The organism is Desulfomonile tiedjei DSM 6799 (genome assembly GCF_000266945.1).
Lineage (GTDB): Bacteria > Desulfobacterota > Desulfomonilia > Desulfomonilales > Desulfomonilaceae > Desulfomonile > Desulfomonile tiedjei.
Window position 1 is genome coordinate 922,744 of the sequence record NC_018025.1, and the last position, 115,343, is coordinate 1,038,086.

General features: G+C 51.1%; 79 protein-coding genes (1 of these 79 running past the window's edge). 41 read left to right on the top strand and 38 right to left on the bottom strand.

All coding sequences use genetic code 11. The features are described 5' to 3' along the window. The first annotated feature begins 280 nt into the window (after positions 1-280). The 7 genes from DESTI_RS03995 to DESTI_RS04025 all read left to right on the top strand — a co-directional run bounded on the left by DESTI_RS03995 (position 281) and on the right by DESTI_RS04025 (position 8,600). On the top strand, positions 281-1,603 hold the full coding sequence (locus DESTI_RS03995; RefSeq protein ID WP_014808684.1) for a DUF362 domain-containing protein: 1,323 nt from the start codon (positions 281-283) through the stop codon (positions 1,601-1,603). A gap of 303 nt (positions 1,604-1,906) precedes the next feature. Continuing rightward, a complete protein-coding gene (locus DESTI_RS04000; protein WP_014808685.1) occupies positions 1,907-2,836 on the top strand; it encodes a CoA transferase subunit A in 930 nt (309 codons plus the stop codon). A gap of 50 nt (positions 2,837-2,886) precedes the next feature. Further along, the gene (locus DESTI_RS04005) at positions 2,887-3,762 is read left to right on the top strand and encodes a CoA-transferase subunit beta (RefSeq protein ID WP_014808686.1); all 876 of its coding nucleotides are present in this window, start codon (positions 2,887-2,889) and stop codon (positions 3,760-3,762) included. Positions 3,763-3,849: 87 nt separating this feature from the next. Further along, a complete protein-coding gene (locus DESTI_RS04010) occupies positions 3,850-5,055 on the top strand; it encodes a thiolase family protein (RefSeq protein WP_041286742.1) in 1,206 nt (401 codons plus the stop codon). Between the two features lie 8 nt (positions 5,056-5,063). Continuing rightward, positions 5,064-5,336, top strand: a complete 273-nt coding sequence (locus DESTI_RS04015) for a hypothetical protein (RefSeq protein ID WP_157212092.1) — start codon at positions 5,064-5,066, stop codon at positions 5,334-5,336. Positions 5,337-5,346: 10 nt separating this feature from the next. Next, complete coding sequence (locus tag DESTI_RS04020; protein WP_014808689.1) at positions 5,347-6,789, top strand: 4-hydroxyphenylacetate 3-hydroxylase family protein; 1,443 nt, start codon at positions 5,347-5,349, stop codon at positions 6,787-6,789. A gap of 488 nt (positions 6,790-7,277) precedes the next feature. Next, positions 7,278-8,600: an MFS transporter gene (locus DESTI_RS04025; protein ID WP_014808691.1), complete on the top strand. Its 1,323-nt coding sequence runs from the start codon at positions 7,278-7,280 to the stop codon at positions 8,598-8,600. A gap of 157 nt (positions 8,601-8,757) precedes the next feature. On the opposite strand, the gene DESTI_RS04030 is transcribed toward DESTI_RS04025, so the two are convergent. The 7 genes from DESTI_RS04030 to DESTI_RS04065 form a co-directional block, all read right to left on the bottom strand. Next, on the bottom strand, positions 8,758-10,509 hold the full coding sequence (locus DESTI_RS04030; protein WP_014808692.1) for an O-linked N-acetylglucosamine transferase, SPINDLY family protein: 1,752 nt from the start codon (positions 10,507-10,509) through the stop codon (positions 8,758-8,760). A 13-nt stretch (positions 10,510-10,522) separates the two neighbouring features. After that, on the bottom strand, positions 10,523-10,789 hold the full coding sequence (locus DESTI_RS04035; protein ID WP_014808693.1) for an NHLP leader peptide family RiPP precursor: 267 nt from the start codon (positions 10,787-10,789) through the stop codon (positions 10,523-10,525). 757 nt (positions 10,790-11,546) lie between these two features. After that, the gene (locus DESTI_RS04045; RefSeq protein WP_014808694.1) at positions 11,547-12,002 is read right to left on the bottom strand and encodes an REP-associated tyrosine transposase; all 456 of its coding nucleotides are present in this window, start codon (positions 12,000-12,002) and stop codon (positions 11,547-11,549) included. Positions 12,003-12,210: 208 nt separating this feature from the next. Continuing rightward, entirely contained in the window at positions 12,211-25,161 is a 12,951-nt protein-coding gene (locus DESTI_RS04050) for a calcium-binding protein (protein ID WP_014808695.1), read from the bottom strand. A 938-nt stretch (positions 25,162-26,099) separates the two neighbouring features. Continuing rightward, the gene (locus DESTI_RS28395) at positions 26,100-28,658 is read right to left on the bottom strand and encodes a sigma-54-dependent Fis family transcriptional regulator (RefSeq protein WP_014808696.1); all 2,559 of its coding nucleotides are present in this window, start codon (positions 28,656-28,658) and stop codon (positions 26,100-26,102) included. Beyond that, on the bottom strand, positions 28,655-29,845 hold the full coding sequence (locus tag DESTI_RS04060; protein ID WP_014808697.1) for an amino acid ABC transporter substrate-binding protein: 1,191 nt from the start codon (positions 29,843-29,845) through the stop codon (positions 28,655-28,657). The genes DESTI_RS28395 and DESTI_RS04060 overlap by 4 nt, the downstream gene beginning before the upstream one ends. After that, positions 29,842-31,011, bottom strand: a complete 1,170-nt coding sequence (locus DESTI_RS04065; protein ID WP_014808698.1) for an amino acid ABC transporter substrate-binding protein — start codon at positions 31,009-31,011, stop codon at positions 29,842-29,844. Before DESTI_RS04065 ends, DESTI_RS04060 begins: the two co-directional genes overlap by 4 nt. A gap of 624 nt (positions 31,012-31,635) precedes the next feature. Here DESTI_RS04065 and DESTI_RS04070 point away from each other — a divergent pair. From DESTI_RS04070 to DESTI_RS04110, 8 genes are all read left to right on the top strand, one after another. Further along, positions 31,636-33,849 (top strand): PAS domain-containing sensor histidine kinase, encoded by a 2,214-nt coding sequence (locus DESTI_RS04070; RefSeq protein ID WP_014808699.1) that lies wholly within the window; start codon positions 31,636-31,638, stop codon positions 33,847-33,849. Positions 33,850-33,877: 28 nt separating this feature from the next. Further along, a complete protein-coding gene (locus tag DESTI_RS04075) occupies positions 33,878-35,269 on the top strand; it encodes a sigma-54-dependent transcriptional regulator (protein WP_014808700.1) in 1,392 nt (463 codons plus the stop codon). Between the two features lie 33 nt (positions 35,270-35,302). Further along, positions 35,303-36,289, top strand: a complete 987-nt coding sequence (locus DESTI_RS04080) for an ABC transporter substrate-binding protein (protein ID WP_014808701.1) — start codon at positions 35,303-35,305, stop codon at positions 36,287-36,289. Between the two features lie 602 nt (positions 36,290-36,891). Then, entirely contained in the window at positions 36,892-37,905 is a 1,014-nt protein-coding gene (locus tag DESTI_RS04085; RefSeq protein WP_014808702.1) for a TAXI family TRAP transporter solute-binding subunit, read from the top strand. Continuing rightward, a complete protein-coding gene (locus DESTI_RS04090; RefSeq protein WP_014808703.1) occupies positions 37,902-38,381 on the top strand; it encodes a hypothetical protein in 480 nt (159 codons plus the stop codon). The genes DESTI_RS04085 and DESTI_RS04090 overlap by 4 nt, the downstream gene beginning before the upstream one ends. A gap of 3 nt (positions 38,382-38,384) precedes the next feature. Beyond that, a complete protein-coding gene (locus tag DESTI_RS04095; protein ID WP_014808704.1) occupies positions 38,385-40,352 on the top strand; it encodes a TRAP transporter permease in 1,968 nt (655 codons plus the stop codon). A 388-nt stretch (positions 40,353-40,740) separates the two neighbouring features. Further along, a complete protein-coding gene (locus DESTI_RS04105) occupies positions 40,741-41,712 on the top strand; it encodes a CoA transferase subunit A (protein WP_014808705.1) in 972 nt (323 codons plus the stop codon). Positions 41,713-41,724: 12 nt separating this feature from the next. Next, positions 41,725-42,495 (top strand): CoA-transferase subunit beta, encoded by a 771-nt coding sequence (locus tag DESTI_RS04110; RefSeq protein ID WP_014808706.1) that lies wholly within the window; start codon positions 41,725-41,727, stop codon positions 42,493-42,495. Positions 42,496-42,925: 430 nt separating this feature from the next. Here the strand turns inward: DESTI_RS04110 and DESTI_RS04115 are convergent, their stop codons facing one another. Continuing rightward, complete coding sequence (locus tag DESTI_RS04115; protein WP_014808707.1) at positions 42,926-43,822, bottom strand: LysR family transcriptional regulator; 897 nt, start codon at positions 43,820-43,822, stop codon at positions 42,926-42,928. A gap of 431 nt (positions 43,823-44,253) precedes the next feature. Here DESTI_RS04115 and DESTI_RS04120 point away from each other — a divergent pair, with 431 nt between their 5' ends. From DESTI_RS04120 to DESTI_RS04160, 9 genes are all read left to right on the top strand, one after another. Further along, a complete protein-coding gene (locus DESTI_RS04120) occupies positions 44,254-44,817 on the top strand; it encodes a UbiX family flavin prenyltransferase (RefSeq protein ID WP_014808708.1) in 564 nt (187 codons plus the stop codon). A 177-nt stretch (positions 44,818-44,994) separates the two neighbouring features. After that, a complete protein-coding gene (locus DESTI_RS04125) occupies positions 44,995-46,821 on the top strand; it encodes a PEP-utilizing enzyme (protein WP_041286747.1) in 1,827 nt (608 codons plus the stop codon). Between the two features lie 22 nt (positions 46,822-46,843). Further along, positions 46,844-47,923 carry a PEP/pyruvate-binding domain-containing protein gene (locus DESTI_RS04130; protein ID WP_014808710.1) on the top strand — a complete coding sequence of 360 codons (1,080 nt, stop codon included), beginning with the start codon at positions 46,844-46,846 and terminating at the stop codon, positions 47,921-47,923. A gap of 125 nt (positions 47,924-48,048) precedes the next feature. Further along, a complete protein-coding gene (gene ppcB / locus DESTI_RS04135; RefSeq protein ID WP_014808711.1) occupies positions 48,049-49,455 on the top strand; it encodes a phenylphosphate carboxylase subunit beta in 1,407 nt (468 codons plus the stop codon). Positions 49,456-49,558: 103 nt separating this feature from the next. Further along, a complete protein-coding gene (locus DESTI_RS04140) occupies positions 49,559-51,220 on the top strand; it encodes an AMP-binding protein (RefSeq protein WP_014808712.1) in 1,662 nt (553 codons plus the stop codon). Further along, positions 51,220-52,548: a Tm-1-like ATP-binding domain-containing protein gene (locus DESTI_RS04145; RefSeq protein WP_014808713.1), complete on the top strand. Its 1,329-nt coding sequence runs from the start codon at positions 51,220-51,222 to the stop codon at positions 52,546-52,548. The genes DESTI_RS04140 and DESTI_RS04145 overlap by 1 nt, the downstream gene beginning before the upstream one ends. Beyond that, positions 52,499-53,137 carry a CBS domain-containing protein gene (locus DESTI_RS28400; protein ID WP_014808714.1) on the top strand — a complete coding sequence of 213 codons (639 nt, stop codon included), beginning with the start codon at positions 52,499-52,501 and terminating at the stop codon, positions 53,135-53,137. Before DESTI_RS04145 ends, DESTI_RS28400 begins: the two co-directional genes overlap by 50 nt. A gap of 125 nt (positions 53,138-53,262) precedes the next feature. After that, a complete protein-coding gene (locus DESTI_RS04155) occupies positions 53,263-54,519 on the top strand; it encodes a Tm-1-like ATP-binding domain-containing protein (protein ID WP_014808715.1) in 1,257 nt (418 codons plus the stop codon). A gap of 16 nt (positions 54,520-54,535) precedes the next feature. Next, positions 54,536-55,429, top strand: a complete 894-nt coding sequence (locus DESTI_RS04160; protein WP_014808716.1) for a damage-control phosphatase ARMT1 family protein — start codon at positions 54,536-54,538, stop codon at positions 55,427-55,429. Between the two features lie 78 nt (positions 55,430-55,507). Here the strand turns inward: DESTI_RS04160 and DESTI_RS04165 are convergent, their stop codons facing one another. Then, entirely contained in the window at positions 55,508-57,649 is a 2,142-nt protein-coding gene (locus DESTI_RS04165; protein WP_014808717.1) for a PAS domain S-box protein, read from the bottom strand. Positions 57,650-58,266: 617 nt separating this feature from the next. Here DESTI_RS04165 and DESTI_RS04170 point away from each other — a divergent pair. Then, positions 58,267-58,497 (top strand): hypothetical protein, encoded by a 231-nt coding sequence (locus tag DESTI_RS04170; protein ID WP_014808718.1) that lies wholly within the window; start codon positions 58,267-58,269, stop codon positions 58,495-58,497. Here DESTI_RS04170 and DESTI_RS04175 read toward each other — a convergent pair. Beyond that, on the bottom strand, positions 58,469-59,908 hold the full coding sequence (locus tag DESTI_RS04175; protein ID WP_014808719.1) for a sigma-54-dependent transcriptional regulator: 1,440 nt from the start codon (positions 59,906-59,908) through the stop codon (positions 58,469-58,471). The genes DESTI_RS04170 and DESTI_RS04175 overlap by 29 nt on opposite strands. Before the next feature lie 9 nt (positions 59,909-59,917). Continuing rightward, positions 59,918-61,429, bottom strand: a complete 1,512-nt coding sequence (locus DESTI_RS04180) for a two-component system sensor histidine kinase NtrB (RefSeq protein ID WP_014808720.1) — start codon at positions 61,427-61,429, stop codon at positions 59,918-59,920. A 592-nt stretch (positions 61,430-62,021) separates the two neighbouring features. On the opposite strand from DESTI_RS04180, the gene DESTI_RS04185 reads away from it, so the two are divergent. From DESTI_RS04185 to DESTI_RS28405, 9 genes are all read left to right on the top strand, one after another. Further along, complete coding sequence (locus DESTI_RS04185) at positions 62,022-63,980, top strand: oxidoreductase (RefSeq protein ID WP_014808721.1); 1,959 nt, start codon at positions 62,022-62,024, stop codon at positions 63,978-63,980. A 24-nt stretch (positions 63,981-64,004) separates the two neighbouring features. Beyond that, positions 64,005-65,693, top strand: a complete 1,689-nt coding sequence (locus DESTI_RS04190) for a (2,3-dihydroxybenzoyl)adenylate synthase (RefSeq protein ID WP_014808722.1) — start codon at positions 64,005-64,007, stop codon at positions 65,691-65,693. Between the two features lie 347 nt (positions 65,694-66,040). Beyond that, positions 66,041-66,898 carry a branched-chain amino acid ABC transporter permease gene (locus DESTI_RS04195; protein WP_014808723.1) on the top strand — a complete coding sequence of 286 codons (858 nt, stop codon included), beginning with the start codon at positions 66,041-66,043 and terminating at the stop codon, positions 66,896-66,898. Further along, on the top strand, positions 66,895-67,929 hold the full coding sequence (locus tag DESTI_RS04200) for a branched-chain amino acid ABC transporter permease (RefSeq protein WP_014808724.1): 1,035 nt from the start codon (positions 66,895-66,897) through the stop codon (positions 67,927-67,929). The genes DESTI_RS04195 and DESTI_RS04200 overlap by 4 nt, the downstream gene beginning before the upstream one ends. Before the next feature lie 36 nt (positions 67,930-67,965). Beyond that, complete coding sequence (locus tag DESTI_RS04205; protein WP_014808725.1) at positions 67,966-69,204, top strand: ABC transporter substrate-binding protein; 1,239 nt, start codon at positions 67,966-67,968, stop codon at positions 69,202-69,204. Between the two features lie 233 nt (positions 69,205-69,437). Further along, on the top strand, positions 69,438-70,226 hold the full coding sequence (locus DESTI_RS04210; protein ID WP_014808726.1) for an ABC transporter ATP-binding protein: 789 nt from the start codon (positions 69,438-69,440) through the stop codon (positions 70,224-70,226). Continuing rightward, complete coding sequence (locus tag DESTI_RS04215) at positions 70,219-70,923, top strand: ABC transporter ATP-binding protein (protein ID WP_014808727.1); 705 nt, start codon at positions 70,219-70,221, stop codon at positions 70,921-70,923. Before DESTI_RS04210 ends, DESTI_RS04215 begins: the two co-directional genes overlap by 8 nt. A gap of 30 nt (positions 70,924-70,953) precedes the next feature. Further along, positions 70,954-71,517 carry a response regulator gene (locus DESTI_RS04220; protein ID WP_014808728.1) on the top strand — a complete coding sequence of 188 codons (564 nt, stop codon included), beginning with the start codon at positions 70,954-70,956 and terminating at the stop codon, positions 71,515-71,517. 605 nt (positions 71,518-72,122) lie between these two features. Further along, positions 72,123-74,741, top strand: a complete 2,619-nt coding sequence (locus DESTI_RS28405; RefSeq protein ID WP_014808729.1) for a sensor histidine kinase — start codon at positions 72,123-72,125, stop codon at positions 74,739-74,741. A 539-nt stretch (positions 74,742-75,280) separates the two neighbouring features. On the opposite strand, the gene DESTI_RS28410 is transcribed toward DESTI_RS28405, so the two are convergent. The 13 genes from DESTI_RS28410 to DESTI_RS04310 all read right to left on the bottom strand — a co-directional run bounded on the left by DESTI_RS28410 (position 75,281) and on the right by DESTI_RS04310 (position 94,604). Next, on the bottom strand, positions 75,281-78,817 hold the full coding sequence (locus DESTI_RS28410; RefSeq protein ID WP_014808730.1) for a PAS domain S-box protein: 3,537 nt from the start codon (positions 78,815-78,817) through the stop codon (positions 75,281-75,283). Between the two features lie 32 nt (positions 78,818-78,849). Continuing rightward, positions 78,850-79,173 (bottom strand): response regulator, encoded by a 324-nt coding sequence (locus tag DESTI_RS04240; RefSeq protein WP_211213738.1) that lies wholly within the window; start codon positions 79,171-79,173, stop codon positions 78,850-78,852. 117 nt (positions 79,174-79,290) lie between these two features. After that, positions 79,291-81,738, bottom strand: coding sequence for an ATP-binding protein (locus tag DESTI_RS28415; protein WP_014808731.1), 2,448 nt, complete (start codon positions 81,736-81,738; stop codon positions 79,291-79,293). Between the two features lie 988 nt (positions 81,739-82,726). Further along, the gene (locus DESTI_RS04260) at positions 82,727-83,986 is read right to left on the bottom strand and encodes an MFS transporter (RefSeq protein WP_014808734.1); all 1,260 of its coding nucleotides are present in this window, start codon (positions 83,984-83,986) and stop codon (positions 82,727-82,729) included. A gap of 267 nt (positions 83,987-84,253) precedes the next feature. Next, positions 84,254-85,762 carry a tripartite tricarboxylate transporter permease gene (locus tag DESTI_RS04270; protein WP_014808735.1) on the bottom strand — a complete coding sequence of 503 codons (1,509 nt, stop codon included), beginning with the start codon at positions 85,760-85,762 and terminating at the stop codon, positions 84,254-84,256. 31 nt (positions 85,763-85,793) lie between these two features. Then, positions 85,794-86,336: a tripartite tricarboxylate transporter TctB family protein gene (locus DESTI_RS04275; protein ID WP_014808736.1), complete on the bottom strand. Its 543-nt coding sequence runs from the start codon at positions 86,334-86,336 to the stop codon at positions 85,794-85,796. 35 nt (positions 86,337-86,371) lie between these two features. Further along, positions 86,372-87,337 (bottom strand): tripartite tricarboxylate transporter substrate binding protein, encoded by a 966-nt coding sequence (locus tag DESTI_RS04280; protein WP_014808737.1) that lies wholly within the window; start codon positions 87,335-87,337, stop codon positions 86,372-86,374. A gap of 276 nt (positions 87,338-87,613) precedes the next feature. Next, entirely contained in the window at positions 87,614-89,392 is a 1,779-nt protein-coding gene (locus tag DESTI_RS28420) for a CoA-transferase (protein ID WP_014808738.1), read from the bottom strand. Positions 89,393-89,653: 261 nt separating this feature from the next. After that, positions 89,654-90,187 (bottom strand): 2-oxoacid:ferredoxin oxidoreductase subunit gamma family protein, encoded by a 534-nt coding sequence (locus DESTI_RS04290; protein ID WP_014808739.1) that lies wholly within the window; start codon positions 90,185-90,187, stop codon positions 89,654-89,656. Continuing rightward, positions 90,184-91,032 carry a thiamine pyrophosphate-dependent enzyme gene (locus tag DESTI_RS04295; RefSeq protein WP_014808740.1) on the bottom strand — a complete coding sequence of 283 codons (849 nt, stop codon included), beginning with the start codon at positions 91,030-91,032 and terminating at the stop codon, positions 90,184-90,186. The genes DESTI_RS04290 and DESTI_RS04295 overlap by 4 nt, the downstream gene beginning before the upstream one ends. After that, entirely contained in the window at positions 91,032-92,207 is a 1,176-nt protein-coding gene (locus tag DESTI_RS04300; protein ID WP_014808741.1) for a 2-oxoglutarate ferredoxin oxidoreductase subunit alpha, read from the bottom strand. The genes DESTI_RS04295 and DESTI_RS04300 overlap by 1 nt, the downstream gene beginning before the upstream one ends. A 10-nt stretch (positions 92,208-92,217) precedes the next feature. After that, positions 92,218-93,861 carry an FAD-dependent oxidoreductase gene (locus DESTI_RS04305; protein ID WP_014808742.1) on the bottom strand — a complete coding sequence of 548 codons (1,644 nt, stop codon included), beginning with the start codon at positions 93,859-93,861 and terminating at the stop codon, positions 92,218-92,220. Positions 93,862-93,920: 59 nt separating this feature from the next. After that, on the bottom strand, positions 93,921-94,604 hold the full coding sequence (locus DESTI_RS04310; RefSeq protein WP_014808743.1) for a GntR family transcriptional regulator: 684 nt from the start codon (positions 94,602-94,604) through the stop codon (positions 93,921-93,923). 1,230 nt (positions 94,605-95,834) lie between these two features. Here DESTI_RS04310 and DESTI_RS04315 point away from each other — a divergent pair. After that, a complete protein-coding gene (locus DESTI_RS04315) occupies positions 95,835-96,779 on the top strand; it encodes an AAA family ATPase (protein WP_014808744.1) in 945 nt (314 codons plus the stop codon). Between the two features lie 16 nt (positions 96,780-96,795). Continuing rightward, positions 96,796-97,083 (top strand): hypothetical protein, encoded by a 288-nt coding sequence (locus tag DESTI_RS04320; protein ID WP_014808745.1) that lies wholly within the window; start codon positions 96,796-96,798, stop codon positions 97,081-97,083. Between the two features lie 89 nt (positions 97,084-97,172). On the opposite strand, the gene DESTI_RS28425 is transcribed toward DESTI_RS04320, so the two are convergent. From DESTI_RS28425 to DESTI_RS04395, 14 genes are all read right to left on the bottom strand, one after another. Beyond that, a complete protein-coding gene (locus DESTI_RS28425) occupies positions 97,173-97,490 on the bottom strand; it encodes a putative quinol monooxygenase (protein ID WP_014808746.1) in 318 nt (105 codons plus the stop codon). A 141-nt stretch (positions 97,491-97,631) separates the two neighbouring features. Beyond that, a complete protein-coding gene (locus tag DESTI_RS04330; protein WP_014808747.1) occupies positions 97,632-98,633 on the bottom strand; it encodes a CobW family GTP-binding protein in 1,002 nt (333 codons plus the stop codon). A 1-nt stretch (position 98,634) separates the two neighbouring features. Continuing rightward, complete coding sequence (locus DESTI_RS04335; protein ID WP_014808748.1) at positions 98,635-98,883, bottom strand: thioredoxin family protein; 249 nt, start codon at positions 98,881-98,883, stop codon at positions 98,635-98,637. Positions 98,884-98,913: 30 nt separating this feature from the next. After that, entirely contained in the window at positions 98,914-99,543 is a 630-nt protein-coding gene (locus DESTI_RS04340) for a DUF2284 domain-containing protein (RefSeq protein ID WP_014808749.1), read from the bottom strand. Between the two features lie 70 nt (positions 99,544-99,613). Beyond that, positions 99,614-99,955, bottom strand: a complete 342-nt coding sequence (locus DESTI_RS04345; RefSeq protein ID WP_014808750.1) for a DUF6951 family protein — start codon at positions 99,953-99,955, stop codon at positions 99,614-99,616. A gap of 600 nt (positions 99,956-100,555) precedes the next feature. After that, on the bottom strand, positions 100,556-102,631 hold the full coding sequence (locus DESTI_RS04355) for an ASKHA domain-containing protein (RefSeq protein ID WP_014808751.1): 2,076 nt from the start codon (positions 102,629-102,631) through the stop codon (positions 100,556-100,558). 120 nt (positions 102,632-102,751) lie between these two features. Then, on the bottom strand, positions 102,752-103,717 hold the full coding sequence (locus tag DESTI_RS04360) for an NAD(P)/FAD-dependent oxidoreductase (RefSeq protein WP_169316370.1): 966 nt from the start codon (positions 103,715-103,717) through the stop codon (positions 102,752-102,754). Next, on the bottom strand, positions 103,699-104,040 hold the full coding sequence (locus DESTI_RS04365) for a hypothetical protein (RefSeq protein WP_041285953.1): 342 nt from the start codon (positions 104,038-104,040) through the stop codon (positions 103,699-103,701). Before DESTI_RS04365 ends, DESTI_RS04360 begins: the two co-directional genes overlap by 19 nt. A gap of 127 nt (positions 104,041-104,167) precedes the next feature. Further along, positions 104,168-104,848 (bottom strand): corrinoid protein, encoded by a 681-nt coding sequence (locus DESTI_RS04370; RefSeq protein ID WP_014808754.1) that lies wholly within the window; start codon positions 104,846-104,848, stop codon positions 104,168-104,170. A gap of 32 nt (positions 104,849-104,880) precedes the next feature. Further along, a complete protein-coding gene (locus DESTI_RS04375; RefSeq protein ID WP_014808755.1) occupies positions 104,881-105,921 on the bottom strand; it encodes a uroporphyrinogen decarboxylase family protein in 1,041 nt (346 codons plus the stop codon). A gap of 88 nt (positions 105,922-106,009) precedes the next feature. Continuing rightward, positions 106,010-106,957 (bottom strand): tetrahydromethanopterin S-methyltransferase subunit H family protein, encoded by a 948-nt coding sequence (locus DESTI_RS04380; RefSeq protein WP_014808756.1) that lies wholly within the window; start codon positions 106,955-106,957, stop codon positions 106,010-106,012. Positions 106,958-107,055: 98 nt separating this feature from the next. After that, on the bottom strand, positions 107,056-107,448 hold the full coding sequence (locus DESTI_RS04385; protein ID WP_041285954.1) for a hypothetical protein: 393 nt from the start codon (positions 107,446-107,448) through the stop codon (positions 107,056-107,058). Positions 107,449-107,566: 118 nt separating this feature from the next. Then, on the bottom strand, positions 107,567-108,499 hold the full coding sequence (locus tag DESTI_RS04390; RefSeq protein WP_041285955.1) for a uroporphyrinogen decarboxylase family protein: 933 nt from the start codon (positions 108,497-108,499) through the stop codon (positions 107,567-107,569). 573 nt (positions 108,500-109,072) lie between these two features. Next, on the bottom strand, positions 109,073-111,481 hold the full coding sequence (locus DESTI_RS04395) for a PAS domain S-box protein (protein WP_014808757.1): 2,409 nt from the start codon (positions 111,479-111,481) through the stop codon (positions 109,073-109,075). A gap of 117 nt (positions 111,482-111,598) precedes the next feature. Here DESTI_RS04395 and DESTI_RS04400 point away from each other — a divergent pair, with 117 nt between their 5' ends. The 5 genes from DESTI_RS04400 to DESTI_RS04420 all read left to right on the top strand — a co-directional run. Beyond that, positions 111,599-112,126, top strand: a complete 528-nt coding sequence (locus DESTI_RS04400) for a cob(I)yrinic acid a,c-diamide adenosyltransferase (RefSeq protein WP_014808758.1) — start codon at positions 111,599-111,601, stop codon at positions 112,124-112,126. Between the two features lie 199 nt (positions 112,127-112,325). Next, the gene (locus DESTI_RS04405; protein ID WP_014808759.1) at positions 112,326-112,721 is read left to right on the top strand and encodes a PadR family transcriptional regulator; all 396 of its coding nucleotides are present in this window, start codon (positions 112,326-112,328) and stop codon (positions 112,719-112,721) included. Positions 112,722-112,770: 49 nt separating this feature from the next. Next, positions 112,771-113,667, top strand: coding sequence for an MIP/aquaporin family protein (locus DESTI_RS04410; protein WP_014808760.1), 897 nt, complete (start codon positions 112,771-112,773; stop codon positions 113,665-113,667). Positions 113,668-113,758: 91 nt separating this feature from the next. Further along, a complete protein-coding gene (locus DESTI_RS04415; protein WP_014808761.1) occupies positions 113,759-114,850 on the top strand; it encodes a GTP-binding protein in 1,092 nt (363 codons plus the stop codon). 356 nt (positions 114,851-115,206) lie between these two features. Continuing rightward, a protein-coding gene (locus DESTI_RS04420) for a hypothetical protein (protein WP_014808762.1) crosses the window boundary here: on the top strand, positions 115,207-115,343 show its 5' end (the start). It continues 364 nt past the right edge of the window; the window shows 137 of its 501 coding nt (coding positions 1-137); it begins with the start codon at positions 115,207-115,209; its stop codon lies beyond the right edge, outside the window.

Below are 115,343 nucleotides of genomic sequence, written 5' to 3' on the forward strand. Positions count from 1 at the left end.
CCAGTTTGTTGTAATCACTGACAAAAGCAGGATCTTCTAATTGGCATACTAAGTGCTAATTGAATCTGCATAGCCCACTGACGATTCGGTTCAGATGTGAAGCATGCGTTTGAATATGTAGGTCCGTTTCAACTGAAGCAAAGCCATGAACCGTATCCGTCGTGGTTCAGGTTGCATCCCGGTCCGCAGTGACTACGGGTCGGGATGCCAGACAGAATAACAGCGTAACAGATACCCAGAGATTCCCGACGATAATTCCCTCCACAGGAGTAAGCGTGACATGAACAAATCAAAGGTAGCGATAGTTCGTTACGAGACCCCGCTTGCGTCCGTTCGCAGAGCCATTGACCTGTGCCACGGACTCGATCATCTTCCCGCTTCAGCAAAGGTCTTCATCAAACCAAACATTGTCTATTGGAGTAAGACTGCTCCTTTTCCCAAGTGGGGAGTCGTTACCACTTCTCGTGTGGTGCACGACATGGTCGTCTTGCTTAAGGAGCGAGGAATCGACGACATCTCAATCGGCGAAGGAACCGTAGTTTATTTCCCCAAGGACCGCGAGACAGCGCAGCATGCGTTTGAAACCCTTGGCTACAATGTCCTCAAGAAACGTTACGGCGTTAAAACGGTAGATATTTTCGCGGGCGCATTCGAAAAAGTAGACCTTGGAGACGGTGTCGAGTTCAACTTCAATGCCGACATTCTCCATAGCGACTTTGTTGTGGACATTCCCGTTCTTAAGACGCATGCCCAGACGGTAGTCAGTCTTGGGATCAAAAACATAAAAGGCGTGATCGACATGAAATCCCGCAGGAAGTGCCATTCTGCGGATCCTGAGAGAAATCTGCACTTCCTGGTGTCGAAGCTGGCCAATAAGATACCGCCGTCCGTCACTGTTTTGGACGGAATCTTCACCAACGAACGGGGCCCCGGATTCGATGGGAGGATGAGAAGAAGCAATATCCTGGTCGCCTCGGCGGATATGTTTGCAGCGGACAAGGTCGGCGCCAAGATACTCGGTTATGAGCCTTCCGACGTGCCGCATTTGGTCTACGCAGCCGCGGAAAGAGGAAGATGCCTGGACTTGTCGGATGTCGAGGTGATGGGAGAAACGATAGAGGACGTGGGCCTCAAACTCGAATATTCTTTCGCGTATAACGCGTCCGACACTTTACCGGCTCCTATGGAAAAAATGGGGCTTAAGGGGGTGGCTTATCCAAAATACGATCTCAGTATGTGCACGTACTGCTCCTATATCACCGGTGTGAATCTCACCGCTATTGCCCGCGCTTGGAAAGGAGAACCTTGGGACGATGTAGAAATCCTTACCGGAAAGGTTATGAAGCCGACTCCGGGAAAGAAGACAATTCTCCTTGGAAGATGCTTGTACGAGGCCAACAAAAATCATCCCGATATAGACAAAATGATCGTAATAAAGTCATGCCCTCCTTCACCGGATGCTGTTGTCAAAGCACTGCATCAAGTCGGAATACAGGTGGATCCGGCTCTGTTCGAGAACGTTGATGCGGCACCGGGGATGTACATGAAGAGGTACGAGGGAAAGCCCGAGTTTGATGAATCTCTCTTCAAGGTTGATGCCTGACCGGGCACGGAGGTGAACCTGAAGGCGATTACGAGAGTTCTATCGTCATAGATGACTCTTACAGGGGCCGATTTCGCTTGAGGTTACAGCATGTCGTACGCCAATGTTTAGGGAAGCAAATTTTCCCGCGTAGTGGCATCTGAGACATGTCTGGAGGAAATGAATTCGAAGAGTCCGCTTCCTTGGCACATGCGGATGTTAATGCCAACTGAGTGCCTCAAAAGCGCAGTCCCGTACGATTGTCACTATAAAGGCAAGCAGTTGCGAATCTACAGACCTTAATAAACAGGGAGACTGGAAACAATGAGTACCGAAGATACCAAGAAGTCTTTGGACAAGAGGATGAGCCTCAAAGAGGCAATTTCCCGTTTCGTTTTCGACGGTTGTTCCATCGTCTTTAGCGGCATGGGTGGCCAGCAGGTCGTAGCGCCAACCTATGAGATATTGAGGCAAGGACAGAAGAACCTGACATTGATAGGCGATAGCCCCTGTGAGTGTGGGGATTATCTCATCGGCACGGGACAAGTAAAGCGAATCGAAGTGGCCTGGCTAGCGTTTGCCGTGGCAGGGGTCAGTCCCAACTACCGGCGAGCTGTCGAACGGGGCATACCGGGAAAAATAGAAGTTTACGAGTTTTCGAACTACACCATGGGACTCCGGTTAATGGCGGGGGCTCTTAACATTCCCTTCATGCCTACCAGGTCTCTCATAGGTTCATCTATCGCAGAGTACAACGAGATGATCAAGATTATCGACGATCCTTACGGGAATGGGAAAGTGGCTTTGGTTCCGGCAGCAACTCCCGATGTTGCGATCGTACACGTCAACAGGGCTGACAAACTGGGAAATTCGCAGTTCCTGGGCTTCTCTTCCAACGCGGAGAATATGGCCAGGGCGGCGAAATCAACCATAGTCACTTGCGAAGAAGTTGTCTCAACCGATGAAATACGAAAAGCGCCAGGACTCACAGGCATCCCTCAGTACGTGGTCGATGCGGTAGTAGAGGTCCCTTACTGCTGCCACCCCTGGAACATGCCTTATGCATATGCCTACGATATTCCGTTTCATATGGAGATGATGGCGGAAATAGAAACGGAGGAAGGGTTCAAGGCCCGTATGGATGAATGGGTAATGGGCTGCAAAGATCATGAAGATTACTGCGAGAAGGTTGGTTGGAACCGCTTGAGAAAGCTTACACAGATTGAGAGGAAATTCTGTAAGTGCGCTTCCTAACATCAATCAAAGAGTAGCTGCAACGAAGAAGAATCTTGAAGGAGTGAGTCGTGAGCACAAATAACAAAGAATATGCCGAGGATTATACGCTTCAAGAGTTACTGGTCGTATCTGCGGCCAGAGAAATCAAGGACAACGAAGTCGTGTTTGTGGGCGTCGGCATTCCGTGTCTGGGTGCGCTGGTTGCCAAACTAACCCATGCGCCGAATGTTACCATGGTGATGGAGGCTGGATGCATTGGACCCACGCCGTACAGACTGATCCTTGGTATAGGGGACAACTCGTGCATAGAAAACGCCATATGCGTCACCTCCCTTTGGAGGGCGTTCGCGGACCAACAGCGGGGCTACTTCGATCTGGGGATGCTAGGTGGCGCTCAAGTAGACAAATACGGCAATCTCAACAGCACCGCGATCTTTGGTGACGGAGACTACAACCGCCCCAGAACGAGATTGCCGGGAAGCGGCGGAGCTAACGATATTGCCGTTTCCGCGCAAAGAACTCTGATTATGATGAATCAACAAAAACGGCGATTCTTGGAGAAGGTCGATTATGTGACCTCTCCAGGATATCTCGATGGCCCAGGCTCACGGGAGAAATGCAGCTATCCCGGAAAGGGGCCATCGGTCATCATCTCGAACATGGCCATTTTTCGGTTCGATCCTGAGACAAAAGAGGCGTACCTCGATTCAGTCCATCCCAAGGTCACGGCTGACGATGTCAAGAAGGAAGTCTCCTGGGATCTTAAAATTTCCCCCGACTTGAAAACCACTGAGCCTCCTACCAAGAACGAAGTGGATCTCATCCGACTTCTTGACTCGGAAAAGATCTATACCGGTGGTGGACTGAAGAGTCTTACTTTCGACAACTATCTCAAGATGCTGGACTCCTCGTATGAAAAGCTGAAATCGATGTTTGTTTGCTAAGGCGCGGCCTTTATGAGGGAATCCGACGAGGTTACACGATTATATCAGTGCTGCGACTTGAGCTTGCAAAAACAGGGGTATCAAACGGTGAATATAAAAGAAGTTGTTGTTGTCAGCGCATGCCGGACGGCAATCGGCGACTTTCTCGGTGGATTGAAGGATGTACCGGCAAGAGACCTTGCTATCGTCGTAGGGAAGGGCGCAGTGGAGAGAGCCGGAATCTTGCCTGAGATGATTGATGAAATATGCATGGGACAGATCTACAGCGCTATGCAAGGCTCACTGCCGGCCAGACAGGTTGCTATGCAAATCGGTCTGCCGTTCAGGAGCGCGGCTGTCACGGTGAATCAGAATTGCTCTTCCGGTATGAGGGCTGTTGAGATCGCCAGCCACAATATCATGCTGGGAGAAACCGAAATTGCTTTGGCAGTGGGAGTGGAGAGCATGAGCAGCGCTCCGTATCTGATTCCAAAAGCCAGAAGCGGCTATCGAATGGGTCCTGGGAGCATAGAGGATCACATGCTTCATGACGGGTTGGTAGATGAGCTGGTCCCCGGGCACATGGGTGTGACTGCCGAAAATGTCGCTGAAAAGTATGGCATCAGTAGGAAGGAATGCGATGATCTCGCTTTTATCAGCCACACCCGGGCAGTCGGCGCCATCGATAAAGGGCTCTTCGACCGTGAGATCGTACCAGTCGAAATCCGGACAAGAAAAGGCGTCACGGTTTTTTCCGTCGACGAGCATCCGATTCGGGACGTTAGCCTTGAGAAGATGAGTCAACTGCCCACAGTCTTTAAAAAGGACGGGGTTGTCACGGCAGCCAATGCATCAGGCATCAACGATGGAGCATCCGCAGTAGTGCTCATGTCCAAGGATAAGGCAAGAGATCTCGGCATCAAGCCTCTTATGAAGTTGCTCAGTATCTGCAGTGAGGGTTGCGACCCCAAGCTGATGGGGATCGGTCCAGCCTTTGCCATTCCTAAATGTCTCGGACAAGCGGGTCTGCGATTTGACGACATTGAGTACTGGGAAATTAATGAAGCATTTGCAGCCCAGTGGCTCGGCGTCGGAAGGGTTCTCAAGTCCGATCATGGCATAGAGCTGGATATGGAGAAAGTAAATCATCACGGCTCAGGCATAGCATTGGGGCATCCTGTGGGTAACACGGGGGTGCGAATTATCGTGACCCTTTATTACGAAATGGCGAGATTGGGGCTCACAACGGGTGGAGCTTCTCTGTGCGTGGGCGGAGGACCGGCTATGGCGTCTCTCTGGACAACAGACGTGTGAACCACCGTATGGCGCCGAAGAGGGTGGCATTGAAGTACTGTGGCGGCTGCGATCCAGGTTTTGACCGCGTCGAGTATTTCAATCGTGTTCGATCTGCTGCCGGAGAGGCTATTGAGTGGGTCACGCTGGAGGATTCCGACTTCGGAGCCATTCTGGTGATCTCCGGATGTGAGACCGCCTGTCCCGGAGTAAGCATCGATCCTTCAGCCTATCACTGCATTGTGTCCGTCAAGGACGACAGATTCGATCCTCAAGAAGTCGTTGACACTCTCTTGAAGTGAAGGAAAAGCTATGAAGGTCAAAACGAAGAAAGATTACATCGCGAGTCTGAAAGACCAGGAAGTGGTCATTTATTATAAAGGCGAGAGAGTTGGAGATCGGACAACACATCCGGCCTTTGTTCCACATATAAATTCCGCGGCCAAGACCTACGAGCTGGCCCTGCAGCCTGAACACGAAGACCTGCTGACTGCTACCAGCCACATCACGGGTAACAAAATCAACCGCTTCACTCACATTCATCAATCAGTGGACGACCTCATAAAAAAAGTCCAAATGCTCAGGGTAATCGCCCATGAAACGGCAAGCTGCTTCCAACGCTGCGTGGGATTTGACGCGCTCAATTCTCTTTATATCACCACCTTCGAGATAGACGAGAAGCACGGAACCGACTATTTCACTCGTTTCCGGAACTATCTCGAGAAAATCCAGGAAGAGAATTTCATGCTGGTCGGCGGCATGACCGACCCTAAAGGGGATCGCTCCAAGCGCCCGAGTCAACAGGTCGATCCCGATCTTTTCACCCACGTAGTCGAGAAGAGAGATGAGGGGATTGTCATTCGAGGTGCAAAAGCCCATCAAACAGGGGCCGTAAATAGCCACGAAATCATGATTGTGCCAACACAGAACATGATGGAGGGTGACGAAGAATACGCCGTTGCAGCCGCAATCCCCTTGAGTGCAAAAGGCGTTACGATGATTTTCGGCCGCCAGACCAACGAAGAGAGAAAGCTCGAGTGCGGAATTGATGCCGGTAACAGCGAGTTCGGCATGGTCGGAGGCGAAGCCCTTGTTGTATTTGATGACGTCTTCGTTCCGTGGGAAAGAGTTTTCATGTGTGGCGAGATTGATTTTACGGGCGTCCTCGTCGAAAGATTCGCTACCCTCCACCGTCAAAACTATGGAGGATGCAAGGGAGGAGTTTCGGACATCGTCATCGGTGCCAGCGCTCTTGCAGCACAGTACCAGGGCACCTTGAACGCATCTCATATCAAGGACAAACTGGTGGAGATGCTCCATCTTGCGGAAACCGTCTATGCAGGGTCCGTGGCATGTTCGGCCATGGGTTCCAAGACAAAGAGCGGGGCCTACTACCCGGACCCACTTCTTGCAAACTGTACCAAGCAGAATATCACCCGGTTCATATACGAAATATCAAGGCTTGCGCACGACATCGGCGGGGGCATCCTGGCTACGCTCCCGTTCGACACAGATCTGAAGCATCCTGAAATCGGGAAGTACGTAGAAAAGTATCTGAAAGGGGTTGAAGGCGTCTCGACGGAGACTCGGATAAAGGTTCTGCGGCTGCTGGAGAATATGACAGGCGGGACAGCGCTCATAGAAAGCATGCACGGTGCGGGATCCCCGCAGAGCCAGCGGGTCATGTACCAGAGGCTCGGGAAACTGGGTGAAAAGATGAAGATGGCTAAGAAGGTCGCCAAAGCTGATGAATAAGATCAGGGTATTCATTCAGTTATGCGTGGGAAAAATCCCCCCTTCCCTCCTTTATAAAAGGGGGGAAAAGAAGGCACGTGGCAATTCCCCCCTTAATAAAGGGGGGTTAGAGGGGATTTTGAAAGTCAGTGGTATCATGATCATACGAGAAGATCCCTACTCTGCGTAACTGAACGATTACAGATCAGGCAATGGCCTTTGATTCTCATAACCGAGGAGGTTTGATAGACGCTGCAAACCGGTCTCCCCACGGCCGGAAATCCTTACGGCCTTACTTGGAGACGACTTTCGGCTGGGGACAGAGCAGCAACCGGCGGCTTCCGCCCCTTTAACACCGTGACCGGGAGTCGACTTGGTCCAGGAAGAATCCTTCACTGCGCGGAAGCGACTTCCGTTTCACACGGTAGAAACATGAGGAGCATCAATGAGTGGACATCATTGCAGGACCATCGGACCAATAGCGAACACTACAGCGGAGGTACGGGACAATGAATGAGAGCATCAAAGGTGCTTGGGGATATCGTCACGTAATCTTGGCGATTGTGTGGCTACTCTATCTTATCAACTACTTTGACCGGATCAGCGTCCTGACCTTCTTGCCGTACATCCAGAAGGACTTATCACTAAACGCTATCCAGCTTGGCTGGCTGGCCTCGATCTTTTTCTTCGGTTATTCTCTTGCCCAGTTCTTGGCTGGATATCTTGCCGACAGAATCGGTCCTAAGAAAACGATGAACATAGCCATATGGGTTTTCACTATCATTACCGGCTTGACCGGACTCGTTCGAAACTATTGGCAGTTCATTTTCCTTCGTCTTGGTCTTGCTGTCGGCGAGGGACAGCATTTCGCTCCCGCCATCCGCATGATCGCAAATTGGTTTCCAAGGGCTGAAAAGGGCCGGGCCAACGGCTTCTTTTCCACGACCTGGGCCGTAGCGCCTGCCGTCGTTCCGATAGCCGTCACTCAAATAGCAGCAGTCTTCTTTGACGGGGCATGGAGACCGGTGTTTTTCGCGCTCGCAGTGCCGGGCTTTATAGGAGCCTTTTTGCTTTGGAGATATGTCAACGATTCTCCCAAGGTCATGTATGAGCGAGGAAAGGTAACCAAAGAAGAATACGACTTGATTGTCTCCTCGGTCGATGTTGAAGCTACTGAACATGGAAAAACGTACAGCGCTAAGGTCTTTCTCACCGATATCCAGTTCTACCTCTACACTGCAGGGTTGGTCATGGTGTTGATGATCTATTGGGGGATGACCACCTGGATCAGTACGTTTCTGGTCAAGCAGCACGGTATGAATCTCAAAACCATGGGCTTCTATGCATCGCTGCCTTACATCGTGGCTTTTTTCTCGATGTTTATCGGCGGCTGGGCCGCGGACAAATGGTTTGAGGGGAAGCCGAAGGTGGTAACCGTTATCTCCTTCCTCGGCTGCATCCCGACCCTCTACTTCATCGGGCAGGTTCCCAAGGGCGACACCAATATGCTGCTTCTATGGCTGGCGGTTGGCGGTTTCTTTGTAAATCTGTCCTGGGGCATGATGTACTCGTTTCCCGGCTGGCGGTATCCCAAGGAACTGGTGGGACGAGCGGTTGGCGTCTCCAATGGAGTCGGTCAATTCGGGGCCTTCCTTTCTCCTTTAGTTGCGGCCTATCTGGTCGTTGAACTTCCCGACAAGTCATTCGATTTCGGTGGCGTCTTTATTTTCTGGTCGTTGTTGGCCATTGTAGGCGCTGTCGCCATTTCCTTCCTCAAGGAAGAGTCAATTCTGGCACAGACCGCCGGAGCAAAAGAGGCAACGGCCGCGTGACACTGGCATTGCGAGCGAAGCGAAGCAATCGCCTGACATTAAGCGCTTGAGTCCCAGGCGATTGCCACGTCGCTCCGCTCCTCGCAATGACATGTCCCCCAACGTCTCACCTCCGTGGGTAACTGAAGGAACCCTTTCGCCGCATTTGCGGGGTAGATTATCTCTCCGTCCACATCTGCTCTAGACACTTGCGGAAATTATCGGCAAAGCGTTTTGCGTCCATAAGAGGTGACTGAGACACTTTTTGTCGCATGGAGTGCCTGATCTTGGATAGTTTATCCAGGTCGGAAGCCAGTTGGATAGCCTTGTGAATATAGCCTTCAATGTCATGCGCAACAAGATCTTCGTGTCCTGAGTTGATTATGTGACTCGCGGAATGCCTGTGACAGAAGCGGTCTCCTGTAAAGGTTACTACCGGAACTCCCATCCACAAACTGTCACACGTGGTTGTGCCTCCTGCAAAGGGAAAGGTGTCCAGGGCAATGTCTACATCGTTATACGTGCGGAGATAATCGTGGAACGTTGTCTTGGGAAGCAAATCCATACGATCGCGTGAAATGCCTAATGAAGACAGTTTTTCTGCGAAGCTGTCTCGGATAGTTGCATCGTTCAAAGCTTTTCCCCTCATGACGAGCCTTGATCTCGGGAGTTGGCCCAAAATTTCGGCCCATGTTTCAAGTGCTTTATCCGAGATTTTCGCAAGTTGATTGAATGAACAGAAAGTAACGAACCCGCGGCTCAGAGCGGGGAGGGGACCCACGTTTGGAGCAGGCGGCACTTCGTAACAAAGGAAACCATCAGGCATGCGGACGATTTTCTCAGTATAGAGGTGCTCATGCTCGGGGGGCACGCAAATTCTGTCAGCAATCAAATAATCCATACAGTCCAGACCGGTGGTGTTGAAGTATCCCATCCAGCTTGCCTGAACCGGTGCAGGTTTGCGTGCGAAAACCAAAAGTCTGTTATGCCCTGTGTGACCTGACAGATCGATCAGTATGTCTATCCGGTCTCGCTGGATTCCCTGGGCCAGTTCAGGATCTGTCAGGCCGGCCGTGTCTCGCCATTGGTCGCTTTGAGACCGCAACCAATCCGTCCTCCTATCCGGAGCAACCACATCCGAATAGCAGACTGCTTCCCAGGATTGCCGATTTCTCGCTCGGAATAGGGGAGAGAGAAATCGACCCACCGGGTGCTCCTGAAAGTCGAATGAGACGAAGCCCACGCGCAGAGGCTTTTTCGTAACGTCTCGCGGCGGGTGTCGAACAATTTCCCCGGATAGTGGTAACGCATGTTGTTTGTTCCAGGCTCGATGTTCTGCAGCCATTTCTTCCGCAGTATACTGAGGGCTGAAATTCATATTAAAGAGCACGTTGGAATGGGCCATGATAAAGTGAGGATTTAGTTCAACGGCTTTGCGGTAACAACGGATCGACTCTTCGACCCTGCACTGGGCAAGGTGGACGCCGCCAATGTTGTTCAATGCATTGGCATTGTCCGGATTAATCTTCAGCGCCATTTCAAGCAGCTCTTTTGCCTGGTCGTATCGTTCCCTCTTGGAATAGATGTGTCCAAGATTGTCGTGAGCCAAGTCGTGATTAGGATCGATCTCGATGGCTTTTTTCAGCACCATAACCGCTTCATCGACGAGACCGATCTGGTTCAAAGCGTTTCCCAGATTCGACAGCACCGATGCGTTCTTCGGCTCGTACGTCAAAGCGTGCTTGTACAGGCCGATGGCGTCGATATGTCTGCCTCGTTGCCTGAGAAGCGCACCAAGATTCATGAGAGCAGCCACAAACCTGGGATTTCTTCTGAGTATGCTGCGGTAGATGTTTTCCGCCCTGTTGAGATCGCCTGCTCTGTGAAATGATGTTGCCTCGTCAAACGCTTTTTCCAACAAATTTTGCATTGAGTTTCCTGTCCTACCGCAGATAGAATTGCCATGCCGCCTGGAGGTGTCCCACGTCTTCCTTGCCGAACTCAGCCGAATTCGGAGGAAGCGGAAGCGTTATATAAATCAATTCTTTCGTGTTTTCAACTATCTTTACCTCTATATCTTCAGGAACTCTGATACCATGTTCCTTCAACACGGCATCTGTTTCCAGAAGGAGACGTTGTTTGAATGCCTCGTCCGACCACGCCTTTGCCACAATTTTTCCGAATGTCATCTGAAACTTGGTTCTGTCCATATTATAGTCAGTGCCAAAAATTCTGTCGTTTATCCCTCGTGTGAATTACAGGATATTGGTAGGGATCGGCGTCCCTGCCGGTCCATTCTATTGATATCATTGATCATATTTAAGATGTGCCGGCACGGAGGCACGGCACCTACCAATCTTCCTAATCTTCAATCGGTCACTAATTTTGGCAACTGATATATATGCTCCTTCTTGGCCAGCCGAAAAAGATCATGGGAGTTGCCAAAAAAAATAGCCGGTTGAGCGGTTTTATGAATCGAATTTTGGCCGGCACGGAGGCCGGCCACCACCGGCTAATGGTAGGGTTTGGCGTCTCTGCCGGCCATACCGCCTCTGGTAGTGGCCGGCCTCCGTGCCGGCCATATTATAGCTGTTATCGAAAGTCTTGACGGAATCCAATGCCTGCAATGGGAAGAATCAGTAGCGCCGGCGTCCCTGCCGGCGATAACTTATTGCTTTGTTTGGTGAATTGTTCGCCGGCACGGAGGCCGGCGCTACCAATTGCTGGGAACTGCTCTTCACAATCCGTGATTACTTTCGAGAATCGGTATATGTTCATAAAGGGAATAGGTATAACGTTGGGGCCGACGTCTCAGCCGGACACAATCTAGTGATATATTGATATATTTCCACCGGCACGGAGGCCGGTGGCACCAAATTCGAGGAATCGCTCTTCGCAATTCGCGATTACTTTTGAGAATCAGTATAATGGTAGGGGCCGGCGTCCCTGTCGCCCAATTTCTTGAGCTCACAAAGGGAAGCCGCAGTCAACCCATTTGTATTCCTCAAGTTCCGGCCACTTCCTCGCAGGGTTATTCAGGATATAGTTGACCTTCTCCATCAGCTCCTCTTCGTCTCGGACAATTCGATCGAAATATTCCTTTTGCCAAATCGGACCCATCCTTCCAAAATTCCTTTGGAGTCGGTTGGCGGTAAATGATTTCCAACTGTGGACGATTTCCTGCAGGCAAACTCCTTCCACAGGGACCGCTAAAACATGTATGTGGTCATCCATAACGACGTAGGCTATCAGATCATATCGGACTCTTGCGAAATGTACGATGGCGTCTGCCACGACGGTTCTTTCGTCGCTCTCGAGTGGAATCTGTGATGCAGCCAAACGCCACGTCACAAAATAAATGGAATTATCCATTCTCCAATGAGGAAGCTTTCCTTTGTACATGATCAGGACCGGGGTTTTCATTGCAATCCTTGGGCCGGCCGCTACCAGCTAATATCCTTCCCCAATAAAAGAAAAGAAGAGAAGTCCGGCAGGGACGCCGGACCCTACCAGAGCCGAATAGGTATAACGGTGGGTGCCGGCCTCCGTGCCGGCACATTCTTCAAAACAAAGTCAAGAGTACGGGGCTGAGACAGGAAATCTCAGCCCCGCACTACCCACTCATCGGTTCTTATGACACCAAATCATTGTCTTCAAGCGGGTTGGTGTTCGCAACGATAGTGTCGGTCCCACCGCCACTGATTATGGCGTCCTGAGAACCATCAGGGTTAGCGTTGTCGTCTGCTCCGTGGTAAATGGTCTCGCTGCCGGCTCCTCCTGTTATGGAATCAGCGCCCAGACCGCCGTAAAGCACGTTAGAGTAGGCGTTCCCATACATCGTATCGTTCCCGTCGCCACCGTTCAGGGTATTGTCACTGGCAGAGGTCAATCCCATGTGAAGATCCAATCTGTCATCCCCGGCATCACCGTTGACAGCGTTATACTGAGCTGACTCAGTCACATACAGAGTGTCGTTGCCTGTTCCCGCGTTGACCGTGTTATGGTGCGTAGAGCCCTTGACGTATATCTGCTCGCTGCCCTCACCGCCGTCGAACACGTTATGATGTGAATTCAGTTGCATGTCCAAGCGGTCGTCACCGCCTTCACCGTTCATGGTGTTTCCGTTTGAAGTCCCAGCCGCAGTGAAGGTGTCTTTTTCAGTGCCACCACCTGTACCGTCGTGGCCGTTTAGGATGTTGTTATACGCAGAGCCGTCCAGTCCAAGGCTATCCTGGCCACCTTCGCCGTTCAGGGTATTGCCGTGCGCATTGCCATAAGCGCTGAGCTGGTCTGTTTCGGTGCCGCCGCCAGTGCCGTCGTGCCCGTTGAGCAGGTTATTATACGCATCTCCGTAGACTCGGATCGCGTCACCGCCCTCATTGCCGTTCAGGGTGTTGCCGGTCGCACTCTCATACGCATACAGGTAGTCGGAACCGTCGTTGCCGACACTGAATGCGTCATCACCATTGAGCACGTTGTTGGAGGCAATGCCATAGACATGCATCTCGTCTGCGCCTCCGCCTCCGTTCAGAGTGTTCCCTTGGGCGCTCCCATAAGCATGCAGGTAGTCCACGTCGGACCCTTCAGTTGAGCCGTCCTGCCCGTTGAGCACGTTTTCCGACGCGGTTCCATAGACTTCCAGCCGGTCCTCGCCGTCGCCTCCATTCAGCGTGTTCCTCGTTGCAGCGTCATATACGTACAGGAGGTCGTTGCCTGCCCCGCCGTTGAGGACGTTATTCAACGCAGACTCGTGAGCAAACAGAGAATCTGCGCCGCCCTCACCATTCAGGGTGTTTCCTGTCGCACTGCCATACACATACAGCTCGTCAGCGTCAGTTCCGCCGCCTGAGCCGTCATGGCCGTTGAGCACATTATTGGACGCAGTATCGTAAGCATTCAGGCGATCGGCCCCGGCATCACCGTTGAGAGTGTTCCCTGTGGCAGTGCCGCCGGCATACAGGAAGTCGTTGCCGTCGCCGCCTGAGAGTGTGTTCCCTGAACCTGTACCTGCCACATAGAGGGTATCATCGTCCTCTTCGCCATAGGCCTGGCCGCCGGAACTCTCAAGCGTGATCACGTCATTGCCTGCGCCGCCGTACAGCGTGTCTATGCCTTCACCGCCGTACATGGTGTCGGCTCCGCCATTGCCGTACACAAGGTCATTGCCTGCACCACCGCTCAGCTCGTCTGCGGACGAGTCGCTGCCGGTGATGGTATCGTTGCCGTCTCCGCCGTTCAGGGTGTTGGACAGCGTGCTGGTGGAGGTCAGGGTGTCGTCGCCAGCATCGCCGTTCAGCGTGTTGCCTGTGGCATTCTCGTAGGCATACAGGCTGTCGTTATCGTCACCGCCGTTCAGCACGTTATTCGCCACATTCCCATAGAGATACACAGTGTCGCTGCCTGCGCCGCCGTTAAAGGTGTTGTCATGGGAATCCCTGTCAAATCTCAGGGTATCGTTCCCGTCACCGCCGTTTATCACGTTGTTGTACGGGCATGTGGTGTATCCTGGAGAGTACTCTCCATTGGTCTCAAAGTAATCGTCACCTGCATCGCCATTGAAGGTGTTGTCGTGAGTCGGCTGGTTGCTAGACTGGCTATACTTGATATTGAAAGTGTCATTTCCGTCACCCCCGTTAAACACGTTGTACCCTCCATCCATGAGAGTTTGTGCCACGAGCGTGTCAGCTCCGTCATCGCCGTTAAAGGTGTTGTCATGGGTGTAACTGTTGGCTTTCAGCGTGTCGTCCCCGTCGCCGCCGTTAAGTACGTTGCCCCACGAGGTCGTTTGCGTCAGGAGGTAGTCGTTGCCGCCTTCGCCGTAAATCGTGTTTCCTGTGGCATCCCGTATGACATTCACGTAGTCGTCTCCATCGCCGCAGTAGACAACGTTGTTCGATGGAGCATCACCGAAGTCGCCTGTGAAGCGCACGTCGTCATCGCCGGCTGTACCGTAAATCGTATTGCCTGACGCCTTGCCCTCAAACACATAGTATTCGGCATCGGTCCCGGTGAGTGAGCCGTCATCCCCGTAGCAGATGTTGCCCGTGGCATTGTCCGTCAGGTAAAAGTCGTCGTACGAGTCGCCTCCGTAGAGGGTGTTCCCAGTGGCGTTGTCATAGACGTAAAAATCGTCGTTTGCGCCGCCTCCGTAGATGATGTTCCCTGTGGCAGTGCCCCGGACATAGATTTCATCTGCGAGGTCGCCTCCATAGACGGTGTTGGCAGAACCGGTTATCTCCCACCAACCACCGCGGGTTTCGCCGTATGCCACAGCGCCTGTGCTCTGGAGATAGACGTAATCGTAACCAAGACCGCCATAAAGGGTATCTGTGCCCTCATCCGACACCAGGGTGTCGTCGCCGTCGCCGCCCTGCAAAAGGTCATTGCCTGCACCGCCGATGAGGTAGTTGCCTCCGGTGCTGGTTGAGGTTATGGTCTCGTCGCCTTCACCGCCGTTCAGGGTGTTATTGTGGGAGCTTCCTTCGGCCAGCAGGGTGTCCACATCGTCGCCGCCGTTCAGCACGTTGCTGTCCGCGGTACCGTAGGCGCGCAGGGTGTCGCTGCCGCCGTCGCCGTTCAGGGTGTTGGCGTAATCGGTTGCATCGGCCTCGGCCAGCAGAGTGTCTTCGCCATCGCCGCCGTTGAGCACGTTCATGTTTGCGAACTCGTAAGCGTGCAGGGTGTCGTTGCCGGCCTCGCCGTTCAGGGTGTTAAACGCAGTGTACCCGTAAGCCAGCAGGGTATCGTTTCCGTCACCGCCGTTGAGCACGTTCAAACCGGAGGCTTCGTAGGCTTCAAGGGTATCGTCGCCGCCTTCACCGTTCAGCGTGTTGTTGGTCGCCATGTCGTAACACGTGAAATGATCGGCGTCAGTCCCGCCACCTGAACCGTCATGACCGTAGAGCACGTTGTTCACGGCATTGCCAAAGCAGTTGAGGGAATCATTGCCATCCCCGCCGTATACGACGTTCTGGTGGGCCTTCCAACGAAGCAGGAAACTATCGTTGCCGCCTTCACCGTACAAGGTGTTCTCATAGTTATTGCTAACCTCATGGTAGAAAACGAACTGGTCGTCGCCCCCGTCGCCTGTGCCGTTATCCCCGTACACCACGTTGTGATGCGCATTATACAAAAATGCGAGGCGATCGTTCCCGTCCCCGCCATAAATCGTGTTGTGATGGGCATTTAAGGTCAAGCCGATTTGGTCGTTTCCACCTTCTCCGTACACGGTGTTTCCTGTTGACTCGTCTCCCAAGCTCGCGTCGTCCTCGCCCTCGCCCCCGTAAAACACGTTTCCTGTTGCAGTGCCAACGGCCCAGAGTATGTCTGCCCCTGCGGAACCGTACAACGTGTTGCCTGTAGCATTGTCATAAGCATAGAGGTCATTCCAACTTGTCTCGCTACCTGTGCTGTTATAGCCATAGAGCACATTGTAGGATGCAGACTCCATGGCGAACAGGAAGTCCTCGAACCCGGCGTCCCCATTGAGCGTGTTGTGGTGAGCACTGCCCTGCGCCCTCAGATCGTCGTTGTCGTCGCCGCCGTTAAGCACATTGTAGTTGGCGAAATTCCTAGCGTATAAGTAATCGTCGCCCGCGCTCCCGTTGAGTGTGTTGCCTGTGGCACTGTCGCGCGCGTACAGGTAGTCTTTAGCCCCATCCCCGTTCAAGACGTTGCCTGTAGCGTTGTCGTACGCATACAGGTAGTCGCTGCCGTCTCCTCCGTAGAGCGTATTTCCGGATGCCGAGCCCCTCACGTTGAGGTTTTCAACGCCCGTATTCGGCCCGCCATAGGCTTCGCCGCCCGTGCCCCAAAGGGTGAGATCGTCGTCGCCTTCGCCACCATAGAGTGTATCCGTGCCCTCACCGCCATCTATAGTGTCGTTACCGCCATTGCCGTAGATAAGGTCATTACCTGCACCACCGAGGAGCGCTGTGTCTCCTATCAGGTCGCTGCCGTTGATGGTATCGTTGCCTTCTCCGCCGTTAAGGGTGTTGACGAAGAGGCTGGTTGACGTGAGGGTGTCATCGCCTGCATCACCGTTCAGGGTGTTGCCTGTAGCGCTCTCAGAGGCCAGCAGGGTGTCGTTGTCATTGCCGCCATTGAGCACGTTGTTCGAAGCTGTTTCGAAGACACGCAGAGTATCGATGCCGTCGTCAGCATTGAGCGTATTCCCTGTCGCACTGCCATAGGCGTAGAAGTCGTCATCTCCTTCATTGCCGTTCAGCACGTTACCAGACGCACTGTTGTGGACTTCCATCCGATCTGCGCCTGCTTCACCGCTCAGGGTGTTGCCTGTCGCACTGGCGTAAACATACATCGAGTCGTTGTCGTCGCCGCCGTACATAGCGTTGTTGGAGGCATTCCCGACAACTAGACACACATCTGCACCGGCGTCACCGTAAGCCGTGTTACCTGTAGCAGTGTCCATCATCTGGATCTGATCGTTCCCGTCATTGCCGTGCAGCACGTTGTTGTAAGCACCGTTGAGAGCATTCAGGTAATCCGTGCCGCCGTCACCGTACAGCTCATTGAGGTTAGCGGAGTCGTCCACTTCCAGAGTATCGGTCCCTTCGTCACCATGAAGGGTGTTTCCTGTTGCGGTGGACCAGGCATACAGCTCGTCGTTCCCGTCATTGCCGTTGAGCACGTTGTCATATGCAGAGTCGCCGACGTCCAGATAATCGTCTCCGCCGTCACCGTTGAGCGTATTGTTGTGAGCACTGCCACCGGCAAACAGGGCGTCCGCATCAGTTCCGCCGCCCGATCCGTCATATCCGTTCAGCACATTGCCTGACGCATCTCCGTAGACCTCCATATGATCTTCGCCGCTGTTACCGTTGAGGGTGTTGCCTGTAGCATTCTCAAAAGCATGCAGTAAGTCATCGCCGTCACCGCCGTTGACCACGTTGTTGGAGGCATTGCCGCGGACACGCGCAAAGTCGTTGCCTGCCTCGCCGTTAAGCGTGTTGCCTGTAGCGCTGTCATAGGCAAACATGTAGTCGCCGGTGTCGCCTCCGTTCAGCACGTTGTTGGACGCAGTGCCATAGACGTACATCTGGTCTTCGCCGGTGTCACCGTCGAGCGTATTGCCTGTAGCACTATCGTAGGCGCACATGAGGTCGTCGCCAGTCCCGCCGTTGAGTGCGTTGTTCGCTGCGCTGCCGTACACGTTAAGCACGTCGTTGCCGCCTTCACCGTTGAGCGTATTGCCTGAGGCGTTGTCATATGCGTTCAGCTCGTCCGCTTCGGGTCCACCGCCAGAGCCGTTATAGCCGTTCAGCACGTTGCCGGATGCAGATCCGTAGGCCTCCAGTAGATCCGTGCCGTCTTCACCGAAGAGGGTGTTCCCTGTCGCCGTGCCATAGACGTACAGGAAATCGTCGCCCACGTCAGCGGCAAGCATGTTGCCTGTCGCACTGTCGTAAGCATACAGGGAGTCGTTGCCCGCGAGGCCAAAGAGCGTGTTGTTGGATGCATTCCCGTACACTCGAAGCTCATCGTTGCCACCGCCTCCAATGAGCGTGTTGCCGGTGGCACTGTCATATACGTACAGGCGATCCGTGTCAGTGCCGCCGACTGTGGTGTCGTAACCGAAGAGCACGTTATTGGATGCAGAGCCATAGGCTTCCAGGGTATCGCTGCCCCCGTTGCCGCTCAGGGTATTGCCTGAGGCTGTGCCCCCTACATAGAGGCGATCGTCTCCGTCATCGCCGTAGGCTTCACCGCCTGTGCCTGTCAGCGTGAGCGTATCGTTGCCCGCTCCACCGTAGATGGTATCTGTGCCGTCACCGCCCTCGATGGTGTCATCTCCGCCGTTGCCGTACACAAGGTCATTGCCTGCTCCGCCGACGAGCGAGTCTCCGGATGAGTCGCTGCCGGTGATGGTGTCGTTGCCTTCTCCGCCGTCAAGGGTGTTGGAGGCTGTGCTGGTGGAGGTCAGCGTATCGTCACCCGCGTCACCGTTGAGGGTGTTGCCTGTGGCATTGTCTTGAACGTCCAGCGTGTCATTGTCGGCACCAGCGTTGAGAATGTTTCCTGTGGCACTGTCATAAGCAAACATGTTGTCGGCGCCGTCTCCGCCGTTCAAGACGTTGTTGGAAGCGGAGTCCATGGCCCCTATGGAATCGTTACCGCCATCACCGTTGAGCGTGTTGCGTGTTGCATTTTCGTAGAGATACATACGGTCGGCTTCAGTTCCGCCGCCCAAACCGTCATGACCGTTCAACACGTTATCCGACGCAGACCCTTCCACATAGAGTAGGTCTTCGCCGGCGTTACCGTTGAGCGTGTTGCCTGCCGCATTGTCGCCGGCAGACATAGAATCGTCGTTATCTCCGCCGTTGAGCAGGTTGTTCGAGGCAGAGCCTTGGGCATACAGCTCGTCCTCACCGGCGTCACCGTTGAGGGTGTTGTCTTGGGCTGAACCTCGTGCATACAGATAATCGATGTCATCGCCTCCGTTGAGCACGTTGTTGGCCGCATAGTCTTCGGAACACAGTAAGTCGTTGCCACTACCGCCGTTGAGAATGTTGCCTTCGGCGGTGTCATAGGCACGCATGTAATCGCCGCCGCCGTCACCGTTTAGCGTGTTGCCTGTGGCACTGTCAAAAGCGTACATGCAGTCTATCTCAGTCCCACCGCCTTGACCGTCGTATCCGTTGAGCACGTTATTCCACGCAGACTCGTACGCATCAAGGTAGTCGGTACCGGCGTTACCGTTTAGCGTGTTGCCTGTGGCGCTGCCATGCGCAAAGAGATCATCTTCGCCATCGCCTCCGTTGAGCACGTTGTTGGATGCAGATCCGTTGGCATGCAGCTCGTCGTGGTCGCCGTCACCGTTGAGTGTGTTGCCTGTTGTGGTATCAGAAGCAAACAAGTGGTCTGCGCCGTCGCCTCCTGAGAGCGTGTTACCTGAAGCTGCTCCCACTACGTAGAGCCGATCGTCACCCGCATCGCCGTAGGCCTGGCCGACCGTACCCGAAAGGGTGAGAGTATCGTTGCCGGCCCCACCGTAGATCGTATCTACGCCATTACCGCCCTCGATGGTGTCGTCTCCTCCATTGCCGTAGATAACGTCATCGTTCTGGCCGCCAACGAGCATAAGAGCGCTTTCGCTTACGAGGTCGCTGCCATTGATGGTGTCGTTGCCTTCTCCGCCGTCAAGGGTGTTGGCAGCTGTGCTGGTTGAGGTCAGGGTATCGTCCCCCGCGTCACCGTACAGCGTGTTCCCTGTTGCACTGCCGGAAGCCAGCAGGGTGTCGTTGCCGGCATCACCGTGCAACATGTTGTTGGCAGCGGAGCCGCCGGCTTCCAGGGTGTCGTTGCCGCCATCGCCGTGAAGCGTGTTGCCTGTCGCTGTCTCAGAAGCATACAGGTAGTCGGTTTCAGTCTCGCCGCCCAGGCCGTCATGGCCGTTTAGCACGTTGTCTTGGGCAGTCCCGTAAGCTCGAAGCGTGTCTGTGCCATCACTGCCGTTAAGTACGTTGTCGTGCGCAGAGCCATAGACTTCCAGGGTATCGTCACCACCCTCGCCGTTGAGCGTGTTGCCTGTTGCACTCTCATAGGCATACAGCGAGTCATTGTCATCTCCGCCGTCAAGCAGGTTGTCTTCGGCATTCCCGTAGACTCGAAGCGTATCCAGGCCAGCACTGCCGTTGACGGTGTTGCCTGTCGCACTGTCACAGACATACATCCAGTCATCGCCGTCGCCGCCGTTAAGCACGTTGTTCGATGCGGAGTCCAACACCCAAATGCCGTCGTCACCGCCGTCACCGTTGATTGTGTTGCCGTTAGCATTGTCTTCGACGTAGAAGCGGTCCCATTCGGTGCCTCCACCTGATCCGTCGTGACCATTGAGCACGTTGTTGGACGCAGCGATGTAGACATACAGTTCGTCTTCGCCGCCGTTACCGCTTAGCGTGTTGCCGGTCGCATTGTTGTAAGCATACAGGTAGTCGTGGTCGTCACCGCCGTTTAATACGTTGCTATACGCAGATCCGTACACATCCAGGCGATCTTGGCCGGCATTACCGTTGGCCGTGTTGCCGTTTGCACTGTCATAAACATACGCCTCGTCGTTGCCTTCACCACCGTTGAGCACGTTGTTCGACGCATTTCCGAGGACTTCAAGGTGGTCTTCGCCGCTGTCGCCGTTCAGTGTGTTATTGTGCGCTGACCCGCTGGCATACATCCGGTCATTGCCGCCGCCGCCATTAAGAACGTTGCCTGTCGAGTCGCCGACGGCATACAGGTTGTCATTCCCGCCCTCACCATTGAGGGTGTTTCCTGTACCGGTCTGATACACATTCAGATGGTCTATGTCGGTTCCGCCACCTGAACCGTCAAAGCCGTTGAGCACGTTATTCGACGCAGTGCCGTACACGTTCAGGATATCGTTTCCCGCTCCACCGTTGAGTGTGTTACCTGTGGCGGTATCCTGGGCATACAGGTGGTCGGCTCCGTCGCCACCGTACAGCGTATTGCCCGTCGCTGTGCCTGCAGCATAGAGCTCGTCGTCGCCAGATTCACCATGCGCCTGGCCCCCTGTGCCCGTGAGCGTGAGACTGTCGTTGCCCGCGCCACCGTACAGCGTGTCTGTGCCATCGCCGCCAACAATGGTGTCATCTCCACCGTTGCCGTATACAAGGTCATTGCCTGTGCCGCCGAAGAGCGTGTCTCCGGACGAATCACTGCCGTTGATGGTGTCGTTTCCGTCACCACCGTGCAGGACGTTGGGAAGCGTGCTGGTCGAGGTCAGGGTATCGTCTCCTGCCCCACCGTTGAGCGTGTTGCCCGCAGCATTTTCGGAAGCACGTAGCTCGTCCGCACCGTCATTGCCGTTGAGCACATTGTTGGCCGCAGATCCCTGGGCTTCGAGGTAATCGTCACCGTTATTGCCATTCAGCACGTTGTTTGATGCAGTATTGGAGACCAGCAGGTTGTCGTCTCCGCCGTCACCGTTCAGAGTGTTGTACGACGCGGTGTTACCGGCATAGAGATTGTCTGCATCAGTGCCGCCGCCTGTGCCGTCATGCCCGTTGAGCACGTTATGGTGCGCGGAGTGGTACACGAATACGTTATCGCTGCCACCACCACCATTGAGCGTGTTGCCGGTAGCACTATCATAGGCAAACAGTTCATCGTTACCATCGTCACCGTTGAGCACGTTATTTGACGCGGAGCCGGACACTTGCAGACGATCTCCTCCGGTACCGGCGTTGAGCGTGTTGCCGGTAGCATTGTCGTAGATATAGAAGGCGTCAGGTCCGTCCTGCCCATTGACCACATTGTTTGACGCAGAGCCGTAAATTTCCAGGCGATCTCCGCCACCACCACCATTAAGCGTATTGCCGGTCGCGTTGTCACACGCAAACATCTGATCCGCGTCAGTGCCTCCGCCGGAGCCGTCATGCCCGTTGAGCACGTTATTTGACGCAGAGCCGTACGCGGCCATCTGGTCGGCCCCGCCGTCACCATTAAGGGTGTTATTCGCTGCATTATCGTAAGCAAGCAAGTAGTCGTTATCAGTCGCGTCACCACCACCCAGGCCGTCGTAACCGTTGAGCACGTTATGGTGCGCAGAGCCGTAGACTTTGAGCATGTCGAGCATGCCCCCCCCGCCGTTGAGGGTGTTGTACTGAGCGTCTTCGTAGGCATCCAGCGCGTCCATCTCGCTTTCACCATTGAGTGTGTTGCCTGTCGCAGTCCCATATGCCTGCAGAATGTCGTTACCATCACCGGCATTGAGCACGTTATTCGCCGCAGAACCGTAAACGTGCATGGTGTCGGCTCCGGCTTCACCATTGAGCGTGTTGCCGGTGGCAGTCTGATATGCACGCAGGCTGTCGTCACCTTCACCGGCATTGAGTACGTTATTCGACGCGCTCTCGTAGGCATACAAATAGTCATTTCCGGCTTCACCGTTGAGGGTGTTGCCTGTGGCATTTCCAAAAGCCTCCAGGTAGTCATCGCCGTCATTGCCGTTGAGTACGTTGTTCGACGCTGTTCCGCGGATGCGCAAGAAATCGCCGCCACCGCCGCCGTTCAGGGTGTTACCGGTCCCGCTGTCGAAGACATACATTTGATCCATGTCAGTACCGCCAAGTGAACTGTCATGGCCGTTGAGCACGTTATTCGACGCGTTGTCGTTGACGTACATATAGTCAGTGCCGTCATCACCGTTGAGTGTATTGCCCGTAGCTGTTCCGGCTACATACAAGTAATCGTTGCCTGCTCCACCGTGGGCTTCGCCGCCTGAACCCAGAAGCGTAAGTTCATCGCTGCCTTCTCCACCGTAGAGCGTGTCTCGGCCATCTCCGCCTTCCATGATGTCGTTTCCGCCGTTGCCGTAGACAAGGTCATCACCTGCGCCGCCGAAGAGGATGTCTTGTGACGAGTCACTGCCGTTGATGGTGTCGTTGCCATCACCGCCGTCGAGGGTGTTTATGCCTGAGCTGGTGGAGGTCAGGGTATCGTTGCCCGCGTCACCGTTGAGTGTATTGTCTGAAGCGGTGTCGGAGGCCAGTATTGTATCGTTATCATTTCCGCCATTGAGCACGTTGTTCGAGGCCGTGCCCGACACCTGCAGCGTGTCGGTCCCGTCACCGCCGTAGAGCGTATTCCCGGAGCCGGTTCCGCTAACAGTCAGGGTATCGTTTCCACCCTCTCCATATACCTTATTATTGGTCCCGACGATTGAGACGGTATCGTTGCCATCACCCGCGTAGACGATGTACTGATGTGTGGTGCTCAATGCATCTATAATGTCGTCACCGGTGGTGCCGTAGATAATTTCATTCCTATCCTGCGCGCTATAACTGGTGCTCTGCATGTGCACAACCCAATAGCCCACGCTGTCCACGATCCGGTAGTTCACGTTCATGTCGATGGTATCGGTATCGGTCAGATTCGTTCCCGATCCGGTGTGCCCGAGATCGTCAGTTATGATCTGAATACTGGATTCACCGGCGAAACCGGCATCAGGCGTGTACGTGAGCCCTTCAAGGGCGGCGTTAATGTCAGCCTGCGACCCGATGATGGTCACTGTTCCCGTGCCATCTCCCGTAATAGTGAGACCGATGGGAGTCGATCCCAGCGTGAGAATCCCATTCCCCGCAGTCAGCGTTACCTGAACTGAATCGGTTCCCGCGTCCGGATCGAAAACGGAGATCTGATTCCCGTAGGCAGTTCCGAAGACGAGTGTTCCTTCGAATGTCTGTGTTGTGGGAACCGTGTTCAGAGGAGCGTTATTCTCCCCGTGGACTGTTAGAGTGAACGTCTGAAATGTTGAATACTGGCCGTCACTGGCAATTACCTGAACTTGTACCGAGCCATAAGAATTGAGTGCGCTGGTGAAGCTCACAACACCCGTGGTTGAGTTGATGCTCAAGTCCGCAAGCGCGAGTCCTCCATAATATGTGATGGTCCCGAGACTGTAATTGAGGACACTGTCAATATCAGTGAAATACGAGTGCACATCGTACTCGTAGATTCCGAAATTCTGGTTAAGCGCAGCAGGATCGGGGATAGGGTCGGATACAGGCGCATCGTTGACCGGCGTAACGGTTATCTGAATCGATTCCGAGAGGGACTGAGCGCCACCGGAACCGGTATTCCCAAGATCGTTCACGGTAATGGATAGTACGTCGGAACTGCAGAAGTTGCTATCGGGGCTGTAGAGAATATTCTGCAGCGCTGTGTTGAGCTGGCTCCAGGTTCCCTGGAAGATCATCTCTTGCGTACCATTTCCGGAGAGATAGGTGAGTCCGGAAACATCGGAAAGCGTCAATACACCGTGATCGACGGAGAGCGTTATTTGAAGAGGATTGCTTCCTGCATCTACGTCATACACGTAAATCCAGGGGATCGTGAGATCGGAGTCTTCGTCGACTGTTTGTGCGCCAGGTAGAACGGCTGTCGGAGCGTCATTTACGTAAGAAGAGGTATGTTGCTGGATATAGTGAAAATCGTTGCCCCAGACGTACTCGCTTGAATTCCAATCGTTGTACACCCAGACGCCGAAGCTATCCAAAAACCATGTCTGATAGGGCTCCCATACGCCATCGTTGACTACATCGAACCATTCCAACGCACCGCTCGCATGCTGCTGAGAGAAATCGTGGAAATCGTCCCAATAATAGCGGCTCATGCCCGTATGATTCCAAACCCAACACCCATCGGTGTAATCGTAGAACCAGGTGAATGCAGGCTCCCACTGATAATCGGCCATGTCATCGTACCAATACCAGGTGCCTGTGTTAGTGTCTTCCATGAAGAGCTCATGGTCGCCGTGGTACCATTCGCAGATTCCGTTATCTCCGGGACAGCACCACCACCCGGTATTCTCATTCCAGTACCATCCACTGGACTCCTGCCACCACCAGCCCGAACCGGAATCATCGTACCACCAGCCGTTATCGACGTAGACCCAACCAAGGGAATCCGCCTGATCCGCCTGTGGATCCTGCACATCATCAGTATCGGTGACAGCTCCATCAAGCACGATTCTGTCTTCGAGCTGCTCAAGCATCAACTCTCGCGACCCGGACAACCATGTCCCGAATATCGCATTTGATTTCATCTTCCTCTCCTTACTTCATAAACGTACAAACAATGAGAGATCGACCACAGCGGATCCCTGAATATCTGTCATTGGCATCGGCTGAACCAATACGCTTTCATCATTACCGGCTCTGGCAAATCTCCTCCGCTACGAACGCCATGTCTTGGCGTGGCTGACTTCGCTTCGGAGACCTGCCAGAGCCGACTTCATCCAAAGTCACTTCTTTGGAGACGCATTAAAGCCGTTTCCGGAACAGCGATAATTTCTCCCCGAGGCGCAGAGCGCGTTAATACCGATTCGCAATCAAAGAAGGAAAATTCGGGGAAACACTTCTTACAACAAAGGTTCTCCAAATCTTACTGTTTTGAAAGCGCATTGGAATTAAGTTGTTCCAAGCAGAATGCTGATTATCGAGGTAGTCCCGAGCAGAGTGTGCTATATGCGCATTCGCTTTCATTGACCTCATTCGGCTACACGGAGACCGTCCGCCACTGGCTGACCAGTGAGCCCGGCGTCTCTGCCAGGCCAAATGAGAACTGTCCATTTATTGGTGAAATGGAATTAGGACACCACCGACGCGCAGCGTTGATCGATTTCTTTCGATAGGAGTAGACGCCTCCCGCAATATCTTCCGAACCATTTTCCGACGATAAATATGCCTCATCCCCTCTTGAGGCTCATAAGATGATCTCGATATTTAAAGTAGCAATTTCCAGGCCAGAGAAAGCGAATGTGACGACCTAAAATTAACCTACTGATATACCAGGTTGTTCTTCACACTTTCCCATAGAATGAGGCCGTGGGAGGGTCAAGCGTATCTGTGGATATTATGGTAAAACAATGACGGAGACCGAAAGGACAGCTAATGAGTTGAGATATTGACTAATTCGCTGTTATGGTTTTTCAATGACGATGCGCAAAATCTTCACATCACTGAGCCATCTGGTAAAAGCCGGTTATTTTCGGATGCCCAGCCGTCGCATATGATGATCGATTGAGTTTCGTGTCATGCCGAGAAGGATTGCAGCCTTCTTGATGCTACCGCGAGACCGCTCCAGTGCTTTGTTGATAAGTGCCCGTTTAGTTTCCTCCACCGCCTCGTCGAAAGAGCGAGCTCGCCCCAAGAGAATTGCCATTTCTGTGTCTCGGGAGGCTCCGGGCTGTTTTGAATCGGTTTTTTCAAGCCCGAGGTCCATCACGGTGATTTTCTTTCGGTCGCACAGAATGAGCGCCCTTTCCAGAACATTCTGCAATTCTCTTATATTTCCCGGCCAATTGTAGTCAAGGAGAGCGCTCATGGCAGCGTTGTCCAGGGAAGGCAGGTTCGTGAGTCCCATTCGTTCCCCCGCGCGGGAGAGCAATTCCCGTGCAAGTCTCGGCAAATCTTCCATCCGTTCTCTCAGAGGAGGAACGGTGATCGTAAGGACTGCGAGTCGATAGAAGAGGTCCAGCCGAAAACGTTCCTTTTCAATCTCCTTTACAAGGTCGCGATTGGTCGCAGCGAGTATCCTGGCATCTACAGTAATGGAGGTTTCGCCTCCGACGCGTGTGATAGACTGCGTATCCATGAAGGTCAAGAGTTTGGACTGCAGGGCCCATGGCATCTCTCCTATCTCGTTGAGGAGAAGCGTGCCTCCCTCAGCAAGTTCCAAAAGACCGCGCTTACGAGCCCGAGCGCCTGTGAACGCACCCGCTTCGTGACCGAAGAGTTCGGACTCAACCAGTTCCGGAGGCAGCGCTGCACAGTTGATGGAGAAGAATGAGCTTCCGGAGCGGCGAGAGTGGTCGTGCAGGAATCGAGCCCAATGGTCCTTGCCCGTACCGCTTTCGCCAAGAAACAGGACAGTACTGTCGCTTTCTGCAGCAAGGACCACCTGGCGCCTGGTTTCTTGAATCATGGCGGACCGGTAGCTCCGGGACGGGGGGGCTAGCCGTTCATCTTGCGCAGCCTTGCGTTCGCTCACGTCACGAGCGATGCCGCAGATGCCGAAGGTATTTCCCGAAGAATCTCTCAAGGGAAATCTGATGATGTCCAATGAAATGGGCCAGCCTTTCCAGGTGACCGTATGCTCCGTCTCGAACGATTCCCCTTCCAGGACCCGAATCTCCAGGCTGTTGGCACGCTCCGCGTAATGGGAATCCAGTGCCAGTGCATCGTCGGTCTTTCCCAGGACTTCTTCAATGGGTCTTTCCAGAAGTTTGAGGTACGCCGGATTCGCGTGAGTGTACTCCAATTTTGTGTTCTTGATAAAAAAGCAGTCTTCGGCTGCCTCGAATATGACCCTGAAGCGTTCTTCACTGGCTCTCAGGGATTCTTCCGTCCTTTTTCGGGCATCGATCTCTTGCGCAAGCTCGACATTTTTTCTGCGCAAAGCTTCGGCCGAGCGAGCTTCCCGCTCCAGGCGACGCTCCAACTCCTCGCGTTTTCGATCCGTGATATCTATCAACGACACAATGCTTTGAGTTGTTCCGGTTATGATTCCACCTGTCAAGAGCATGTGTTTGCACGTGCCCTGCTTGTCCGTCAGTTTGAACTCATATTGGACGGGAACAGCATCAGGATTTGTCCTTCGCAGTGCATGAATCTCTTTCATCCACTCAAGATCGTCTTCGGAGACCAGCTCTGTCCAGCATTTCTTTCCTTCTATCTCTTTCTTCGAATAACCTGTATCTTGCTCAAATCGTGCATTTACCATGGAGATCGTAGTATCTTCCTCACTGACCGCAATGGCGGTTCCTGTTGTCTCAAATATGGTTCGATACCTGTTTTCGCTCTCTCGCAGGCGTGCCTCTCGTTCCGCCAGTGTTCGCATCATGCCGGCAATGCTGGTACTCAGGAATTCAAACTCCACCAGACCGGTGTAGGATGGTGGAACTCCATCGCGCAAGTCCCGGATGATCTGGTTCACGGGGCGGCTCAGAAGACGATTCTCGACGATAATCAAGCCAAATGTCATCAAGAAGAGGAGTGCGCTGAATATCCAGTATAGCTGTTGTACTCTTTCGACCAGCGAGCTGTATGCAGCCGAATCGCGTGCGATAAGGATGCGCCAGCCCCAGGGTTGAAAGTCGAAGGTGTACGCGAAATAGTGTTTGCCGGCGACAGAGCGGCTTATCAAAATATTCGTGTTGTTAGCGGAGGATGCTGCCGAACGGAGTTCTTGGGCTTCTTCCGTCTCCATCAAGATCTCGCTTTTAGAGTCATTTCGTTGGCATATGATTCCTTTAAGCCTGAACTTCTCCAAGTAATCCTCTACATCGCCCATAGTCAGCGCTTTCTTGATTCGCACGGCTGTGGGGTCCTCCAGCTTGCCCGACTGCATAAGCTCCTCAAAGCAGCGATTACAGTTCCCGAAGATCTCACGTGAAAACGATTTCAAATCCTCTTCTGCGCGTTCTCTGGCAAAGAAGTTGATCATGTCTGCCACAAACAAGTGGAGCACCAACCCAAACAGTGTTACCAGCAATAATATCGGAGCTGCCACTCGAAAGGCGAGCTTGCGCAAGATCTTCATGGCTTCGTCTCCGGAGGGAATAGGAGTGGAGCAGTGCGCAAAGTTTCGGGCCAAACTATTCTTTTGCGACCATTCTGCCACTGGACGATGATCGGACGCTGGCGCACCTGAACTCCAGCTTCGTCAACGCCGTATCTTCCTATCAGGGTGACAGTATCAAGGTTGGACAGGACTTCTCGGACTTTCTCCCGATCCATGCATCCAGCTCGCGATATTGCCTCAGCAAGGATAACTCCGGCGGCATAGCAGTTCGCTGCATGGTACGAAGGATCGCGCTTGTATTCCCGGCGAAAGGAGTTCAGGAATTCACTTCCGCCAGGAAAAGAACTCCCTATTTTTGGATCCCAGATGCAGCATCCCAGAGAATAATCAGCAAGATCGCCCAGAACCTTGCAATATTCGTCCAGGGCAGGACCCATCTGAGCGAAAAAGATCCTTGGGGTCCAACCTATCGAGGCAAGAGCTTTTCTGATCGCCACTGCGTCATGAAAGTATCCCCACACTAAGATCGCATGGACCCCGGAATCCCGAGCGCGACGGAGTTGTTCCCCGATGTCGGGCATGCTAGCGGTTTCCAGGGACACAACTTCCAGTCCAAAGCGGCGGGCCCACTTCTCTGCGTCCCGGGGTGAACCTAGCTGCATCAGCGCATCATTCACCAGGATGACCAGGCGCGTCACATTGGATTCGGCCATCAGGGTGAAAATGGCTTTGGTCCACCGCCGTTCCGGGGTGGTTACACCAAAGGCGTATTTCGGCCCCGAGTCCCAGACACTCTCAACCGAGGTGACCGGCAGCAACGTCGGATAACGGTATTCTTCCAACAATGGGATCACCGCCTTGGAAATAGGACTGGAATATGGACCGAAAACGAAATCGAATTGCCCACTTGACAACATCTCGCGATAGATCGTCGCGGCAGTCTCGGGATCGCCTTGGTCGTCATGAATGACGAGATCTATCGGCCGCCCTAATATTCCTCCTTCGCCGTTCTGGGTCTTGGCCCAAAGCCGTAACCCGTCCGCACACATCCCCCCGAGAGGCGCGTAGTCTCCCGACAGAGCGAAAGATACGCCGATCCGAACAGGGTCAACCGCCCAGACCGGGCACGCCCAAAGACGGAGCAGTGCCGCCAGGACCAATAGCGGTGCAGATAATCGCAAAGTGAGTCTGCGCAAAATGTTCATGGTGCGCTCTGCGGAGGGAATTGCAGTCTTGCGGAACTGAGAGACTCAGGCCATACCACTCGCTTGCGGCCATTTTGCCATTGATAGATGACCGGGCGCTGGCGCACCTGGATTCCCGATTCATCTACGCCGTATCTCCCGATCAGCGTAACCATATCCAGGCTGGACAACATCTCGCGAATCTTCTCGCGATCGATACCTCCTGCCCGAAGTATGGCCTCTGCTAGGATAACTCCTTCGGCATATCCATTCGCGGCAGGGTAAGATGGGTCGCGATTGTATTCCCGGCGAAACGAGTGCAAGAATTCCATCGCGCCGGGGTAAGAGGCCGCAACTTCTGGCTCCCAGACACCGCATCCCAGAGAGTAATCGGCGAGATCTCCTAAAACCTTGCCGTATTCCTCCAGGCTGGGGCCGGCCTGAGAGAGAAATATTCTGGGGGTCCAACTGACCCTGGCCAAAGCCCTTCTCACGGTAACAGCGTCGTCAAAATACCCCCAACACACAAGTGCTTGGGCGCCGGCATTGCGAGCCCGGCGGAGTTGTTCCTCAATGTCGTGTTTGTTCACGGTTTCCAGGAAGAGAATGTTCAAGCCAAAGCGGTCAGCCCATTTCCGAGCATCCCTCGGTGAGCCCAACCTCATAAGCGCATCGTTCACCAGGATGGCCAGACGATTCAGACCGGACTCCGCCGCTAGCGTGAAAACAGCTTTGGTCCAATGCCTCTCCGGGGTGTTCACTCCAAAAACGTACCGGGGGCGAGAGTCCCAGACGCTCTCTATGATGGTCAGGGGCATTAGCGTGGGATAGCGATATTCTTCCAGCACAGGAACCACGGCCCTGGAGATTACGCTGGAATACGGCCCGAACACGAAGTCAAACCGTTCACTTGACAACATCTCGCGATAGATCTTGACCGCTGTCTCGGGATCGCTGCGGTCATCATGGATGAGGAGATCCACGGGCCTACCCAGTATTCCGCCTTTAGCGTTTTGTTTATTTGCCCAAAGTTGGAGCCCGTCTGCATACATCCTGCCCATGGGAGCGTATCGACCGGTGAGACCGGCGGACACTCCGATCCGAACAGGATCGAGGGCCCGTGCTGATCCCGCGGCCAGGCACAACGAGGCCACGAGAAGAAGCATCACTTTATTCCCAAGACGCATCTGAACCCTCCCTGGTACAACCTCGCGAGACAATACCGGATGGTCAAGCTATTTGTGACCTGGCTTGATTCGTCAGTATAATTCATGTCGGTAATTTCACCAAAGTCTTCGGCAAAAATCGGCACTGAGAAAATTGTCCATACACGAGGAAACGGAAGAGACAAGACGAAATACTTATTTGAGTAGCAGTCAACCAGGAAGACCCCATGTGTCTGGAAGATAGGGAAACAAGACCCTACGAATGCTAATTGTGAGTAATTACTACATACATATTGCCTCGAAGATCGTTGCATCGGTCATCGACTGTCCCATAATCACGAAGACTCCTAGAAGTGTGCAGTATTAACATTGCATCGTGCCAAGAGATGTGTTTCTTCAGACATTCTGGCACGACACGTGCATGCGGTCAGATAATCTGTTCGTCCTGGATATCGGCTGCCACGAGGCGAACGGTCTCGGGAGTTTGGCTCAGGTTGACCGAATTCCGCCGGTCAAGTATCGTAATGGAGCGAAAGAACGACGTTGTGATTCCGCGTTCTCTGCCTTCTCTGTCATGACCCTCTTTTTGCGCGGGGTGCCAATGAACGTCCGGGGTTGCCCGGAATTTCGAAACGGATACGTCTCATGTTTTCCAGCATTCGATCGAAGCTTATCGCCATTTTCATCTTTCTCATTGGGCTTCCGTTGTTGCTGTCGGGCTATTCCGCTTACGAAGCTGCCTCTCGAGCAATTTTGGCGCAGACTGAAGAGCAACTTGGCAATCTCGCTTTGAAGACCGCACAACAGATCGATAGCTTTGTTGACGGTGCTCGAAACGAGATCCGGCTCTTGTCCGATTCTCCGTTCATTCAACTGTCTTTTCTGCAATATGAGTTCGGTCAGCGTTTGGATACGGTCCGACGCTTACTGAATGATTACGTCAAAGAGCACGCTCAAGTGAAGAGTATCGTTCTTGTGAATCTTGAAGGAGTGCCCATCCTGTCCGTACCTGCGGAACCGCCTGTGGACGGACAACTCCCCCCACCCGGCGAATGGTTCCGGGCTGTGCTGAAGAAAGGGCAGTATCTCTCGGACTTGCCCGTTAATTATGACCTTTCAAATTCCACGCTGTATCTGGCACAGACCGTACACGACTTCGAGGATCGGACGAGCCCCGTTGGAGTCATCATCTTCAACATTAGGGCCACTGCCTTCACTGACTTTGTATCATCCCTCAAACTGGGTCTCGGAGGCTATGGGTTTCTCATGCATCGTGACGGTCATGTGATATACCACCCGGACGCGCGGTGGCTCAATGGTAAGGAATATCTTGAAAGTGGAGATACCCGCTTAGAAAAACAGATCAGTCGCATGATGATGGGCGAAAAAGGATTTGGCGATTATACGTTCGATCGCGAGGAAAAGTATTTCGTGTATACTCCGTGCCGCACGCGAGACTGGAGCGTTTGCATTAGCGTCTTGAAGCCTGAGCTGATGGCCGATGTTGTCAAACTCCGCAGGCAGATGATCGCTTTTCTGGCTGTGGTCATCGGCATCAGCGTTCCGATCTCGTACCTCTTCATCCGCGGGATCACGCGGCCGGTGAAGCAACTGATGGAAGGGGCAGGTGCCATAGCCAGGGGAGATCTGGATCAGACGATAAACATAAGGTCCAATGACGAACTGAAGGCATTAGCCGAGGAATTCAACCTCATGGCCAAGCAGCTCAAGACGAGCATGGGACAAATACTCGAGCTCAAGGCCTTCAATGAAGATGTGCTCAGGAGCGTGTCCAGTGGGATCATTACCGTCGATCGCTACTGCAATCTGACTTCGCACAATAGCAGCGCGGAGACAATCCTGGGGGCACTTCCTGAGGAAGACGGGAAGGATCGATGGGAGGACGCTCGAGAAGTCATGGAGCTGCTGAAGATAACGCTGGAGAGTGGTGCACCGATTCAGGATCAGGAGTTGACTCTGGTGCGAGGCAATGGTGCAAAGAACATCCTCGGGGTGAATACGGCGCTCCTCAGAGATGGAGCCGATCAGATTGTCGGTGCAATCGCCGAGATACGAGATATCACGCGGCGCAAAGGCGTAGAAGAGCAGATGCTGCGCATTGAGAAACTGGCGTCCTTGGGTGAGCTTTCCGCTGGTGTTGCCCACGAAATACGAAATCCTTTGGCAGGAATCAAAACGAGCATGCAAGTCCTCGCGAAAAGGAGAGGAACCGATGCGGAGCGAATGCTGATCGACGGCGTATTGGATGAAATCAATCGACTGAACACTATCGTCACCGACTTACTGAAGTTTTCTCGTCCTTCACCTCCTGTGTTCGTCCCCTCGGATCTTCGCGTGATCCTGGAGAAGACGGTCGATCTTGTGTGGAAGAGTATGCGAACGTGCGACATCGAGCTTGAGCATCTCCACGAAGAAGGATTGCCGCAGGTCATGATCGATCGGGAACAAGTGCAACAGGTATTTCTCAATCTGTTGCTCAACGCGATCAAAGCTATGAAGCAGGGAGGCAAACTCGCGCTTGTCATGAAACAGGTTTGCGATGAGGCTGCAGAGCCTTTCCCAGGGGGAGACGAGCCGGCCTGTTTCGAGACATCGTCGTATGTTCAGGTCGAGTTTATCGACACCGGATGCGGAATTAGTGCCGAAGATCTCCCCAGAGTGTTCGATCCTTTTTTTACGAGCGACCCGAGTGGCACGGGATTGGGATTGTCCATTGCGCACAAGCTCCTTGAAGAGAATAGGGGGACGATTTCCATCGAGAGTGAGCTGGGGAAGGGGACACGAGTAATTATACGTCTGCCCGCCGGAGGAGGACCCTCATCCACAAGTAGATCGTAGAATAGCGAACTGTGCCAAGGAGAGCATCATGTCGCCGGATCGGATATTGATCGTTGATGATGAAAGAGTGTTGCGTCAATCGCTTAAGATAGACCTGGAGGAAGACGGGTTTGAGGTCGAGATTCTCGGGAGTGGTGAAGAGGCAATCGAGCGTCTCGATGCCATTCAGCCTCATCTGGTGCTCCTGGACTTGAGGTTGCCGGGCATGGACGGCACGCAAGTGCTCGAGGCGATTCGACATGAGCATGAAGATCTCCCTGTCATCATCATGACTGCGTACGGCGACACTCAGACCACGGTCGAAGCGATCAAACGTGGAGCTGACAATTTCATCAACAAGCCGTTCGAGCTTCATGAGTTGAAAGAGCTGATAACGAGAGCACTGGAAAGCCAAAAGCAACGACGCGAGTTCGAATACCTCAAATACCAGCAGCGCCGTTTGCATCGCTTCTGCGATTTGGTGGGTGAAAGTCCTAAAATTGTATCGATTTACGAGAAAATCGAACTGCTCGCGGAGACTGATTGTACTGTGCTCATTCGTGGCGAAAGCGGCACGGGCAAAGAACTCGTGGCAGGTGCAATCCACTATAAGAGCAGGCGAGCAAAAGCACCGTTGATGGAAATCAACTGCGCCTCTCTGCCGGAATCCCTGCTGGAGAGTGAGCTTTTCGGATATGAGAAAGGGGCATTCACCGACGCCAAACACAGAAAAAACGGGCTGTTTGAGCTCGCTGACGGAGGCACCATTTTCCTGGATGAAATAGGCGAAATGCCGCTCTCCATTCAGGCTAAGCTTCTGCGGTTTCTGGAAAAGAAGCAGTTCAAACGGCTCGGTAGCACTGAGGACCTCAAAGTGGATGCCCGCATTATCGCCGCGACGAATAGAGATCTGGCCAAAGCGATCTCCGACTCTGCGTTTCGGGAAGACCTCTATTATCGGCTCAATGTCGTCACCCTAAATCTGCCGCCGCTGAGGGAGCGTACAGAAGACATCATTCTCTTAGCGAACTATTTCCTGAACGAATTTTGTCGAGACATGGGAAAAGCGCAGTTAACGTTTTCCGATGAGGTCACGGAATTACTTCCTACGCTCCCGTGGCGTGGAAACGTTCGGGAATTGCGAAATGTCATTGAACGGGCTGTCATTTTCGCGAAAGGCACTACCATTACCAGGGATCTGCTTCCTCAGGAGATGAGGAACTACGCACCAATGAAACCGATGGACTTTGTTCAAAGTGCGCGCGAAACGCAGAGTCTTTCCATTGAAGATGTACTTGCCCAAGTGGAGCAAGACATCATCGATGACGCCCTCCGACAGACAGGGGGAAACATGTCTCGTGCAGCGAAATTGCTCGGAATCAGCCGGTTTTCTCTCATTCGGCGTATCGACCGGCTGCGGAAAGACCATAGCGTGACATAACTACCCACGGTTAACCACGTGAAAGGATCGACGATGAGCCCGCTCTCCCGCAGATGTCCGTTGACGGCCTGGCTGCTTCTGAGCTCCCTCTTCCTGGCGCTTCCTGCTCAGATCGCACCTAATTGCCTTGCCGAAGTCAACAGCGGGAGGAAGCCTGTGATCGCGACGATAACCTGGCGTGGGCAAACGGAGGCTGAGCGCGGCTTTATTGACGGTTTGAGAGAAAAAGTTCATGAACCGACCATTCTCACATTCGATGCAAATCAATCTCGTGCGGCCGTGGAAGAAATTCTCGAATCGCTTGGGAGTCGGCACATTGATTTGATCTACGTTTTCGGGACTACCGCGACCCAACTCGTTCTGTCCAGGGTCAAGAATATCCCCGTAGTCTTCAACATTGTCTCACGTCCCGTGGCCTCGGGAATTATTGCCGACAGGCAACGATCAGGTAACAATGCTACAGGAGTCAGCCTTGAAATACCCGTGCACCACCAGTTGAAAGCCTTGAAGAAAGTAGTCGATTTCAGAGTATTGGGGGTCATCTACAACCCACGGGAACTGAACTCCGTGATTCACACCCGGATGGTCAGGGATCTGGAAGTACCCATGGGATTTCGTCTCGAAGAATTTTGCATTCGCAACGCGACAGATATCCCTCGTGTATTGGGAGATCTGAAGGGGAGGGCAGATGCTGTCTACATCCCGGCAGATTCATTCTCCATATCCTTTGGGAAGGAAATCATGACGCTGGTCAACGGCTTCAACATCCCGTCACTGAGCGCCGCTGAAAGTATGGTTCCGGAGAATGGAGTACTGCTGGCACTCGTGCCGGATTACTATCAGTTGGGTCGAATGGCTGCCGAAAAAGGTGCTCGTATTCTGGCCGGTGACGCTCCGGGAGAGATTCCCTCCTCCTGTCCTGAATATTTCCGAATGTGGGTCAACATGCGGACCGCACGTCAGATCAACATCCAGATTCCTCTCTCTCTATTGATGATAGCTGACAAAATAGTCCGATGAGCGACGATTTCTTCTGGGTTCTGGGTTCATAATACAGAACCAGCTACCGAATGAACCCCAAAGATTGCCAAGCTTGGCTTCAAGAGCAGCCTGCATGGTGTACCCCATCCGACTTTTATCGTGGTCATCAAGCCATAGTAATTGCCAAAATTGATGTCCGATTGAGGATGGGAGTATTGGTGGGTGCCGGCCTCCGTGCCGGCACATCTTCAATATGATCAATGATATCGATAGAATGGACCGGCAGGGACGCCGGTCCCTACCAATATCCTGTAATTCACACGCGGGATAAACGACAGAATTTTTGGCACTGACTATAACTCTCATCATTTCCGATTATTTTCGCTTTGGCCAACATCCGTGGGGTGAGCGACAAGTTCGGGTCTCAGAACTGTTCGCTTCGCGCACACCTTACGTGTGCGGACATCGCACAGTGTCATCACCGAGATTTCCTCTGTGTTACCCGAAGTAAGATGAGCCACTGCAAAATAACGAGAGAAAGTTCATCTGTCCGGTCTGGCATAAATCTTGATGTCAGTATGGCGAATCCGAGACACCGAGACAGATTGGCATCAATGGCCGAATCCGAAAGGAGAGATGACATGGAGCATGGTTCCCAGGTGAAAGGTGGCTGCAAAACGGGCCGGCGCGACTTCCTCACACTGATGACAGGCTTGGGTTGCGGCATGATCGTGGGCCATCCAGCAGGCCTTTGGGCTCAAACGACGCGAAGGATCTCAATTGCCACTGGTGGTATGGGAGGCGTCTATTTCCCGATGGGAGGAGCTATAGCCGCTGTGATCAGCAAACATCTGCCAAATGTGGAGGCTACCGCCGAGGTCACGGCTGCATCGGTTGACAACTGCAAGCTCGTTGAAGCGAAACAGTCAGATCTCGGTATTGTCATGGGTGACGTGGCCTATGATGCATTTGCGGGAACCGGCAAATTCAAGAAGAAGCTTTCGCTCCGGAACATCGCGGTACTTTACCCGGGTCTCCTGCACGTGGTGACTCTGGAAGGAAAAGGAATCAAGAACATTGCGGACATGAAGGGCAAGACCATCTCCTCCGGTGCGCCGGGGAGCGGGACAGAGATCATGGCTTTGCGAATCCTCGAGGTAAACGGGATTAACCCCGAGAAAGACGTTAGAAGAGACAGACTCGGCGCATCGGAATCCGCGGGAGCCCTGAAAGACGGAAAGATCGATGCGTACTTCTGGACGGGCGGTGTGCCAACCGCTTCTGTGCTCGATCTCGCTTGTTCCCCGGGAGTGAAGATGTGTGTCATCCAACATGGGGACTGCATCGAGAAAGTGACGTCGAAATATGGGCCTGTCTATTACTCGGCAACCATTCCGAAGGGAATATACTCCGGTGTAACCGAGGACGTTCCTGTGGCTGCAGTCGGCAATATTCTTGTCGTACGTCAAGACATGGACGAAAAGCTCGTTTACGACATACTTACCACCATGTTTGACCGCAAAGACGAACTTGCGGCAGTGCACAAAGAAGCCGAAGGCTTTAGCGTCAAGAATGCGGCAACCGGTTCTCCAATTCCTTATCACAAAGGCGCGCAGAAGTATTACAAGGAGAAAGGCATCGAAGTCATGGCATGACCATCCATCTGCATAACAGGCGTAGAGTGGTGTTGTTGTGTATCTGCCTCTCTGCAGTACTTCTTCTGGCTTGGGGACTGCAAACGAATCTTCAGGTGGTTGAGATAGGAGATTCAGGCCCGTCACTACTTGTCCGCAATGGAAACCTCTTCTGTCATGAGTATACCCACTCCATGTATGGGGCGCAGGTAGTTGAGAAGTTCAGAATTGAAGACGGTCACTTCAGAATATTTCACGTGATGACGCAAAGCGATGCAGTGCTTGAATACTTCGCAATAGAGAAGCGTGGCGAGCACAATGTGGATGGGACATTCCAGAAATTCAGCATCCCAGCCGCAAGCATCGGAAAACATATACTGAAATTGGAGGATTATGAGCTGTCATTGGATAAGCCTGAGCAAAAAGGCGGGTCTATCCATGTGAAACTTCTACAGGTCCCTTTCTGGGCGTACGCAGCACGCCTGATTCGGAGATAGCCAATGGAAGACAAGAGAAGCAACTGGGTCACTGACGAACAGTTGAAGAAGGTGGAAGAAGTCATCGAGAAAGAAGAGGGCGTCACGAGAAAGCCAAGCCAGTTCTGGAGTATTGTCATCACCGTCCTGGCAGTGGCCACTTCGCTCTTTGCCATCTACTGCGCGGTCGGCACTGTCACGACACAGATCCTGCGCGGAGTGCACGTCGCGCTGATTCTGACGCTGATTTTTCTCTACTACCCTGCAACAAAGGCATTCCGGTCAAAAATCACCTTGCTGGACCTTGTTCCGGCCTTCCTGGCCCTCACTTCGATCGCATACATGTTCTTTGATTTCGAAGAGTTCATCTACCGCAGCGTCACGCCGGAGCTCTGGGACGAAGTATTCGGAATAATCCTCATTGTCGTTATCCTCGAAGCGACGAGAAGAACATCGGGCTGGATCATGCCCATCACGGTAATACTTTTTCTGGTTTACGCATACGTCGGGCCGTCGCTTCCGGCTCCTTGGACTCACCGCGGGTATGACATAAGCCGAATTGTGGGACACATGTACATGACGCTCGAGGGCATCTTTGGCGTTCCAATCGATGTTTCTTCCACATTCATCATTATGTTCACCATTTTTGGAGCATTCCTGCAGACGTCCGGTGCCGGCAGATTCTATGTGGATTTCGCATTCACAGCCATGGGGAGGAAGCCCACAGGGGCAGGCCGGACGGTTGTTCTCGCTTCATTCTTCCTCGCGGGGGCGTCCGGGAGCGGCGTGGCCAATACGGTCACGGTTGGGTCCGTCGCCTACCCCATGCTCCAGAAAGCGGGTTACGATAGGGAAAATGCCGGGGGATTCCTGGCTGCCGGAGGAATCGGCGCCGTATTGACACCGCCGGTCATGGGAGCAGCCGCGTTCTTGATCGCGGAGTTTCTGAAGATTTCGTACCTTGACGTCATCAAGATGGCCTTCATTCCGGCGTGCCTCTACTACTTTGGATTGCTGCTCATGATCGAATTCGACGCGCGGAAGTTCGGCATGAAGCTCGTGGAAACGGATGAAGTGTACGATCTCAAGACGCTCACATGGAAATACGGATTCCACTTTCTGCCTCTGGTGACCATAATAGCCTTTCTGGTTGCCGGCTACACGCCGTCCATGGCAGTCTTCTTCGCTATCCTGACGTGCTTTTTTGCATCTTTTTGCCGCAAAGAGACCCGGTTCACTCCTGCAAAGCTCGTCCAAGCACTCAAATTCGGCAGCATCGGCGTGCTCAATGTGGCCGTGGTGTGCGCTTGTGCGGGTATCATCGTCGGAGTAGTCAGCCTCACCGGGCTTGGCCTGAAACTATCGACCATCATCATTACCTACGCAGGAGGCAATCTGATACTGACCGCTATATTCACCGGTATCTTACTGTGGATACTCGGCCTTGCGGTCCCCATCACCGCAACGTACATCATTGCGGCCGTGATCGCTGCCCCTGCTCTGACGAAGCTCGGAGTGCCCGATTACGCGGCACATATGTTCATCTTTTACTATGCGGTGCTGTCAGAGGTTTCGCCTCCTACGGCCTTGTCTCCCTTTGCGGCCGCAGCTCTTACCGGCGGAGACCCGTTCAAGACGACCATGATGGCCTGGAAGTACACTATCGTGGCTTTTATCATACCCTTCATCTTTACCGTTCATCCGTCCGGGCTGGCCTTGCTGCTGAAGGGAACCGGAAGCGTCTTCGATATGCTTTGGACGCTGGTCACCTCATTCATGGGAGTCTTTGCCATCGCTTCTGCTGCATCGGGCTGGCTGCTCACAAGAACGAGGCTTATGGAACGCGTACTCCTGGTTGCCGGTGGTCTGAGTCTCATTTATCCCTCTGCGTGGGGAGATGTTGCAGGGCTTGCTCTCATGGGTCTCGCTCTCATTTCGCAGTTTATGGCCAGGAGAAGCCACGTGCTGGAGCCTGATTTGGAAAAAGCATAGAATTGACAGTGTCTTGTGTCGCGGCTGTCGTCCGTTCGGGCGACAGCCTCCGTATAGCAATGAGGATTGCAGATGTGGATGGGCCGGATTGAGTCTTTCCGGTCAAGAGATTGACTCTTCTCGCTACCTTATTATCCTGGTAGTTGCATTCTATGCAAATGTCAGAATTTTTGTCCGATTGCGAAAAGCGCTTCTCGAAAATTGGTGGGTGCCGGCCTCTGTGCCGGCACATTTTTCAAGGCAAATCAACTGGTTCTGCCTGGCAGGGACGCCGGGCACTACCGTTTCTTATAAAGGGTAGGTTGTTCAAAAGGTCAGAAGTTGTGTCACCTACTGTATCTTCAAAGAATACGATAAGAACAAACGGTTGGAGAGCAGGTAATCCAATATGCCGCATGACATCGCCGGAAAACTGATGAGCGCGGAGGATGCCGTCCGGAGATTTGTTTCCGATGGAAGCCAAGTAGCTCTGGGTGGATTCACCGTCAGCCGCAATGCAATGGCCCTGGCCCGGGAAATTATCAGGCAGAAAAAGAGAAACCTCTATATTGTCTGCCACTCCCACGGTCAGTCTCTCGATCTCTTGATTGGAGCGGGGTGCGTTCGGAGACTGGAGATTGCCTACGGAGGCACAGGGCGTTTTGCACCTACGTGCATACGATTCAGAAAAGCGGTCGGCGCGGGACAGATCGAAGTCGAGGATTACTCAAATTATCAAATGAGCCTGCGATTCCTTGCCGGAGCCATGGGACTTCCTTTCATGGCCACCAAGTCAGGGCTCGAGACGGACCTCGTCAAGGTGGAAGGATTTGCCGCGGAGGTCAGGGGCACGGGAAAAGTGCCTTCAAAGAAACTCACGGTCATGAGGAATCCGTTCAACGGCGAGGAGGACAAAGTCGTGCTGTTGCCGGCGCTGAATCCTGATGTTGCATTGATTCATGCCCAGTACGTGGGCGAGGATGGCACCGTACGGATGAAAGGTCTGACCTTCGCCGATCTGGAGCAGGCCCGATCTGCGGATCACGTGATCGTAACATGCGAGGAAATTGTTCCACGCTCTTTCATCCGAGACGATCCCGACCAGAATTCACTTCCTTCTTTTCTGGTAGACGCAGTAGTGAAGGCACCGTTCGGAGCCCACCCAACGGCGTGTTACTCTTTTTATGATTACGATCCCCAGCATCTCAATCTCTACAAGGATGTTGCAGCGCGTGACGACCTGTTTAGCGAATATCTGGACGAGTGGGTCTACAGCGTGCCCAATGAAGAAGCGTATTTAGAAAAAGTCGGCGTTGCGAATCTCATGAAAATCAAAGCCAATCCTGCAATTGGCTATGCTCCGGGACTGGACAGGCGGTAAGGAAGATCGAAAATGAAAGCATATAGCCCTCGGGAAATGATGGCCACGAGCGCGGGAAGAATGATCGGCAACGGCGACGTGGTGTTTGCCGGCACAGGCATTTCCATGCTTGCCGCTACGGTGGCAAAACGAATTCATGCCCCGGACGCAGTGGTTTTTTTTGAGACCGGCGGGATAGATCCTTCGCTCGAGGAGTTACCCCTGGCGGTTGCAGATCCTCGCGTCATGTCCGGCGCTGCCATGAATGCCGGGCTGATCGAGGCCTTCTCTCTTCTGGGCCACCGGCGACTGCATACTATAGCGTTTTTGGGAGCAGCGCAGATCGATCGTTTTGGAAATCTGAACTCCACGGTGCTGGGAGATTACCGCAATCCGCGAACCAGGTTTCCCGGGAGCGGGGGAGCCTGTGATGCCGCATCGCTCGCCTGGGGCGTAATTGTTTTCATGCAGCACGATAAGCGGCGCTTCGTGGAGAAGTTAGACTATCTCACCAGTCCCGGCTGGCTTTCCGGAGACGATTCTCGGAGGCAAGCGGGGTTTTCCCGCGGCGGTCCCATAGCCGTGGTTACCAATCTCGGCATTATGCGTTTTGATGACACCTCCCGGGCCATGTACCTTTCGGAAGTCTATCCCGGAGTGGAGGTTCAAGAGGTTGTCGTAAGTACAGGATTTGAGATGGATGTTTCCCGCGTCCGGGAAGCCGATCCCCCCACGGAGGAGGAACTGAGAATCCTCCGAGAAGAAGTGGACCCGCAGCGGTTGATCCTGGGCCCTCCTGCGTAATACCAATATGGCTTTCAAAGCAAGTAATATCCGGGAGCCTTTTTGTAAAAAGGGTTCCCGAACCCTCCAAAAGACTTTTAGCACTCGCCCAAGCCCATAGTTTTTCTATTAGAAAAATCATAGTCTTGGGCGAATATTATGGCAGATGACATAGTTTCTGACCTTTTGAACACATTGTCCTTTAAAAGAACGGTAGGGGCCGGCGTCCCTGCCGGCCCGAACCAGTTGATTCTTATTTGAAAAATGTGCCGGCACGGAGGCACGGCACCTACCAATTGCGAAGAAGTGCTTTTCGCATTGGATGCTGTTTTATACACTTCCCATGAAAGGTCTTGGGAAGGAGCTGGCCCCGCCAGACTCGGGGTTACAAGAAGGATTTCCCAGAGGTTCGCTCTTCTTGGATTACGCGCGCAGCCACTGTGGGAACGGACTAAACGGAATTCGACTGCTGAAATTTTCGAGCTACCTTGATGAAGTATCTGATAGGAATAGTTAGCGGTTCTCCACGCAAAGTGACAATATCGGACTGAAATGTAATAGGACCTTCGACGAGGTTAATTTGTTTGAGAATGCCTTCAGATAATTCCCTTCGAACCTCTTGAGCCAGGATAAACGAAATTCCCATGTTTCGTTCAATGTACCCCAGTATGAAACTGAGATTTTCGGATTCCGCAACGACTGACAGCTTGACTCCCGATTGATTGAGTCTCTTTAAGATGACTTCCCGCGAACCTGATCCTGGTTCCCTGATAATGAGTGCCTCGTTTGTCAGATCCTTTAGCGACACCTCGGTTCGCTGGGCCAGAGGATGATCGGGCCGAGCCACCAGTATGAATTTGGCTCTTGCAAACGGAATGGGACGCATGGTTGAATCGTAAGTGCTATTCGCCACAATGACGAGATCTTCCTTGCGTCTACGCAGGCGAGTTAAAAGCTCTGCAGAATTGCCTTCGCTCAAAATCACCTGCACGCCGGGAAATTTGCTCTGGAATTGTGAAAGAACATCAGGCATGAGCGTGAAAGCGTAACCCTTTGTTGTTCCTACTCTGAGGCGTTCCGCCTGTCCCTTTTGTGCCTGTTCCAGCAAAGAACTTATCTGGGCAACTCTGCTGAAAATTCGTTTTGTAAGTAAGAAGATGGCTTCGCCGGTGTCAGTAAGCCGGTATGTGGTGCCATCGCGGTAGAAGAGTTTGACTCCGCAATCCTCTTCAAAGCCGTGCAAGTGCTGGGATATCGCAGGCTGGGACACTCTGAGATGAGCGGCAGTACGGGACATACTGCCGGAAAGGCAGAAATAGTGAAATATTTCGAGCTGCTTGAGATTCATGTTTCCTCTCGAACAAGCAATATATAGTATACATCATAAGAAAATCTTATAAAAGTATAACTTTTTTCTGGGTTGACTTCCTTGTCTTAGACGTTGAGAATAATCTCTTAAAGACACGGTTTTTCTCGTGGGCTTTGGATGGTTCTATTTTCCACTATCTTCACAATCTGACTTCAAAAAAACGCGAGCGTGCAGATCCAACTTTCGGACCGTAAGAGGATCATCAGTATCGGGGCAAATAAGATGCCAAAAAGCCGATAGATGCTGCAGTACAAAAGCGGATAAGTATCCAACTAACAGCGGACGCATACAGGTAATTTAAAGACAAGTCTATGTAAGGGGATCCGGATGTGGTCCCTATTTAACTTTCGCCTCGCACCGGCGGACTAAGGTGACGTCGTGTACTTTGAGCCGGGTAAAGAGATGAGCCTGTGAAACGCGTTATTGTGGGAATCAGCGGAGCGAGCGGCACTATCTATGGCGTGCGACTGCTGCAGGTGCTGAAAGAAATTCAGGACATTGAGACGCATCTTATTCTTACTCGTGGTGCAAAAGTTGCCATGGAACATGAGACCTCATTCAGACCTGAAGAATTGGAAGCCTTTGCGGACCATGTGCACTCACCGGAAAACCTTGCCTCCTCCATTTCTAGTGGATCCTTTCTCACCGAAGGTATGATCGTTGCCCCGTGTTCCATGAAAAGCCTTTCCATGATCGCAAACTCATTCAACGACAATCTGCTCGTTCGCGCGGCTGACGTGATTCTCAAGGAGCGTAGAAAATTAGTTCTTATTCCGCGGGAGACTCCCTTACACCTCGGACATCTCCGCCATATGATTGCGATTACTGAAATGGGCGGTATCATCCTCCCACCGGTTCCTTCCTTCTATCATAAGCCGCGAACTATACATGACATTGTCGATCAAACCATAGGAAAAGCTCTCGACCAACTCGGCATTTCGCATGATCTGTTTCAACGATGGGCAGGGAGATGAATAAAGAACAAAAGTTCGGAGATTTTTGACATCGGGAGCTTTGATCGGCATCGGAGCCGGATAAGTTCGGAGCGAACTGAAACATCGACAGTTCAGGTTTAGGAAGGGGACAACGGTCGTCCCGCTTTGGAGGGACGCGAACCAAAACCGAATAGGAGGTGGAGAGACATGGCCGAAATGAAGTTTCCCGATCCGCATAAGGCGGAAATCATTCCAGGAACTGAAGGCTGGGAACGCATGTATCCTTATCATTATCAGTTCTCGGAAGACGACCCTGAACGTGCACAGTACGAAAAGAGCATGTTCTGGTTCTACGACGGGCTTCACTACCCCGAACCGATGTACCCCTTTGATATTATTTGGGATGAAGCGTGGTTTCTTGCGCTATCGCAGTTCAACACAAGAATCTTCATTGTGCCTCCGGCCATGGGCATAGATCACCGTATCCATAATGGCTACATCTATATCACTCCACTTCCAGTTTCAGATCCTGAAGAAATTCCTAAACGTGTAGAGCTCTTTATGAAAAGAGCAGGATACTACTATCAGAATTGGGACAAGCTCCACGATCAATGGGAAGACAAAATGCGCTCCGTGATCAAAAAACTTGCGGAGCTAAAGATTCCGACCCTCCCTGAAATGGAAGATGAATCGGTTGTCACGGAAGGGCTTGGTGTTTCCACTGGTTACAAACTCCTTAAGGCCTACGATGAACTGATCGATCTCGGTATTCTCACCTGGCAGTATCATTTTGAATTCCTCAACCTCGGATACGCGGCATACGTCGTTTTTGTGGATTTTTGTCAGAAAGCATTTCCGGACATCCCGCTTCAGAAGATTACTCAGATGGTAGGCGGTATAGACGTCATCATCTACCAGCCGGACGAAGAATTGAAAAAGCTTGCAAAACTCTCGCTCGATCTGGGCGTTGACGAGATCGTGATGAGCGGCAATGGCGCCCAGTCGGTATTTGACAAGATGGATGCCACGGAAAACGGCAAGAAATGGATGCAAGCTTTCGAAAAGGCCAGAGAGCCCTGGTTCCATGTGTCTACCGGAACCGGTTGGTATCACCATGACTCATCCTGGAATGACGATCTCGATATCCCGATTTCGGCAATGCGGATTTACATCGAGAAACTGCGTAGAGGAGAAAACATAGAACGACCGACAGCCGATGTGCGAGATGAAAGCAATAAACTCGTGAGCGAATACCGAGCTCTTTTGAGGACTGATGAAGATAGACAGACCTACGATCAACTCCTTGGAACCGCGAAGACGGTGTTTCCCTATGTGGAAAACCATCTCTTCTACGTAGAGCATTGGTTCCATAGTCTTTTCTGGAACAAAATCAGAGAAGTATCTCGTATTCTGGTTGAATATAAGTTTTTTGATGATGTTGAAGACATCTGGTACATGAAGCGTTCTGAAATCAAGGACGCCCTTTGGGATGTCGTTACCTCCTGGGCCACGGGCTCTAAGCCGCGGGGGCCTCTCGTATGGCCGAAGGAGATAGCGTGGCGCAAGGATGTCATGGACAAATTCCGTCAATGGATCCCGCCGGATGCTATGGGTACTGTCCCTGAAAGCATTAATGAGCCGTTCACGATTGTCCTCTGGGGAATCACCTCGGACTCCATGACCAATTGGGCGAAACTCAAGGCAGTTGCAAGCGGAGATGTAAGCAAAATAATCGGATTCCCCGGCTCACCGGGAATTGTGGAAGGCACGGTTCGAGTCTGCCGTTCCGTCAAAGAAATAGGCGAGCTCAAGGACGGGGAGATCCTCGTTGCTCCCACGACATCACCCAGTTGGGCACCTGCTTTCCAGAAGATTAAGGCTGCTATAACCGATGTTGGCGGAGTTATGTGTCACGCAGCCATCGTCTGTCGAGAATACGGCCTACCCGCAATAGTAGGCACCGGCTCGGCGACATCCATTCTCAAAACAGGTCAACGAGTCAAAATGGACGGCGCGACAGGGGAAATTAACATAATCTCATGATTCGTGTGGCGGAGGATCTGCAATGGAAATGTCCGAGTATGTGTTGCCCTTTGAGCAATGCGACATAACTATGGTGAACCGGGTCGGAGGCAAGTGTGCCAGTCTCGGAGAGCTTTTGAGGGCTCAGATTCCGGTTCCGCCAGGGTACGCTCTTACCACCCGGGCATATGAGCGTTTTCTCGAGGAAAACGGCATTCAAAATGCGGCGATCGACAGACTAAAGGGACTCGACTACAGCGATGTTGACGAAATAGACAAGGCCTCCCGGGATATCAGAACCTGGATCGAGGGGGGAAAATTCAGTGAAGAATTGGAAGATATCATAGCTGAGAATTATCGCGTCCTTTCCCGGCGCACCAGAATGCCGGCATTGCCCGTAGCAGTCAGATCCTCCGCCACAGCAGAAGACTTACCGGATGCAAGTTTCGCAGGCCAACAGGATACGTATCTTTGGGTTCGCGGCATTGATGATGTCCTTCACAAAGTGCGGAAGTGTTGGAGCAGTCTGTTCACTGCTCGAGCCATTTCTTACCGGCTCAAAATGGGATTCGATCATTCCAAGGTGCTCATAAGCGTAGCAATCCAGAAAATGGTTCGATCTTTTACAGCAGGAGTCATGTTCACTCTGAACCCGTCAACCGGCGATCGGGCAACGGTGGTAATCGATTCCAACTGGGGATTCGGAGAAAGCGTGGTATCAGGTGAGGTGACTCCCGATCAATTTCAAGTCAACAAAATCACAATGGATATTGTGAAGAGAACCGTCTCTGACAAGGCGATCTACTACACAACGGACCCGGAAACGGATGAAGTAAAAAAACTGGAAGTCGATGCGGAGCGCCGCCAGCAGCAAACGTTGCTGGACACTGAGATCATCAACTTGGTGGATCTGGCGAAGCGCATAGAAAAACACTATGGCAAACCCATGGACATTGAATGGGCGACCGAAAAATTTCTGCCTTTCAAGGGTGAAGTCTTCATTCTTCAGAGCCGGCCGGAAACCGTCTGGAGCCAAAAAGAGGTTAAGCCATTGGTACAACCCAGAAAGAGTGCCCTGGAGCATATTGTAGCAGGGCTGTTGTCTGGGAAAAAAGTCACGTAAACCGACCAAAATATAAGCCCGCGAGGGCTCTGCACAACGAATAGAGCCACGGAAAAAAAAAGATCCGGGGTTCAAAGGGATTTGTACGCCCTGTGAGCAAGCGAGAAACGGAGGAAGCAATCCATATGAAAGACATGAGAGATTTCGTGAAAGAAGGCTTGGAAAAGGGATTATGCAAGAAGATCACGGCTGAAGTCGATTGGAATCTCGAGCTCTCGCATATCGCCAAGCTGAATGAAGAGGCAAGCGGTCCGGCTCTGTTGTTTGAAAACGTAAAGGACTACAGCACTCCGGTAATCACCAGTGTGTGCACCACTACTCAGAGGCTTGCCATGATCATGGGACAGCCGCTCGATTCGACTCTGGTGGATCTTTATCAGGCGTGGGCCAAACTGGGCGAGAATCTGGTACCTCCCACATATGTCGACAAAGCTTTGGCTCCGTGCAAGGAAAACATCCTGTACGGCGATGATATCGATCTCTACAAATTTCCTGTCCCTCAGTGGTATCCGTTGGATGGCGGCCGTTACATCGGCACTGCACATTTTTTCATCAGCAAAGACCCTGAATCCGGATGGGTCAACCTGGGAACCTACCGGGCCCAACTCCTGGGCAAAGACAAAATCGGCACCCAATTCATCAAGGGCAAGCACGCAGACATCATGCTGAAGAAGTACCAGGCAATGGGAAAACCAATGCCTGTGGCCTCGATCATTGGATGCGATCCTCTGCTGTTCATCCTCGGAGCGGCACGAGTGTCCGCCTTTGTATCGGAATACGACGTTGCCGGCGCTCTCAGGGGAACACCCGTGGAAGTGGTCAAGGGAGAGACAGTCGATTTGCCCATTCCAGCGCATGCGGAAATCGTCCTGGAAGGGGAGGTGGATGCCAACAAATTCATGGAAGAAGGGCCTTTTGGTGAGTACACCGGCTATTACTCGGGAGTAGGCACCGACCCGCGCAACTTTATGGACGTGAAATGCGTGACTCATCGAAATAACCCGATTCTGTGGGGAACTACTGTCGGTCGAGCGGTCACCGACACGCACATGACCATGGCGCTTTCGTATGGTGCAACACTCTGGCAGCAGCTTCTTGCAATGAAAATTCCGGGGCTCAAAGCGGTGTACTGTCCGCCGGAAGGTTCGGGAAGATTTCTCGCCATCATTTCCATGAAGCAAATGTACCCGGGCCATGCCGACCAGGTCTTGACAGCAGCCATTTCCACGGAAATGGGAGCTTACGGTCTGAAGACAGTGATCGTTGTCGACGAAGATATCGATCCCTGGGACATCCCTCGAGTCATGTATGCGCTGAGCTTCAGGTTCCAGCCAAACCGTTCCCAGGTGATCAAGCGAGGTCGTTCAACACCGCTTGACCCCTCCCTGCCCATTGAATCGAGAGACATTACCGGCAGGCTGCTCCTGGATGCCACCATACCCTATGACTGGAAATACAAACCGATTCCCATCGAACTGGACCCGGCGATGGTGCAGCGAGTGAAAAGCAGGTGGTCCGAACTGGGATTCTGATGCGACGGCCGAGAAATCGATCGATCCATGTTGTTCCTTCGCCCTGTGCGAGAACACGCACCGATCCCTATTTTACCGAAATTCGATCACCAAGGAGGCCCACTTGAAACCGATTCGTTACAAAGAAGACATGGTGAATGAGTTCCTTAAAAACGGTTATTGGACCCATGAGACTTTTTATGATTTTTGGGAAAGAAATGCCCGCGAATACGGCGACAAGGAAGCCTTGGTCGATTCAAAGTACCGCTTGACCTGGGCCGAAGCGAAGCGCCTCGTGGATGCGATGGCCGTTTCATGGGTTGAAATGGGTATCCCGAAGCATTCCCGTATGATCGTCCAATCACCAAACAGCGTATATGGTTTCCTGGCCAGGATTGCATGCGAACGTGCCGGTCTGATCTCGCTGACAGTATATCCTTATCTTCGTCAGAGGGAACTGGAGTACATGGTCGAACGGACTCAGGCATCAGCGGTCATCATTCTGACTATGTACAACAAATTCAACTACCTGGAAATGTATGAGGGACTGCAAAAGCAGTTTCCGCATTTGAAGAATATCTTCCTGTTTGACGACGAAGTCCCTGCTTCCGCACCGGCTGGAACCTATTCACTTACGAGCATTGTTAACGAGCGGGCGCAAAAGCCAGTGAGCGAGTCTGCCCTGGCTGAAAGGAGACTCGATCCTATATGGGATGTCGCTCTGCTCACAACCACATCGGGAACCACCGGAATTCCCAAACTTGTGGAATGGCCGACAGCCCCTCGCGTGTGTACGTCCAAGGCTCGGGTAGATATCTGGAACCTTTCCAAGGACGACATTACCATGGCCATCGCACCACATGCCGGCGGAGCAGCCGGTACGCTAACCTATTTTGCTGCACCCCTGGCAGGAGCAAAGACGGTCATGCTGGAGGAGTTTTCTCCTGACGGGGCCTTGGCCCTTATCGAAAAGGAAAGAGCCACTGCCATAGGAGTCGTGCCCACTCACCTGGTAAGAATGCTCGATGCTGACGCCTCCAAGTATGACCTGAGCTCGCTTCGTTTTATCCGTTCCGCGGGAGGGTATCTTTCCCCTCAAATAGCAGAAGAAGCAGAGAAGGCTTTCGGTGCTTCCATTACCAGCGATCTGGGTACCCAGGACATGGGGTCCGTGTCCGGATGCCGGGTGGAAGACTCCAGAGACCTGCGTCGCAGAACCGTAGGTCGTATGCTTCCGGGAAATCAGGTTCGTCTCGTGGACGAATCGGGTAAGAACGAAGTGCCTGACGGAGAACCCGGGGTGCTTTACTTCAGAGGGCCCCACGCTCCGGCCGGTTACTACCGGGATGAAGAACTCACCGCGACCGTTTTCGATCCAAATGGCTGGACTACCACGGGCGACATCGTGAAATTCGACCAGGAATGTCTCTGGATACTGGGCAGAGCCAAGGACATGATCATTCGTGGAGGCCAGAATATTTATCCGGCTGAAATCGAGGGCTTACTCAACGATCATCCTAAAGTTGTGTCAGTTGCGGTCGTAGGATATCCGGACAGGGAAATGGGCGAGCGGGCCTGTGCTTACGTGATCCCGAGGAACGGCCGGGAATTTACGTTCCAGGAAATGGTGGATTTCCTGAAATCCAAGAATATAGCGATGTTCAAGCTTCCCGAACGGCTCGAGATAGTAGCCGAATTTCCGACTGTCGGCGATTCGGGGAAAGTGAACAAAGAGGTTCTCAAAAAAGAAATCAAAGAAAAGGTAGCCTCAGAGGGGAAATCCTGATGGAACGTATAGTCTTGCTGATATCCACCCTGGATACGAAATGTGAAGAGACGATGTTCCTCCGGGATAAGATTCGCGACCTTGGGGCATACCCTTTGGTCATGGATCTCAGTATGTCCAGGGATGTTCCCGGAGCGGACATATCTCCAGCCCAAATAGCTGAGGCTGCCGGCACGAATATTGAGGAGATAAGAGCCTCATCCGAGCGGAAAAAGATCACTAACCAGATGATTGCGGGTGCGGTGAAAACTGCTATGCATCTGTTCGGTGAAAATCGGTTGGGTGGCGTCATCGGCCTTGGCGGTTCCACCAGCAGTCTCATGGCAACTGAAGTAATGCGTGCCATGCCCTTCGGCGTTCCCAAACTGATGGTGTCCTCAACTGCTGCATTGCCGGGTCTATCCACGCACTACATAGGAACCGGTGATATATCCATTTTTCACACGGTCATCGAGATTTCCGGCTTGTCGAAGCCACTGTGCAATGTTCTGGAACGAGCTGCCGGAGCCATCGTTGGAATGGCATCGGCTGAACCGCTCACCGTGGAATCTGCACGATCCGAGGGACGGCCTCTGATAGCTCTTTCAATGTTCGGCCCTACGGAACATTGCGCGAACCATATTCAGAACCGTCTCCAGCGTGAGGGGTATCAGGTCATTGGATTCTCAGCGGCAGGTGTTTGCGATCGCGCCATGGAGCAGATGATCGGCCTGGAATTTTTCGACGGTGTAGTGGATCTTACTCCGGGTGGTGTTGGAGAAGAAATTCTCGGGGGAATGAGGGCCGCGGGACCGGAACGTCTGACGAGCGCCGGAAAGTTAGGTATTCCTCAAGTAGTGGCTCCTGGAGGCGTTAATCTGATGAGTCCCCGCAAATCCAGGTACAAGCCTGAATACCATCAGAGAAGAAAATATGATCTTGACGCGCTACGTACTTTCATCCGACTATCGGATGACGAGATGAAACAGGTTTCCGAAGTTTTTGTTGAAAAGTTGGCCGACGCTGCAGGGTCCACTGTACTGATGTTCCCGACTCAGGGCTGGTCTGCAGTGGATAGACCTTCAAGTCACATGTTTGATGCAGATCAGGATCGTATTTTCTTGAATGTCTTGAGAGAAAAACTTGGTGCGAGACTGGATATCAGGGAAGTGGATGCCAATCTAGAGGACGACCGCTTTGCGGAAGCCGTTGAAGAGGTTTGCCTGGAAGTATTCCCGACTCCCGGAACCGTCTGGAAATCTTCTTCACAATTTCATATCACCCCAGAAGGGAGATCACATGTTAGTGAAGAACTGGATGTTACCTCAGCAATTCTCGATTCCCAGTGACGCTCTGGCCGTCGAAGCAGTCACCATAATACGGGAAAACAATCTCAAGATGCTTCCCGTAGTTGATGGAGGGCGTCTTCGGGGTGTAGTCCATCGCCGCGATCTGAGTGAGGCCGCATACTGTGTTAGTGGCAGTGGAGATGTCTGTGAGCTAAACTACTTCTGCAATAAGCTCAAAGTAAAAGACGTCATGGTCCGAATGCCCCTGACGATCTCGGTAGATGATACGGTAGAGGAAACGCTTATCAAAGGACGGGATATGATGATGAGTACTTTCCCGGTCCTCGATGGAGAGAAAGTGGTAGGCGTTGTATCCGATAGGGAGATTTTTGTTACTCTTTTCAAACTCCTGGAAGCGGGGCAGCAGCGCCTTCGCGTGACCCTCACCGATGTCACTTTGGAGGGAGGAACGTTATCGAAGATACTTCGTATCGTTGATAATTGCGGCGGAGTCGCTCGCTCGATCTTTACCGTACCGGAAAAGAATGGGCAGGTGCGAGTAGTTTTGAGGGCAGAGTGCGACGACCCTGAAACCGTGAGGAAAGCCTTTGAAAAAGACGGATACAGAATACTGGAGTTTTCGGCATAAGGATTGAGAAGAAATTAAAGGGTGGTATTGTGGGATTTTGAATGCAAATTGATGTAAGAACAAGAACATTCAACCACAGTTAATTCTCGCTCCGTTACCCTTCACGAAGTGCGAAGGAGGTCCGAGTGCAGCCTACAGTCGCCATTGTAGCCACTCTTGATACCAAGGGCGAAGAGGTGGCTTACCTGAGGGAGTTGATCCAAGCAGATGGATGCAATACCATCGTCATAGACGTGGGCACTTTGCATCCACCAACTGCCACACCGGATATTTCCCGTAGCCAGGTTGTAGAGGCAGCAGGGTACGGTGTCGATATTCTCAACCGACAAAAGAATCGGCGGGCATCGGTCCAAGCGGTCATTGAGGGAGCTTCGGCGGTCGTTGCCAAACTCTACGATCAATCCCGGTTCGAGGCTGTTATGTCAGTCGGTGGTGGAACAGGCACTCACATAGGCATGAGTGTTATGCGTTGTCTGCCTCTGGGAGTTCCAAAGTTGATGGTTTCCACCGTTGCGTCGAGAGATATGAGTCAACTTGTTGGAACAAAGGATATCGCGGTAATGCATTCGGTGATAGATATACTCGGACTGAACCCTATCAGCAAACGCATACTCAAGAGTGCAGCCGCCGCAATCGTCGGAATGGCATCAAAAGCCGGGCCGATTGCATCAGAAAAGCCTATCATCGGATTGACTTCGTTCGGGTTCATCACTGAAGGCGCCACGAGCGTCAAGAAACTGCTGGAAGACACCGGATATGAGGTTGCTCCGTTCCACGCCAATGGAACGGGCGGCATGGCTATGGAAGATCTTATCGATCAGGGACTTATCGACGGTGTCCTGGATTTCGCTCTGCACGAGTTTTCAGACGCTTTGTATAATGGGTATTGCGGCGGAATAGGGCCGGGCCGTTTGGAGTCGGCAGGTAAAAGAGGCATTCCCCAAGTGGTTGTTCCTGGCGGCCTGGACTGCATCGTATTGGAATTCGACTCAATCGAGACAATGCCATCAGATATGAAAGGCCGCAGCGTGTTTTGGTACGACTTTCGGTCCGGAGTGCGTACGGATCGCTGTGATGTGATCCGCCTGGCCCAAATAATTGGCGAAAAACTCAATCGATCCAACGGTCCGGTTCGCTTTATAGTTCCTCGTTTGGGCTGGTCGGAAGCAGATTGCCAAGGGGGCCCTCTTTTCGATCCTGAAACCAACAGCGCATTTTTGGCCGAATTGAAGAGCATCCTTGACAGCCGCATTCCTGTGATAGAGGTGGAAGCTCATATCAACTCAAAAGAATTTGCAGCAGTGGCAGTGTCGCATCTCCATGAATTGATGAAATCAGCCTCAACGTGTTCGGCAGAAGCCCGGAGGGTGCTATCTCAATAATGAGGTCGATCGGAACATGTTACTGACACCAGATTGTATCCATTGCATCTTCAGAGCCTCACTCAATGCAATCCGAAGCTTGACAGACGACGAAGCGATTACGAAACGCTTGTCTCGGAGAATTCTCGAAATTCCCGCCCTGAGAGGTCTCGAATGGTCTGTTACGAGTCCCCAGGTGATCGAGTCCGCGTGGCGCACGATCACAGAGACTTTTGGAGAAAAGGATCCCTACGAGCAGCTTAAAGAGCGGCAGACCTTAAAAGCGATTGAACTGTACCCTAGATTGAGAACACTCATTGACGAATCTCCCCGTCCAGTGGAGACGGCGATCAAGCTCGCAGTGGTGGGAAACTGGATCGATTTAATGTGGATGCAAGGTTCCGATGATATTGAGTTTCTAGTATCCGAACTCGAGAAACCAGTCGCTCACTCCAAGTCACTCGAGAGAGTCGCAGATGAAATATTGTCCGCTGAACGTCTGGTTTACCTTGGGGATAACGCAGGTGAGATAGTATTCGACAAGCTCCTTATTGAAACAATACTGCGTTTTCATGAAGTCAAAACGTATTACGTGGTTCGCAGTCGGCCCACATTGAACGATGCGACTCTCAGAGAAGCCCGGATGGCGGGAATGCAGGACATCACACTTGTTCTCGAAAACGGAATTGATGGACCTTTTCCTGGAACATCTATTCCGAGATGCTCTGAACGAGTCCAAGAGTTGCTCACTGAAGCCGATCTCGTAATCTCCAAGGGCGGAGGTAATTTCGATTCACTACATGAAGAGAGGCGCCTTCTCAAAAAGATTGCTTTTCTTCTTGTGAGTAAATGCAATCCGTACGTGTCTCATTTCGACGTTCCACTCAAGCAGCCTATAATCTCACTCTATTCCGATGGGAAACAGGCATAGTATGGTCCTCTTCCGAGTAAGAAGCTACACATTTAGACGGTTCGGTGGTGGTTGAATCTGAAGATGTGCTGAGAATTCTTACTCTAGTGGAAATTTGATGCGGACTTCCGTACCTTTGTCATTCACGATATCAATACTGCCGTTCAGTTGCCTCACAAAAATCCTTACCAAATGGTAACCAAGCGACTGGGATTCCTGAGGTTTAGTATCCTCTGGAAGACCTATTCCGTCGTCCCTGACCACAAATTCCAGATCGCTGTCCTTCAGAAGTCTGAGAACCACGACAATTTCTCCGTTCTTGACCTCAGGAAAGGCATGTTGATAACAATTTGAAATGAGCTCTGTGAGGATGAAGCCCAGAGGAAAGGCTTTCTCTATGGACAGATGAAGTGCCGCGATTTGTTGCCTTATCTCGATCTTTTTTCCTACGATAGAGAGAGACTCTCTGAGTTGTTTCAGCAGATTTCCCAAGTATTCGTCGGTTCTTATGCTGGAAACATTTTCCGATTTATAAAGCAGCTCATGACAGAATGCCATAGATCGAATTCTATGCTGGGTATCTTCAAGCATCCGAGAGAATTCGGAGTTCCGGACGTGATGAGACTGGATCCGAAGCAGGCTCTGTATCAAAGCTAGATTGTTCCTAACCCTGTGATGAATCTCTCGAAGAAGGACTTCCTTCTCTTTGAGAGACGCCTTTATTCTTTCCTCAGCTTTCTTACGTTCGGTGATATCTCGACTGATGCCGCCAATGGCCATGATATTCCCTTGATGATCAAAAATTGGGAACTTTCTCGTGTCCACAATGTGTGTTCCACCCTTTCGGTCAATCCAGGACTGCTCTCTTATGAGTGGCGCCTTTGTTGCCATGACTTCTTCATCAGTCGTGCGGCTCTGTAGAGTGTCATCTTTGAGAAAGAATTCCTCGACGGTCCTTCCGATTACCTCCTGCCCATTTACACCAAAGAAATCCTCAAATGCCTTGTTTACCAGAAGGTGTCGCCGGTCGAGGTCCTTGAAATAGATGACATCCGGCAAGGCTTCAATAAGTGAATTGAGAAGCGAGGTCTTCTCCTGTAGCTTCAGTTGATCCTTCTTCCAATCTTCAACGTCCCTGGTGACAGACAGGATATGATGCTCTCCATTCAGTTCAACAATACGAGCCGATACGAGTCCGGAGCGTAATACTCCATCCCTGCGGCGGAATTCAATTTCAAGGTTATTCACATGTCCGAACTCTTTGAGTCCGTCAATGATACGCTCTCTATCAGTCGGATTTTTCCATATATTGATCTGCAGGGATGATTTTCCAATCACTTCCTCTTTCTTAAATCCGTATATCTCGGAAAATCCCGCATTTACGTCAACGTAGGCGCCATCACTGAGACGATTGATACATATGGAATCTGGGCTGGTCTGAAAGATAGTTCGAAAACGTTTCTCGCTTTCTTGGAGAATCTTCGCTGCCCCCTTTCGTTCAGCAATATCTCGTACCAGAGAGAGGATAACTTTTGTATTCCCATATTCGATTGGCCCCAGTCGTATCTCGACAGGGAATGTCGTTCCATCTTTTCGTCTATGTGTTGATTCGAAAGTTGCTGGAAGATTCGGCCAGAATCTGGAGCTGTCTCCTCTCTTCTCCATATCCGGATCAAGGTCACCAACCGATAATGATAACAATTCATCTCGTGAATAGCCGGATGATATGCAAGCCTGCTGATTGACTTCCAGAAATCTGCCATGGAAATCGTGAACGAAAATTGCATCTGAAGCTTGCTCAATGAGGCTACGGAACCGTTCTTCGCTTTCTCTCAATTTCCGATCAGCCTCATGCTTATAAAGGGCAAATTCTATAACGCTTCTCATTTCCGGTACGTGGATTGGTTTGCTAAGGTAACCATACGGCTCAGATTTTCTGGCACGTTCGAGGATACTCTCCTCAGTTCCAGCCGCAAGATAAATCACAGGAATATCCAGTCGAGAGTGAATCATCAAAGCAGCGTCTATTCCATCGATTTCCCCGGGAAGACCGATGTCCATGAGAACCAAATCCGGATGCATCTTTTCGGCACTCTTGAGAGCTTCTTGTCCGGTGGAAGTAATCCCCGCCACATTGTAGCCAAGGTCACGCAAGGTCTCTGCAACGTCCCGGGTCAGCCCAGGCTCGTTTGCGCATATCAAAATTCTTGCGGCGGGATCGTGTTTCGTTGCACCAGTCACGGAAGATCCCCAGTTTTACTTGGTATTTCATTACCTTGTGAGATATTGAAGCAGTAATCCTAACAACAGTCAGGAACGAGGTCAAGAAGATTGCACTCGGACAAGTATCCATTCAGTTATACGTGGGAAAATCCTCCCTACCCCCTTTTATAAAAGGGAGGTAAAGAAGCAACCCGAAATTTCCCCCTTAGTAAAGGGGGGTTAAGGGGGATTTGGAAAGTTGGAAGGACTGTGATCCGAGAAATGATTCTCTCTACCCCGAGTAACTGAATCGTTACTCGGACAAACAGCTTTGAGTAGTAAGCATTGCACATTCGGCGTATTGAAGGACCTGGCCTAGAAGCTTCTTCTTGCGTCCCCTGCACACATCGTATTATAGCAGATGACGTAATTTCTGACTTTTTGAACACATTGTGCTTTAAATGAACGGTAGGGGTCGGCGTCTCTGCCGGCCCGAACCGGTTGATTTGTATTTGAAAAATGTGCTGGCACGGGGGCACGGTACCTACCAATTGCCGAGAAGTGCTTTTCGCAATTGGACACTATTTTATACACCTGCTATATATACGAGGATCTGGAGCGAGGCACAAAAAAGCACTTTTGGGGAAGCCTGTTGGATGACAATATCATGCTCATGTAGGATTGTGGCGGAGAAAATACTGCTTGAACACAGAATCCAGTTAGTTGAAGACAGTAAGGGCGGATATCACCTGCGTAAGGTCTCGAAAGACAGCAGGACTGTTCTTTCAAGCAATCCGGTTCACAGCGATCCGAGTGTACTCGCTGAGGCCAGAGAGTTGTTTCCCGATCTCCTGCCCTTCAGCGGACTTCCTGTGGACGCAACGTAGTCTTTCTTCCTGTTCCTTTCCGACACCTCATATTTCCCGAAGCACGAGATTTTCGGGAGTCGCTCGGGAAAAGCCCATATTTCTTCATCCTTGCTCTGAGAGTCGGTCGCGACATCCCCAACTGATCGCACGTCCTGCCTAAATGCCATTCGTTGGAATCGAGGACTTTCAGGATATGTTCTCGTTCCACCTCTTCCAGACTTGTGTTGCTTCCATGGTTTGAAGCAAAGGTGGGAGAGTCTTTCAGACAAGCCTCTGCGTGCTCTCTCGATAACACCGCAGAGGGACTGAGAACAGCACAACGGATCATCACGTTCTCCAGTTGCCGAATATTGCCCGGCCAATCATAGTTCATCAAGAGCTCGAGAGCTTCAGGTGAAAGACGTTTCGTTTCTGAGACGTTCTGATAAGCGGTCTTCTGAAGAAAGAAGCTTGCGAGAAGAGGAATATCGGACCTCCTGCTGCGCAATGGAGGTGCATCGATAGTCACGACTTTCAATCTATAGTACAGGTCCTCTCGAAACTTGCCCTCCTGAACCAGCTTAGTAAGATTTCGATTGGTGGCGGCGACTATCCTTGCATTCGAGAAGATGGGGCGATCCCCGCCAACTCTTACAAACTCCCCCGATTGGAGGAAACGCAAAAGCTTGCTTTGCATCAGTAGCGGCAGCTCTCCTATTTCATCGAATAAGATAGTACCCTCTCCGGTCAATTCCAGTCGTCCTTTTCGCGTGTCGGTGGCTCCTGTAAAGGCCCCTTTCTCGTAACCAAACAGCTCGCTCTCCACGAGAGAGTCTACCAGAGTCGAGCAGTCCATCACGGTAAAGGGCTTATCACTCCAGGGACTGTTGTAGTGAATGCTCCTGGCGATCAACTCTTTACCCGTACCGCTTTCTCCTTGAATGAGAACCGTCACGCGGGATTCCGAGACCAGAGCAATAGTCTTGAACACCTCTTTCATTCTGCGGCTTCGGGAAATCATATGCGGTCGGTGGTCGGTAGGGTTGAAGGCCTGATCCAAAGCCTCAACCTCACGATCCTGGTCTACAGCAGTGACCTCCAGGCGTCGTATCACCGCATCCATCTCAGCGATGTCAATTGGCTTATGAAGGTAGTCGAACGCTCCAAGCTTTATCGCCTGAATCGTGCTCTCCATGGTCTGAAAAGCCGTGATCACTATTACCTGCAGCTTGGGGAATCTTCCACGCAGCTTTTCCAGGACTTCAAGTCCGCTCATCCCCGGGAGTCGAATGTCCAGAATTACCAGTACAGGCCGGACCTGCTCCACCAGCCTGATCCCGTCCGGGCCATTGGCAGCCGTGTATACATCCCAGTTCCTGATCTTGAAAAAGATCTCCATAGACTCCAAAATGGAGTTTTGATCGTCAATGATGCATACTTTCGATTTCATACAAAGAGCTCATTTCTGCGGCAGCACCAGCGTGAAGGCAATACCTTGAGGTATCCGCTCCGTAACTTCTACACGACCCCCGTGAGCCTCCACGATTTTCTTGACGTTTCCTAGCCCTAAACCGATGCCTCCCGCTTTTTGACTGAAAAAAGGATCAAAAACATACGGCCGCTTCTCTTTGGGAATACCGGGGCCGTTGTCGGCAATTCGTATGTGGATGCTCGGTTGACCTTTTTCCCATGAAGCTCTGGAACTGACGAATATACGCCCTTGCTTCGGGAGTGCTTCGAGCGCATTGAGCAGCAGGTTGATCAAGGCCTGCTCCATTCTCTCGGGATCCACCCACACTTCTGTCACCTTTCCACTGAGCCGGCATAAGACTCTTACTCCCTGGTAGGCAATTCTCTGCTCCACTATTCGGAGACACCCTTCAACAAGGTCTCTAAGACTGACAAAGCGGCAATTCAAACGAAACGGGATGGTGAGGTTCATCATTTCCGTGATGCACCTTCTGATCTGCTCTATCTCGTGGAGCGTTGTTGACAGAAGCTTCCCGCGGTCTTTCTCCGGTAACTGACTTTCCGAAAACATCTGAACATTCATCTTGATCGCTGTCAGAGGGTTATTGACCTCATGAGCCAACGAGGCAGTGAATTTGGCCAGTGCGTTAAGCTTCTCCGCCTCTCGGGTCTTTCTTTCAAGCTCAACTCGCTCGCTGATATCCCGGCAGATACCGATATTGGCTGATTCACCCCCGTACGAAGTAAGCTTTGCCATTATTTCGGTCGGAAGCTGCCGACCGTCACGGTGTAGACGCAGGTATTCGAGCCGAGACGCCAAAACCGTACCGTCGCGACTGCCGGAATACGCGGTTCTGACCGCTGCACTCGACTCGGGGGCGACAAAATCGAGATAATGTCGTCCCAAAATGTCATGCGATTCATATCCGTGCATCTGTGCAAATGCATTGTTCGCATAGACTATCGTCCCATCGACCAGGACAAAGTAACCGTCATTGATATCCTCTACGAGTATCTTGTATTTCCGTTCAGACTCCGCAAGCTTTCGCGTCCTGTCCGCTACCTCCTGTTCCAGGAACTTGGCTTGATTACGAAGAAGTTCTTCGTGAAGATCCTGAAAATATGCGCTGAAACGGGTGACTGTAGAGACCATAATCTGGTGGAGACGAAGGAGAGTCTGCATTAAGAAAGGGGGCTGGATGTTCGCAACCAGCAAAGGGATCACGGTAGCGCGATATTGTTCGAAGGCCCGTTGGACTTCCGAAAGCGTAAACCCGCCGTGAAGTCTTTTATGCGCGATGAAGTTGATGAATTGACCGAGATCGGTCCATTGGTCGTCCACCAGTGCTTTCCGAAAGCAACTGGTAGCATAATCGATCAGCGTTGTGAGCTCTTCTGCCGGTTCGTCCGAATATCGTGAAGATTGGTCGTTGAGCATATGGTATGCCCAGGTCTCCACGATCTGCTTGTGATATCGGTCGAGAACGTCGGCGAGATCCACGAAGCGTCTCCTTAAACGGCTACTGTCATGCAGTATGGCTTCGTTCGATGTCCGAGTTTTCGTCAGGCGTGGGAGAAAGGCCCGCGATCGTCACGATATTCAAATATTCATCATACAGATGAGCGGTGTAAGGTGCAAGCAATTTTCAACAATATTGAAAGGCTTTTTCAACTGGTCCGGTTCGCCTCTATATTCCTTAAATCTCCTTCCGGTTGGCTTGTGATGCAGATTTGTCACTTCGCGTGCGAGGCTTACAGTTTTATGCGGCCTGGAATCTTACGAATAGATCCGAACACTGCAAAATTCTTTCAATCGGCCAAGCGTTTCCGATGAAGAAGATGAGGAATTCCTGGACCCAGCTCTTGGCACGTTAAGTGCACAGCCCCGATAACTGAAGCAAGACGGGCATGCCTGAAGCGGTAATAGTCGCAAAGGCAGAAGATTCACTCACCACACAGAGAGAAGCACTCAATAGACTAATTGAGAAAAGACTCCGCCGCTCGCAATTATCGAGCACTCAATCAAAATGATACGTCAGAATCCGAATCCAGGAGTTCTGAAAAATGTGACCTGTGGCTTATGGAGGTTTTAGATGTCGGCGCAGGGATTTCCTCACATTTTCGGTGAGGGTAAAGTAGGAAAATTTACAGTCGGAAACCGCATAAAATATGCGGCCTGTTGCGTAAGTAACTTCAACTCTCGGGACGGTTTTCTCACAGAGAGAGAATTCGCCCGCGATCAAGTGATCGCTCAAACCGGTGCCTCGATCATGACAAACCAGGGAGCATATCCCGACACCTCGGGAGAGGGTAAAGCCTATCATAGTCAGCTCTGTATCAACGACGACAGATACATTCCCGGTCTCCAGAGAATCTCCAACCTGTTTCACGACAACAACGCTGTAGCTATTCAACAGATACTGCATGGAGGACGATATGGCGGCATAGACTTGGGATACTGCGTTCAGCCTTCGGACACGCCGCAAACTCTGAAGCACTTCCGTCCGCCTCGAGCCATGAGTAAGGAAGAGATCCAACGAGCGGTCAACGATCATGCCGTGGCAGCGGAGCGGGCTGTCAAAGCCGGTTACGATGGAGTGGAGGTAACGAGCTTCCTGGGGTACTTGCTGAGTTGCTTTCTCTCTCCCTTTACGAACAAACGCACAGACGAGTACGGCGGCTCTGTGGAAAAGCGTGCACGGTTCATGGTGGAAATCCTTGAAGCACTCCGAAAGGCTGTCGGACCCGAAAGACTCGTGATCATACGTCTCAATGGCACGGAACTCATGGATGAGTACGGCGGGAACACTGTCGATGAATGTATGGAGATCATGAAAATAGCCGCAGGATGCGGTGTAGACATGATCAGCATGGTAATAGGCTGGCATGAATCGAGGCAGGGCGCATTAGGAAGAGACGTGAGCCGCACTGAATGGCTCCATCTGGCTGAAAAAGCCAAGAAACATATAGGAGACGTCCCTCTTGCGTTCGGACCCCGACTTTCCGACCCGTACGAGGCCGACAAGGCCATTGCAAATGGAGTATTCGATTACTGGGAAATCTGCCGTCCTCTCCTGAGCGATCCGGAGATGATCCATAAGATCGAGAACGGTACTCCCGAACGAATTAAGCCGTGCATTGGCTGTATGCTTTGCCTGGCAAAAATGTTCTACAACCAGCCGTACATTTGCGCGGTGAACCCGCGGCTCGGCCATGAAGTCGAACCCGAATACTCCATACGACCTGCAGCTTTCAAGAAGAAGGTCATGGTGGCAGGTGGAGGTCCCGGAGGTCTCGAAGCTGCAATCGCAGCGTCTCAAAGAGGTCACGACGTGACCATCTTCGAATCATCGGACGAGCTCGGTGGCGGGCTGATCCCATCTTCCAAGGACATCAGCGGCGGCCAGGTCTTGTTGGAGCTTCTCCAGTACTACAAGTATCGCGTGGAAGACCTCGGCATATCGGTTCGGCTCAATACGCCGGTCAATCGGCGAGTTGCAGCGGAATTCGATCCCGACGTGGTCATCGTTGCAACAGGGGCCGCAGTTAAGAAGCCGGAGATTCCGGGAGTCGATTCCGAAATAGTCTGGGATGCATGGAAAGCCTTGTCAGCTGAAAATTGGGTTAATGGCGGGCCGCACGTGGTCATTCTGGGTGGCGGCAAAGTAGGATTGACGGTTGCGGAAGTTTTGGCCGAGCAAGGAAAAAAGCCCGTCATCGTAGAATCGGACAAGCGGGTCGATTTCGACGTGTCCATGACATTCAAGTGGCGTCATAACGCACTGGTGAAGAAGCTCAATATTCAGGTCCTTACTGAAGCAAAACCGCTGAGCATCGAAAGCGGCTCCGTCAAAATCAGAGATAAAGACGGTCACGAACATGACCTTCCTGCGGACATGGTGATCTTGGCCGGTCCGATCGGGTCTCGCCAAGAGCTGACGAACGAGCTGGAGTATTTCTGTGACGAGTTGTACGTCGTCGGCGATGCGATGGTTCCCCGCAGTTTATACAACGCCATCCACGACGGTTTCAGGATAGGAGCACGAATCTAACCCATTTCAAGGAGGGGTAAGGACATGGAAGGCTTCACACCGTGGCCCATGGATTTCGCTGAGAAGTATCGATCCGCGGGCTATTGGATCGATCAGACAATAAGCGAGGTCATGGATGAGAGCTTTGCCAAATATGCGTCGCGAACGGCGCTCATCACATCAGGAGGACGAGAGTTCAAGTACAGCGACCTGGGAAATCTCGCCACTCGACTCGCTCTTCATCTAGTAAATCTCGGTCTGAGGCCCTATGACCGTCTCATCCTGCAGATGCCCAACATCCCCGAGGTGGCGATCACGTACCTCGCTGCTCTGAAAGCCGGGGTCATTCCGATAATGGCCCTCTTTGCTCACAGAGAAGCGGAAATCGGCTTTTTTGCCGAGCTGGCCGAGGCTCGAGCAATTGCAGTCGGAACTGCCTGGCGTGGATTCGATTATGAAGAGATGGCTGCAAATGTGCAAACCAAGAACCCTCAGTTGAAAATGGTCCTCGTTGCCGGGGGTGAACCCAAGAAAGGCAACTATTCCATTGATGCCATGCTTCAGGATCCCATCGAGAAGCGTATGGGGCTGAACGAGCTTCCCAGACAGGACCCCAATCTTCCCGCGGTTCTTCTTCTTTCAGGTGGAACGACAGGTATTCCCAAACTTATTCCGAGAACGCATAACGACTACACATACAACTTCCTCTGCAATGCAGATATTTGCGGGCTGAACGAGAATACGGTCAGTCTCGTTGCCATCCCACAGGAACACAATTTTGCAGTAGCGTGTCCCGGATTAAAAGGCGTCCTCTCCAAAGGCGGTTGCGAGATTCTCTCGGATAATCCGAGCCCTGAAGCGATGATGGAGCTGATTGCCAAGCATCATGTCACACATTGCATTGCAGTGCCGACCATGATTGTGGGTATGCTGAATCATCCCAACCGCCGGAAGTACGACATGAGCTCTCTGGAAGTGATCCTGACCGGTGGCTCGAAATTAAACCCGGAAGTCGCCTTGCGTATAAAGCCGGAACTGGGATGCGATGTACAGCAGGTACTCGGCATGGCCGAAGGCCCCCTGTATTGGACACGAAGAGACGACCCACTGGAAGTACAGCTCCACACTCAGGGGCGTCCACAATCTCCGGGGGATGAATTCAGGATCGTCGACCCGGTCACGGAGACGGATGTCCAACAAGGGGAGGTGGGGGAACTTTGGTGTCGAGGGCCGCACATCATCAGAGGCTACTATCGGGCGCCCGATCACAATGCCAAGGCATTTACGGAAGAGGGTTTTTACAAATCAGGCGACCTCGTTCGCCTGCATCACACAGGCAACGTGGTGGTCGAAGGTCGAATCAAGGACTGCATCAACCGAGGTGGCGAAAAGATCAGTGCTGAAGAGGTCGAAGATCATATTCTGGCCCATCCTGCAGTAGCCAACTGTGCCTATGTCGCTATGCCGGATCCTCTTATGGGAGAGCGAGCGTGTGTATACGTAATCCCGCGGCATGATTCGTCCATCAACCTTAAAACCTTGAATGAGTTTCTCCTGCAAGAGAGAAAAATAGCAAAATTCAAGCTACCTGAACGCCTGGAGTTAGTTGATGCCTTTCCCCTCACCCCTGTTGGAAAGGTCAACAAGAAAGCCCTGCGTCAGATGATAGCAGAGAGGGTAGAGCTGGAACGCCAAGCCAGTGGCGGCAAGCTCGACGGAACGAAGATACGATGAACGACGCCAACTTTTCTGTAATTCCTTGTCCCGCAGGGACTGAAGAAAATAGCCCGGTAATTCATTGCCGGGAAGTTGAGTATCAGTCGTCCCGCCGGGACTAGAAAATCATCATGTTTTCCCTTAACCGGCGATGAATCGCCGGCCTATTGTCGGCTGTTCCTCCGGAACAAACGACCAAGGCTGCGCAAAGTTAGCGCCTAAGGGGCTAAGGGAGATTTATAAAGTTGGAGGAACCATGATCGCTGAAACGATTTTCTCTGCCCCGTGTAACTGAATCGTTATCCAAACCCCGAGAATTCGCCTGAATCCTTAATGAGGGCTTTCTCACGGGAGATGGAGGAGAAATGGAATTTTGGATCATTCAGTCCCTCAACGCTCTATCATTTGCAATGCTTCTGTTTCTCTTATGCGCAGGATTGTCTCTCATCTTTGGATTGATGAACATACTTAATCTTGCTCATGGTTCTTGCTACTTGATTGGAGCTTACGTGGCGTTAAGTGTGTACACCTGGAGCAACAACTTTTTCGTCGGGCTAATCGGAGGAGCTGTCGCTGCAGGCGCAGTGGGATTCGTGCTTCAACGTTTCCTGCTTCAGAGGATATACGGCCGCCGTTTGCTGCAAGTTCTTCTCACATTTGGCTGCATGTTCATCCTGGGAGATGTGGCCATTATTATCTGGGGTGCAGACCCTACTACTCTTGAGAAGCCGGCGTTTCTCTCGGGCGCTCTAGATCTTGGCGGAATCTTCTTTCCAAAATACCGATTGTTTGTGATCGCCGTGGGTATAGCGATCGGAATCGGCCTGTGGCTGTTTCAAGAAAAAACCAAATGGGGCGCCATCTTGAGAGCCGGAGTAGACGACGAGCAAATGGCACGTGCCGTAGGAATCAATGTGCCGGTCCTTTTCACGACCGTATTCGTGCTAGGAGCGGCTCTGACCGGCATAAGCGGTGTCCTGGGAGGTCCTTTTGTGGGCGTTTATCCTGGAGTCGATCTTGATGTTCTGCTGTTGGCGGTGGTGGTGATTATCGTAGGCGGTTTGGGGAGCATGAAAGGGGCTTTTTTCGGGAGCATTATTGTGGCATCGCTGGATAACTTCGGGAAAGCTCTATTCCCGGAGTTGGCCATGTTCACCGTCTTTGCTCCGATGGCCATCATCCTTGCTTTGAAACCCACAGGACTGTGGGGCAGAGTACTATGAGCAGCAAAACAAAGACCGTCATCTTTCTCTTTTCGCTTGTAGCAGCATTTGCTCTGTTGCCTTTCATCCTATCCACGTATCGATTAGGCCTGGTCACAAGTGCGTTGATCCTTGCAATCCTGGCCATGTCAGCGAACCTGCTTCTCGGATATCTCGGGTTGGCGTCGGTCGGTCAGGCGGCTTTTTTCGGAGTCGCTGCCTATGCAGTCGCTATTTTCACCAGGAGTGTGGACGGTGCTGCATGGTCGGCAATAGGAATGGGGTTGATAACTGCTCTTGCGGCGGGAGTCTTATTCGGACCCCTTGCTATCCGCACTCGTGACATATTCTTCCTTGTGATCATGTTGGCATTTTGTCAGATTCTGTACGGTGTTGCTTATAGCTGGCGAACGATCACCGGAGGAGACGACGGTCTTCCGGGTTTGGTGCGTCCTGAACTGATAGCGGGTATCAGTCTTGATACTCCTTTGGGATACTACATTTTTGTCGTCATAGTCTTCCTCATGATAACCGGCGCATTTTGGATGCTGGTGAATTCGCCGTTTGGTTTGGTGCTGAAGGGGATTAAAGACAGTGAAGTTCGCATGCGAGCATTAGGCTACAATGTGTGGTTGTACAAGTATCTGGCCTTCATCATTTCCGCTCTTATCGGCGGAATATCCGGTGTTTTGCATGCGTACTTCTACGGATGTCCCAATCCCGCCGACTTCAGCCTCATTCATTCTTCTTCAGCCCTTCTCATGGTTATCCTGGGTGGTCCCGGGACCCTGTTCGGGCCGCTGGTCGGATCTTTGATCATCGTGTTTGTGCGTGACATCGTAAGCAGCATTACAGACCGATGGCTGATAGTCCTGGGGCTCGCTTATGTCTGCACTGTACTCTTCTTTCCGGATGGTCTCCTGGGGACAATCGGCAAATGGGCAGAGCCCAAGATATCAGAAGTCAAAGATCAGGCTGCGGCCTCTACCAATACACCTTTAGAAGCACAGAGCACCGCTGATACTCTTCTGCCCACTAATCCAAGCGAATAGGAAAAGCTTGGATTCAACTCACAAGAGGAGATGGCCATGAAAAAAGTACTCCTGGTTCCGGCTATGCTGGCTTTACTGGCGCTCATATGCGCTCCACTGCTTGGGATTCAACCGGCCCAAGCGTCCGAACCTGTCAAAGTAGGTTACATGATCTCGTTGTCCGGAGTGTACACCGCTTTGGGGGTCGACCTGCGAGATGGTTTCAATCTCTATATGGACGAAATAGGGAATAAGGCCGGAGGTCGCGAAATCAAGGTTTTCGTGGAAGATAAGGGCAGTAACGATGTGAGCCGAGCTCTTGATATTGCTAAGAAGCTGTTTGAGAAGGAGCATGTGGATATCCTGGCAGGAATAGTAGGAACGGGATCCGCTTACGCTCTTGCAGAATTTGTTCAGAAACACAAAATCCCGTTTGTAATTTCCAATGCCGGCGCTGACGATCTGACTCAGCGCAAGAACAATCCATATATTGTCCGACCTGCTTTCGTCAACAGCGGCGGTTCTCATCCTCTGGGAGAATGGCTTTACGACAAAGGATACCGCAACGCCGTGCTCATGGGGGCTGATTACGCTGCGGGGTATGAGCATGTCGGAGGAATCGCAAGAACGTTCAAGCAAAAAGGCGGAAAAGTAGTCCAGGAAATCTGGCCTCCCCTCGGAACCAAAGACTACGCACCCTATCTCGCAAAAATAGACCGCAAAGCAGACGTAGTAATGGTGTTCTTCGCGGGAGCCGACGCTCTGAGATTTGTCAAGCAGTATGCGGATTATGGCTTAAAAGGGAAAGTCGCTCTCGTGGGGAAAGGCTACCTGGTTGACGACAATATCCTGGAAAAACAGGCCGACTCTGCCGAAGGAATCATCACTGAATCTCATTATTGCTTGCTCCTGGACACTCCGGAGAACGACAAATTCAGACAGGCCTACACCAAGAAATACGGCCATCCGCCCACTTTGTATTCCGAACAAGGGTACCTTACCGCTAAGTTGATTGCAGACGCTTTGGAAAAGACGAAGGGCGAAGTGAAAGGCGAAGAGTTTGTTAAGGTAATGCGATCGCTTGAGTTGAAAGCTCCCCGCGGGCTTGTCAAGTTCGATACATACGGTGGGACAAATCAGAATTCCTACATCCGTGAGGTAAAGAAGGTTGACGGCAAATGGCAGAATGTACCTATCAAAACGTATAACGGTGTCAGCCAATTCTGGATATGGAGCCCTGAAGAATTCATGAAACTGCCCTCATACTCGGATATGAAAGGCAAATGGACGGAATAGCTTCTTTTGATGGAAGCAGCCCTTCTCAGATCGAGGGCTGCTTCTCAATGGCTTTTGTCCGGATTTGATCGCACACATGTTACACAGTCATTGCCGAAACTAATGTCCGAAACTCAATGTAGATGTTAGTCGAAAATCCCCCCAGCCCCCCTTTACAAAAGGGGGGGTAAGAGGAGACTTCCTAATTCCCCCTTATTAAAGGGGGGTAGGGGGATTTTGATCGGACAAAACCTTTGGCAAAGACTGTAAAGAAAGCAGATCGGGCAATCATGATTGCGCTGCAAATCGACAATGTAGATGTCCGCTTCGGAGGCCTTCAAGTCCTCACTATGTGCCGACTGTCCATCGAAGCAGGTGAGAAGCGGGCCATCATCGGCCCTAACGGTGCAGGCAAAACTACCCTTTTCAACGTGATCAGCGGCATTATTATGCCCTCTGCCGGCAAAGTTCTCTCGTTCGATCAAGACATAACGCGAAGCCCAGCACACGTGAGAGCCATGCACGGTTTGGCCAGGACATTTCAGATAACCAATCTCTTTAACAACTTGTCGGTGCTGGAGAATATAATTCTTGGTCTGCAAGCGCTAACATCTACGAAATATATCTTCTACAGGACCACCTCTTCATTTACTGAGTTGATTGACAATGCTGTTTCTCTGCTGAGAACCTGGGGACTGGAAGACAAAAAAGATCGACCGGTTCGTAGCTTATCCCATGGTGAGCAGCGACAGCTTGAGATCATACTCGCCCTGGCTTCGCGACCTAAAATCCTCTTGTTGGACGAACCAACCCAGGGATTGTCCACGGCTGAAACGGCTCTCGTCGTTCCCATGGTAAGATCCTTGGACCCGTCGACGACCGTCTTGTTCATCGAGCACGACATGGATGTCGCATTTCAAATGGCTGATAAAATCACAGTTCTTTACTATGGATCGGTCCTGGCGGAAGGCACTGAAGACGAGATTCGTGGCAATCCCAATGTGGCCGAGGTATATCTCGGGTTAGAGGGCGACAATGCTTGAAGTAACCGAACTAAACACGTATTACGGATACAGCCACATATTGCACGGCGTCTCTCTGACAGTGAAACAAGGTGAGGTTTTGGCTGTGCTGGGACGCAATGGTGTGGGTAAGACTACGCTGGTGCACTCTATAGTGTCATTCGCAAAACCTGCCACAGGCCGGATAAAGCTCAATCGTGAGGAGATCACCGGACTGCCGACTCATCAAATCGTCCGCAAAGGAATAGCTCTTGTGCCTCAGGGCAGGCGAGTGTTCCGCTCTTTGAGCGTTATCGAGAATCTCTCGATTCCTTTTCCCTGCCAGACAAAGACACGAGATAATTCATGGGATCTGGAGAAGACGTTCCAGGTTTTCCCCACACTGCGTGCTCGACGAGATCAGCGGGCCGGAAATCTCAGCGGCGGCGAGCAGCAGATGCTCGCGATGGCAAGAGCATTGGTGAGCGGCCCGGATGTTCTCCTTCTCGATGAGCCTTCCGAGGGACTCGCCCCATTAATAGTGAAAGGTATATCTGAAGTCATTCAGAAACTGGCCGCCGGCGGAATGGCGATACTCCTGGTAGAACAAAATTTCAATATGGCCTTGAAGACTGCACATAGCGTACTCGTCATGAGCCGAGGCCAGATAGTCCACCAGTCTACACCGCAGGATCTTGCGGCGAATCACGAAATAAAGGCACGTTACCTGGGCATGTAGTATAGCTGCCTGGAGCTCCGGAGCGGGCCCATGAAGGCGAAAATGGCAAAATCGGAGATATTGCGTGATAAAACAATTCTGGTCGTGGATGACGAGCCGGACGTTCTGGAGAGTCTTGAGGAATTATTGAGAGACCACACAGACCTCATCGTTCACACAGCCACGGACTTCCACGAAGCGCGGCAACTCCTGTTTTCTCATAATTACGATGTGGCTGTTCTCGACATTATGGGGGTGCGAGGATTTGAACTGCTTGAGATTGCCCATCATCGCGGGTTTCCCGTAGTCATGCTGACGGCTCATGCACTCAATCCTGATGCTCTCAAACGATCGATCGAACTGGGGGCCAGAGCATATCTGCCCAAAGACCATTTAGCTTTCCTGCCCGAGTTCCTGGAAGACATTCTGAAGCTCAGTTATCGATCGGTGTGGCGAAAAGCGCTTGATGACCTCCTGAGCATATTCGACACAAGATTCGGATCGAATTGGAGAAAGCCGGAACAACAATTCTGGACCGAGTTTGAGAAGACTCTCCAGGTGGACGAACCGACAATTTTATCCGATCAACGGTCTGACACAAAGGACAGCGGTTGATGAAAGCAGATTCGCTGTCGAAATTCCTCGCAATCCATGGGATGTCCGCTTTAGAGAAACATCAAGTCCTGTCTTCATGACTCATACCATTTCGCAGTTATGCAATAACATAGCGAAGGATACCTCCAGCCTCCCGGATTGTGAAAAGAAAAGCGAATCGGTACCAATAGGTTTGGGCAGAATCTCTCCCGCCTTTCTTCCGTCTTGTGTCCATTCGATCCGTGATTTATTCGAATGTGCGTTCAAAGAAGTAATCCTGCCACCGGCGGGAGCGAATCCGGTCCCGGCATGCCTCCGAAGCGAAGTCAGGCGGTGCCGTTCGTAGCGAAGGAGATTTGCCGGGACTGGCAAATAACAAGTTTCTCAATATTCCCTCTATGAAAGCACATTGGTATTACATACGTCTCGAAGATCTTTGCATTTTCTTCCAGCTCCAAGAAATGTTGAAAAACCACATTCTCGTGTTAAAATGCCATCTGTATAAATCTGAATAATTTCATTGCCAGGAACAGTGGGCAGTGACCAGAAGACCAAGTTGATATTGAACCGCGATTGTAAATTGGTGAAATCGCTTCCCTCTGGCAGATAGTTGGTGGAGTTGTATCATGTCTAAGCCTGTGCATGATAATAACGTTGCGTGGCCGTGGCTTTCTTTGTTTATAGGAATCTGTCTCGGTCTCGTGATAGGGGGGTATAAGTATTACCAATTTGAGGCCGGCCGAATTAGCGAAGAAAAGTATGAAAGATTGGCTGCAATTGGAGAGCTCAAGGCGAACCAGATCCAAAAATGGCGGGAAGAGAACCTTAGAGATATTGTTGCTTTTGCAAAAGCTCCGTTTTTCAGAAGAGAGTTACAAAAGTGGCTCGGCAATAGAAGCGACATTGTGATTGAAAAAGAGTTGCAGCAATATTTCCTGGTACAAAAAGAAAACTACAATTACACCGATATACTCCTTACCGATTCTGATGGCAGATTTCTCCTTTCAGCTAACAACCGTTCGGATGCTTTGAGCCCGACCGAAGAATCTATCATCAAAACCGTTCTCGGCAAGCGCATTGCTTTGATAGGAGATCTCTATCGCTCCCAACAAGGAATTCCCGAATTAGATGTGGCAGTGCCGATTTTCGATGAGAACCGACGAGCGATTGCAGTGTTAGTTGGAAAAATTAACGCTGAAGACCTTCTGTATCCTTTGATCGAATTTTGGCCGACCTCCAGCAAAACGGCAGAGACGCTTCTCGTTCGCAAAGATGGCGAGGAAGTCCTCTTTTTGAACAAGCTTCGCCATCTGCCGCATAGTGCGCTATCGTTTAGGCAACCGCTTAATTCGAGCGATCTCCCCGCAGCTCGGGCAATTTCAGGAGAAAAGGGAGTATTCCGCGGGAAAGATTACCGCGGAATTGATGTACTGGCCGATCTGCGTTCTATAGTGGACTCCTCCTGGTTTATGGTGGCTAAAGTAGATGCTAGCGAAATATTTGCCGAGATTCGCTATCGTGGTGCAGTAGTTTTTTCTTTTGCCATACTTTCCATTTTGCTTACAGCCAGCGCAATCGCTTACGGGTATAGACATCGTCAGGCAACACTTTATAGGAATCTTTATCAGTTAGAGCAAAAGCAACGAGAAACTCAGGAGCAGTTTCGAACCATCCTTTACAGTATTGGTGACGCGGTAATAACCACAGATACAAACGGTCTGGTACAACAGATGAATCCCGTGGCTGAGAGACTCACAGGTTGGTCGGAACAAGAAGCCAAGGGCCAGGCAATTGAGACGGTCTTCAACATTGTTAACGAGAGCACAAGAGAACCTGTAGAGAATCCTCAAAAGAAGGTTTTCCGAGATGGCGTTATTAGCGGTCTTGCCAACCATGCATTACTCATTGCGAGGAATGGTGCTGAGTACCCCATTGCAGATAATGCTGCTCCCGTTCGAAACGAAAAAGGTGAAATCATGGGTGTGGTCCTGGTGTTCCGAGATCAAATCGAAGAACGGAAGACCGCCAAACAGCTCATGGAAGCTCATGCGAACATGGAAACAAAAGTTTTCAATCGCACAGCGCAACTTAGTGTGGCAAATGAAAAGTTAATGCTCGAAATTGAACAACGTAAGTTGGCGGAAGCCTCTGTGGCAAAGGAGCGCCAACGATTTTTCGACGTGATGGAGACACTTCCTGTTTATATAGTATTACTCACGTCAGATTATCACGTACTCTTTGAAAATCGTGTCTTTCGGGAGCGTTTCGGACAATCCAACGGCAAACGGTGTTTTGAGTTCCTGTTCAACCGAACGGAGCCATGCGAAAATTGCGAAACGTACGGAGTTCTCAAGACCAATGAATCTCACCACTGGGAATGGACTGGACCTGATGGGAGGGATTATGACATTTACGATTTTCCGTTTGTCGATTCTGATGGCTCTTCTCTTATTCTTGAAATGGGAATCGATATAACGGAACGAAAACAGGCTGAAGATGCTCTCAAGCAAACACTTTTGGATTTGACGAGGTCGAATTCGGATCTTGAGCATTTCGCGTATGTGGCCTCCCATGATTTGCAGGAACCGTTGCGCACAGTAACAACTGCTCTGCAAATTTTTGAGAAGAAGCACAGAGGGAAATTTGACGAAGATTCCGATCAACTGGTTGATTTTGCTGTTGAGGGAGCAAAGAAAATGAGAGCCCTCATCCAGGATCTGTTGGCCTATTCCCGTCTCAATACTCGCGGCAAACCATTTGGAGCGGTTGATATGCAGGAAATCCTGGATCAGTGCCTCTTCAGTTTGAAAACTCTGATAGAAGAGAAGGGCTCGGAAGTAACCTCGGACCACATGCCTACAATCTTGGGCGATGCCGTTCAGTTATTTCAGTTATTTCAGAATCTCATCGGAAATGCGATCAAATTCGGCCCTGCCAAGTCTCCGAAAGTGCATGTGTCTGCACAACAGATCGGAAATGAGTGGATTTTTTCCGTCAAAGATAACGGCATAGGAATCGAAGAAAAGTATTTCGATCGGATCTTTGTAATTTTCCAGCAGTTAAGTAAGAAAGGTCCTTTTCATGGAACGGGTATGGGGTTGGCTATTGTGAAGAAAATTATCGAACGTCATCATGGACGGATATGGGTGGAATCTGAAGTCGGCGTAGGTTCTACCTTTTGTTTTGCCCTTCCGATTGACACTAATACCAGTTTGCATTCAAAGTTAGACGAAAATCCTCTCTAACCCCCTTTATAAGGGGAGAATGGGTCATAGGCGTTAAAATAGAAATCCCACGTCGGATGTGATGACCAAAGCGAACCGCGAACGTTTTGGCAGAGTGTCTGAATGACTGTCATTGCGAGCGAAGCAATCGCCTGATATTATATCAGTTGCCAAAATTAGTGACCGATTGAAGATTAGGAAGATTGGTAGGTGCCGTGCCTCCGTGCCGGCACATCTTAAATATGATCAATGATATCGATAGAATGGACCGGCAGGGACGCCGGTCCCTACCAATATCCTGTAATTCAAACGAGGGATAAACGACAGAATTTTTGGCACTGACTATAAGCGCCTGATTCCCAGGCGATTGCCACGTCGCTGCGCTCCTCGCAATGACAATTATCGTTTCTTTGATGGCTTATGCTGTGAGTTCGTAAACGCGTCTTCGTCAGGCCTGGGGCCAGCCCCATCAATGTGAACAGGATGCTCTTATTTTAACGCCTATCACGAGTCCCACCTCATGTACTTTTAGCACCCATCGGAACCTGAATCGGAAACGATTACTTCTCGTCCAGAGTCTTCCTTACCTGCCTCAACAACTCCTTGAATCTGAAAGGTTTTGGCACGAATCCCTTAGCGCCTATTTCAAGGCATTCTTTCGTCGAGGAATCTGCCGAATAACCGCTGGCAATGATGATTCTTGCGTGAGAATCGAGCATAAGCAATTTCCTAAGACAGTCTCTTCCTCCCATGGTTGGCATTATGAGATCAAGAATCACCAGGTCAATCTTGTCTTTCTCTTGGCTATAAACCTTTAGAGCTTCTTCCCCATCGTCGGCCGTGAGCACACTATAGCCGTTTCTCTCGAGAATTCGGCAGCCTAATTCCCGAACAAATCTCTCATCGTCAACTATAAGCACGGTTTCTGTTCCAAAGGCCGGCATTTCCAATGATGACTCAATGTCAGTTATAGTATCTCTCTTAATTGCCGGGAAGTAGATCTCGAACCTAGTACCCTTTCCTACTTCACTGTAACAGGCAATATGCCCGCCGTGCTGTTTTATTATGCCGTAGATGATGGCTAATCCCAGCCCGGTGCCTCTTCCCAATTCTTTCGTCGTATAGAATGGTTCAAAAATGTGTTGCAGTTCCTCCTTGTGCATCCCGTGTCCCGTGTCGGAAACGGAAAGCAAAACGTAATCCCCGGGAGTCGCTTCCGCATGAAAATTGCAATAGTCTGTGTCGAGAGTTACATCGTGAGTTCTTATGGTAATGGTTCCACCATCCGGCATCGCATCCCGTGCATTTACGGCAAGATTCATCAGAACTTGCTCTATTTGAGTCGGATCCGCGTCAATCTCTGAAACATCGGGATCCAGATTGAGCTGAATCTCGATCATTCTGGGAATTGTCCTTCTCAGAAGCTTTTCCACTTGTGTGATTTGCCGATTAATACTTAATTGGACGAATTTCGGCTCCACCTTTCTGCTGAATGTAAGGAGACTTTGGACCAATTCGGCCCCGTTTTTGGCAGCATGCAGAATTTTCTTGAGATCCGCATATTCCGAATCTCCTTCCTCTTTCTCCTGTAGCAGCAGCTCCGAGTATCCTAAAGTCACTTGGAGAATATTATTGAAGTCGTGAGCTATACCTCCGGCCAGTGTGCCAACAGCCTCCATTTTTTGTGCCTGGAGAAGTTGAGCCTGCAATGAGACCTCTCTCGTTACGTCTCTTTTGACGGCTACATAGTTTGCTATCTTCCCTGAATCATCCTTCACAGGGGAGATGGTAGATTCCTCTTCAAACAGAGAGCCGTCTTTCTTCCTGTTGATGATGCGTCCGCTCCAGACCTTACCGTCGGTGATTGTCTTCCAAAGGTGCTCATAAAAGTCATTATTATGTTGGCCACTCTTGAGAATGTTCGGCTTATTGCCGATAGCGTCTTCCCGGGAATATCCTGTGATCTTCTCGAATGCAGGATTTGCATACAGGATCGTTCCCGCAGCATCGGTCACCATCACCATCTCTGCAGATTGTTCAATTGCGGTAATGAGGCGAATGCGCTCTTCTTCGGCGAGTTTGCGTTGAATGGTTTCCCAGACCACATCCGCCAGATACGAAACTATTTCAGCATCTTTTTCGGTATAATCTGAGGGTTTGTTCCCTACACCAAGAATAGCCACAATTCGATCGGATCGCATTACGGGAACGACAAGCTCCCTGATTACGGGAGCGTGTCCCGGAGGCATTCCCTTGCGGTGGTGGAGAGCAGAGTAATCATTGTGAATCACCGGTTTTCGTTCATATACACAATCTACCCATACTCCAGCCTGATCGATGCCGTAATGAAGTCCTTTTCCCTCTGCCCGACAGAACTCATTGACGGTTCGGGTGGACCAGGCTTGAAGGTTCAGAGTCGTCTGATCATCCTCCACGAAGTGATAGAATCCGATGAAACTGTTTGTCATTGCACTAACTTCATCCAACGTCTTCTGAAGTAATTCTTCGGTAGAATGCGTAGCAGCATATTCCAAGAGAGTCATTCGAATGAGCATCAATTTTTCCGCTCGTTTACGTTCAGTAATATCAGCATGAGTGCCTATCATCCTCAGTGGTTTTCCGTCCCGATCACGAGCTACTACCTTACCGCGAGAGAGCATCCATACAGAATCACCTGATTTGTTGGACACACGAAACTCTACTTCATACGTATCTCTCTTACCGCTGAGGTACTCGTCCAAAGCTTCAATGGTCGGCTCAAGATCTTCCGGATGGATCAGTCTTCGCCATTCTTCAAAACTCGCACTGAACTCTTCGGCTTCATATCCCAGCATCGAGAAGAAACCCGGACTCCGAAGTACTTCCCCCGTTTCGATATTCCAGTCCCAGACCCCATCAGAAGTGGCTTCCAACGCCAATCTCAATCGTTCTTCACTCTTTCGAAGGGCTTCCTCAGATCGTTTCCGGTCAGTAATGTCACGGAGAATTTCAATAATCATAGAGGGTTTGCCAGAGTCGTCCAAAACCGGGAGGGCCCGAGTTTCCAGCCAGGTTTTTTTCTCAGGAAAGTATCTCTCCGTAGTTTCAATTTGTCCGGAAAGTCCGACCTTGGTCGTTGCGCATGCTTCAATTACACCATCTCGACTTCCGAGTGAGAAGCACTTACGGTCATCGATTTCCGAATGAGACGTGTCGAGGAAATCGTAGCCGGCTTGATTGTAAAATATGACTGAATGATCGGGTCTTTGCAGGGCCACAATATCCGGCAGTCCGTTAATCAGTGTACTCAGCAGTTTGGTTTGTTCGTTCTTAGCCTGTTCCGCTTCTTTGCGCTTGGTAATATCGTAGGATACAGCCACAAAGTAGTCTTTTTCCGTACTATACACGGAAATGGCAAGCCAAATTCCTAATGGCTTAATGTAAGTCTCGAATGTCTCGGGAATGCCGGACTGGGAAACTCTGCCGAAAATTTCGAATAGTTCGGGATTTGAGTCTCCGATCCCAGGGACGATTTCTGTAACTCTTTTACCGACAGGGTCATCCAAACCCGTCATCCTTCGAAAAGAATCATTCACATTCAAGTGAACAAAATCCCGTGGTTTTCCGTTATCAATGATTATCCTGCAATGAGCCAGGCCTTCCAGCATGTTTTTGAACAATAAGCGATAATGCTTTTCACTCTCTCGCAAAGCTTCTTCTGCACGTAGCTTCTCGATGCGCAGATGCTTCTGCTCCAGAGCGGCCAACACTGCCGGGCCCAGTCGTTTGGTATGTTCCTTGATCACGTAATCCCATGCGCCGGCTTTCATGCATTCCACCGCTGTCTCCTCGTTCATGGATCCGGTCAGAATGATAAAAGGTGTTTCCGGTGCGTGTTCCTGAGCAAGTTTCAACGCACTCATACCATCAAAGTAAGGGAGCATATAGTCTGAGATGATCATGTCCGGCTGGAATGATTCAAACGAGGCCAAAAAATCTTCCTGCGTTTCGACACGAAGAAACCTGCTTCGAGGAAGAACCTTTAATACTTCACGTTCAGCAAGTTCTGCATCCGTCGAAAGATCCTCGACAATGAGTACCCTTACGGTGTTAATCATATTCGCCTCTCCGCATTATGCTTCCTGACAGATCATCTCGGAGCGTTGTTAACCAGCAGCCAGTACAGACCGAGACTGCTCATTGCGTTGATAAAGGCATCGAAATCGACCGGTTTTACCACATAGCTGTTAGCCCCCAGGTCATAAGCCGCGGCGACGTCCGGGTCTTCCCTGGAAGAAGTCACGACTACTACAGGAATGCGCTTCAGGCGCCGGTCCGACTTGAGTATTCGGAGTACTTCCAGGCCACTGACTTTGGGAAGTTTGAGATCCAGAAGGATCACCTTTGGCGGTCTCAACATATCCCTGGTTTTGTAAGCTCCCCTGCAAAAAAACGAAATCGATGGCCTCTTCACCGTCCTCCACCCAGTGCAGCGGGTTGGCCAAATTGTGTTTCTTGAGGGCCATCATGGTTAGTTCGGCGTCACGAGGGTCGTCCTCGACCAGCAAGATATCTACCACGTTCAAATCGGTCACTTCAAATCCCCTTTCGGCAGTGTGAAATGGAATGATGCACCGATTCCCGTTTCACCTTTAGCCCACACTTCCCCATGATGCCGATGGACTATGCGATGGACGATGGCCAAGCCTACGCCAGTCCCGTCGAACTCTCTTTTGCTATGTAAACGCTGGAATACTCCAAAGAGTTTGTTCACATATTTCATGTCGAAACCCGCACCGTTGTCGTGAATCGAATAGACGATTTTGTCACCATCTTGCTCGCCCTTGACCTCTATTATGGGGCGGTCCTTCCTCGAAGAGAACTTGATCGCGTTGCTCAGCAGGTTTATCCAGACTTGACGGATAAGCCTGGGATCGCTTGATGAGCCAGGCAACAGGCCGATACGGATATCGATGCGCATTCGGTCCTCAGGAGTCGTCAGCTCAAGATAGATCGAATTCACCAGGGCCTGCATATCAACTGATGAAAGCTGCATGTCCATGCGTCCGACACGAGAAAGCGCCAAGAGATCGTCTATCAGTTTAGCCATCATCTGAGCGCTCTCGTTGATTATGGAGCAAACGCGCTTTCCTTCAGGGTTAAGACTGGGCTCATGGTCTTCAAGAAGAATGCGGGTATAGCCGTTAATAGCTCTGAGCGGTGCGCGTAAATCATGGGACACAGAATATGAGAAAGCCTCCAATTCTTTGTTTGCAGCCTCGAGCTGAGCCGTACGCTTTCGGACTTTATCTTCCAATTCCGCAGTATATCGCTCCAACTCTTTGCGCATGCGTGCTTGTTCCATAGCAATTGCTATCTGGGTTGTAGCTTCTCCAGCAATCTCCATTTCCTCTGAAGAAAAAGTTCGAGAATTTTCCCAACTGATATTCAGGACTCCAATTAACTCCTTTCCCGCAAGGAGCGGCACATTAATATAGGAGCGTATTCCTTCAGCAATGAGCACTCGAGCAATGGGTGACGGAGAAGGATTTTCATACAAATCCTCAACCACATCCATTTTCTGCTGCTCGAAAAATTTCAGATCGCCGTAAGCCTCCTCTGAGAGTATTTTTCCGACTTGTATAATCGATTCACCATGTACGTCTGCCGCAAAGATTCTTGCTGTCTTCGTGTCAGAATCAAAGATTCCGATACTGGCACGACTAGACTTGAGCAAGCGGCGAATACGTCCAAGCACAGTCTGTGCTATTGATTCGGGCGACTCGATTGCCTCCAGAATGGACTTGTCCGCCTCATGCAGGATTCGCAAGCGCTCCATCTTTTTCCGTAAAGCTTCCTCAGCCCGCTTGCGTTCCGTAACATTCTCGGTAAAGATGATTATACCGCCTATGGTTCCCTTAGTCGCGAACCAGGGATGCACCTCCCATCTCAGCCATTGAGTGGAACCATCGATCGTCACGAAATCATCATCAGCTCTGACGACCTCACCCGAAAGTCCTCGGCGATGTGCCGCTTTCCAACGCTCCGGAAGTTCCGAGAAAATCTTGTAGTGTGAGCGGCCGATAATGTCCCGGTCTCCCAGATGATAGTCCTTTCTCCAGCGGTGACTGACCGCACAGTAGCGCATTTCACGATCGAACATCGCGAGAGCGGTCGGTGCGTGCTCGATGAACAGCCGCAGTTTTTCTTCACTCTCTCTCAGAGCCTGCTCGACTCGTTTACGCTCTTCCAGTTCCAGATGAAGTCTCTCATTGGCATTCCGGACCTCTTCAGTGCGCTCTAAGACTCTTAGTTCCAACTCTTCTTTGGACCTTAGTAATGCTTCCTCCGCCTTTATCCTGGCGAGTACGACCCCTATGCTGGCTCCGATACCTTCAAAGAAGGTAACCATGTCCAATGTGAAACAATCTTTGCGAAAATCGTTGAGTTGCAGGAGTCCGACAGTCTCCCCGTGAGAACGTAAAGGAATCAGCGCTACGGATTCATAGCCGGATGCATTGCACCGGTTTCTGGTCCGCGTTTGACGATCCGCGTCCGATGTCGTTGCCAGCAGTTCCGTTGTCTGACAACTCCAAAAACTACCGCCCTCTGTGAAGAAAGAGAATGAAGGGTCCGTTCGACCGCATAATATATTTCCGCACATGCATTCCAGAATCGGGTTTCCTGCCGGATCCCGGATGATCTCGCCCGCCTCGTCACGATCGCATAAGGAATTCTCAGCTTCGACGAATTCTTCGGGAAATCCCTGCGTAACAAAGTAAGGAAAGTCGTCTTCCTGACGCAGACGGATTGCCACAGCTTCAAATCCGGTGAATTCCTTCACCAATGCGAGCACTTGTCGAATCGCATCCCTGGCGGTCATCTGCTGGTTCAGAAGAGTCAGAATGCGCACGGCCAGTGCCTGGCTGCCCTGAGCCCATCGAAGGTTCGCCCTCAGTTCTTCCAATTCTTTGGAGATCTCTATAGAATCATATGGATCCGCTCCGGTCTGTTGATGTTTCAAACTGTCATCTCTCATCAATCCCCCCTGAAGTAGTGAGTTGAGGCCGATTCTATAGGTTATGGTCCTTACTCTAGAAGTTCATGCAATGTTGAACTATTGGGGTCCGACAAATGTTCCTCGGCTGAAGGTTCTTACAAACCGGAAAAACAGACATCAACCATTCTGTCAGTATACGACCATACTCTGCACCCAATCGCCGGGTCAAGAATTCTTGTAGAATTTGTGACAGAAAACCTCATCGAAACTGAACTATTCCTGGGCAAGGAAGCTTCCCGGGCTCTATACGCCGTATCCATCGTGTCATTCGAGGGGAAAATCCATATCCCCCCCGGGGGGGGGGGCAGAGGTATCACGATCGCAAGAGAATCTTCTCTCCCCAGCTCCCCGGCGTAACTGAACGGTTACCATGCGTTTCTCGTATTTCATTGATTCTTGAGGCGAACTTCAGGTATTCTTGACGGAATGCGTCCATTATGCAATCGGACTACAAGGTTATTCATTGTCGTGAATTTGTTGATTCAGGTTGGAAGCGAAATGGGGACCATTAAATATCAACGCCATGAATTTCATCAAGATGAGCCGGAAGGAGGGTCCGAATGCAATCTCCCGTAGTGTGCGTCCATTGTGGATTGCCAATAGAAACATTGAACGATCTTATCATCCGCGGCATTAGCTACAATATGCACACTTTTCACAAGGATTGTTATCAAAGTGTACGATCGAAGTGGATCTACAAATTACCATTGAGCTTCAGAGGATGAACCTTTTGGATATACCTGCTTAGTCTGAATTCTATTCTTGTCCTCTGCTTCTTTGTTTTCCCGGATTCCTGGCACGATCTCCGATGGTTTTTTCTGATCGTCAATATATCTCAAGGGATATTTCGTGCCATTGCTTTCTTTTCTTACGAGCTGCCTCTGAGAAACTAAGTTAATAGCAATCCGGATACGAAAGACCTGGACAACGGTAGTAGCAAAGGAATGACATGACTGTAGTCTTGCTGTCAATTTTTCTCGCTCCGACTCATATCTTCCATAGGCCTTACTTCGAGCAGGCTTTGCTGCGTTTGAATCCGCACGGGTCTCATAAGATATATAAGCCAAAGCATGGTTAACAGGATTAGTCCCGTAATAAGACCAAGAGAAACGAAGACTGCTTCAATTCCCCACGATGTACTGACGAAGCTCACCAATTTGACAGAAAATGCGCCTACACCGAAGTACAGAATGTATTTCAACCCGAATGCCGAATGACGAAGCGACTTTGGAGTGAGACTGGCTGTAACGGTGTTTTCCACGGACTGAGTTCCGAGAAGAAAGAAAAAGTAAACGCCGGACAAAACCGCCAGCGTCGGTCCTTGTGTGTATGCCATGAAGAGCGCGAGCGGTATACAGGCAAAGTAGAATCCAAAATATACCCATTTGGGTTCATAGCGATCGCCTGTTATTCCCCCGGCAAATTGTCCTCCAATTCCCACAAGGTACACCATGGAAGCTATGGCAGTGGCAGTGAGATTTGCAGACGTGCTGAACGGGACAATATGAGAAATCATCGAGGTGAGGTCGCTGCTTTTAAGTTCGAGAAATGCCGGTAAAATTACCGTGGAACCTGTGGTAACGATTCCCGCGAAGGTCATGGCCGCGAGCATGATGCCAAACTCAAGTTTCAGGCCTTCGGCGGACTCGATATCCTGCTTACCGGACGGACGGTTTTCCACAGAACCCAACAATGCCATTACTGCCAAACCAGTGAAGTTCAAAATGCCTACGAACACGTACGCAGATCGAGGACCCCAGAAATAATTCATGCCCCCTGTCAGAATGGGGGCAACCACCATGCCAAGTCCCCCGAATATTGCGTTATAAGCCATCGCGAGATTGACCCGTCCCATGGTAAGAGAGATCATCCCCATGCCCACTGGATGATAAATTCCTGAAAAAAGACCTATTCCTCCCAGAGCAAGATAAAATATTCCAGGACTCTCAATAGTAAATGCAGCGACTAGCGAACTGAAGGCACATCCGAGGAGCATCAAAACGATCAGCGGGCGAGCTCCGAACCTGTCGCCCAACATTCCCCAGGGGAGCGCACCCAGTCCAAACAACAAGAATTGTAGAAAGGAAAGCTCCACCACCTGTCCTACCGACCAATGAAGCCGTTCCGCCAGAGGCACAACGAGCGCGGGGAATACCGTAATGTTGTAGTGACACACGAAATGTCCGAAACAAGCTATGATCAGTACCTTCATCTCATTCGAATTCACGGGGGACTCCGGAAAAATACAGAGAACGGTCCGTTTCTCCATACAAGGGGCTATTTCATTGGGAAATCATCTTCCGAGGCTCCATGATTCCTTCAACGTATGCCGATCCAGAAGTGGCGAATAATGAATCATGAGAGTAGCCGGAAATTGATGCAGAGCCCCCTTCTTGGATTGGGTAGCGGGGGTGACAGGATGGGTGGTGAGGGGGAACTCTGCAACCTCTGTAAAACGATTCAGGACCTCGGGGTCCATGCTACACGCCAGGGACTATATCGGCAGGGCAGAATCCTCCTTTCTCTTGCGCCGCCTTTGCAGCAAAGGCAAGAAGAGAATCGCAATGGAAATCAGAATCAAAGCTGCACTCACGGGACGGTATATGAACGTGCTTATGTCGTTACCGCACCCGATCATGGAAGTGAGGAAGTAGCGTTCCGCAAGCGGTCCAAGGATGATCCCCAGAACAAGCGGGGGAATCGGCAAATCGAATCTTCTCATGAAGTATCCGGCAATACCGAAAACAGCCATGTACATTACATCCGCCATATCGTTTCGCAGAGCGTATGCGCCGACAAAGCTCAGAGCGATAATGAACGCTCCCATAATGTGCTCGGGGACTCGCATCAGTTCGGCAAAAAACATTGCGCAAACCAGTCCGGCCAGAATCATGAGCAGATTACAGGAGAGCATTCCCGCGAAGATGGTGTACACCGATTCTGGTGACTTCGTGAACAGAAGTGGACCTGGTTGAATTCCGTGCAGCAGGAACGCCCCCATCATTACCGCAGTGGCTCCGCTGCCTGGTATACCCAGCGTCAAGAGCGGAATCATTGCTCCGCCGGTGGAACCGTTGATTGCCGCAGAAGTAGCGGACAATCCTTCCCAACTGCCTTTTCCGAATTTCTCCGGTTCTCTGCTGAATTGTTTTTCTACTCCGTAGCTCACAAAAGATGCAACTGTTGCGCCTGCTCCGGGAATCGCTCCGATGAAGGTTCCGACTCCAAAACCCCTCAGAATAGATCCCCACAAACGTTTGAGATCGCTTAATCCCGGCAAAACGGTTTTGGTTCTTCCTCTGATCTTGTCTCCATCCCCTGGTGCCATAGTACAAAGTTGCTCAAGCACCTCGCCGATGGCAAACAACCCGATGAGCACCACGGTAAAGTTGATTCCTGTTTCCAGCAACCTTGAGCCAAAGCTGAAACGGGCCGCTCCGTAGATGTCATCAATACCGATAGTCCCGAGGAACATACCGATAAAGAGGCAGATCAATGCGGACCCAATGGATTTGGTGCCAATCACGACTACGCTTACCAGACCGAGGAGGATCACTCCAAAGTATTCGCATGCCGAAAACGACAGAGCTATCCTCGCGAAAGGTGGCGACACGAATGTCATGATTAATGCGCTGAGAAATCCTCCCAATGCGGAGCACATGACTGCAACGCCGAGAGCTTTGGAAACATGCCCTTGTTTGTTCAGTTTGTACCCCTCCCATGTGGCTGGGACATTCATGGGATCTCCCGGAATATTAAAAAGAATTCCGGTAATCGATCCGCCGAATATACCTCCGGAGTACACTCCTGTCATAAGAAGAAGAGAAGGAACGATGTCCATGGCATAGGTGAAGGGAAGCACCAGGACTATCGCGTTTAACATAGTTATTCCGGGCAATGCCCCGGCCACGACGCCGATGACGAGCCCGAGCAAGGTCATACCGATGTTGATCGGTTGAAATGAATTCAGAAGCCCGACCCATAGAAGATCTAGGGAACTCATGTGATTACCTCACCACAACCCCCGGGCCGAGTTACAGAATGAACAAAGCCCGATATATCGCGAGACTGATGTCTTCGAAAAAACCCCAACCTTTGGGCAGGGGGAGATAGACTATCTTGGCGAATACGTACACCAGCACCGCTGTCCCGATTACAGATACCGCCACGAGCGGCACCACCTTTCTCATGCCGGCCAGATAGAGGAAAAGCAGCATGAAGAGAAGGTTTCCCACTGCAAATCCGGTTATGTCGATAGCCGCTACTGTGGCCGCCAACAACACAATCATGAGGACAAGCCTGAAATTATTCATTTCCGGCTTACTCGCCGCTTCTTCAGCCAGGTTTTTCCGATTTAAGAAGATTTCGACGAATTTGATCCCGCAACTGACCATGAGAAAAATCAAAATCATTCTGGGCCAGAAATCGGCCCCCAGTTGATCGGTTGGGGCCTGATCGATGCAACAGGCCAGATAATAGCCATAAGCAGCCAAGACCAAAATTATGAACGGTCCCAGCATCGCCTTCATCAGCAATCCGGAATCCGGACTGTCCGCGGATCTTGCTTCCGAGGTCATAGAGAACCTCCTTCCACCTTGCTTCTTCGGTGTAGCTACTTCTTGATAAACCCGAATTCAATCAGGTGGCTTCTCATGACCTCCATTTCCTGTTTAGCCCATTTTCCGAACTCTTCCGGCGGCATGTAGCTGTCCGCCTCAACGTATTGATCTTTTTCGAACTGCTTCCATTCAGGCGTATCCATGGCTTGCTTGAAAGAATCAGCCAGAATCTTCAACCTTTCCGGAGGAACACCCTTTTTGGCTACTACACACCGGAATTGTGGCAGATAGATGGTCAATCCGAGTTCTTTCGAACACGGCACATCCGGAAATCCGGCGCTACGTTTCTCAGCGAAAATGATGAGAGGTCTGAGTTGGCCGGCATCTATGTACTGTTTGACATCTCCCGCCTGCTCATAGAGAACTTCATTGTGGCCGCCGAGGGTAGCTGCATAGCGTTCACCTGGACTGGGAACGGGAACCACAACCATTTTGTATCCTTTGGAGCCCAAAAAGCGCACGGTCATGTCTTCCACCGTGCCGAACCCAGTGACACCAACTTTTATTTTTCCCGGATTTTTCTTGGCATATTCGAGAAGATCTTGAATTGTCTTGAATTCGCTCTCTTTTCTTACAAAGAGATACGAAGGAGCAAGCTGAGTCCGCACGACCCACTCGAGATCGTCAAACTTGTACCGAGCTTGACCTGAAGGAATCGTGCAGAGCGTATCGGCTATGAGAACTCCGATGGTGTAACCGTCCGATCGGCCTGCCAAGATATCTGTCATTCCGGTATTTCCGGAAGCTCCCGGTTTGTTGGATACCGGTAAGGGAACCCCAAGGATTGGTTCAGCCAGCTTGCCGAGCGTTCTCGACATTTGGTCCGCACCGCCTCCTACTCCCCATGTACAGATGAAGTCTATGGGGCGGCTTGGATATTTTTCTTGAGCGGATGAAAAGGTACTCATGGTGACGATTACCATGAGGGCACATAAAACGGCAGCTACTTTGAGGTACATGGTTTACTCCTGGTAATGAGAAAACTAGTTCAGGAAAATTGAACTTTGAGCCGAAAGTGCTGCCGGCCCGCATTCGGCTCTCCCATATAGAAACCCCAAGCACTCGAACGTCTGATTTGAAAGATCTATTTCCCGTTGCATGCTGCACTAAATCGTGAAGCAATCCGCGGGATTCCAAGGATTACTTACTAAGATCCGACCGGAAAAGATCCTCCAAGCACGATTGGTCGGATTCTCGAACAGTTAGCATCCATCTTCCACTATGTCGTCATCCGACTAATCGCCGACCAGATAGACCGGTCCAATTTTCGCCCTGAGAACCGATAACTCTTGTTCGGAGGGCTGAGGAGTTTGCTTTATGTCAGGTGCAAAGAGCAGCTCGAAGCCGGTAGCATCCTGTATCTGCTCTCTTGTCACTCCAGGATGCAAAGAAATAACACGCATCCGCTTGGTTTCGGGTTCGAAGTCCATGATACCCAGGTCGGTAATGACTTTGTCCGGACCTCCTCCACGAAGTCCCGATTCCCATCGTGTCTGATATCCGTCAAGAAATCCGGGACTGGTGATATAGTCGACACGTTCGATAAACCTTCGTTTCTCGTGCCGAATAATAATCAACACACGTTTGGAACATGATGCGATCGGATTCGCTCCGCCGCTGCCGGGGAAGCGTTTCTTGGGACTGTTATAATCTCCTGCAGATGTTGCATTGAGATTGCCGTATTTGTCGATCTGTGCTCCGCCGAGGAAGCCCACGTCGGCAAGCCCCCTTTGCACCAGAAAGCCCAATGCTTCCATGGTGTTCCGCACGTACGCCGGTTTTGCTGCTCCGAGAAGTCTCGTATCCGCAACCGATAAGCAGGCGTGGAGGGGGGACATATCGCCTATACCGGTTTCCACGACATACGTCAGCCCAGGGGCGTAGGTGTGCATGGCTAAAGAAGTGGCCGCCATAGGCAGTCCGGTCCCGATAATCGCTATTTCGCCGTCTCTTATTTCCCGTGCTGCAGCTACGATCATCATTTCGTTCCGGGTGTAGCCGTTCGATGGGAGTTCGCGTTTCTTGGCGCCTACTGTCACGATTTCCGCAATCTCTCTCGAATAGCCGAGCCTTGGATCGTTCTTGATTTGCTGCATCCTGGAAGGAGTCAACGTGAGATCCAGGTATTCCGAAAAACAGCTTGTGCCATATACGTACTTGTCCAGGTAATCTCGAAAAGTCGCTGCATCTCGCGCTGCTTGTTGATAACGATTTAGCTCTTCATAGTCGTAATCATATTTTCCCGGCAAGGCAGTAGGGTAAGCTCCCCAGGGTTCATGGACCAGAGCATTCACCCGGTACGCCGGAATGAGGGTTTCCGAAGGGCATCTCCGAATAGTGTCCGAATCGACGATTTCTTCGGCGACTACAATCACGTGTTTCGCCGATTTCGCAATATATTCGTCCGCGAATGCAGATCCCTCTATTTGAGCATTCCCGCATTCATCAGCCCTTGTGACGAATATAACAGCTACATCAGGGGTACAGGCCGGTAGCAGCACATATTTTTCGTTCGTAAAAGGGCAGGTGCCGAGTTTCAGTTTCTTATCCGAAATGTTCCACTTGCCCGCGATGTCGGATCCCAGCTCTGCTTTGGTGGGAATGAAGCCGATTCCAAGCGCACCGGCCAGATAACGCATGGTCATCCCCAGGTGCTCATAGTCTTCCGACTTTACTTGGCCCTTTTCAACGGCCCTGCAGAAGTTACGAGGCAACCCGAGTCGCTCCATGTTAAGACAGCCCGATTCTACCTCGGTCACAAGGCCGGATCCGATCAGAATGTCTACGCCGTATGCCGGGTTCACACTGGAAATATGAAGATTTCCGACACCCTGCCGGATAATCTCATGAGAGATCGACATAGCGTTTCGACACAGGGAAAAACCGCCGAATCCTATGTGAGATCCCTCCTTTATATAGAGAGCCACCGCTTCCCGGGCGGACATCATCTTGCCGGTACCGACGGGCCTCTCACCGCATGTCATCGTCTCACAAAGCCCAATATTGGTCTGCATGGTTCACCTTGGACTCGATATTCTATTATAGTGTTTGCCAAAAGTTTTTTATCCGATTCAAATCCCCCTACCCCCCTTTATAAAAGGGGGGTAAAGAAGCAACCCGAAATCCCCCCTTTCGTAAAGGGGGGCTGGGGGGATTTTCCCCACGTATAACTGAATGGATACTTCTTGATAGAAAAATTCCGTCACGATTCTCGCAGCGGGAATTCTCCTGTCGAATTTCTTTACACTATGTGTTGATTCTCAAGGCTCGAGTTTTCAGGAATATTCAAAGCCATATTCAAAAGCTTTCCTGTTTTCGGCCTTGTACTTGGGAATAACCTCAAGGAAACTATCCAGGACCGTTTCCTTGTCCAACGCTTCTTGCAAAAGTTTGGCCATTGCTCCCAATGCAACGGCATTGGAAAAAATCGGCCTGTTAAAGTGTTCCATCGCAATCTCTTTTGCGGGTACGGGAACCTGTTTACAGGGAAGAGAAGTGTCGACGTTGTCCACGAATGCCGGGTCGTAGATAATGATGCCATTCGCGGGAACCGTGTCTTTGAAGCGATTATATGCTGCGCTTGAGAGGGCGAGGAACACGTCAGGGTTCTCGCACATGGGGCTGTCGATCTGTTTTTCAGAGAGAACCACCTGGCTTCGCACGTAACCGCCACGCATTTCCGTCCCGTGACTCTTGAGCATGGTGACTCTCAAGCCCTGCTTGACCGCGGCTTCGCCAATCGTTTGGCCGAGTCGGACTACACCCTGACCTCCGAAGCCGCTCGCAACTATTTCCAGTCTGTCTTTCATAGCGCGCCCGTCCTCCTTATCTTGCCTACCGATTCCCAGACATGCTCGGACATCTCGGGTCTCGAACCGCGGGCATCGTAGTACACGCCGTTTGACCATATAGTGTCCGGCTTTTCCTGTCCTCGCGGGGCAGAGTGTTCCTGCATCCAACGAAAAATGTTCACCGCACTGCGACTGCCGAGATGGCGCGATGCAAAATTGGTCGGACAAGGATACGGCATATGAACCAACGAAAATCCGTTATTGGATAGCGCCTTCTTTACGCTCTCTACGGCCGACAATGCATCCGTTGCCGTGTGACGAGCCAGGAAGGTGGCTCCGGCACTTTTCAGGATGTCCATGACATCCAATCCCTCACTCATGAGGTTATGCTCGAACATCCCGTACGGGCTCGAGTCGGTTTTTGCTCCCTGAGGTGTGGTGAATCCGAACTGACCGCCTGTCGACTGATAGCCCAGGTTGTCCATAACGATTACGGTTATGCCCGCGTTCGATCTGGCTGCATGGATAAGGTGCAATAACCCGATTCCGAATGCATCGCCGTCACCCACGGTCAAGACAATCTTCTTTTCGGGGGGCAGCGCGATACGAAGCCCGCGAGCGATCGCGTACACCCGACCGTGTGTACCGGCAAAACCGTCTCCTTTCCAGGTTCCGAAGGTTTGGCGGCCTGCGCAGCCAATAGCCGTACCCCAGATGATGTCGGATGTTTTCAAACCGAGTTCGGAAATTGCCTGAATGACTACTTTGTGATTGATTCCCAGGCCGCAGCCCGAACAGGCAGTGCTGGGTATTTTTCTGGTCCTCAGATAGTCTTCTACAAGAGCGCTGGACAGATGTGCCATCACCATGCCTCCAGTACCCAGCCCTTGCGTTCAAGGGGTTGGTTTTTCAAAATTTTCTCAAAGTTTTCGATCAAGTCCGGTATGGTCGGCAGATCCCCGCACGTACCGAGAAAGTTGACGGTTGCATCCTTGGGCACCGCACGTTGGATTTCTCTCACCAATTGACCGTCCCAATTCAACTCCACGGAGAGATATTTTGTTTTTCGCGTGAAGAGTTCATCCGGGAAAGGCCACAAATTGATAAGTCGCAATGCTCCGACTTTGAGTCCCTGAGATCGTGCACGGTCTACGGCCGTATTCACCACTCTGGAAGGAGTCCCAAAGGATACGACCACCAGATCGGGATCGTCGTCCATAAATTTCTTCTCGTATAGTTCAGAGAAGAGGTTCCGGTTATTTCTTACCTTGTAGATAAGCCGATATGCATGTCGATGATGCTCTTCGACTTCTTCGATGTCGTACCCTTCAACAGTAGGAGTCCAGTCGGAACAGAGCGCCCCTGTGTTGTACCCCATCTGAACCGGAGGAATGTCCAAGGAATCGATTGAAGGATAGAAGTCCGGACCCTTATGGTACGAACGGGGCCATACGCGAAAGCCCATTTCCTTCATCTCTCCATCGTTTTCCGGTACGCTGATATCTTCCATGCCGTCCGTAAGCAGTTGATCGCCGAGCACGGTCACCGGCATTCTTAGGCGTTCCGATAGGTAAAATGCCTCTACAATGATCTTCATGCACTCCTGGGCGGAATTGGGAGCAAGTGTGATGGTCTCGAAGTTTCCTCCCTGGGTAGGATAACGGGTGAGATAGAATTCCCCTTGTCCCGGAGCGCCCGTGATCCCTGAGACCGGCCCGACGCGGCCGGAATTCATCACCACCATGGGGGTCTCGCAGCCAAGTGCCCAGCCGTAGGGGTCCGCATACAGAATGAACCCCGGGCCGGATGTGGCGGTCATGGATTTCATCCCTCCCAACGAAGCTCCTATGCACAGATGCATGGCTGCGCATTCATCTTCCGCCTGGAGATAAACACCGCCGACCTGAGGCAGCCTCATGCTCATGGCTTCAGCCAGCTCCGTCGCAGGAGTTATGGGATAACCGCAGAAAAACCTGCACCCGGCCAGTATGGCTCCTTCAGTAATCGCAAAGTTTCCTGTTTCTAAAAATCTTTTCATTTCCGATACCTCACGCCGTTCTTTCGCGAACGTCGATGGCAAAATCCGGGCAGCAGAAGAAGCATTTCAGGCACCCTATGCACCAGTCGGAAGATTTCGTCTCCATAGGTCTGTAGCCTCGTGCATTGAAATTCGCTGCCGGACCGAACACTTGCATTGAACACACTTCAGCGCAGTACCCACACTCTTTGCAGTTCGCTGTATTGACAGTAACTTCAAATTTGCGAGCATCGCACTCGAGGCATCGAGAAGCTTCTTGCGCTATTTGAGAATCGTTTAACCCTATTTCGACTTGATCGAAATTTCCAAGTCGTTGCCATCCTTTGAGATGACGTATCTCCTGCCGGGCACTGATAGGTAGTTGGTCGGAGAGAATGACTTCAGTTTCGGGTTCGGCCAGGGTTTCCGAAATGTCTCCGGATCCTCCGAGAAATTTGTCAATGGATTCCGCCAGGCTTCGACCCTGTGAAATGGAATTGATGATAGAAGACGGGCCGGTCACTACGTCGCCTGCTGCAAAAATGCCCTTCGTACCGGTGGACAGGTCCTCTTTGACGCCGACTCTGTTTCCTGAAGTCTGGATGTCGGGACAGGATTTGAGAAAAGCAAGATCCGGCACCTGTCCGATTGCGGCGACAATGCTGTCTGCGGAAATGCGATGAGTAATCTCATCGTCGTACACAGGGTTGAAATTGCAGGCATTATCGAAAACGGACACGCAACGTCTCAGGCCCAGCCCTGCAACCTTGTCATCTCCAAGCACCTTCTTTGGGGCCCACGAGTTGTTGATGAAAACGCCCTCCTCTTCGGCAAGGGCTATTTCCCAGGGGTGAGCAGGCATTTCCTCTCTGGATTCAAGACAGAAAATCGTTACTTCTTCGGCTCCAAGTCTCTTTGCAGTGAGTGCAACGTCGATTGCAACGTTACCTCCTCCAATGACTACCACTTTTTTACCGAGATCCACGGGCTTACCCAGAGCCGTATCTTTGAGGAATTCCAGTCCCCAATAAAAGCTGCGTTTTTCTGCACCTTCAAGGGGAATCCGTGTTCCGGCGGCTGCACCTACGGTAATGCAGACTGCATCGAAATCCTGGCCGAGGCTGCTCAGGCTGACGTCACGGCCAAGGAGCGTATTGCCCTTGAATTCCACACCGAGTTCCATGATCTCTCGGATGTCGCGCTCAAGTCGCTCTTCTGGAAGTCGGTATTTGGGGATCGCATACCTCATCATACCGCCGGGCCTGGGAAACTCGTCCATTAATGTGACGCTGTGTCCTGCCCTGGCAAGATAGTATGCAGCAGTAAGTCCGGCGGGACCTGCTCCGATCACCGCAACCTTCTTCGTGGTGGGAGGGTTTTTCGTTTGGTTTTTCTTCCATGAATCGCCCGCCTTATCGACAGCGGCCCTTTTCAAAGCCCTAATTGCAATGGGGTCCCCGAACTGACGGTACGCACACGCATCTTCGCATGGGGCAAAGCATGCGTCCGCGCACACTACGGGGAATGGAATACGTTCCCGTATAACTGCCAGTGCCTCATCAAACTTGCCCATACGGATAGCGCGAATATAACGCGGGACATCCACTCCAGCCGGGCAAGACTTTGTGCAGCGAGGCACGATGAAGTCCTCTCTGAGAACTCGATTATCAGTCATGCCGTATCTCCTGAGGAATGGGTCGATTCTATTCGACCGCGGTTAATCGTGGATTAGGTCTATTTTTGCTTCTCCCATGGAAATCGTGCCCCTTCTTCCACATGACGAGCAAGACCGAGAATATGCTCTCGCATGCGGCTTGCGGAGAGATCGGGGTTACGCTGCTCCAGGGACTCTATGATCGAGAGATGCTCAAGAAGTGCATTGCGGGCTCTGCCGCCTGCACGGATCGTGAAAATACGAACGAGTCGAATCTGGTCCCGAATGTTTGCGGCGAATTCAATCAGCTTGGAACTGCGGCTCAAGTCCAGGACTTTTTCGTGAAACACCACATTTGCGAGGGCGAAATCAGCGGTATGTTGTTCTACGGTATCAGGATCGAATTGCTGAAAGGTGGTCCGGAGGTCTCGGACGTTCTTCGGAGTGATGTATTTGCAGGCCAGGCGAGCGGCCATGCTTTCCAGTGCGGCCCTAACATAGAGAATCTCGACAATTTCTTCCTTTGGACGGTAATTGATGAAAATCCCTTTTCGGGGTTCGATTCGTACAAAGCCTTCAAGAGAGAGACGATGCAGCGCTTCCCTTAAAGGGGTTCTACTGATGCCAAGCTGCTCGGCAAGGGCTCGTTCATCGAGCTTCTGATCCTGTTCCAGGTCGCTGGACAGGATAAAATCCTTGAGTGAACTGTATGCAAGCTCCGCCAGTCTGGCGGGTTGTGTGATGGGTTTAACGGAGAGTTCCATAAAATCGCCTCCGCCCAGGTATGTGGTATACCAGATTGGTTATACCAATGACATCCCCGCTGTCAAGAAAAATTTAGCGGAACGTAAAAGTTTAGTTTAGGTCGCAGCTAGAGCGGTATTTCAGTCTCTAAATTACTTCTGTGAGCCTGAGAAGCTGGCTGATCCGGTGTCTTTGCTCGAACCTGATATAGCGATTGGCAAAATTAGTGTCCGATTGAAGATTAAGGATATTGGTGGGTGCCGTGCCTCCGTGCCGGCACATATTCAACATAATCAATGATATCGATAGAATGGACCGGCAGCGACGTCGGTCCCCACCGGTGGCTTGTATCGGAGCATGGGATAATCGTCAGAATCTTTGGCAATTGCCATAATTCGGCAAGTCAAAGCACAAACTGCATCTGGGTGAATCTATCCCAAAAGAATGTTTTCACATAGTGGCAGGAACCGCCAGACAGAGTGCTGCCATAGCGCGGGTTATCCTGCAGTACAGATCATGGAGGCGACACATACAGAAAATGAGTATCCGCGTAGCAGTTCGCGCAACCATTCAGTTACACGGAGTAGAGGGTTCTACAGCCCCATAGGGGCTACCCAACAGTAGCCGTGGGTGCAAACCCACGGAAGCGATATAGGAAGTTTTTTGTTTTCAAGACCCTGAAGGGGTCTACCAACGTCATTTGAGAATTATTGCCTATCGGTGGACCCTTTCAGGGTCGCCCAATTATGCATGGGGGCGCGCCGCTGTCCACGGGTTGACGAGACTGTCTCAAAAGTCAAAATTTACCCTGGATCGTGGCACGAAATTTTCATCATCTTCCCGGCCTGACTGTAGGGGCGGGCCTCGTGTCCGCCCAAATAGGGGTAGGCACTAGGCCTACCCCTACGAAGATGGCGAATCGTGGCACGATTTGTTATGCACTCGAGAATTTTGAGACAGTTTCTGACACCCGTGGCTACTATCGGGCCGCCCTTTCAGGGCGTGCCCGGCTATGACTGAATGATTACCAGTTCGCTAGTCGTTTTGTTGACAAATTTGGGCACGGTCTGTTACTCTAATCCAGTTAAGGTAAGTCCGAAACCGGGCAATCGCCGTGACTCCGAAAAGACTCATCCTTACTGTGTCGGGGAGCAAGAGGTAAACCGCAATCGGAGGTTCCCAAACATTCAAAACGACTATCTCAAAATTTTTTCTACCTCCATCAATTCAGTAAAGTACGGTGAAGCAAAATGTTCCTGAGTCGACTCAACGTCAGTGGCTTCAAATCATATACGGAACCTGTTGTCGTAGATTTTGATGAAAAAATTTCTGTGATAATAGGCAGTAACGGTGTGGGAAAGAGCAATGCCTTGGACGCGATCGCATGGGCGCTGGGTGAAGACGACTTAACGAGATTGCGTTGTGGCGATAGAAAGGATCTGCTGTTCTCCGGCTCTGAGATAACGCCTCCAGTGGAAGAGGCCAGGGTAGAACTGACTTTTTCCGGTAATGGAACCGAAATTCTGGCATCTCGAGCTCTAACGACTTCGGGGAAGGAAGAGTTTCTGGTTCAGAATGAGTCCTTGGGCAGTGCGAGCGATTACCGGGCTACGCTGGCGAACCTCGGCCTCGGTTACGCCAGACGCAATATTGTCAGACAAGAGCGGTTGACGGATTTTTTCTTCAAAGCCGCCCCCGACCGAAGAAGATATATACTCCGTTACGTAACAGCCGATACGGAATTTGATCGAATAAATACTCTTTTCCAGGAATATCTCGATGCTCTTATACCAGGATCGTACGGACGCATTTTCCTCGATGAAATCGGAGAAGATGCAGACGTTGAAGTTACTTTCCCGAAAAAAGGAGCCAAGCGCGGAGTACTACTCTCCGGCGGCGAAAGGGCATCAACTGCGCTTGCCCTGAAACTGGCCCTTTTTAGCATGGCACCCGGCCCCATGTACATGCTCGATGAAGTGGAACCTTCTCTGGATTGGACGCACAACCACAATATGCAGGAGTTACTCAAGAAACTGGCGGAGCATCGGCAGCTTATCATTGTCACCCATTTCCAGAGTACCATCAGAATGGCAAGAACAGTGCACGGAGTGCGCATCAGGCCGGATGGATCGAGTTGGCTCAAATTCCATTTTGTTATGGATGAGCGACTCTTCAAAATCTATAAATGCTGTTGAGAAGGGATTGTGCGGGATGGACGAAACGGATGCTGCCGATATTTTGAGAGGATTCTGGTTGAACCGGGTGGAAAGCTCAAGCTCTCAGGAATTAATTTTGGCGACTTGTCCTTTTTGCGGAAAGGGAGATCGGATTCGGCTGTTGTCCGATGAGACTCAAGAAGTTTCAGTCATCCAGGAAACGGATTATCAAGCTGCCTGGGAAACGTTAGCCTCGAAAGATCGATTACCGGCAATCTGCGGATTTTGTCTGAACGTAGTACTTATACGCGACGGTCAGGCCGAAATGCCTGGGGCACAGTAATTTCACTACATTTTCCAGGGCAAAAAAAAAGGAACCTTTCTCATAGAAAAGATTCCTTGATTTCTTTCAAAGCAGTATCAACAGGATTTCTAGGTGATTTCCGCCCATACGGGAATTGTTGCTCCTACACAAAAGATTTCTATGTGCTCAGGGGATTCCAACAATTCTCCCAGTCGCTCCATGAACTCGCTCCTTCTTGGGTCGGCTAACCATTCTTCCCATCTTTCCCGGCTGGCCCAATGGCTTATAACGAGCACCTTTCTCGCGTCTGTTTCGCTCACGAGAGTCTCACCCGAAATATAGCCCCTGCGAAGAGTCACCACTGACCTGAGTTCCATAAGGGGTTCGTACGCTTTTGGAAGGTGTTCTTGCTTGAATATCCTGGTGATGAGGACCTTTACTGCCATGATTGCCTCCTTCCATGGTCCATTTGGGAATACGACCCATTAAGGCCGGTATTTGCCAATGACGAGAAGGAACTTCCGGATGGGGTGTGGGCAGCCCGCCTCCGGATCATATGAACAGTATAAATCCTTGAAAATTATTTGCTAGACCAAATTCAAACCCTGTTCCGCAAACAATGAACGGATATCGTCCTCCTGGAACTCGCGGCGTATGAATACAACCCTATTCACTGAACGGTCGAGGAGCCTGGAACCATCAAATGGTTCTATATCGTACGAATGTCCCACATGACTGTAAAGATATGGGCGACCGTCCTGAATGATGAAACCCTTTGCACGAACTACGTCCGCAGGCAATTTATCCGCAATGGGGCGAAAATCTTCCACAGATCCCGAATGCCACCTGCATGTGATGGAGATGAGTCTGTCCGGCGGGGTCACCTGTGCGGCTTCGTCTTCCAGGATCCTGTCTACCGCCTCTTCCAGAGCGGTATCGCTCAGAAGCTCTGATTTATCGGCTGGTTTGGCAAGACGTGAGCTACTGCTGGCGGGCAACGAAATGAGATCGGCAACACTCACCCTGCCATACGTTGTTTCCACAAATTTGGCTTTCGGATTATGTCTCAGAACCACTTCTTTGACAGAGTCAATAGTTGGAACGTCCACGAGATCCGTTTTGTTTACGATGAAATTGTCTGCCGCTTCAACCTGCTTTTCGAGAGCGGTAAAGACTTCGTATTGTTCCAGGAAGTTTGCTGCGTCAATCACACACACTTTTTCCAGGGTTTTGTAAACACCCTTGTATATAGGGTTGAAAAGATCTCTGCCGATATCCGTGGGGTTTGCCACTCCACTGGCTTCGATCACCAGCACCTCGGGTTTGATTACAAAAGCGATTTGGTAGAGTGCTTTGATGAAGTCGCCCTTGACGCAAGCACAAAAAATAGATCCCTTGCTGATTTCGAGCATCTCCAATTCAGGATCTTCAACCAACGCGCCATCGATGCTCTCTTCTCCGAATTCATTCATCAGCACGAGCAGCTTCAGATCCGGGGGAGTGTCTTTAAGCATATGGTTAAGAAACGAGGTTTTTCCACTGCCCAGAAAGCCCGAAATCAAGAACACCTGTGTGCCGGGCTCACTCATGTTACTCTCCACTCCGCTTCAGTAGTTCAGTCTCTATCTCGTCTACGGTGAGCAATTTTCCCGTGGAAACTACTTCATCATCGATGACGAGCGCGGGGGTCATGTTGACTTTCAAGCGGAAGAAGACCTCCGGGTCGGCTGTCTTTTCCACCTTGGTATCCGAATCTTTAAGTCTACTGAGGGCTGCTACGGCATTGTTGTAGAGATCTTCACAGCGAGCACACCCTGATCCCAGAATTTGCACTTTCATGATGATTTTTCTCCGTTTGGCCGATTGGCTTTATGTCAGCAAAATAAGTGAATAGCTTCTGTAAGAATCTTCGATGTTATGCACGATGGAGATAGATTTTCCCAGCCTCTTCAAAGTCTGGAAGACGTCGATGGAACAGGCTTCCAATGAGGGTCTTTTTTCATTCGGAAACTTGCACTGATTCGGATATGCGCATTCCTTACAAAGAGCACAACATTCTGCAGGAAGGCCGAACGCCTTGTAGTAGCCCATCAGGAAAAGCTTGCGTTCGAGAGCTACGGTAGATTTCCATTGTCTGATCTGTATACGTCGCTTTTCGCCCGAATTTCGATAAAAATGTTCATTACAGTTTTCGGTGACCAGCAATAGGGCAGAATCATATTCCGCGAGGAGATCTCTCGTAGTCTCAAGATCCGGAGCGGCAGGAGGACAGCACCAACTGGTATTGTAATTGGCGCACCCATAGCGGCACTTCAGACCTACCCATCTCGCCGTAACGATATGAGAGGTTTCCAGCAAATGAACCTCAATAAAACCGAGATCCTTTGCAATCAACTCGATTTCTTCAAGAGCATCGACAGTCAGGTTGGACGATATCTGCCTTCCGCGCTTTCGGCAAAGGCCTCTCAAATCAATCAGATCATCGTTTCTCACCGGCATGGGATTTTACCTCGAGCGATGTATCATTTCGTCTGACGTTACGTCCTTATCCGGATCTGGATCTTTAGATTTAGGATTCATCCTCCGGTTCGCATTCAAATTCGATACTTACTGAACTTGGCACATTTAACCCGAGAGCGACCTCCGCGGCTTTGATTATCGCCACCGGCACGGGGCACGCCGAATGTGGCAATTTCTCAGTTGCAACCTGAAATACTCGATTCTTCCCGGGGTTTGTGCTCAAGATCTCTTTGAGTCCGAGCGGATCCATTTGCTCCAAAATGCATGCCAGGTCAGCGACAGAATCGCAGTCTGATTCCATTTCTATGCAGACTGTACGCTTGTCTCCTTTGTTTGCCTTGACCAGTGTCACGAATCCGCATGCACCGGCAGATATTTTTACGGTTGTCATATTGTCCTCAGAACAGAAGCACTCTTTATTGCATTAACCAAATCCTCTTCAGGTGGAATGTTGCATTCAAAGACCAATCTTCCATCAATTGCCACCGCCGGGAGGCTCCTTGCATTCAATTCTTGAAAGCGAGCGACCCCCTCGCGCGTCCGAAGGCTCCACTCGCGATACTCTATCTGTTCCAAAACTTCCTGCGGCAAACCCTTTACCGCTGCGACCATATAGACGCACGCGTGTCATTGCGAAAAATCTGTAACCAAAACCTCTACGCACGTTTTCGTATGCATTGGGACTCCAGTATTCGGCGAACATTTTCCGGATTCTTGACCGGTTTTATGCAACATACCTTGCCTAACAGTATAGCTTCCGCATTTCTGCCGTCAAGTTACAAAGAGAAGTCTGAGGTTCCGTTTAACGGCTAATACCGATTCGCTTTTCTTCTCATGATCTGGTAGGCTGGAGGTATCCTTCGCTCCGGACGACGCAAAGCCGTCCGATCACTCCGCTTAGGACACCCCAGCGTACAAGTTACGCTCGTTCATCCTTTGTCACCGAAAACGGAATGGGGAGACCCCTTTCCGGGGACTCCCCACGAGCATGTTACTTCTGATGCAGCACCTCTGGCGCAACGACTCCTTCGAGGTGAGGAAATTCGTCCTTCATGTGAGGCAACTGCATTGCTTCCATGAACTGCTGTTGAAAATCGCTTTCTACCGTGAGTTCTATGTACTCAACATTGCGAGAAACCCAATTGGCTTCGGCTCTCTTTTCACGATTGAGAAGAGCAGCTCTGGCCCCGTCTCCTGCCGCATTACCCACGGCAAAAACCTTCTCCAGGTCGCAATCTGGAAAGAGGCCCATGATTAGGGCTTTCGTCTTGTCAACATGGGTCCCGAAGGCTCCTGCAATCTTGATTGAGTCAACTTTATCCAGGCCAAGCCGTCTCATCATCAGCTTGCATCCCGTGTAGAGCGCACCTTTACCTAACTGGATCTGGCGGATGTCTTTCTGGCTTATGACGACATCTTTGCCGATGGAAGTCTCATTGGCCCAGGCAATCACGAATTCCGGTTGTTTCGTGTCGGGGTTCACCCTATAGCGATTGGATTTTTGTTTTTTGCTGAATCTGCCGCTCTTCATGATGACTCCCGAAGCGTACAGTTCCGCCAGCACGTCGAGAATTCCGGAACCGCATATGCCCTTCGTCTTCATGTCTTCGGGCTTGGAATACTTCCGCCAGGCGTCTCGTCCAATGACTTTATAGTCTACGTCGTGAGTCTCGGGGTCGATGTGTATTCGCTCAATGGCACCTGGAGCCGCTCGCATGCCAAAGCTCAATTGAGCTCCTTCCAGAGCGGGTCCGGTAGCGCATGAACAGGAGATCAACTTGCGATTATTGCCCAGAACCAGTTCGCCGTTTGTTCCGATATCGATAAGCAGTTGCGTCTGATCGAATTTATACGGCTCTTCTGCTATGAGCACACCCACATTATCTGCTCCGACGAATCCGGCTTCGTTCGGCAACACGTGTACGTATGCAGAATCATTTATCTTGATTCCAAGATCGCGAGCCCTGATATCCAAGCTGCGATGAATAACAGGTGGGAAGGGAGCCAGACCCACGAATTCCGGATCGAGCTTCAGCAGAATGTGGTGCATGGCCGTATTGCAGACGATGGTCATGTCAACGATGTCCGCCGGAATCAGATTCAAGTATTTGGACTCGTCCAGCTCTTCGGCGTGTTCCGTGACATCGGGTGCCTCAATGATCTCATCCGCTTCCTCGGCTTTTTTCTTCTTCCGTTTTTTCGGAGGATGCGTACTCTCGCAAGCTTCGACCACCAACTTGTTCAACCCCTCGATGAGATCGTTGCTCATAGTCTCGAGGCCGCCGGGATTCATCATATGATAGGTGATGCGAGCCATGACGTCTTCGCCATATTTGCACTGCGGATTCATCATGGAAACGGTTTTGATGACCTCCATAGTGCGCAGGTTGCACAGGTACGCCGCAACGGTGGTTGTGCCGACATCTATGGCAATGCCATAAGAGTCCTCGACTTTGCCCGGTAATACGCGGACTATTTCTTTGTCCATCCAGACAGCGACAGTAACACCCCAGTTTCCATCACGCTGACGCCGGGGCAGTTTTCTCAGAGTCGGCCAGTCTATGTTGAGGTCTTTGAGCCCGTAATTACGCTCGAGCTCAGCGCAGATTCGCTCAAAGTCGCCAGCAGGCTCTTCGAATGTGGGCGGAACCACTTGGACATGATACTGCTTTACAGCGGGATTCCAATCAATATGAATATCCCTTGCAGCCTTGCTGACGACCTGCTTTCCGGCACGGGCTTCCTCAGGAACGAATACCAGCATGTCCCCCTGGACCTTGGCCACGCAGGCGAGGCGGTATCCTTCGTCCTTCTGAGCCGGTGTGAAGAATTTGTCCTCTTCCTCTTGCCATTCACTTGCATGAGAACGACTGGAGGTAATGGCGAATTTCTCGTAGAACCCTTCTTCGATTCTTACTTTGCATTTACCGCAAACTTTCTTTTCTCCGCAGAGGGCTTCAATATCGACCCCCAACTGACGCGATGCTTCGATGAGGTTGGTTCCTTCATCGACAAAACCTCTACGTGCTGATGGTTGGAAGATCACCATGTACTGTTTTTTACTCATTCCGCGATTTCCCTTCTTTTCTTGACTGTAGCTCGTGTGCTTTATGTGCTGTAGTGTGCCTCAAAGTTTGCGGGCAGACGGGAGCTCAAGGTAGACTGACGCCTGCCTGAATCCATGCTGCTACTGGGGTTTGTCCGGAAGCATGCGCAAGTAGTCTGCCGCAGTCTGAGCTGCCAAAGCGCCATCTGCCGCTGCAGTCAGGATCTGACGCAACGGAGTGTCCCTTACGTCACCCGCAGCAAAAACTCCGAGCGCTGATGTATTGAGTCGAGCATCGGTAATGATGAAGCCGCTCGCTGTCAACTCAAGTTTGCCGTCCAAGAATTCTGTGACCGGCGATTGTCCCACGCCCACAAACACCGCATCTACCCCAAAAGTCTCAAAATTCTTTGTTTCCGTATTTTGCAGAGAAAGGCAGGTAACCCCTTGTTCGCCAATGATTTCAGTCACGGAGCGTTGAACGAGAATACTTGCCTTTTGACTCTGCTGTAACCTTTGAATGAGCGCCGGTTTTGCCCTGGGTTCCGATCCTCTCGTTATAACTGTAACCAATTCGGCATGGGGCAACAGGGCCATGGCAGTATGAAAGGCAGTATCGCCACCCCCTATTACGGCAGCCCGACGACTGGACATTGTTCTGAGCAAGGGAGCATCACAAGTGGCACAGAAAAAGACGCCTTTGCCTTCTAACCTGGACTCTCCGGGAACCTCAAGTCGGCGAGGCTTGGAACCGGTAGCTACGATGACTGCCTTGGCCCTAAATACATCGTCGTTGACGTAAACTTCCTTGATCCGGTTTGAAAAGTCGACGGAAGTTACCGAACTGGGTCTGGGCATTTCACCGACTTCGTCGATGAGCTGCTTGAGCCACCGTGTCATGAGTTCCGCGCCGGTAATTCCTCCAGGGAATCCCGGATAATTTTCGACATTGTAATGATGAGTGACTTGCCCGCCCGGAGCATATCCTCCGATCATGAGGACTTTAAGTCCTGCCCGGTGCCCATAGATCCCTGCAGTGAGACCTGAAGGCCCGGCACCGATTACCAGGAGATCGTACAGTTCGGTGTTCACTGTTCGCTTTCCCATTTCAAAAGAGCTTCGTCGAGAGCACGACATAGCTCATCCGGCCCAGGGATTTCGTCAAATACCAAGCGGCCGGAAAAGAGAATTGCCGGCACGGGGAGGCGTCCCCCATGCTCCTTGCACAATGCAAGATATCGAAGTGCGTCGGCAGGACGCTTTGTCTCCAGGATTTTTACTTCAACGCGGCCTTCGTACTGAGGAGCAACATACTCCACAGCCGCAATCGCATACTCGCAAGGGACGCAGTGAGGTCCCTCTGAAACGACCTCTATGATAAGCGGCCCCTTCCCATAATCCCCAGTCTTTTCCTCAAACGATTCGACCAATTCGAAACCGTTCAGTACCCCTTATCCCTAAACCCTGGCACTCCCGAGCGTGAATCGGGAATGTCAGGGTTCGGACTTCGGGAACAGAGAAAGTTATGGGTATCCGGAAGTCGTCAATGCAGATCGCTTAGACTCCGGTTTCTTTCAACTTACGCAACTGACCGATCATTTTGATTGCTTCTTGCACGGCATTACCTGCGCTCTCGGCATAACCGTCTGCACCAAAAAGATTGGCCACGTCTTTGGTCACCGGCGCTCCTCCGAGCATGATGGCGACATCGGGATTCTTCTCTTTAATCATGGCAATGACTTTCTTCATTCCCATCATCGTCGTAGTCATCATGGCTGAAAGAGCTACGATTTCAGAATCAGTGCGGAGCTGTTCTTCCGCGAATTTCTCCAGGGGAACGTCTCGACCCAGGTCGTGCACGGTAAATCCGCCAACGTCAAACATCATCTTGATGAGGTTCTTACCGATGTCATGGACATCACCCTGCACGGTGCCGATTACCACTTGCCCTTTCATTCCGGACGCGGTGTCTTTTTTCAAATGAGGTTTGAGAATGTCCAGGCCTGCATAGAGAGCGTCCGCGCACATCAAGATTTCGGGCACGAAGTACTCTTGCCTATCGTACAGATCCCCGACGATCTCCATACCAGCGGCCAAGCCGTTCATAATCGCGTCGTAAGGGTCAACTCCTTCTTCCAGGGCTATATTGGAATATTCCTTTACCTGGTCTTCCTGATACTCGACCACTCCGTCCGAGAGATTTTTCAGAATTTCTGCTCGTCTTTCTTCTGACACCATTTCGTTTCCTCCATTCAGGTCTTTTCTATCGGTTATATTCTTCCAACTGCAGGTGTAGGTTTCTTGCCCGCTTCGCGAACAGTGCGCACCCAAGCATTCACGTTCTCAGGCTTGACATCAGGCCAAATGTCGCATCCGGGCCACACTGCATCCACGCCGGCATTAATGCAGTCTTCGATGACTGCGGGCACTTCGGAGGCTTCTTTCTGACACAGGGTGCCGTACGGGTCGAAGTTGCCCAGAAGGAGCATGTCGTTTCCGATCTTCTGTCTTGTTTCGACCAGATTATTCTTCTGATCGAAGCTCAGAGCGTCTGCCCCGCACTCGTTCATGAGGCTGACTATCAAGTCTGTTCCGCCGCAGATGTGGAGAATCTTCGGAGATTCAAGCGCGTTGAAGATTTCCTGGAGATAAGGTTGAATGAGCTGCTTCCACATGCGCGGGGATAGGAGGTCGGTGCCGGAACCCATCTCCCGTATTGTTATGTAGTCGATGCCCAACGCCTGGTAACGCTTGGCTACTTCGATTACGACCTTGGTCATCTTTTCCATGAATGCATGGACCCTTTCGGCGTCTTTCTTGATGCCCTTCAATAAGAGATCAAGTTCGATCACCTGGCCGCCCAACGTAAAAGGTCCCAGTACCCAGCCGCCGACAGCGTACTTCCCTTCCGAGACCAGCATCTTCAGCGCGTCTTCTACGACGGGCATTCTCGCCTTGGCCGCCCAATCGGCATTGATATCGACTACGTCGAGATTTTCCCATTTCGTGGGAACCGTAGGATAAAGAATTCCTTCAGCATCCGCATACGTACTGCAACCCCTACCCATAGCTTCGGGGATGGTGCACATATCATAGGGAACGATTACGGAATCGAACCCAAAGATATCCGCACTGTAGGTTGCCGATTTAGCCAGATTTTCAGCAGAACCGTGAACTGAGGCAAAGCGTATCCCCATTTTGTCGATAGCCTGAACCGTCACCATTCCCATTCCGCTGAAGACTGGCATAGTGTCCACCGGTTCACGTCTCAGTAGCTTTTTTACCCGTTCCTTCGGGGTCATTGTTGCCATTTACAAATTCCTCTCTTCTCTTCGTTCTCATTCGGGAACAGTGTCATATAGAATACAGACATTGTCCCGGAATTTTTCAGATCCACCACTACATAGTTTTGAGTTGCTCCACGAAATCCGGGAACAGCTTCCTGAGGGGATGATTCTCCGATTCCGGCAGTTTCTTCGTTTCACCGAAAACCAGGGTGGCAGTGAAAGCGTCAGCCATAGCGACTGCAGGGAAAATGCGGTCGGATCCTGCCATGGGGCCGGAAAAGATCATATCGTGGTAGAGGGTTGAAGATAAGGCTTCCAATGCTGCGTCAGCACCGGCCCAACCCTTTTGGCCCCACATTTCACGTGCGGCTTTCCACATGTACGAACCATTGGAGGGGGCACTTCCGCAGGGAAAACCCCATTTCTCCTTGATAAGCTTGTTTGCCAGAGAGCAAAAAGCCGTCGCAGGCCCGTTCATTACTGAAGTGTCAACGAACAGGCTTTCGAATTTGGCTCCTACCTTCTCAATGGCGTCCAGAAGCTTCTGAGTCCCGGAAATGCGCCCCGTGGGCATCTGATCGACGGGATCGAAGGCTACCAGCAATACGTGCTTAACGCCGATGGCAGCAATTTCTTTGATCTCGGTCTCAAGATCTTTTTCCCAGACGGTGATGCTGTTGTAGAACATACGGTCGAGCAGACCCTTTTCTGCACAGTATGCAGCCGCTTCCAATTTCGGTTTCATGACCCATGCGTCTATGCAAAACGGCATGCAAGTCGTTTCAGTGTAAAAGTCTATGTAGCTTTTGAGTTCGTCGCCTTTTGTGCCGACAAGGTCCGCCATGTAAGGAACACCGGTTTCCGCACAGAGTTTGTCACACATTTTCACGAGCTCAGTGGCGCGATCCCTGTCGAAGCCTTCTTTTCGCTTGCCCTCGAAAACCTTGTCACCTTTTTGAAATATTGAAGGAACAATGACTGTCGGATGCTCTCCCGGCTGTCCGCCAAACTTTATTCCCCCGACCTCACATACTTTTTGCTCGGTCTTGAACCTGAACATGAGAATCCTCCTGAGGGGAGGCGGTCTGCATGTTCAGACCGCCTGTTACCTGTTACGGCTTTAGGATTGAAAGAATGTAAACGCCTGAGAAGCGGGGTTTATACCTCGCGGCGTGTCTTCATGCCGGACTCGGCTTTCGCCAAATTCGCCTCGAGATTGTCGAAATCAAACCCCTTGTCTCTCAGCATTCTGATCTTGGTTGCCAATTCCGGGTTGGGCGCCCGGTCGGCCATTGCATCGATGAGCTCTTCGTACTGAGGAATAATGGACTCGAACAAGAGATCTCCTTGAATGGCAATAGTCGGAAGCACTCTACCCTTCATCTCGATAAACTTGCCGATTCCTTCCTTGTTCTTAATCGACCACTCTTTGTATTCGATTACATCCTGGATCTCGGGGGGTAGAGCAGCTATTGATTCCATCATGTAACCACAGGCCGCGCACTGAACACTGTCCAGAGTAAGTACGTCTATGATTATTTTATCGGACATGACTTAACCCCTATCATTTGACCATGTGGTGCGGATACTTCGCGTAATACGTATTGTAGAACTCCACCGCCTCGATAGCTTGATCCATATGTTCCAACGGAACATCGTAGGGCATGTCTCAGCCTGGGGCAAAAACGAATCCGGTACTACCTCCTGCGGCCAGGGAAATGATGGCATCCTCCCGAGGAGATATTAGGCCCAGAGACAGGGCCAGCGTGAGTTTGAGGTTTCCTCCGAACCCTACCTTGTGCCTCAAAGCTACGTCCCGCACATAGTTGAGATTGAGTTGTTCGTCGATGGCGAATCCATCGGTTCCTACAGTGGCTACTTCTTCGAGCACCTTGGTCGCGTCTCCGCATATGAAGAAGCTTGACACCTTACCAGCTTTCTTCGTTGCTTGAACAGCCGGCTGAGTGGCAGGAGTGACAAATTCACGGAAAGTTTCAGGTTTGATCTGCGACGCAACGGGATCGGTGATCGCTATTACGTCACATCCGATCTCTTCAGCGTAAATCCTTGCAGCTTCGCCTGCCACTTCTCCACTGAAATCTATGATTTCCTTTGCAACAGCTTTATTCTTGTAAACGTCGGTGAAGATGCGAACTCCTCTTAAATGACTTGCCAATGTGAGAGGCCCGCATAAAATGCCGTAAAGAGCTACATCCGGCAACGCTGCCCTGACTTTCTTGCCCGCTTCTATTATCACAGGCCAGCGACCGTCTTTTGGACCAGGAATCTTCAGACCGGACTCGGCAAGAGTCTTCTTATCGAGAGGATGTCCGGTGATTGAGGGGGGATTGTCCGGCCACCATTTGTGATCGCATCCCATGGAAATGGCTTCCACGGTGAGGTCGAACAGGAGGGGAACACCGTCTGCCTTATACCTCTCGGCAGCGAAAATAACCCCTTTGGCTATGAGATCCGGATCCTTGAGGAACTTGTCCGCGGGTTCTCCGATGAGAAAGGCGCTATGTACTCCCGAGTACGGTACCCAGGGCACTTTCTCAGTGGGAAGCCCTTTCACGGCATTGATAACATCCTGCTTTCCCATTTCGCTCTCCTTGAAAAGCTTTGCTAGTGGTAAGTACGAGATACGCTTCTTGCCGCAGTTTGCCTGGCGTTGCTTACCCGGCCTCCTTCCGGGAGCCTTATTACACAGAGCAATAAGAAGTCTGGACAATCATGGTGAAAGGTAACCGACGAAAGGCTATGTTATATGTTAAACGTTTTATGCCGTGGACGCGAGATTCTGAGGTTTTCGAATTCTTGAGTATGAACATACGTCGCAGGAGATTACCCGTCAAGATCTAATTACAGTCTAATAAAGTCTAAGCCTTCAACTAACTTTTTGAGATACGTCTAAATTCGATATTGTACTCATGTTTTGGTAACTAATTGATATCACAAAATATCAGAATTGCATAACTCCAAATTACTCCTTGTAAGTCAGTAAACGTTATCAACAGTCGTGCTCAAATCTATTAGACCTTATGACTTACGCATTGAGTAAGAATTATTTAGTGCAACGCATTTCCGCTGGAGCGTACTAACGTGCATGCCGCGTTGGCTACTCTCAAATTCATCTCGCTGAACAATAGTATTTTGCATCCGGATACGCATGCAATCAGGATAAATCGGTTTTCTTGAGGTAAGCGCTGAGGTTTCTGTCTTTTTGCGAGATTCCAAGTTTCTTGCGAATAGAAATTCGTTGTAAGCGAATAGTGTCAGGGCTCTTGTCCAGAATGAAGGCTATTTCCTGCGTTGTCTTTCCCAAACGGATAAGCTGAGCCACCTCACGTTCTTTTTCCGTTAATCTTAGCCCCGAATCATTCTTGTTAATTTCACTGACCTCGGGTGCAATTTTCAGTTCTTGCAGCAAGAGCTTTGCCTGGGTTTCTACGGTGTGCGCTTTGTTCTTGTTCTGAAGAATTTGGAATAATCGATCGGTTATCTTCCGTGATAGGTCTGCTGCAATGTGTTCGCACGCCATTACCCTTTCGGTTTCAGCATGTCTCAGGAGTGTATTGAGAGCGAAATTCTTCTCCTGAAGCTCCTGACTCTTGGCAGTAAGTCTTTCCTCGAGACGTTTACGTTCGGTAAGGTCGTGACACAACCCTACCGTGCCGTAGATCTTCCCCTGATCGTCTTTGAGCATTGCGAAAACGGAAAAAGCGACTCCCCGGGAACCATCCTCACGGACAAATTCGTATTCACCTTTCCAAACGTCTCCATCCCGGAGAATGTCCCGTGATTGTTGCCGCAATTGGAGTCCGTCAGCTTTTTGGGTCAATATATAAGCAGACTTGCCGAGAATCTGCTCCTTTGTGTACCCGAACATGCGTTCGCTCGCCGGATTCCAGTCAATGATATTCCCGTCAAGGTCAGTGACAATGATAGCTTCTTCCATATGGGAAAATACATGCCGATACTGTTTCAGATGTGTCTCTTCTTCACGTTTGGCAGTCACGTCGTGGAAGAATAACGCTACTCCGTCTCCCATTTTCCCAAACCAGAATCGAATGATCTTTTGTTCGACCTTTTTGAGTTTGAGAGTTATCCGAACCTCGAAATCTCTGCATTGACCCGTTTCAGTGACTTGTCGAGCATGATCTATCAAGAGTTTTGCAGTCTTCACTTCCCTCAATACGCGTGTGAGGAGCATTCCGGGCCTGAAGTCGTCTTCAAGTCTCAGTAGCTTTACACAAGCCAAGTTCATATTCATGCACTTAAAATCATAAATGTGTCCGTCATCATCCCGAACTGCCTGCAACAAGATAAAGGGTCGAGGGATTTCGGTCAAAATTTTGTCGGCAAACATAATCGGTGAACGGTTTTCCAATGCATCGGAGCGTAGGTCTTCGCGAGGAGCCAGGGCAGCCAGAATGGCCCATTGCTCTTTTGTTCCTGTTGGTACCCGGTTCACAAAGATATGCTGGAGGATATGGCGTCCTGGCAGTCCTATCGGAGGTATCCCAATTTCATCGGAGGGATTATGCGATGCTGTCTCGCACAGGAATTTGTGCCACAAGGAAGCTGTTTCTCGAGGCAGTGGAAGCTCCTCAATTTTTTTCCCCACTACTTCATTTGTACTCAGCTTACATGAAAAAGCTCGGTTCAAAAGCTCCAGTGCCGCGGCTGAAATTCTGATGAAACCTTTTGATGGGAGATACTTGTACACCGCAAATGGACCGGATTCGCACAAAAGCTCATATTCATGAATCGATCCGAATTCCAGAGGGTCGAAGAAGAAGGCAGTGATTTGTCTTGCCTGACCGATATTGTCCAGGACGACTATCGCCGTCATGGATATAGTGAGGATTCGTCCGTCTTTGCGTTTGATTTTCAAACGCATGTTGTCTCGTCCTATTTTTTTGGCCCAGAAAACAGATATGGAATCCAAGAACGTGCGGAGGATCTCCTGGTCAACAAGCACCGCGTGGGTCCAGACGTGTATGTGTGCCACTTCTTCTATAGAATAACCGGTGAGGCGCTCAGCTTCGGAGTTGTACGAAGTGAAGAATCCGTCACGGCGCATGCTGAACATGCCGATGCTATTCTGACGCGAGAGGAGTGCAAGAATCGCCTCTGTGCTCGTCCGGGACATTCCGATGTGGTCACCGATCCCGCGGCTGAGTTGCTCGTAATCCTCTTTGGCTTCAACCATCTCCTGAAGCTTTGCTACACACGAAATCAAAGTGTCAGGTCCGCATTGCGGATCCAGGAGAAGCGGGCGATAGTAACGGGGCAGCATCAGGTTTGCCCATGCCAATCCAGGGGTTCCGAACACGATAATTTCTATGGCGGGATTGATCTGTTTTATTCCCGTAGTAAGTGGGGCCAAATCCAGGCACGCGAACCGTTCATCTATAATAACAATTAGATACTTTCCAGGGGTCTCGGCAAGAACATTGAGAGCTTGTCTGCCATCAGGGATGACGTCTATAGTGAGCTTATCCAATTGGGTCTCAAGAGCTTCGCGGGTCTCCGCCATTTCAGAAGAATAGCCGATCCAGAGAAGATGACTGCTTGACATTGGAAGACCTAGGGTGAGATAAAATGTTGCAAAAAGGTCATGAACCGTTATTTCGGCCCACGCGTGTAAATTTCTCCATATTTTACGTACTACTGTTTTTTTTTCAAGTAGGTGGTAATGAGCGGTCCGGGAAAAATCCTGGTAATTACCGGGAACGGCAAAGGAAAAACTACGGCAGCTCTCGGACTGGCATTGCAGGCAATCAGTCATGGCCGCAAAGTCTTCATGATTCAATTCCTTAAGGCTCCGGATACTTCGGGCGAACATCTATCCGGGTTATTGCTGGCTCCTTACCTCGTAATAAAATCCATGGGAAAAAGGGGGTTTATCACGAGACGAGGCTGTGATCCTTTGGACACGCTCATGGCGAAGATTGCCCTGGATGCAGCTCGCGACAGAATGATGAGTGGAAATTATGATGTAATCATCCTGGATGAGATCAATGTCGCGGTCTATTTTAATCTCATCCAGATTGAAGAGCTTCTCGAGTTTATCGATTCCAAGCCGGAGAAAGTCGAACTCGTGTTAACCGGACGATACGCGGCACAAGAGATTATTCAGTGTGCAGATCACGTGAAAGAAATGAAGAACGTTAGACATCACTACAGGAGTGGAGTAAAAGCGAAACAGGGCATCGAATACTGAATCTTACATTCTGCTCATTCCTTTCTTACAGTTATCTCCTTTGCCGATTCTTCTTGAATCATACATCTGACAAAAAAACTTCAGCCACAACATCGCATTTGAATCTTGTAAGAAACTGTCGCTTTAGACTCGATTATATCTTGACAGGAATGATCAACTCTATCACTATAGGATTTAATCCAATAGTGGAGTTCAACACATGAAAGACCTGGACCAGTGTCCTTGCGCCGGCATCAATCTCGATAAACTCGTCCAACCTACGATTCTTGCGCTGTTGGCACGCGAGGATCTTCACGGATACGGTCTCGTTCAAAAAATTACGGAATACCCCATGTTTGCCGGAGACAAACCGGATCCGACAGGCGTGTACCGCTTCTTGAAAATTCTGGAACAGCGGGGGCTTGTTACTGCGGAATGGGAATTGGCCGATTCAGGCCCACCCAAAAAAGTCTACAAAATTACTGCGGAAGGTATCGAATGTCTGGAGAGATGGATCGTGACACTCGATGAATATCGTCGGTCCATTGACACGTTGTTATCCGGAGCAAGGTCTACATTGGAGTTTTTTCATCATAACGACCGTAAGAAACGATAGAGGGACAAGGTCCTGCTTAGATCGACACACTGTTCGAAGGAAGCGGCACATGGGTAAATTGGCGGCTGTTTGTTTTGGAGAATTCCTTGGCGTGTTTCTCCTGGTATTCATAGGCACTTCTTCGGTTGCTGCGGCTGTTCTCTTCAACGCTTTTTCCGGATTGGCACAAGTGGCGTTCATCTGGGGGATCGGTGTAATCCTTGCCATATATGCCACCCGGCACTTGTCCTGTGCTCACTTGAACCCTGCAGTTACCATAGGCATGGTGCTGGCCGGCAGAATGGAACCGCGATTACTCCCCTGGTATTTGGTATCGCAAATGGTGGGAGGAATAGCCGCCGGCTGCATCGTCTTATTGTTGTTTGGCGGTACCATATCCCAGTACGAAGCCGCCAACGCCATTGTCCGAGGTGCTCCGGAATCGGTGCGAACAGCGATGATGTTCGGTGAGTATTTTCCCAATCCGGGCATGGCTCCGGAATGGCTGAAAATCTCAACCGTTCAAGCAATGTTTGCGGAAGCGCTCGGAACGTTCCTCTTGGTGTTCCTCATATTCTTGCTAACAGAAGGCTGCAATGTGGGGAGACCCAGCGAAGGCGTGTCACCGGTATTCATCGGTGGAGCAGTGGCTGTGATCATCTCCATTGTAGCTCCCTTGACTCAGGCGGGTTTGAATCCGGCCCGCGATTTCGGGCCTCGTCTAGTGGCTTATCTGGCCGGTTGGGGAACCGTTGCCATACCCGGCCCTCAGGGTGGCTTCTTCTCTGTTTATGTTCTGGCTCCAATAATCGGAGGAGCTTGTGCAGCGGCAGTCTGGCGTTTCGTTACGATTCCCCTGATGCGCGAGAGAACTGCTCATTTGGCGTCTTGCGAATGCATGATCGGGCCTCTGAAGACATCAGACGTGGCATCTGCGAATCTCCTGGCAGTAAAAGAATTTGATTGATCCATCCATAATCGAACCCTTGCATGCTCAACCAGTGCTTATCGGGACAGCGTAATCCGAACGCACTGACTTCTTGTTCAGGAGATTCAAAATGGGACAGACTCCGTGGCTATTTTTCGTAGGCGGTTTTCTGGGAGCAGGAAAGACTACCGCCATCAATGGTCTGAGCAAACTGTTGGCTCAAAAAGGCACAAAAGTGGCTGCCATTACGAACGATCAGGCAGCGGGTCTGGTGGATACCTTTTTCTTGTCAGGAGAAGGAATACCCGCCGAGGAAGTAGCTGGTTCGTGTTTTTGCTGCAATTTCGATGGTCTTACTGAGGCAATTGATCATAGCGTGCAAAAAGTGGAGCCGGAAATCATCTTGGCTGAGCCTGTGGGAAGCTGCACTGACATAGTGGCCACCGTAATCAGACCCATGCAACATCTCATGCGAGACAAAGTGTCTGTGTTCGGGTATTCGGTCCTGGTGGAACCGGATCGATGGAAAGAGTTGCGGCAAGGAGAAGACGTTCCGTGGTCTATGAAATTCCTCTTTGATAAGCAAATCGAAGAAGCGGACATCGTCGTCATCACGAAAATCGACACGCTTACTCACGAAGAACTGACTAAAATACGCTCTGATTTCGAATCCCGTTATCCGCACGTGAAGGTGTTTCCTGTCTCGGCAAGAACCGGTTCAGGCATGGAGGAATGGCTGAATTTCGTCCAAAACTCGGTTCCCGGAGATCGATGGTTGAAGGAAATCGACTATCAAAAATATGCGGAAGCAGAAGCAGAAATGGGCTGGCTGAATGCGCAAGCAACGCTCAAGTTCCCCATTCCCGTCGATGGAAAGGCAGTAACGGGCAAAATCGTTGAAGAAATAAGGAATGAAGTCGCACGGCGGGGCGGTAGAGTGGGCCATCTGAAACTGCTCGCGGTGGCCAGGACCGGTAGTATAAAAGCCGGGATTACCGTGTCCGGCGAGCACCTGGAGGTTGATGGTACCTTTACCGGTCCACTATCCGAACTGCAATTAACCGTCAATATCCGTGCAGCAGTGTCACCAGGTGATTTGTCGGAAACAGTGAATTCCACATTGACGCTCATCAAGAACTCGGATAATGCGGAGGTCGACCTGTCTTACGTGAACACGTTCAGACCTTCACCGCCAAATCCGACGCATCGGTACAGCACGTGATACAGATATTACGAGGCCTCTTGCCCGCTCCATTCCCCGTGAGCCAATTGTCCGAGCAGTGGAACGCATAATTGCACCTTCAATCTTGTTTTTACTACTTGCCGGAAGCCTGCAACGTGACAGAAATGGCTTTGACATATTGCACTCCGAGGATGTATCCTGCGTCTCAGGTGTTTCTTTCAGAAGAAGCGCCAACAGCGGATTCATGGACGCTAGTACAAGGCTCCAAGGCTGAGGAGTGGTGCGAGAGCGTGCCCAGACCGTGAAGGCCTCCAGAATGTCAAGACCTCCGTATCATATATCATCTGCCAATCGAGGTCTTCTACAATAAACAACCTCTTCTGGGAGGAAAACTCATGAGAGAGCGTGAGCTCTATGGTTACTTAAGGGCGCTACCTAAGCAAACCACAGCTAGCCATACAACTCTTTTGGCATCAGTTCTTCCTGACTTTCTGGAAATTTTGGGATATGAGGGATCGACAATTTTTTTCGA

What these genes read in the sequence shown, in the direction of transcription:
- DESTI_RS04175 (WP_014808719.1), bottom strand. Translation starts at nt 59,908, where the DNA reads ATGAAATCGAAAGTATGCATCATTGACGATCAAAACTCCATTTTGGAG.
- DESTI_RS04170 (WP_014808718.1), top strand. Translation starts at nt 58,267, where the DNA reads ATGACAATATCATGCTCATGTAGGATTGTGGCGGAGAAAATACTGCTT.
- DESTI_RS28425 (WP_014808746.1), bottom strand. Translation starts at nt 97,490, where the DNA reads ATGGCAGTAAAGGTCCTCATCACCAGGATATTCAAGCAAGAACACCTT.
- DESTI_RS04080 (WP_014808701.1), top strand. Translation starts at nt 35,303, where the DNA reads ATGAGCCCGCTCTCCCGCAGATGTCCGTTGACGGCCTGGCTGCTTCTG.
- DESTI_RS04270 (WP_014808735.1), bottom strand. Translation starts at nt 85,762, where the DNA reads ATGAGTTCCCTAGATCTTCTATGGGTCGGGCTTCTGAATTCATTTCAA.
- DESTI_RS28420 (WP_014808738.1), bottom strand. Translation starts at nt 89,392, where the DNA reads ATGCAGACCAATATTGGGCTTTGTGAGACGATGACATGCGGTGAGAGG.
- DESTI_RS04300 (WP_014808741.1), bottom strand. Translation starts at nt 92,207, where the DNA reads ATGAAAAGATTTTTAGAAACAGGAAACTTTGCGATTACTGAAGGAGCC.
- DESTI_RS04220 (WP_014808728.1), top strand. Translation starts at nt 70,954, where the DNA reads ATGAAGGCGAAAATGGCAAAATCGGAGATATTGCGTGATAAAACAATT.
- DESTI_RS28395 (WP_014808696.1), bottom strand. Translation starts at nt 28,658, where the DNA reads ATGAAGATCTTGCGCAAGCTCGCCTTTCGAGTGGCAGCTCCGATATTA.
- DESTI_RS04115 (WP_014808707.1), bottom strand. Translation starts at nt 43,822, where the DNA reads ATGAATCTCAAGCAGCTCGAAATATTTCACTATTTCTGCCTTTCCGGC.
- DESTI_RS04415 (WP_014808761.1), top strand. Translation starts at nt 113,759, where the DNA reads ATGGGACAGACTCCGTGGCTATTTTTCGTAGGCGGTTTTCTGGGAGCA.
- DESTI_RS04050 (WP_014808695.1), bottom strand. Translation starts at nt 25,161, where the DNA reads ATGAAATCAAATGCGATATTCGGGACATGGTTGTCCGGGTCGCGAGAG.
- DESTI_RS04020 (WP_014808689.1), top strand. Translation starts at nt 5,347, where the DNA reads ATGAAGGTCAAAACGAAGAAAGATTACATCGCGAGTCTGAAAGACCAG.
- DESTI_RS04200 (WP_014808724.1), top strand. Translation starts at nt 66,895, where the DNA reads ATGAGCAGCAAAACAAAGACCGTCATCTTTCTCTTTTCGCTTGTAGCA.
- DESTI_RS04000 (WP_014808685.1), top strand. Translation starts at nt 1,907, where the DNA reads ATGAGTACCGAAGATACCAAGAAGTCTTTGGACAAGAGGATGAGCCTC.
- DESTI_RS04110 (WP_014808706.1), top strand. Translation starts at nt 41,725, where the DNA reads ATGAAAGCATATAGCCCTCGGGAAATGATGGCCACGAGCGCGGGAAGA.
- DESTI_RS04320 (WP_014808745.1), top strand. Translation starts at nt 96,796, where the DNA reads ATGGACGAAACGGATGCTGCCGATATTTTGAGAGGATTCTGGTTGAAC.
- DESTI_RS04090 (WP_014808703.1), top strand. Translation starts at nt 37,902, where the DNA reads ATGACCATCCATCTGCATAACAGGCGTAGAGTGGTGTTGTTGTGTATC.
- DESTI_RS04410 (WP_014808760.1), top strand. Translation starts at nt 112,771, where the DNA reads ATGGGTAAATTGGCGGCTGTTTGTTTTGGAGAATTCCTTGGCGTGTTT.
- DESTI_RS04145 (WP_014808713.1), top strand. Translation starts at nt 51,220, where the DNA reads ATGGAACGTATAGTCTTGCTGATATCCACCCTGGATACGAAATGTGAA.
- DESTI_RS28405 (WP_014808729.1), top strand. Translation starts at nt 72,123, where the DNA reads ATGTCTAAGCCTGTGCATGATAATAACGTTGCGTGGCCGTGGCTTTCT.
- DESTI_RS04360 (WP_169316370.1), bottom strand. Translation starts at nt 103,717, where the DNA reads ATGGGAAAGCGAACAGTGAACACCGAACTGTACGATCTCCTGGTAATC.
- DESTI_RS04215 (WP_014808727.1), top strand. Translation starts at nt 70,219, where the DNA reads ATGCTTGAAGTAACCGAACTAAACACGTATTACGGATACAGCCACATA.
- DESTI_RS04295 (WP_014808740.1), bottom strand. Translation starts at nt 91,032, where the DNA reads ATGGCACATCTGTCCAGCGCTCTTGTAGAAGACTATCTGAGGACCAGA.
- DESTI_RS04355 (WP_014808751.1), bottom strand. Translation starts at nt 102,631, where the DNA reads ATGAGTAAAAAACAGTACATGGTGATCTTCCAACCATCAGCACGTAGA.
- ppcB (WP_014808711.1), top strand. Translation starts at nt 48,049, where the DNA reads ATGAAAGACATGAGAGATTTCGTGAAAGAAGGCTTGGAAAAGGGATTA.
- DESTI_RS04065 (WP_014808698.1), bottom strand. Translation starts at nt 31,011, where the DNA reads ATGCGTCTTGGGAATAAAGTGATGCTTCTTCTCGTGGCCTCGTTGTGC.
- DESTI_RS28400 (WP_014808714.1), top strand. Translation starts at nt 52,499, where the DNA reads ATGTTAGTGAAGAACTGGATGTTACCTCAGCAATTCTCGATTCCCAGT.
- DESTI_RS04370 (WP_014808754.1), bottom strand. Translation starts at nt 104,848, where the DNA reads ATGGTGTCAGAAGAAAGACGAGCAGAAATTCTGAAAAATCTCTCGGAC.
- DESTI_RS04160 (WP_014808716.1), top strand. Translation starts at nt 54,536, where the DNA reads ATGTTACTGACACCAGATTGTATCCATTGCATCTTCAGAGCCTCACTC.
- DESTI_RS04390 (WP_041285955.1), bottom strand. Translation starts at nt 108,499, where the DNA reads ATGGGAAAGCAGGATGTTATCAATGCCGTGAAAGGGCTTCCCACTGAG.
- DESTI_RS04060 (WP_014808697.1), bottom strand. Translation starts at nt 29,845, where the DNA reads ATGAACATTTTGCGCAGACTCACTTTGCGATTATCTGCACCGCTATTG.
- DESTI_RS04025 (WP_014808691.1), top strand. Translation starts at nt 7,278, where the DNA reads ATGAATGAGAGCATCAAAGGTGCTTGGGGATATCGTCACGTAATCTTG.
- DESTI_RS04375 (WP_014808755.1), bottom strand. Translation starts at nt 105,921, where the DNA reads ATGGCAACAATGACCCCGAAGGAACGGGTAAAAAAGCTACTGAGACGT.
- DESTI_RS04305 (WP_014808742.1), bottom strand. Translation starts at nt 93,861, where the DNA reads ATGACTGATAATCGAGTTCTCAGAGAGGACTTCATCGTGCCTCGCTGC.
- DESTI_RS04385 (WP_041285954.1), bottom strand. Translation starts at nt 107,448, where the DNA reads ATGTCCGATAAAATAATCATAGACGTACTTACTCTGGACAGTGTTCAG.
- DESTI_RS04380 (WP_014808756.1), bottom strand. Translation starts at nt 106,957, where the DNA reads ATGTTCAGGTTCAAGACCGAGCAAAAAGTATGTGAGGTCGGGGGAATA.
- DESTI_RS04095 (WP_014808704.1), top strand. Translation starts at nt 38,385, where the DNA reads ATGGAAGACAAGAGAAGCAACTGGGTCACTGACGAACAGTTGAAGAAG.
- DESTI_RS28415 (WP_014808731.1), bottom strand. Translation starts at nt 81,738, where the DNA reads ATGAGAGATGACAGTTTGAAACATCAACAGACCGGAGCGGATCCATAT.
- DESTI_RS04310 (WP_014808743.1), bottom strand. Translation starts at nt 94,604, where the DNA reads ATGGAACTCTCCGTTAAACCCATCACACAACCCGCCAGACTGGCGGAG.
- DESTI_RS04395 (WP_014808757.1), bottom strand. Translation starts at nt 111,481, where the DNA reads ATGTCAAGCAGTCATCTTCTCTGGATCGGCTATTCTTCTGAAATGGCG.
- DESTI_RS04335 (WP_014808748.1), bottom strand. Translation starts at nt 98,883, where the DNA reads ATGAAAGTGCAAATTCTGGGATCAGGGTGTGCTCGCTGTGAAGATCTC.
- DESTI_RS04185 (WP_014808721.1), top strand. Translation starts at nt 62,022, where the DNA reads ATGTCGGCGCAGGGATTTCCTCACATTTTCGGTGAGGGTAAAGTAGGA.
- DESTI_RS04330 (WP_014808747.1), bottom strand. Translation starts at nt 98,633, where the DNA reads ATGAGTGAGCCCGGCACACAGGTGTTCTTGATTTCGGGCTTTCTGGGC.
- DESTI_RS04405 (WP_014808759.1), top strand. Translation starts at nt 112,326, where the DNA reads ATGAAAGACCTGGACCAGTGTCCTTGCGCCGGCATCAATCTCGATAAA.
- DESTI_RS04315 (WP_014808744.1), top strand. Translation starts at nt 95,835, where the DNA reads ATGTTCCTGAGTCGACTCAACGTCAGTGGCTTCAAATCATATACGGAA.
- DESTI_RS04190 (WP_014808722.1), top strand. Translation starts at nt 64,005, where the DNA reads ATGGAAGGCTTCACACCGTGGCCCATGGATTTCGCTGAGAAGTATCGA.
- DESTI_RS04045 (WP_014808694.1), bottom strand. Translation starts at nt 12,002, where the DNA reads ATGAAAACCCCGGTCCTGATCATGTACAAAGGAAAGCTTCCTCATTGG.
- DESTI_RS03995 (WP_014808684.1), top strand. Translation starts at nt 281, where the DNA reads ATGAACAAATCAAAGGTAGCGATAGTTCGTTACGAGACCCCGCTTGCG.
- DESTI_RS28410 (WP_014808730.1), bottom strand. Translation starts at nt 78,817, where the DNA reads ATGATTAACACCGTAAGGGTACTCATTGTCGAGGATCTTTCGACGGAT.
- DESTI_RS04015 (WP_157212092.1), top strand. Translation starts at nt 5,064, where the DNA reads ATGGCGCCGAAGAGGGTGGCATTGAAGTACTGTGGCGGCTGCGATCCA.
- DESTI_RS04340 (WP_014808749.1), bottom strand. Translation starts at nt 99,543, where the DNA reads ATGCCGGTGAGAAACGATGATCTGATTGATTTGAGAGGCCTTTGCCGA.
- DESTI_RS04195 (WP_014808723.1), top strand. Translation starts at nt 66,041, where the DNA reads ATGGAATTTTGGATCATTCAGTCCCTCAACGCTCTATCATTTGCAATG.
- DESTI_RS04275 (WP_014808736.1), bottom strand. Translation starts at nt 86,336, where the DNA reads ATGACCTCGGAAGCAAGATCCGCGGACAGTCCGGATTCCGGATTGCTG.
- DESTI_RS04075 (WP_014808700.1), top strand. Translation starts at nt 33,878, where the DNA reads ATGTCGCCGGATCGGATATTGATCGTTGATGATGAAAGAGTGTTGCGT.
- DESTI_RS04105 (WP_014808705.1), top strand. Translation starts at nt 40,741, where the DNA reads ATGCCGCATGACATCGCCGGAAAACTGATGAGCGCGGAGGATGCCGTC.
- DESTI_RS04400 (WP_014808758.1), top strand. Translation starts at nt 111,599, where the DNA reads ATGAGCGGTCCGGGAAAAATCCTGGTAATTACCGGGAACGGCAAAGGA.
- DESTI_RS04030 (WP_014808692.1), bottom strand. Translation starts at nt 10,509, where the DNA reads ATGCAAAATTTGTTGGAAAAAGCGTTTGACGAGGCAACATCATTTCAC.
- DESTI_RS04205 (WP_014808725.1), top strand. Translation starts at nt 67,966, where the DNA reads ATGAAAAAAGTACTCCTGGTTCCGGCTATGCTGGCTTTACTGGCGCTC.
- DESTI_RS04035 (WP_014808693.1), bottom strand. Translation starts at nt 10,789, where the DNA reads ATGGACAGAACCAAGTTTCAGATGACATTCGGAAAAATTGTGGCAAAG.
- DESTI_RS04290 (WP_014808739.1), bottom strand. Translation starts at nt 90,187, where the DNA reads ATGAAAGACAGACTGGAAATAGTTGCGAGCGGCTTCGGAGGTCAGGGT.
- DESTI_RS04345 (WP_014808750.1), bottom strand. Translation starts at nt 99,955, where the DNA reads ATGACAACCGTAAAAATATCTGCCGGTGCATGCGGATTCGTGACACTG.
- DESTI_RS04130 (WP_014808710.1), top strand. Translation starts at nt 46,844, where the DNA reads ATGGAAATGTCCGAGTATGTGTTGCCCTTTGAGCAATGCGACATAACT.
- DESTI_RS04125 (WP_041286747.1), top strand. Translation starts at nt 44,995, where the DNA reads ATGAAGTTTCCCGATCCGCATAAGGCGGAAATCATTCCAGGAACTGAA.
- DESTI_RS04070 (WP_014808699.1), top strand. Translation starts at nt 31,636, where the DNA reads ATGTTTTCCAGCATTCGATCGAAGCTTATCGCCATTTTCATCTTTCTC.
- DESTI_RS04085 (WP_014808702.1), top strand. Translation starts at nt 36,892, where the DNA reads ATGGAGCATGGTTCCCAGGTGAAAGGTGGCTGCAAAACGGGCCGGCGC.
- DESTI_RS04280 (WP_014808737.1), bottom strand. Translation starts at nt 87,337, where the DNA reads ATGTACCTCAAAGTAGCTGCCGTTTTATGTGCCCTCATGGTAATCGTC.